The organism is Collinsella aerofaciens (genome assembly GCF_018785265.1).
In the GTDB taxonomy this organism is placed as follows: domain Bacteria; phylum Actinomycetota; class Coriobacteriia; order Coriobacteriales; family Coriobacteriaceae; genus Collinsella; species Collinsella aerofaciens_AI.
The window spans coordinates 1-114,705 of sequence record NZ_WQPK01000008.1; the positions used below are offsets into that span (position 1 = coordinate 1).

Below are 114,705 nucleotides of genomic sequence, written 5' to 3' on the forward strand. Positions count from 1 at the left end.
CAACCGTATTCCAGATTCTAGGACGCCGGGCCGACTCGCTTCGGATGGGGCTCTACACCAACTTTCTCGACACTACCCTCGTAGAGCTTGATGTCGTCGTTGCCGAGGTCCTGGAACGTCACGCGCAGGTCCTCCTTGAACGAGATCGGGTCGGGAAGGTGCCACCTGTAGAGGCCGTGCCTGGGCAGCGCGTCGTCGTTGGTCGCGAGCATCGGGTTCGGGTTCGACTTGCCCGCGCTGAAGCGGTCGCGCGTGGCGTCGCGCGTCGAGCGGTACGGGTAGCCGGCGAACAGCGTGTTGAAGCACTGCGCCTCGGGCAGCGCGTGGGGCGGCCTGTCGAGGAAGGCCCAGGCACCGCCGAAGTAGTCCTCGGCTCCCGTCGAGGTGACCGTGGGGAACTCCTCGTCGCCGTCGAGGAAGAACTTCATCTCGCCCTCGCCCCACCAATAGCGCTCCAGGGCGCACAGGGCCATGTAGGTGCCGACGTAGTAGCCCTTACCGCGCACGCCGTCGAGCACGGTGTAGTCGACGCCCCTGCGGGTGCTGCGCTCGCGGTTAAAACGGGCGTGGAAGTACATGGCGTCGTCCGGCACGTCGGTGAGCGCGTAGTTGAACGTGTAGAAGATGTACTTAATGAACCCGGGGTGCTCGCTCGTAAGCGTGACTTTGGCGTGCTTCCTGAAAGGCATCTCGAAGTAGCAGTTCATGCCGCCCGTCGGGTTCACGCAGATGGGCATCGAGTTGACGATGGCGCGCTCACCGAAGCCGTTGCAGAAGAAGTCGCCGACAGGGCACTCGACCGAGGGGGTCTCCTCGTCGTCCCAGTAGAAGCGCAGCACGAGGTCGCGCATGACGAAGCTGCCGGCGGCGGTCTTGTCGGGGACGGTCATCCAGATGTGGCGGATGATGCCGGGGCCCTCGATGTCCGCGAGCGTGATGGTCTCGCCGGACTCAAGGGGCACGCAGCACGAGCCCTTGCGGCCGACGCCGAGGTGGCTGGCCGACATGGCGGCGCGGCCCTTCTCGCCCGTGATGTTCTCGGGGGTGATGGCGCGGCTTTCCTCACCGCCGTGCATCCACACGTCTTTAAGGAACTCTCTCATCGTCGACCTCCTCTATTCGTCGTCTTCGCACTCGGCGGAACTGGCACCGTTCACGTAGACGATCTGCTGGCGCGCCTCGTCGACGAGGGCGTCGAAATCGAGTTTCTCGTCGGGGCGCGCGAGCGCGACCGTCATGGCGAGCGGGAGGTTGACACCCGCGATCACGTGGATCCGGTCGGAGGCGAAGCGGGAGAAGCGCTGGTTCACGCTGCCGCCGAGCGCGTCGGTAAGGACGACGACCTCGTCAGTGCCCGAAAGCGCCGCCTCGACCGCCGCGTCGAGCCCCTCGCCGTTGTCGTTCACGTAGGCGCACACGGCGTTGACGGCGTCGCTCTTACCCGTAAGGAACTCGAGGGTGTCCTTGAAGCCCTGGGCGAGAAGGGAATGGCTCGCCACAACTATCTTTCTCATTGATTCACCAATCTCTTGGGTCGAAGCTAGGCGAGGATGCCGGCGGCGGAGGCGACCATCGCGAGGACGATCACCACGAGGATGAGGGCCGTCATGCTCGCGTTCTTCTTGGTAAGAAGGTAATACGCGCTTCCCGTGATGGCGGCGGGGATCATGGCAGGCAGGATCTTGTCGAGCAGCGGCTGAATCTCCATCGAGACGTCGCCGAAGCTGAAGCTAATCGGGCAGGTGACGCCGATGACCGAGGCGATGAGGCAGCCGACCACGGTGAGGCCGAGCACGGAGGCGGCGGCAGTGAGGTTGGGAAGCTTCTCGCTGAAGTCGGTGACGAGCTTCACACCCTGCTTGTAGCCGAACTCGAGGGCGTGCATGCGGACCCAGAAGATGGCCAGGATGAGCGCGAACCAGATGCCGGCTCCCACGGGGTTGCCCTCGATGGCCATATAGGCGGCGATGGAGCCCATGATGGTCGGGATCATGGTCATGAGCAGGGAGTCGCCGACGCCGGCGAGCGGTCCCATGGTGCCGATCTTCAGGTCTTGGACGGCGTCCGCCGCCGCGAGGCCGTCACGCTCCTCCATGGCCACGCAGGCGCCGAGGATGATGGCGGCGAGCCAAGGCTGGGTGTTGTAGTAGCGGAAGTGGTTGTTGAGCGCTTGCTTATAGTCCTCGTCGTTCGTGTAGATCTTCCTCAGGATCGGCGAGAGGGCGTAGGCGACCGAGGCGCCCTGCTGGGTCTGGTAGTTGAAGGTGCACACGCTCATGAGCCAGCGCCAGTTCGCGTTGCGCAGGTCCTTCTTGGTGACCTTATAGCCGGAGGGCTTGCCCTCGACGGCGGTGATGTTCTCGTTTTCCATGGTTACTCATCCTCTCCGATGAAGGCGTCTGCGGAAGCGTGGGCGGCGAGCTCGGTGTCCCTCTCGGCACGCTGGTAGAACGCGATCGCGAGGGCAACGCCGACGATGGCGGCGCCGATGATGGGCACGTTCAGGAAGGCCGAGAGGAAGAAGCCGGCGAGCAGGTACTGGAAGTACTTGCCGGTGGGCATGTAGCGGAGCAGCATGGCGATACCGATGGCCGGGAGCATCTTGCCGGCGAGGGTGAGGCCGGAGAGGAACCACTGGGGCATAACCTCGAGGAGCCAGTTGACGGCGGGCTGGCCGAGGGTCACGGAGACAAAGACGGGCAGGGCGGCGCACAGGCCGAAGAGCGCGGGGCAGACCCACAGGATGGCGTTCATCTGATTGAACTTACCCTCGTTGCAGAACTTCTGGGACTTCTCGACGACGAAGCCGTTGAGGATCTTGACGATGACGTCGAGCTGGATGCCGAGCATGCCGACCGGCAGGCCGATGGCGAGGCCCGTGTCCGTGCCCAGGGTCACGCCGTAGGCTGTGGCGATGATGGCCATCGTGCCGTAGTCGGGAATCGACGAGCCGCCGAAGCCCGCGACGCCGAGCTGCATGAGCTGGATGGTGCCGCCGATGACGAGGCCGGTCTGCCAGTCGCCCATGACGACGCCGGTGATAAGGCCCCAGAAGACGGCATAGTTGACGAAGATCATCGGGATGCCGTAGTAGTCCACGTGCTTGATGAAGGCAAGCAGGGTCAAAAGGACGACCTGCAGAATAGTGAAGTTGACCATGATCCCTCCTTAGATGAGGTCGGCGACGGAGACGGGCTTGTCGGCGGGCACGAACTGTGCCGTCACCTTGACGCCGCGGGCGATGAGCGCCTTGTAGCTCTGGACGTTCTCGGCGGAGGCATAGGCGCGCTGGGTGAGCTGGACGCCGCCCTCCTTGACAAGAGAGCCGCCGACGATCAGCGACGGGAGCTCGATGCCCGACTCGACCAGGTGAAGGATCGTCTCGGGCTCCTTGGCGATGACAAAGACCTTCTCGCGGTTGTACTTGCCCGCCGCGAAGTTCTTGAGCGCGGTCTCCTCGGAGATGATCGAGACGGCCATGCCCGCGGGGCGCGCCATCCTCATGGTGGACTTCAGGACCTCGTCGCCGGCGACCTTGTCGTCGATGACCATGACTCGGGTCGCGCCCGACACCGGGGCCCACTGCGTCACGATGATGCCGTGAAGCAGGCGATTGTCGATTCGTGCCATAACAACACTCATGTTTGCTCCTATCAAATGAAGTTTTACGTTCGGTACTGCCTCGGCGCTATCCGGATTCGCGCCGGGCAAGGGGTTATCGGATTATTGAGGACGCGCGGTCAGCTTGCGGCGGCGCGGGGAAGGTCACTCGTCGAGCAGGAGGTCCGAGGAGCCGAGGCGCTCTTCTCGCGCCGGGGCGGCGCTCACGCTTATGTAGTCGAAGACATATGCGATCTCGCTTACGGGAACCTCTACGCGATAGCGCGTCGAGATGCTCGAGAAGCTCTGCCTGAAGGACTCGATGAAATCGGCGCGTTCCTCCTCGAAGCGGTCCTGGCCAACGTAGGTCTCAATGGGGTTTCTGGTAACAAGGCGCTCGACGAGACAGCAGAGGTGGACATAGAGCCCAATGATGGCGTTGCTGCCGATCTTCTCGCCTGTCCTGCGCTGAAGCTCGTGCACGGCGCTCTCGATCTCGTGGAATAGCCGCTCCGGGTCGAGGATGGTGATGGAGCGGATGACGTTCTGCAGCGTCATGTTCGAGAGCAGCTTCTCGTGGAAAGAAGAGAGCTCGGAAGCGTCAAGCCACCTGCCGAACACGGCATCAACCTTAGAGGCGGACGCCGTCGACATGATGTCCTCGAGGGCGACGAAGGGGACGGAGACGACCCCGGGGTCTCCCGTGCCGATGACGGCGCAGACGCGGTGCTCGGAAAAAACGGCGTCGTTCGACCCGTTCGCGACGAGCTGCTTGAAGGGCCTCGTGAGCAGGCGCGCGCCTATGGTGCGCGGGAGGCTCTGCGAGACGAGCTGGCGTATCCTCTCCGCGGCGTCGACCCCGGACTCGGAGCAGAAGACGATGGCGTCCTCACGGTTGACGCGCTCGATCACCTTGCAGTGCGTCACGCACGCGGCGGTCGCATCGCCAAGAACCTCGGCGATGGACTTGCCGCCGAGCAGCCCGACCCCGATCTCGAGCGCAAGACCGGTAGAGACGTTGTCCACCACGCCGATAGTGGAGTCGGTAACGTTCTCGAGGGCCTTATAGGCCTCCTCCAAGGAGCCCATGTCGACGAGGAACACGACCCCGGTGCAGTAGGAATGGCGGTCGACGAGGCGCTGGAGCGGACCGACGATGTCCTTCAGCTGCTGGTCGTAGGGCATGTCGACAGCCTCGTACACATGCATGCCGAGCATACGGTTCGCCGCGTCGGCGATGCTCGTCGCCGTTGAGTAGCCGTGGGACAAGATGACGCAGAGCGTCCGAAGGGCCTTCGCATCGCGAGACTCCGATGCGACGCACAGCGTCAGAAGCGTCTTCGTGAAGTGATCGAGCGAGATTCCCAGCGCCCCTTCCACGTCTGCGGCGACCTGATCGGAGACACTCGAGGCAAACGGCAATTCGGAGGTCACGGCACCGAGGAGATGGGAGATTTGCTCCGCACAGGCAGACTTTCGCTTAGCCAGGCCGATACCCGGCCACAACTGCAGGCAAATCTCCTGGGCCAGTAGAAAAGCAACCTTCCTCGAAAGCTCGATGCCATAAGAAGAGCCTGCGTCGGCAAGGACCGCGCCCACGACGCGCTCGAAGGCGCGCGACCTCGAGGAGGCGACGCCGTGGTCGAAGATCAAGTGATCCTCAACGCCGCGCACAGCGGAGACAGCTTGCGAGACAAGCTCGGAGACAGAGAGCTCCCCGGCGCAGAATCGCTCATCGAGAGAGCACAGGGCATCGAGCGCCTGCTCGACCGGCCCTGTGCTCTCGGCGGCATCCAGAGACGCGTCAATCAGAACGCCATCGTCGGGCTGTTGATCGATCTGCGCGGAGGAGAGGAGCCCGCTGGGAAGAAGATACGGGCGAACGACGACGTAGTCGCCCTCGCGATTGAGGAACGCTTTGGCGCAGCAGTTCGTCACGCAGGCGCGCAAGCCGGCGATGTTATCGGAAAAGTCCGCGTTCACGAGACAACGGTATGCGCCGCGGCTGATCTTCACATCAGAACCGATTCGGCACCCCTCGCTGCGCAGGAAGCTCAAGATGAGATCCTCGCGCTCCTCGGGGGTCCGCTCCTTGAGTGAGGGGACGCGGGCACAGATGGGCATTTTGCTGTAGGCCGAGGAAACCTTCAGATCATCGGCGGAAAGCGTCGTCGAAAGAACGAGGCGAGCGCGCGGCGCATCCTGGGAGGCATCGAGCCCGAGGGCCGTCGCAAGGCAGTGTTCCATCGCAGAGGGAGAAAGTGCCTCGATGCCGTTGACAAAGACCACGCCCCCGCGCGATTTCGCGATCGACTCGTCAAGAAGTCCATTGAACGAGGCGGCGTCCGGGACCCCGGTGCAGTCGATGCGCAAATAGGAGGAGTCGCGGGACAGCAAGCCCTAGTTCTTGCCGTACTCGTACACAAGACGAGAAAGGAAAGACTTGCCGACACCCACGCCGCCGCTCAAGAGGATGGGCAGGCCGAACGGAGGGTACTGAACCGCAGCCTTGCACTGCTCGACAACGGAGCTGAGGCTCAGGTCGAAGCCCACGGCACGCGCGAAGTCACGGTGATCGGCGATTCCCGTCGCCTGGATGAGGTCGGCGAGCGAGGCGTACTCGCTTGCAGAGAGCTTTACCTGAAAACGCTTCTGGAACGCGCGGCGATGAAAATAACGGACAGGCCTGCCCGCCACCTTAACCACAAGGCCGGCGCGAACAAGGTCGTTGAGGTACTGGCTCGCCAGGCTCCTGGAGATGATGAGCGTCTCGGCGATGTCGGAGGTGGACAGACGGGCAAGGTCGTCGAGCGAGACGGCAGAGGTGAGGGCCTCGAGATGCTCGAGAATCCTGTCCCTCATGTCGACGGGCTTCTTTGCCAAGCTGTCCTGTGCGGTCTTGTCCATGACTTCTTACCTCCTTGTACAAGGAGTATAAGGGGAACACAGAGAACGGAAGGGGGCGCGTGGGGGAATCAACAGCCCCGAGGAGAAGTTCACCACTTGAGGGGCAGAAAACAACGGCCATTGAACATTCAGGGCCGACGCTCAACACTTCGGCTCGACACTTCGCTTTGGAAAGGGCCCTGCGCGCCGGGGTCCCAACATAAAGAAGGGCCCCGGCGCGCAGGGCCTAAAGCTTAACCATGCGCGCGGCGAAGCGGGCGCAGTCGCAGGCGGCCTTCTTCTCGAAGGTGTTGTAGTCGACGACCTGGCCCTCGGCGCAGGGCTTGTCGCTGATGGCGCGCACGACGACGAGGGGCACGCCGTTGAGATAGGCGGCCTGCACGATGGTGCAGCCCTCCATCTCGCAGCACAGGTCGCCGAAGGTCGCGAGGATGCGCTCCTTCTGTTCCGCGGGCGAGACGACTCGGTGGGCAAGGTCCTCTCAAAAGGGGTCGTCCGACGCCGCAAGGCCTCGATGACCGACTACCGTCTCGAGCAAGTGGCGGATTACCTCTACACTATCGAACTTGCCTTGGTCAAGTACGAGGCCAAGGAGAACGGTGAGACGTACAACAAGTTCTTCGGAGGTATAGGCTCTTTCAAGAGGAGCTGGCTCAAGCAAGCCCGCAACAAGCGGATATAGCTGGTCTCGCGGTTTCGCAAGGAACGGTCAGTTCTCCTCTGGCGAGGAATCCCGGGCGACGTGCTTCGAGCAGCGGAAGCTGAAGCGCAAGCAGAAGCAGCGCGGGCATTGATCGGTGCCGACATGGGCCCAGACGTGAACAGTGCTACGTCCCCTGTTCACGGGGCGCGAAACCGCAAAGGTTGCACAGAGGTTGCAAAATAAGAAGCCCCCGACCTGTTTTCGCAGGTCAGAGGCTTGAAATCAACGAATATCGTTTACTCCCACTCGATGGTCGCGGGCGGCTTGGACGTGATGTCGTAGCAGACGCGGTTGGCACCGGGGACCTCGGCAACAATGCGGCCGGAAATGCGGGCCAGCACGTCGTAGGGCAGCTTGGCCCAGTCGGCGGTCATGGCATCGCTGGACTCGACGGCACGCAGGATGATCGGACGCTGGTAGGTGCGCTCGTCGCCCATAACGCCGACGGACTTAATGTCGGGCAGAACCGCGAAATACTGCCAGCAGCTGTGCTCGGAGTTGCGCTCGCCGGTCTGCTCAAACAGGCGCTGGTTGTAGGCATCCAGCTCCTCGCGCACGATAGCGTCGGCGTTCTTGAGGATCTCGAGTTTCTCCTTGTCGACCGCACCGATGGTGCGGATGGCAAGACCCGGGCCCGGGAAAGGCTGGCGGAACACGATGTGACCCGGCAGGCCCAGTGCCAGACCAAGCGCGCGGACCTCGTCCTTAAAGAAGTGGTCGAGCGGCTCGATGAGGTCGAAGTGCACGCCCTCGGGGAACGGGATCAGGTTGTGATGGCTCTTGATGGTGGCCGTCTTGCCGCCCGTCTTGCGAGCGCCGGACTCGATGATGTCGGGGTAGATGGTGCCCTGAGCCAGGTACTTGACCGGCTTGCCATCGGTCTCGAGCTGCTGCGCCACGGCGAAGAACTCTTTCCAAAACTGCGTACCGATGATGCGGCGCTTCTCCTCGGGCTCGGTCACACCGGCCAGAAGCTCGGCATAACGGTCCTCGGCGTGGACGTGGATAAAGTCGACGTCAAACTGCTTGGTGAAGACCTCCTCCACCTGCTCAGGCTCGCCCTTGCGCAGCAGGCCGTGGTTGATGAACACGCAGGTCATCTGCTTGCCCACGGCGCGAGCGCCCAGCGCAGCCACGACGGAGGAGTCGACGCCACCGGACAGGGCCAGAATCACGCGGTCGTCGCCGACCTTCTCGCGGAACTCGGCCGTCATGGTCTCGACCAGGTTGTCCATGCTCCAGTTGGGCTCCAGGCCGCAGATCTCAAACAGGAAGTTGCTCAGCAGCTGCTGACCATACTCGGAGTGCTTGACCTCGGGGTGGAACTGCGTGGTGAAAATCTTGCGCTCGACGCACTCCATGGCGGCAACCGGGCACACGTCAGTGCTGGCGGTAACGGTAAAGCCCTCGGGCACCTCGGAAACGGCGTCGCGGTGGCTCATCCACACGGTCTGCTCCATGGGCGTGGAGTTAAAGAGCTTGGCGCCGGCCGTGCGCGTGATGGTGGCGCGGCCGTACTCGCCCACCTCGGAGTGGCCGACCTTGCCGCCGAGCGTCACGGCCGTGATCTGATGGCCGTAGCAGAAGCCCAGGACGGGAAGGCCCAGGTCAAAGATGGCGGGATCTATAGACGGAGCGTCCTCGGCATACACGGAAGCCGGACCGCCGGAAAGGATGAGCGCAGAGGCGTTCATCTCGCGAATCTCGTCGGCCGAGATGTCGCAGGGGACAATCTCGGAATACACGTTGAGGTCGCGGACGCGACGGGCAATGAGCTGACCGTACTGCGCACCAAAGTCGAGTACGAGGACCTTTGCGGAAGCCTTTTGATCCATGGTTCCCCCTCTTGTTGGCGGGGAGCCGGTGCCCACCCGCGTGAATGAACGAAAATAGCCTTCATAGTGTACACGTTATATGGGGTTTCTCGCCCCTCGCAGCCATCAGCGCACGGCAAACGCACGACCTGGGCCCCTATTTGACGGCAATTGAAGTGTTTTCAAACGTTACAGATGATGTAATACGTTTGAACATTGGACGCCCTGTGCCACAATACTGCCGAACGACTCCGCCTCTGCGGCGGCAAATACGATAGGAATACCAGCATGAAGCGCATCCTTCTCATCGCCACGGGCGGCACCATCGCATCGACCGAGGACGGCAACGGCCTCTCCCCCGCCCTGACCGGTGAAGAGCTCGCCCAGAGCGTCCCCGAGATCTCGGGCCTCTGCGAGCTCGACGTCGTGCAGCCCATGAACATCGACAGCACCAACATGCGCCCCAGCGACTGGATGTGTATCCGCGACGTCATCGTCAAGGGCTATGCCGACCACGACGGATTCGTGATTCTACACGGCACCGACACCATGAGCTACACCGCGGCGGCGCTTTCCTATCTGATTCAGGACAGCCCTAAGCCTATCGTGCTCACCGGCTCGCAAAAGCCCATGGGCAATCCCTTTACCGACGCCAAGCTCAACCTGTACCAGAGCCTGCTCTATGCGCTCGACGAGCATTCGCACGACGTTTCGATCGTGTTTGGCGGCGTAGCCATTGCCGGCACGCGCGCCCGCAAGCAGCGCACCATGAGCTTTAACGCGTTCATTAGCGTCAACTATCCGCCCATTGCCTACATCCGCAACGACCGCATCGTGCGCAACGGGCTCCACGGCACGCATCAGGGCGAAAACCCGGTGCGTTTCTACGACAGCATCAACCCACGCGTGTTTGTCCTTAAGCTTACGCCCGGCGTGAACCCGGGCATCCTCGACGCCCTTGCCGACAGCTACGACGCCGTGATTCTGGAGACCTTTGGCATTGGCGGTATTCCCGAGTTTGGCGAGTCCGGCGAGTCGTTCCAAGAGGCAATTTTCCGCTGGGTCGATTCGGGTCGCACCGTCGTTATGACCACGCAGGTCCCCGAAGAGGGCCTCGATCTGGGCGTTTATGAGGTCGGCCGCGCTTACGCCGATCATCCGGGCATTCTGCGCGGCGATGATATGACCACCGAGACGCTCGTGGCCAAAACCATGTGGGCACTCGGCCAGTCACGTGATGCGGCCGAGATTCGGCGCCTGTTCTACAGCCAAGTCAACCACGACCGCATCCCGATGGCGTAATTCAGTTGTCGACGGGTATCCCCTATTCGATACCCTCGAGAAGCTCTGACACCGTCATGCCGAGTGCGGGCGCGATCTTAAATAGAACCTTGAGCGTGAAATTTGCCGTCCCATCTTCGATTCGGTCGAGGTAGGGTCGGCTGATTCCTGTCGCCACACAAAAATCAACCTTGGAGATACCAAGGTCCCTGCGTGTCTCTTCGACCCGCCTGCCAAGAATCTGTTTCGCACGTTCGTCCATGCAGCCGAGTTTGAAATGGAGCCGAACATAAACGTAAACTATAGTTTACGTTTTCCCGAATACACAGGAGTTTTCTATGTCGGGTTCTTCGGTCCGCATGTACCGAGCCACGCTTCGCACAAACAGCGCGCCGCCCAAGCTCGTCGTCGTTGAAGCTGAATGCCTTTCGCCCGATGAGCGCACAGCATTTGCATTGCTATCAAGTCGCGTCGCCGCCGTTCTGGTCCCTTGCCCGGCGCGAGGTGAACTTGCCATCCGATGCCAAACGCACGGCTGCTCGCTCAATCAGGCTGCCGTAATCGCAACCAGCCAACGCGGCCTGCCGCTCCTTTTAGAAGCCGGCATAGCACTCGCCCTTCGCGGCGCCGGATACGAAAACGAGGCCGCCGCCGATGCAGTCTTTCAACCACGATCGAGCGGCGGCCTCGCAGCAGCCATTGAATATGCGTGCAGGCTCGTTGCCTAAAGGCGCAAGCTAAAAGCCCAGGCCAAAGCCCATACCGGTAATCGCCGAATACATAAAGTAGACGTTGATCACGTTGAGGAACACACCCGTGATGCAACCGTTACGCAGGTAGCGCTCGCACACGATGCGCGCCATGGCGGCGGAGTCATCATTGTTCTTTGCCTGGCGTCCCGCCGTAAAGTACGTCGCCACGCTCAGCAGCAGATTGAGCACCGGCAACGCCAGCAGCTCGTAGCTCTTGCCCCAGCGCGTCGCCTCGCCGGCGGCATTAAACTTCGTTGCCACCTCGGGACCAATGTTGGGGATAACACACGCTGCGACCACCAGCGGAATCACCGCAAGTACGAGCAGCGCAATACCCATGTAGCCAGCTTTTTTGCCATATTTAAACATATGCGTCGTCCTTACACGTTAAAGCGGAAGTGCACGACGTCGCCATCGGCCATGACATAGTCCTTGCCCTCAATACGCAGCTTGCCGGCGGCCTTGGCGCCCTGCTCGCCGCCGAGCTCGATGTAGTCGTCGTAGCCAATGACCTCGGCCTTAATAAAGCCGCGCTCAAAATCGGTGTGGATGACGCCGGCGGCCTGCGGGGCGGTCGCGCCCTGACGAACCGTCCAGGCCTTGACCTCCATCTCGCCGGCCGTAAAGAACGACTGCAGACCGAGCAGCTTATAGGCCGCCTGCGCGAGCACGTCCAGACCGGGCTGCTCCAGGCCCAAGCTCTCCAGGTAGTCGGCGGCGTCCTCGGGATCGAGCTCGGAAAGCTCGGCCTCAATCTTGGCGCAGATGGGCAACGGCTTGACGCCATCGATGGGCGCCAGGTCCTCGTTGAGCATATCCTCGTCCACGTTGGCCACGTACAGAATGGGCTTCATAGTGAGCAGGAACAGGCCCTTAGCGGCGGCACGCTCCTCGTCGGTCATCTCCATGGATGCGGCGCGCTTGCCCTCGTTGAGCCAGGCAAGCAGGCGCTTGGCCACCTCGAACTTGGGCATGAGCTCCTTGTCGCGCTTGGCCTCCTTCTCGAGCTTGGGCAGCTGCTTCTCGAGCGTGCCCATGTCGGCCAGGATGAGCTCGGTCATGATGGTGTCGGCATCGCCGGCGGGATCGACGAACTCGCCCGTGCGGCCCACCTCACGCATGACGTTGGGGTCCTCAAAGTAGCGCACGACCTCGCAGATGGCGTCGGTCTCGCGAATGTTGGCCAGGAACTGGTTGCCCAGGCCCTCACCCTCGTTAGCGCCCTTCACCAGACCTGCGATGTCGACGAACTCGACCGTCGCCGGCACAATACGACCCGGGTTAACGATGTCGGCAAGCTTTTGCAAGCGGCTATCGGGCACGTCGACGATACCCACGTTGGGGTCGATCGTGGCAAACGGGTAGTTGGCGGCAAGGCCGGTCTTTTTGGTAAGCGCGGTGAACAGCGTCGACTTGCCCACGTTGGGCAGGCCCACGATACCGATGGAAAGGGACACGACAGCTCCTTTTGGTACAGGTACTTCAAACCGTATAAGTATAGCGCCGCCGCAGCATCCGGGCGAATCCGGACACCGCGGCGGCGCAAATGAAGCAGAGATAGAGCTCGCTGACTAGTCCGCGAGCTTCTCCACCTGATCGAGCATCTTGTCAAGCTTGGCCTTTGCCTCGGCCTTGGCCTTCTGGGCCTCTTCGTGGGCCTTGGCCTTCTGAGCGGCCTTTTCCTCGGCCTCGGGGTCGACAACGACCAGATTGGACGCATCGTGCTCGACCAGCTTGAGCGCATGCTCGGGGCACACCTTGACGCAGGCTCCGCAACCTAGGCAATACGTAGACTCCAGTGCAAAGCGACCGCTTCCCACCAAATCGCAGGCAAACGTGGGGCACACGTTGACGCACTCGCCGCACGACGTGCACTTGTCAAAATCGCATTCCGGCGTGCTCACCTGCATGTTCTGGGCTAGCTCGGGGTGGTTTTGCAACGTCGAGAGCACCAGCTGCCGCCCGTGCGTGAGCGAACGGCGACGCTTGGTCGTCGTGGTGCCGCACATGGTGTTGAGCGTGCGCTCCAGCTGGGTAATCTGATGGCGATGGGCTTTGAGCTTTTGCGTCACCGAGGCCAGTGCCGCCGTCGCCGGATTGAGCTTGGTCACCGTCAGGCCCGTGGTGCGGGCAATCTTTTCCATATACTCCTTGCGTTCGTACTCACGAAGCTTATGGCACTTGAGGCTCTTGGGGTCGACCTCCAAGCCCATACCCGTGCCGGACCACTCCTCGGCCTTCGCAATCGCCTCGCCCAGAATGTCCTCACCGCCGGTGTTGCGGCATTTATCGCACACGCCCAGCGGCAGGTACACACTCACGTTGGGATAGTCCGCCAGTACCGAGAACCAAGTCTCGGCCGTAATATCGCCCACGCAGGCAACGACGACCTCGTTTTCGCGCGGCATACGCTTGAGGGCGCGCGTGCAGGTGACGTAGGCGGTCTCGTGGCTCGTAGCGGCAGAGACGATATCGTCATACAGGTTTTTAGGCGCCAGGCGCGGCGAGATGATCGCCTCGGTCGGGCAGGCAGCGGCGCACAGACCGCACTTGCGGCAGGAGTCGAGGATCTCAATGGCGTCTTCCTCGACCTCGATAGCGTTGACCGGGCACACGTCCATGCACGCGGTGCAGCCGCTCTTTTCGTTTTTGCAGGTCAGGCACGGAATGGTATTGCCGCGCGGGCGCTCCTTGTAGTCGGCAGGATTCCACTGCGGCGCCGACGGATCGAGTGCATCGGTCACGCCGCCAAGCGGGTTTTTAAGAAAGTCGAAACCCTTGCTGATCTCGATAATGTCATCAAACAGATCGTGTTCCTGCGCCATGCGCGGCCCCTCCCTGAGCAGTGCAAACAAGCAAGAGATAATGATACGCTATCGGCCCACGCCTCGGGCAAATTACACGCGGCGCACCTTTGAGGCAAATAGTCTATAGCCTATCGCCGCCTCGATTGCACAAGATCGATCAAACGCCAAGCTATGCCTCGCACATGAGCTGCACGAGTTTTTGTTTGGTCACCTTGACCTGTTCGTTAGCCATATTGCGCTCGTTTCTAAAGACCGCATTTGCAACACTCTGCAGATCGGCATCGGAAATCGCACTGCACGGACCATCCATTGAGGCCGCCGTGGGGCATACGCACAACGGCAGCTCAGCATAAAACGCAACGGCCTTGGCGATATCGAGCATCTTGCCGCCGCCAATACCCACCACCATGTCGCAATACTCGGCCTGGGCTTCCTTAGCCATTTCGACAACGGCCTCTTCCGTACACGGACCGTCATAAATCTTAAAGAACGGCTCGCTTAGATCTTCGTCCAGAAATCCATCGACGATCTGCCTGCACAGCCGATCCTCGGTGCCCTGGTCAAACAAGACATAGGCAGCGCAGCCCAACCATGACAAATACCTGCCTTGACGCGACAGTTCGCCCGGCCCCTGAACATACCGGCCGGGACCGCCGTAAACCATAGGAAGCGCCATACGAGAATCCGACCTTCATCAAACAACGATTGGTGCAAAGTAACCTTGCCCCTTTGCACCATAGAAAAAAGGGGCAAAGCCATCTGTTGGCTTTGCCCCTTCCTTAGCTTGATTTACTCATCCATGAGATAGTAGTGGCCCAGTGCGTCTGCACCCAGAATGGCGTTTGCGACCATCTCGGGCGTCACCTCAAAGGGCATGTTGCACATGGTGTCCTCGGGCGCGCAGGCGGCCTCGGCAACAATCATGGCCTGCTCGCGCGTAAGCTCGGCAACGCCAAGTTCCTTCATCGTGACCGGCAGGCCCAGCTCAATGCAGAAGCCCAAGACTTCCTCGAGCTTCTCGGTCGGGGCATCCTCGAGCACCAGCTGGACGATGGTGCCGAAGGCGACCTTCTCGCCGTGATACATGCCGTGGCACTCGGGCAGCATCGTCAGGCCATTGTGGATGGCATGAGCAGCAGCAAGGCCCGAGCTCTCAAAGCCAATGCCCGAAAGCAGCGTATTGGCCTCGATGATATGCTCGACGGCAGGCGTGAGCGCACCCTTCTCCAGCGCGACCTTGGCCTTGACGCCATCGGCCATAAGCGTCTCGTAGCAGAGCTTGGCGAGCGCCAGGCCGGCCATGCCGCCCTTGCCGCCAGCGCAGGTGCCGCCGTCGGCATCGTGCGTCGCCTGGGCCTCGAAATAGGTTGCGAGCGCATCGCCCATACCGGAAACCGTCAGGCGCACCGGGCTCGCCGCGATAACCGTCGTATCCATAAGGACGATATTGGGGTTTGCCTTAAGGAAGAGATACTTGTCGAACTGGCCGTCATCGGTATAAAGCACCGAAAGCGCCGAGCACGGGGCATCGGTCGAAGCAATGGTGGGGCAAATGATGACCGGGGACTCCAGGTAGTAGGCGACGGCCTTCGCGGTGTCGAGGATCTTGCCGCCACCGACGCCGACGATGATGTCGCAACCGTTGTCGCGAGCGAGCGCAACCAGGCGATCGACCTCGCCCTTGGAGCACTCGCCGTTAAAGTCCTCAAACAGCAGCTCGGCCTTAGCCTCGGCAAAGCCGCCCTCGATCTTGGCACCGACGCGCTTCTTGCCCGAAGGCGTCACGATGACGAGGGCCTTAGCGCCGAGCGGCTCGACATAGGAGCCGAGCTTGGCGAGCTCGTCCGGACCCTGGATGTACTTGCTGGGGCTATTGAAAATTGCAGCCATAACTATCCCATTCTCTAAAAAAGAAAGGGGCTCCGTACAGATACGTGCGGAGCCCCTCGTTACGATAACAAGAGTCGATTAGAAATCGATATCGGTGTCGTAGTAGCAGGCCTTGAGGATCTTCTCGAAGTCGGCAGCCTTGGTCTCACGCGGGTTCTCGGGCGTGCAGGCGTCCTGCTCGGCGTTCGCGGCGATCTCGGGCAGCTTGGCGAGGAACTCCTCCTCGGAAACCATCTGCGGGTTCTCGGCGTCGACCTTCACGCCACCATTCGCGTAATCCTTGATGGACTGCGGAATGTTGAGCTGGTCGTTGAGGTCGCGAATCTTCTGGACGAGTGCAGCGATGAGCTCCTCGTTGGTCTCGCCGGGAAGGTGCAGGATCTCCTTGGCCACGTAAGCGTAACGCTCGGCAGCACGGGGATCCTTGGAGTTCCACTGGATGACCTTGCCCAGGTACATGGCGTTAGCGGCACCGTGGATGATGTGGCCGTTCTCGAAGGCAGCACCGGTCTTGTGAGCCATGGAGTGAACGATGCCGAGCAGGCCCGAGGAGAAGGCGATACCGGCGATGCACTGAGCCTCGTGCATGTGCTGACGGGCCTCATGGTCGCCAGCATAGGACTTGGGCAGCCACTCGACGATCTCGCGGATGCCGTGCAGAGCATTGGCGTCGGTGAACATAGAGGCGCAGGTGGAAACGTAGGCCTCCATGCAGTGGGTCAGAGCATCCATGCCGGTGTGAGCGCACAGCTTGGCGGGCATGGTGTAGGTGAGCTCGGGGTCGACGATGGCGACATCAGGGGTGATGTTGAAGTCGGCCAGCGGGTACTTGATGCCCTTTTCGTAATCCGTGATGACGGAGAATGCGGTGACCTCGGTAGCGGTACCGGAGGTAGAGGAGATGGCGCAGAAGTGAGCCTTCTGACGCAGCTCGGGGAAGCTGAACGGCTGGATAATGTTGTCGAAGGACTCCTCGGGATACTCGTAGAAGACCCACATGGCCTTAGCAGCATCGATGGGCGAACCGCCGCCGATAGCAACGATCCAGTCGGGCTCGAAGTCGCGCATAGCGGCTGCGCCCTTCATGACGGTCTCGATGGAGGGATCGGACTCGACGCCCTCGAACAGCTTGACCTCCATGCCGGCCTCTTTGAGGTCGGCCTCAACGTCCTGCAGGAACCCGCCGCGGCGCATAGAGCTGCCGCCAGAAACGATGATGGCCTTCTTACCCTTGAGGTTCTTTACCTCGTGGCGAGCGCCCTCACCAAAGTACAGATCGCGAGGATTGGTAAAACGTCCCATACTGTGCCTCCTAAACAAGCCCCTCTTAGACTTGCGTATATAACGGAGCACCCAATTGGCTCCGTTAGGACCGGTTTGCGCGTTGCCGGCGATGACAATGCGCGATGTCTAAACGTCTCAACGCTCAGACAAGCACTATTTTACCGTTCTGGTTGGTCAGTTATTCACCTAAAGCCAACAATGATGAAACGTTTTTTCTATCCCTGAAGACCCTTGTGCGGCATCCATACTCCCAAGCTGGGCAAACGTTTTATCAAGGTTGACCACATATCCCGGGCAGGACTGTGCCCCTCCAAAATGCGCCCCGTTCGCCGCCAAAAATCGACCGTTTGCGGCACCGTGATACCACTCAGTCGTCCAAGGTGCCGACATTTGTGCGACATCCGTCTTCGTGGTGCAAAGGTGCACGTCCAAGTGCGGCACCCCCGGTGTGCCACATGCGGGTAAACTAGAACCTTATATAGAGACATTTGAACCCTAACCGCAGCAAAGGAGGCCCCATGGCATTCGATCCCATTCAAGAGGATTGCCATCGCCTCGTTCTTGAGGCCTTGCGCCGCGACAATATCCCGCTCACCGACGCTGCCGCCGTAGAGCGTCTGATGGAACAATTCACCCGCAACCCCGCACCACTCATCGTGCACGACCGTGACCGCGCCGGGCACCTCATTGCCAAGGTGGTCGAAGCCGTCGACTACCGCATTCCCTTTATCCCTGACGATGCCCAGGCAGAGCAGGAAGAGGCAGCTGCCGAGAACATGCTCCGCGAGGCTGCCGCACTCGATCCGGCCAACTGGGATGCCCAGCGCATGCTGACGGCCCTCACCGCAGAATCCAACGAGGAATACGTACAGTACCTGGTGTCCAAGTGCGACGAGGTGGAGCACGATCTGGCGCTCAAGATCGCCTCGGCTCAGGACCCCTACGAGCGCGAGGCCGCAGGCGACCTTATGCGCCGCCCCTATCTGCGCTGGCTTGCCGCCTTGGCATCGCGCGCCCTCATTAGCGGCCGCTATCGCATGTCGCTCGAAGCCGCAAATCGCAGCTTCGACTTTGCGCCCAACGACCCCGCTGGTGTCCGCCACACCGCGATGCTCGCCATGGCAAAGCTCGAATACCCCGCCGAGGAGCTCAAGCGCTTTCGCTCCGCACACTCCGTGCCGTACCTCGCGAATACCCCGCTGCGCCGCCGTCCCAAGGATGCAGAGCGCGACTTGGACCCGTGGACGCTCATCGCACTGATGAGCGCAGCCTGGCGCGAGCTGGACTACGAGGGCGCCGAGCACTACCTGCGTATCCTTGCACGCTCGTGTCCGCACGCGGCCGAGGCGCTCTACTTCCAAACCGAGTTTCCCGATGGCGTCTATGCCCGCGTCAACGTAGGTGCGGGCTCCACCGACGAGCTTGTCCTTGCGCTATCCGAGGCGACGCCGGTACTGCAGGAGGGCCTGGGCGCCCCCGACAACGCCAGCTTTGCCGCCTGGGTCGCCACCAACGATATCGTGCGTTCCCAAATCGATGTGCGCATACTGCGGGCGGCCGAGCAGGGTTTGCCGTTTAAGGGAGGAGACCTCTAATGGATCCGAGCGTCTACATCCCCGCCTACCTGGAGCGCGCCTACGTTGCGTCGCACCCCGAGCTCACCGATGCAGCACGCGAGCTTGTCCATAACGACATTAGTGCGAATCCCCAAAAGTACGCGCAGTCCGAGCATGCCCAGGCGCTGCTGTCCTATGCCGGTGTTCATCGCCACCTGCTCGACGAGCTCCATCGCATCGAAGATATGGGCAGCGACGAGGAGTTTGAGCAGACGCGCAATCGCCTGTTCGACGACATGCGCGATGAGCTGCTCAAGATTGTCCGCGTCGACGCACTGACCGTCGACGCGCAGCTGCTCGCCATCATCCTGGCCGACACACCCGTTGACGCCTGCCTGGGCGACCTGATGAAGCTCGAGGCAACCACGGCCGATTACCTGCAGCAAAGCGTGCCCGGGTTCGATATGGAGGCCCCGCACTACTGGGCCAACAAAGTTTTGACGGACGGCGTGACGGCGGCAGAGCTCACCGTGAGCGAGCCGGCGCTTATCGGGTGGCTTCACACACTCGAGGCCATCTCGCAGCTGTGCATGGCGAGCGCCCGCTACCGTGCTGCCGTCAACTATTCTCGCCGTGTTCTTAAGGCGGAAGGCTATCCCACCCGAGCGGCAGGCACCGTGTTACTCGCCCTCGCTCGCTTGGAAGACGAGGACGGCTTTTTTGCCCTGGCCCACCAGCTCGAGGAGCAGATGGGGGCCGATGCCCTCGAGAACTCTCCTTGGTATCTGCTCGCCCGCACGATTCTGCTGTTCAAAACAAACAAGATGCGCCCGGCGACACGCGCGCTGCGTGAGTTCGCCAACCGCTGCGAGGGTGGCGCGTTCTTCTTACTGAACCCCATGTACCAGACACCGTACCTTCCCTGCCGGCCCGAGCCACACGATCCCTGGGATCTTTCGCACCAGGCCGTTTGGGAAGCGGACGGTATTATCTCGGACACTCCCGACTTTGCCCCCTGGGCCAACGCCTGCGAAGATGTATCGCAGCTTGCCCAGGAATTTGCGCGCCGCTACGGATTTTAGTGACGCACTCGACCCGACCATGTCGTTTACGTTAGGAACGGTTTCATGAACCTCCGCTCATCTCTTGCCTGCACCTCGAGCGATATCGCTCGCTGGGGGCTGCGCTCCGTCCTTAAGCGCCAGGGCGGCGTACTCCCCGGCCGCATCGCCATGAAGATCGACCCCGAGTTGCTGAGCGACCTCGCTGGCCTTGTCGACCGCAGCGTGGTGATTACGGGTACTAATGGCAAGACCACCACTTCCAACCTCATCGCCGACGCCGTTGCTGCCAGCGGTGCTGCCGTGGTGTGCAACCGTGCCGGCAACAATATGGAGCCTGGTGTGGTAGGTGCTCTGCTCGAGGCCCGCGGCGACCTTAAACACACCAGCAGCGGCAAGCGCGTGGGCGTTTTTGAGTGCGATGAGCTTTACACCGTACGCGTTCTGCCCAAGCTCAAGCCGACGTACTTTGTGCTGCTCAACCTGTTCCGCGACCAGCTAGATCGCTATGGCGAGATCGATCACACCCAGGAGGTCATCGCCCACGCGTTGGAGCGTTCGCCGGCAACGACGCTCATCTACAACGCCGACGACCCGCTGTGCGCCTCGATTGCCGCGCGCGTTCCCAATGCGAGTATTGCCTTTGGCATCGACGGCGCCACCAACACCGAGTCCGACCGTATTAGCGACTCGCGCTTTTGCTCACAGTGCAACGCGCCGCTGGAGTATGACTACGTGCAATACGGCCAGCTTGGCGCATACCATTGCCCCTCGTGCGGTTGGGCACGCCCCGCACTGGTCCGCCGTGTGACGGGCGTGAAGCTCGGCTGCGACGGCTACGGCTTCGACCTGGTCTTTGGATCTGCGCCCGACGCGGCTGCCGTACACATCGCCACACGCTACAACGGTCTGTACATGGTCTATAACGTTGCCGCCGCCTTCTTTGCCGCACGCGAGTTGGGCGTGGACACGGCGTTTCTACAGCCTACGCTCGATGCCTACGTCCCCGCCGGCGGACGTATGGGCCGCTGGGAGATCGCCGGCCGTACCGTCGAGGCAAACCTGGCCAAAAATCCCGTGGGCTTCGATCGCCAGATCCAGTCCATTAAAACGGCAGGCGGCAGGCTCTGCGCCTTCTTCCTGAACGACAACGACGCCGACGGCCACGATGTCTCGTGGATCTACGACGTCGACTTCGAGCGCATCGCCGACACACCGGGTCTTGTCGCCTTTGCCGGAGGCACGCGTGCGCACGACATGCAGGTACGCCTCAAGTACGCCGGCATCGATGCCGCGATTATCTCGGACGTCGCGCAGGCAATTGGCGCCGTGGCAGACGAGGCCGCCAATGACACCTTCTACGCCGTCGCCAACTACACGGCCTTCCCGCCGCTGGTCAAGGAGCTCGACGGGCTGAAAGGCGCCACCGCCGACGCTGTTGCCGGGCGCGCCGTAGCCCGTGCCGACGGCAGCGCTCTTCCTGTCAGCATCGCGCCAGTCGAGCTTTCGCGCCCGCTGCGCATCGTCTACCTGTATCCCGATGCCCTTAACCTCTACGGCGACGGCGGCAATGTTATCGCGCTCGAGCGCCGCTGCGTCTGGCGCGGCATTCCCGTGCGCGTGGACGAGGTCCGTATGGGCGAAACGCTTGATTTGACCGATGCCGATATCGTCATGATGGGTGGCGGCTCCGACCGCGACCAGCTAGCCGTGGCACACGAGCTGCTCGCCCAAAAAGACAAGGTCGCGGCCTATGTTGAGGATGGCGGCTCGCTGCTTGCCATCTGTGGCAGCTATCAGCTGCTCGGCCGTTCGTACTATATGGGTGAGGATCGCATCGAGGGCCTGGGCGTCATTGCCGCCGAAACCGTACGTGGCTCCGATCGCCTGATCGGCAACGTAGCCGTCAAAACCGATCTGGCACCTGAGCCCTTTGTGGGATTCGAGAACCATGGCGGCCGCACGCTTTTGGACGCCGATGCCACGCCGCTCGGAACGTCCGTCGTCACGGGCACCGGCAACAACGGCGACGATGGCTTTGAGGGTCTGATCTACAAGGGCGTCATCGGCACGTACCTGCACGGGCCGGCGCTGCCCAAAAACCCCGAACTCGCCGACTGGCTGATCGCCCATGCCCTCGAGCACCGTGGCGATGCACAGGCCGCCGCCCTGCTGCCGCTCAAGCCCCTCGACGACACCTACGAGCACGCCGCCCACGACGCCGCCATGAAGCTCCTCCCCTAGCACCTCACCACCACAAAGGGGACAGGCACCTTTGTGGTGGTTTTTCAGTTTGCCAACGATATGTGAACGGCTAAAAAAGTCTGCTATACTTTTTCCCGCTGTCCCCATCGTCTAGCGGCCAAGGACGCCACCCTTTCAAGGTGGATATCGCGGGTTCGAATCCCGCTGGGGGCACCAACCCGAAAATGTGCGAACCCGTGCGATGCTTAGTCGTGCGGGTTCGTTGCGTTCATCGTCGCAGTAGAGCGTGGCCACGCACTCCTCCGGCGTCACCATCACCTGATATACAAACGAATCGAGCACGGCCGCGTCGTCCATCCCGCCGCCGCACTGGAGGAAGTCCGCGAACTCCTCGGGGTCGATGCGGGCCTCGTCATAGGAGGCCAGATCGCGCTCGGCGCGGGCCTTCTGGGCCTGAAGCTGTGCTATGCGGTCGGTGAACTCCGGCATCACGATACCCTGTTCGATAGCGGCCATGATGTTCTGGAGGCCGTTCTCGGCCTTGCGCTTCGACGCCATGGCCCGCCTGCGCGCGTCGGCTATCTCCGGCTCCGGCTCGTCCCAGAGCATGTGGGATATGCGGAGGGCCGTCTCGCGGTCGCGCAGCATCCCCCTGATGGCCTCGGCCAGCTCGTGCTCGAGCCAGTCGCGCCGGACGGGCTTGGCCCCGCAGCGGCAGCCGTAATACTCGTACTTGACGTTCTTCTTGCCACGGCCCGACGTCCCGGCCATGTTGTGGCCGCACTCCGAGCAGATCGCCCTGCCGGACAGCGCGAACGTGCCCCAGTCCTCCGAGGCCCGGCGCTTCTTCGGCTTTACCTCCTGGGCCATCGCGAAGGTCGCCTTGTCGATAATCTGGGGCATGCCGCCCTCCACCTCTATGCCTCCCCACGAGTAGAAGCCCGTGTACTTCCTGTTGTGGAGCATCTGGTACACCATCGAGTAGCCGCACGGCCTGCCCGTCCTCGTGGTCACGCCGCGCCGCGCGAGGTCGCTGGCGATGGAGTCGACCGGCTCGTGGTCGCAGGAGCGCCGGAACGCCTCGCGCACTATCGCGGCCTCGTCCTCGTTCACCACGTACTCGTCGTCATCGTTGCGGCCGTAACCGTAGACGCGCACGCCGTTCGTCTTGCACTTGAGGGCGTTGCCCTCCATCCCGCGCCTCGTCCTCATGGAGGTCTTGACCGATTCCACGGCCGCGAGGCCCTCGTAAATCTTCTCGATCAGGATGCGCTCGGGGCCGTCCGGCATGGCCTCCATGGCCGACACGACCTCGACGCCCTTCTTGCGCAGCTCGTGCTTGTACGCGGGCGCGTCGTACTCGTCGCGCGAGAAGCGGTCCATCATGTACACGAGCACGATGTCCGACTCGCCCGCGTTGGCAATCATCTTCTGGAACTGGGGGCGGTCGTCGCTGCGGCCGCTCATGGCGTAGTCGGAGTACTCCCCTACAATGGCGTAGCCCTCGCGCGCGCACCAGTCGCGGCAGACGCGCAGCTGGTCGTCAATCGAGGCCTCGCGCTGCTTCGAGCACGAGAAGCGGGCGTATATGACGGCGGTCTTTATATCTTCTGGCATAATCTAGGATGCCCTCCAAACGGGCGGCTATCTGGTAAACCCCGCAGCAGCGTTGGCGCGCTTCGACCTGCGGGGTTTCACTTTGCCGCTACCAGACCTGGGCGTATACCTCGAACGAGGAGTGCTCGGGCATGTTGAAGCAGGAAATCTCGAACGGCTCGGACTCGCCCTTGGACGGGGTATCGACGAACGTCGTGTTTCCGTAGTTAATGGCCCCGGAGGCGTCGCGAGCAATCACGGAGACGGCGACCTGGCTGTACTGCTTCTTGTCCAGATCGTAGTTGGCGGTCAACTCGCCTGTGTACGAGACGCCGCCGTACGAGTCAGGTACCTCAGCCGTGTTCGATACGGTAAAGACGTCTTCGTCCAGCGTCTGGCTGTCTACCCAGCTCGGCTCATTCGCCTTAAACTCGACCGTTGCGGGGGCGGTGCCGTTTCCCGCCTGGAAACCGTAGTGTACGGTCTCACCGGGGAGGACGACGAACAGGGTCTGCTTGTCGGAGAAGACGATGGAGCCGTCCTCGGCCTTGCCCGTTATCGTCACCGTAGGCATCTGGGCCTCGACGTCCTTGTTGGGGTTCTTCAGCGCGAAGCCGTAGTAGACCCACCCGTCGCCGACCACCGACCAGCCGGACTCCGTTATCTCCAGCGGCTCGGGGCCGTTTTTCGCCTCGACCTCCTTCGCCTCTCCGGAGGACTGCTGCCCGGAACCGGGCTGCTGGCCGCTCGAGCACCCCGCCAACGGGATGAGCGAGGCCGTGGCCATGGCGGCCAGGAACGTCCTGCGTGTGATCATCTCTTACTCCTTCCCTTGTGCCGCCCGCAGTTCGTGGGCGGTTACCAATAGAACCTTCTTATAGGGCGCGGTTAGCCCTCGATATGTGTCAATGAGGTCACGCTCGTCATTGGAGATGAGCGCAAGGTCGGGACCGTCGTCATTCCGCCCGACCAGCTCGTCGAGCGTGATTCCATAGCGGTCAGCCAAAGCGCAGAGAACGTCCGAGTCAGGGTCGCGGACCTCGCGCTCGTAGTTCTGGTACGTCTTTTTCGGGATACCGAGGTAGTCGGCTACCTGCTCCTGGGTGAGGCCGTTCATGCGCCTGTATAGCTTGAGTTCCATGGACGCGTTCCTTTCTGCCTTAGCACGAAGATACCCAAAATGGGGACTTTTATCAATATATCTTCTTGCTACATCCCCATAATGGGGGTATAGTTCCCTCATGAGGTACCCAAAACGGGCACTTAATCAGAAAGGAGACAAGGATGAAGACAACATCGCATCGGAGCGAGTCCGCTTGGGCATGTCCCAGCAGGACCTTGCCGACGAGCTCGAGGTTTCCCGCGACTCGGTGAAGGACTGGGAGGCCGGTCGTACGCCCATCAAGAGCACGTTGCTCATCTCGATGGCCGACATCTTCGACTGCAGCCTCGACTACCTCATGGCTCGCTCGAACGAGCGCCTTATCAAGAAGGCGGTGGCGTAATGCCCCGCAACCAAAGGCTCGACATCATGCGCCGGAAGTTGCAGCGCCGCTTCAAGACTTGGAAGGGACGCCGGGCGTAATGACGTGGACGAGCAGCGAAGTCCGCTACCTCGAGGAGCACGCCGGGGACGGGGCCGTGGCCATAGCCGAGGCCCTCGGCAAATCGGTGACGGCCATTGAAGTGCAGGCGCACCGCTACGGACTCTCACTCCGCAAGCGCTGGCTCTGCCCCAAGTGCGGCAGGGAGACCTTCAAGCCGCTGTCGAACCGGACGGGTTGGTGCGTCTCCTGCACAAGGGAGCAGCGCGCCGCCGAGATCGCCGAGCAGGTGCGGGCGATGGAGGAGGAGGTGAGGAGGGAGGACAAGGCGAACAAGGAGCGCCAGCGGCTCTACAGCCGCAAATATCGCGCAAAAAAGCAAATCAACGAAAACTTTTTGAAAGTCGAGGACGAGGAAACGGAGGAAGAATGACCCCTCAAAACAGATACGCGGGCACCCCCAGCAACCACACCAAGAGCGCCCGCACGTCCAACAGGACTCCCCGCATCGTAGCACGCGAGGGCTACCGCCTGCCAGCGCAGGAGCGGGCAGACAGGCAGAGGGACGCCTTCAGGGCCGGGCTTCTGGTCGGCATCACCGTGACGGCGCTCGCCATGTGCGCGCTGCTGTGGCTCTGGATTATCCCGACCATGGACGGCGCGGTGCACAGCGCCCAAGCTGCCTATGAGGCGGTGGGCGTCCATGCGTAACGACGAGCGCTACAACCCCAAGCCCCAGAGCGGCCAGCTCGAGATATTCGGCCTCGGGGCCAAGGGCGAGGCGGACGCGGAGGACGCGCGCCGCTGGATTGACGAGAACCCCGGCGCATGGAACTACATGGTCGAGAACGCCGTGAGGCTTTCCAAAAAAGGCTACGTGAGCGCCAACTACCTCGTGAACATGGTCCGAAACGAGCTGCACGTGGGCGTGCGCAACGGCCTCGCGCCGTCCTTCGCCCGAATCATGGAGTCGCGCTACCCCAGCCTCAAGGACGCCTTCAACAAGCACCGCAGCCAGTCCGACGGGTTCACGGCATGAGCTGGGTCAGGCACAAGGAGCGCTCCATGACCTTCAAGCTCGAGCTGGAGAAGATCGCGGGCAAGCAGCGCCACAGGCTCGACCGCAGGCACGCCCGGATGTACACGCCAAACGAGACCATCCGCAACGAGGCCGCCATCCGCGACGCGGCGCTCGGGGCCATGCGGGGGGCGTACCCGGAGCTCAAGGGGCTGCTGTTCCCGTTCAGGGTGCCCGTCGCGGTGCGCATCGACGTGTACGAGCCGCTGCCCGTGTCGAGGCCGAAGCGCGTCACGTCGGAACCGAACACGTTCAAGCCGGACGCGGACAACATCGCCAAGCTCGTGATGGACGGGATGAACGGGGCGGTCTGGGGCGACGACAGCCAGGTGGCCGAGGTCCACGTGGTCAAGTGGCCCCGTCGGCGCGGCATCGAGCCGCACATGGACATACAGGTATATCGCGGCTGGACAGACCCAGCCGAAGAGAAAAAGTAGAAACGGAGAATGAAATGAAGCGAAAGGCATTCAAGAAGCTCATGGTGCAGGCCGTGGGCAACGTCCTCATCAACACGGAGCTCAACGCCGAGGCGCTCGAGGAGAAGGTCGACCCCGCGGTGCTTCGCGGCGTCGCCTACGGCATGGCGGTCGCGCCCGTACTGATGGACGAGGAGCCCATCGAGTTCGACCGCGACTTCCTTGCCGCCATCATCGCGTACGGCAAGAAGTGCGAGGACACCTACGCCGAGAGCGGCGCCGTCGCAACGATCTCCAAGCTCTACGGATGCGAGGTGAGCGTCGATGAGTAACGAGATTATCGAGTTCAAGGACGATGCGGGCATGCCCGTCAAGTTCACCTCGCAGGACATCCGCGAGCGCCTGTGCCCCAACGCGACCGACAGCGAGCTGGCGCTTTGCGTGGAGCTTTGCAACCGCCAGCACCTGAACCCGTTCACCAAGGAGGTGTACCTGGTCAAGTACGGCAGCGCGCCGGCGAGCATCATCACCGCCTACCAGGTGTTCAACCGCCGCGCCAACCGCCAGGAGAGCTACGGCGGCATCAAGAGCGGCGTCGTGGTGATGCGCGAGGGGCAGATCGTCAAGAAGCGCGGCAGCGCCGTCTACAAGCAGGTGGGCGAGCAGCTTCTCGGCGGCTGGGCCGAGGTCCAGTTCACCGACGGCAAGGAGCCGGCCTACGTGGAGCTGGCGCTCACCGACTACAACACGGGCAAGAGCAACTGGGCGAAGATGCCGGGCGTCATGATCGAGAAGTGCGCCAAGGCCGGCGCGTGGCGCCTTGCCTACCCCGACGAGTTCGGCGGGATGTACACGGGCGAGGAGATGGACCAGAAGGTCGAGCGCGACATGGGCGCCGGCGCCCGTACCGTCAAGGCCGAGAGCGTCGAGCCCGTGGCGGACCTGCAGCCCGTGCGCGACCTGTTCAAGCCGTTCATGGCGGCGACCGGGCTCGACAGCGCCGGGGCCATGGCGGCCATCTGCGCCGCCGTGGGCTGCACGTCGGGCTCCATGCACGACATGACGCTCATGCAGGCGCGCCGCGCGGCCTCGTGGATGGAGGAGGAGATCGCGGCACGCAAGGCGCAGCCCGAGCCCGCCGCACCCGAGCTGGAGCCCGCGTCCGCCTATGAGCCCGCGCCCGCCGAGTATGAGACCGACGACGACCTGCTGGGAGGCTTCTAATGGCAGACGAGGTTTTGGCAGTCGAGGCCGTGCCGCTCGAGGAGGACTTCGACACGCTGGTGGCGTCGCTCGCCATCGACGACACGCTCGAGGACAAGCTGGCGAAGCTCAAGAAGAACGTCGATGAGAAGCTGGCGGACTACGCGGACGTCAAGCGCATCGAGAAGGACGAGGACTTCAAGGCGGCGAAGAAGTACCGCGCGGCGGTCAACGACGTGAAGAAGCCTATCGAGGCGCAGCGCAAGGCCGCGAAGAAGAAGTACAGCGACCTGCTCAAGACGTTCGACAAGACCATCGGCGAGATCACGGCGCCCATCGACGCGCTCTCCGATGAGTACAAGGCCGAAATCGACCGCTACGACGGCGAGTGCAGGGCCCGCCGCCTCGCCGCGCTCAAGGGCCACTACTACGACCTCGCGGGCGAGATGGGGCCTTTGGTGCCCTACGAGCGCATCGCCGACGACAGGTGGCTCAACGCGAGCTTCGGCGAGGTCAAGGCCAAGAACATCATCGAGCGCCGGGTGGGCGAACTCCTGCACCAGTTCAAGTTCGTCAACGGGCTCGACTACGCCGACGAGGACGAGAAGGCGTGGGCCGTGGCGTGGTGGACGAGGACGCTGCCAATGGACTCGGGCGAGGTGGCGGCGGCTGTCGCTGCGCACCGCGAGGAGGTAGCAAAGGCCGCCGCGCTCGTGTCGACCTACGAGCAGGCGACGGCGCCCGCACCGGAGCCCGAGCCGGAGCCCGCGCCGCTGCCGCCCGAGCCCGAGCCGATGCCCGCCGATGAACCTGAGCCGCCCTTGGGCGTGCCGAGGTGTGTGCGGGTGGTTCCGTCGCGCCCCGAGCCGGATGTGGCCGAGGATGCAGCCCCAGCACCGCAGAGGGGCTACCGCGTGGTCATCGAGTGCGCCACGGCAGACGAGCTGCGTCGCGTGAGGGCCGTCATGGTCGACAACGACATTCACGGATACGTCGAGAGGATGTAGGACATGGAGGAGAAGAACCTACCGCCGCTCCGAACGCCGGAGCAGCGCAAGGAGGCGATGGCCAAGGCCATCCACACGCGCCGCGAGCGCGCCGCGTTCAAGGCCGCCTGCAAGGCGGGGAACATCCCGCCCGAGGTCGCCATCGAGGCACCCATCGCGGCAAAGCTCAAGGTCGAGGAGTTCGCCCGCTCGTTCCCGGGCATCGGCCCGGTCACGGCGCAGAAGATCGTCGAGGTGTGCCATATCCGCAACGGCCGCCGCGTGAGCGGCCTGGGCTACATGCAGGGGCCGCGCCTCGTCGATGCCATCAAGGGCTGCATGACCGCGAAGGAGGACGGGCAGTGAGCATCAACCGAGTGAACATCAGCGGCAACCTCACCCGCGACCCCGAGCTGCGCGCCACCGCCGGCGGGACGCAGGTCCTGTCCTTTGGCGTGGCGGTAAACGACCGCCGCCGCAACGCGCAGACCGGCGAGTGGGAGGACTACCCCAACTTCGTCGACTGCACCATGTTCGGCAACCGCGCCGAGGCCGTTGGCCGTTTCCTCGCCAAGGGGATGAAGGTCGCGATCGAGGGCAAGCTGCGCTACAGCTCTTGGGAGCGCGACGGCCAGAAGCGCAGCAAGCTCGAGGTTATCGTCGACGAGATCGAGGTCATGGTGCGCCGTGAGGGGCAGACGCAGGCCCAGCCGCAGCAGAGCCTCGCGGATACGGTGCCCATGCAGCCACAGGCGCAGGCCGCGCCGCAGTGGAGCGCCCAGCAGGCCTACGCCGCGGTCCCGCAGTCCGAGTTCTACGACGAGGACGTGCCGTTCTGATGAGGCACGTACCCGACATCATCCGCGACCACTGGGAGGCGGCCCTGTTCGCCGCCTCCTTCTCCGCGGGTTTCCTGTTCTTCTCTTCGCTTCTATGGGGGTGGTTCTGATGGCCTTTACCGTGTTCGACAGCTTCGCCGAGGTCTACGACGACTTCGACGCGAGCGACCCCGAGGACCTGCGCGACCGCGCGATGCTCGCCGACGCGATCATGATGTACGGGCTGCACGGCGTCGAGGCCGACCTTCCGAAGCACCTCCGCCGCGTTTTCAAGGCGATGAAGAACGCCATCGACAACTCCAAGGACGCGCGCGGCAGGGGCGGCAAGGGCGGCCGCCCGCGCAAGAAACCAGTTTCCGACAAACCCGAAACGCAGGTTTCGGAAAGTGAAAACCTAGGTTTTTCAAACGGGAAACCAGTTTCCGACAAACCCGAAACGCAGGTTTCGGAAAGTGAAAACCCTAACCTAACCTGTCCTGTCCTGTCCTGTCCTGAACTGGATTGTGCTGAGCTGTCCTGTGATGGGGGCGATGCCCCCGCCGCACCGTCCGAGTTCGAGCCGCCGACCCTCGATGAGGCCCGCGGTTACTTCGGCGCCAACTGCCTGAGCGGCGACCCGGACGCCTTCTGGGCCTACTTCGAGTCGCAGGGCTGGGTCAAGGGCAACGGCCAGCCGGTGAGCAACTGGGGCGCCCTCGCACTCGACTGGTCCAGGCGCCAGAAGCGCATCGACGCCGACGACCGAGCGAGGGGCAAGCCCACCGCCTCGGAGGTCGAGGCGGCCACGTTCAAGCCGACGAGGACGCCCGAGCAGACGAGGGCGGAGCTCGAGCGCAGGTGGCGCGAGGAACATCCGGGCATCGACCCGGCGAAGGTGAAGGCCCCGAGGGGGACGACCGCCGATCCGGTGGCGCTCAAGGCGTACCAGGACGCGCGGCGTCTGTTGGATGCGAGGGCCGCATGCGAGAGGAGGGCGTCATGAGCTTGGACGACGAGAGGAGCGAGAACATGGGCAGACCGAAGGGGTCCGCGAGCATCTACGACGACGGGCCGCGCAGTGCCCGCTGCGAGACGTGCGGGTTCTGCGCCGTGAGCGAGGCGGTCGTGACGGCGTCTGGCGAGGGCCGCAAACGGTACACGTGCATGCGCTGCCCCGACTTCGTGCACGCCACGCAGGGGCTCGCGAGGTGCAACTACTGGGAGGCGCGACATGAGGGCTGAGCCGCTGGACAGTCGCGGGGGCTACGTGCTCGTGTGCGGGCAGTGCGGCAGGCGGTTCCGCACGGCGTACAGGAACCAGAGGTACTGCTGCGGGTGGTGCGAGAACGTGGCGCGAAGGGACGCGAGCAAGCGGCCCGTGGACGTGTACCTCGGAACGAGGAGTGAGTCGGGCCGAGAGGTCAACGCCATGCGTGCGGCGCTGGCGGAAGGGAGGCGCATCTGATGCGCGACGGATACAGGTTCGAGTTCGGGGCGTTCGACAAGCCGGACGAACCCAAGGTGCAGGCGCTCAAGCCGCTCGAGGAGGCGGCCGAGGTGTTCGTCGCGTGGCAGGACTGCGACGACATGCGGTACAGCCCGATCATGACGGCGCGCAGGGTGTACCGCGAGAGCCTTATCGACGAGTGCATGGACGTGGTCCAGGCGGTCGTCAGCCTGCTCGACGCCGAGGGGTTCACGCAGGAGGACGTGGACGCGGCAATCGAGCGCTGCAACGAGAGGAACCGAGAGAGGGGACGTCTGTGATGGAGACTTTGGAGCAGATCAAGGCCGACGCGGTCGAGGTGTTCCATTTCGACCGCGAGTGCAGGCCGCAGGACAGGGCGCACGCCTACCTGGGGAAGTACCGCGTCAGGCGCGGCTACAACGACACGGCGATGCAGGTCGCGGTGACCGACATGATCGAGCGCGCCTACGAGGCGGGAAGGGCGGAGGTCGCCGGCGCGAACCTCGTGCAGAACCTGCGCCGCCAGCTGACGAGCATCGAGGCGACCGTCGGGGATGCCATCGACCTGCTCGACGAGAGCACTGGGGCGGTGGAGTGCGATGAGTGACTCGAGGGTCGGCGGCTACCCGATGGGGGTGACCGACGCCGCTATCGAGCGCAGCTTCGGTGGGGCCTGCGAGCCTCGGATGTGCGGGAACTGCAGGCATTTCTGCAGCAGCGACATCCACGTCGACTACGGCTACTGCCACCTCGGGTTCGAGCGCGCCTACGACGCGGAGGCGCCCGACCGCAAGGAGGGGCGCTGGCGCCTGGCGAAGTGGGCTGTGGCGTGGCTCATGGGGAACCTGCTGTACTGCGAGGACGAGTGCGGTGAGTGCTGCGACTACGAGGAGTTTGGGCTATGAATATCGACATCAAGACCGCCGACGGCGAGGAGATCGAGCTGGGCGGCGCGTATTACGACGAGAAGGGCACCCGTTATCGCGTGACCGGTATCAGGGTCCCCGACCATCAAGCTCTCGATAAATCGAGGCTCTACTGCATCAAGGAAGGAAGCGGCCCCGTATTGACGAATCCAGGCAGTCTCTATCTTGTCTCGCCTGACAGCCTAGAGAGGCTGAGAGACGATCTGGACAGGTTTGTCCGCAACCAAAATGGGACCGTCTGCTCGTATCTCAATCGAGAGAGAAGGGATTGCGATGGCTGTAAGTTCAAGGACCATTTCTACTGCGTCGACGCCTTGGTGCAAGACGTCACGGCACGCGTTCACTGTCTGTGCGGTGATGGCAAATGATTGAGCTGCCAAAAGACGCCGAGGGGCGAGACATTCCGCTAGATACGAAGGTGCTGTACGACTATGACGGCAGCAAGCAGAACGTTGAGGTCTTCATATTCTCTCGGAAAGATGCCGGGTGGTCTGTCGAAACCGACTTTGCAATTTACGACGCCGAGGAACTCTACCTCACCCCGCCTGACAGCTGGGAGAAGCTGCTCGAGGACTTGGGCGCGGCAGGTGACGCGCGGTATCAAGAGGCTTGCGCCTACTTCCACAGAGACAAGGACGAAGATGGCTGCACATCGTGCCCCGGTGGCGAGGACGGCTGCGGTCGAATTGCCATGCGCGACATCGCATCGCGCATCCGCAGGCTGCGGGGTGAGAACTGATGAACTTTTCCGATTATGCCGAATTGGAAAAACGCGCGGAGGCACACGGCCTAGGGGACGACCCGTCGCTGGCGCAGCTCCTGCACATTATCCAGTTCAAGCAGGCCGTTGTGAACGGACATAAAAGGACGATGCGCGAACTCGCCGTCTGGGAGAGGAACATCGCGGAGACAGTAGAGCAGCGCATAAAGGAAGCGGAGGGGTTGTAGATGATCACTGACGATGTGCGCCACGAGGTGGCGGCGAAGATGCTCGAGATATGCCGAGATAACCCGGACGTCTCGCTTCAGAGCATGGTCGCCTCGGCGATGAACGAGTGCCTGCCGGAGGGCATGGAGTACGGCCCGACGCTCGCCGAGCTGATCGACCGTCCGACATGCCGCAACGTCGCGGACCTCGAAAAGGAGTCCTTCAGGTGCTCCGAGTGCGGATGCCGCGTGTTGGTGCCCGGCGACAGGCCGGACGGTGTGCTCGTCGTGACATCCGAGTCATTGGACACGATGGAGGACATCCTCGCGGACTGCAACGAGGTGTTCCGCTACGACGAGACGAGGCCGCAGGACCGCGCCCACGCGTACCTCAAGGAGCACAGGGTCTGCCGGGGATACGACGACACGGCCATGGAGCGCGCCGCACAGGACATGATCGAGCGCGCATACGCGGTCGGGCGGATGGAGAGCAGCGAGGCGGTGGCGAGGGAGACCGCGCGCATCATCGCCGAGGGAATAGCGAAGGAGCTGGGCATGACGCCCGGAGAGGAGCAGACATGCGATTCGAGATAACCGAGGTCCACGTGGTGGACATCCCCGACAGCGAGGTCGAGGAGATGGACAACCCGCTGGAGGAGATCAAGGACGACGTGCACTGGTTCATCGAGACCTACGGGCGCGAGGCATGGTGCGAGGAGGTGACCCGCCTTGGCCGCCAGCTGTGACCCGGGCTACAACCTCCCGGACGGGTGCACCGACGCGGCCATCGACAGGCACTTCGGCGAGGGCAAGCCCACGTGCGCCGAGTGCAAGCGCATGGTCGAGTGCTGCTGCGACTACGGCATCTGCGAGGTCGAGTTCGACCGGGCGTACGCCGAGGAGTTCGGCACCGGCGACTCCGAGAACTCCAGCTTCGGGGCGATGTGGGCGCTCGAGTGGATACCGAACCACATGAGGGACATGCAGGAGGCGGCGTGCGAAACCTTCGAGAGCTACTAGCGCTGGCCCTTTTGGCGGCGGCCCTGCTGGCGGCATGGGCGTGGACGGTCCGCGCCCTCGCCGCAGGGCTCCTCCTGCTCGCATTCATGGCACTATAGGAGGGGACACATGATCGACTGGAAGAGGGCGGGCGGATGCCTGCTCATCATCGCGGCCTGCCTCGCCATAGACGCGGCGGCGGTGGCCGTGATGTTCAAGATGCTGCTGGCGCTGTCGGCGGCGATTGGAGTGGGATAGATGGACAACGGGAAGCAGTACGACCAGCACAAGGTGGAGCAGGGAATCACGGCGGCGCTGGAGGCGTTCAAGCTGCTGGGCCTCACGCCGCTGGAGATATTCCAGGCGGCCCGCAGCATCAGCCTGGGCGTGGCCGCCAAGGCCAAGGTAGAGAGCGGGAGGCGCGAGCTGTGAGCGTGTACTGCCCGCACTGCGGCCGCACGCACCCCGAGGGCCAGCGCTGCCCGTGCAGGCCGAGGCCCAAGCGCAGGCCGACGGAGGGCGACGCCACGAGGGCCGAGCGCGAGCCATGGCGCGCCGAGTACTCGTCGAGCGCGTACCGCAAGGCGAGGCAGAGGGCCATCGGCAGGCAGCTGGGCAGATGCGCCGACTGCGGCAGGGTGTGCGCGGAGTACCGCGACGGCCGCTGGTACACGGCGGGCATGGGCGGCGAGGTGGACCACGGCCGCGCGCTGTGCGAGGGCGGCGGCAGCGAGGTGGAGAACCTCACGCTGCGGTGCAAGAGCTGCCACAAGAAGCGCGATGATGCACGCAGGGCGGCGAACAGATAGATTTTATGCACAAGGGTGTGGCCTCGGACGGGGCTGCACCCCTTTTTTATGCACGACCCCCCTACCCCCTCGGAAAATCGGGTTTCTTTCCCCCTACCCCGCGCGCCCCTATCCCGCGCGTTTCGCTACGAAATTGGAAGTTGGGGGGGTCTGGCGAAGGGAGCCGCTAAAAACTCGGAAAATGAGCCGCTAAATCTCACGCGGCGTATACGGTTCCAGCCGTAACGACGAGAGGAGCGGCCATGAGACCCATGCCGGAACTGGAAGTGCGCGAGATGGCGGTCGCCGACCTCGTGCCCTATGCGAACAACGCTAAGAAGCATCCAAAGGAGCAGATTGACCAGATCGCCGAGAGCATCAGCGAGTTCGGCAACTGCGACCCCATCGCCGTCTGGCACAACGAGGACGGGGAAGCCGAAATCGTCGAGGGCCACGGCCGCGTGATGGCGCTGAAGCAGCTAGGAATCGACACGGCTCCGGTTATCTGCCTGGACCACCTGACGGACGAGCAGCGGCGCATCTACACCCACGTGCATAACCAGACGACCATCAACAGCGGGTTCGACGAGCAGGCCCTAATCGAGGACATGGACAACCTGAACGCAGACTGGGAGGCGCTGGGCTTCGAGGAGTACATGCCGGTGACCGACGAGGGCTTCGGGACCGAGTTCGAGCTGCCGGATGGGGATAAGCCGAACGTATCCCAGGCGACGTTCATCCTCGCCCCCGAGCAGCGCGACTTCATCATGGACGCGCTGAAGAACGCGACCTGCGATGAAGCCGATACCTTCGGGAACGTCAACCGAAACGGAAACGCCCTATATGCGGCCATCAAGGAGTGGGTATCGTATGCCGAGCGCTAAAGACATCGAGCTGCGCGTTATACCGTCGAGCATCGCAAACCCCTTCGTAAAGAAGCACCATTACTCGGGCAAGATCGTGCACAACTCCAGCCTTCACTTCGGTGCGTTCCTGAACGGCCGCCTGCACGGGGTCATGAGTTTCGGGCCGTCACTCGACAAACGGAAGATTCAGGGCCTCGTAAAGGGCACCCCGTGGAACGGCTTTATCGAGCTGAACCGCATGGCGTTTGACGACGTGCTGCCGAGAAACAGCGAGAGCAGGTGCATCTCCGTGGCCCTGCGGATGATTAAGAAGCAGGCCCCGCAGATTAAGTGGGTGATCAGCTTCGCCGACGGCTGTTCCTGCGGCGACGGTGCAATCTACCGCGCCTCGGGGTTCGTGCTGACCGGAATCAAGGAGAACGCAAATATCGCAGTCATGCCGGACGGCACGAAGCTGCACAAAATGACGCTCGAAAGTTCTCCACTAAGGCCCATCCGCGCGCTTGGCGGCAAAAGCTACTTCGATATTACGGGGGGGTCGCTCATGGCGAAAGTTCCTCGATGCGGTCGGCGGCCATATACAGCCCGGCTATCAGCTTCGGTACATCAGGTTTATCGACCCTGCATATGAGAAGCGCCTGACCGTCCCGATCATCCCCTTCAGCGCCATAGACGAGGTCGGTGCCGGGATGTACAAGGGCGAGCACGTCAGCATGGCCGAGAGGCATCTCGGCAAATAAAAAGGCCCCCGCGCATTGCAGGGGCCTAACAGCCATTGGAGCGGGGAGGTCGGAATCGCGCCGCCGCCTCGGTGCTGGAAACACCGCGCTCTCCTAGTGAGCTATCTCCGCGAACGAAATTATACACGAAAGGGGTGAGTCATGATCAAGAAGTGCGAGATATGCGGCCGTGAGTTTGCCGCGCAAAGGAGCACGGCCAAATACTGCTCCAACAGGTGCCGCCTCGCCGCGCAGCGCGGCTACGCCTACGCGGGAGAGCTTCAGGCACCGGCACCAAACGCCGCCATGAGCGACGACGAGGTGCTCGAGGTCATCCAGCGCGCGCACGTCGCCGCCTCGGATATGTCCCGCGCCTCCCTCATGACCGCAGCCCCGCTGTGCCTATCCCTGAAGAAGGCCGCGAAGAAGATGGAGGACGCGCTGCGGGGTGAGGGCCTGTGAAGGGTGCCAAGCCGAAGCACGACGCCATCCGGCGCGGGATAACCGACGCATACGGGCTCGCGGCGAAGACCGACGCCGCCGGAGTCCTCATGCCCGAGGACATCGCCCTCGACCCCGTCCAGAGCGAGATATGGGCATGGCTGTGCCCGCCGGTGAACAACTTCTCCGAGCAGGACATACCGACCCTGCGCCTCCTCACCTACTGGCACGCCGTGGCCGAGCAGGCGCAGCAGGCCATCCATAGCGAGGACGGCCGCATAAACATCTTCGACAAGATCGGCGTGAAGCCGTACAAGACACCGGATGGGAGGGAGGTCCCGCTCGTGCGCAAGAACCCGGCGCTGACAATCCTCAAGGAGGCATCGAGCGAGATTCGCGCCCTGTCCGACATGCTCGGCCTGTCGCCGCTCGCGCGCTCGCGTATCGGCCTCATGGACGCCACGACCGTCAAGACCGCAGCGGACACGGCGTCAATGTTCCGCTCAATCGACGCGGCCTACGAGCTGCCAGCGGAGGTAGTCGATGTATCGGACGCCGACTAGCTACTCGCGCGAGGGCCTCGTCATGGCGCGCGATTACGAGCGCTGCTTCACCTCGATGTGCCGACACGTCGCCAACGACTCCTACTACGCGCAGCCCTTCTATCTTGAGGAGTTCCAGCGCGAGAATATCTGGAAACCGCTCTTTGCCTCGGGCAAGATGACCGCCAGGGGCTTCAAGCGCAAGTACCGCCGCGCCATCATCGGCCTGCCCTCCGGCTACGGCAAGTCCGAGACGTGCGCCGGAATCCTCCTCACCGTGGCCACGATGGAGCCGGTCCACAACGGTCAGTACGGAATGGTGGCGTCGTCGAAGGACCAGATTCGCAACGTCTACGAGAAGATATGCACGATGATCAAGCTCAACCCGACGTGGCGCGAGCAGTGGGACATCGGGAAGAACATCATCACGCACAAGGAGACCAACGCGAAGATCATGATCCTGCCGAACACGGCGGACGCGCTGGAGTCGTGGCACTTCAACTTCCTGATATTCGACGAGCTTCACACCTACCCGGACTCGAAGGTCTGGGACGCCGGGGTCAAGGGCCAGAAGGTCCTGTGGAACCCGCTCACCGTGGGAATCACCACGGCCGGGGACAAGCGCGAGGGTTTCCTCTGGGAGATGTACAGCGACAAGGCGCGCCGAGACCCCGGCATGTACCTGTACTGGCTGGGTCTCGACGATGACGACGACATCGAGAAGCGCGCCGACTGGGAGAAGATCATGGTGGCCTCGTGGGTCACGTGGGAGAGCATCGAGGACCAGAGGGGCATGGCCGCATCCGCCCGCCAGTTCGAGCGCTACACGGCCAACCGATTCCCGAAGGACAACGACGCCTACTCGGTCTTCAAGGCCCCGCAGCTCGACCGCTGCGAGCGCGGCACCAACAGGTTCGACTTCACCAAGCCGTGGACGCTCGGAATCGACGGAGCCACGGCGGGCGACTCGTTCGCAATCGTCGCGTACCAGAAGCGCAAAACAAAGAGGGGGAAGACCGTCTGCCTCACCAAGGAGTGGGTGTTCGATACCCCCGACGAGGAGACGGGCCACTATGACTTCGAGCAGATAACCCAGCTCATCGCCGGGCTATGTTCGGAGCACTGGCCGCAGGTCGTGGGAATCGACCCAAACCGCCTGATCGTCATGAACTCGCGCCTGCGCGACGTGTACGGAATCGAGACGGTCTCGTTCCCGCAGAACAACGCCACGATGTGCCAGGCGACGTCAATCGTCGTGAACGAGGTCAAGGCCGGGGAGCTGCGCCTGCGCGGGTGCCCCAAGCTCCGCGCGCATCTGGCCAACACCGTCGAGATGGAGCGCGAGCCGTACGGCATGCGCTTCGGCAAGGACTCCAAGAAGTCCAAAATCGACGCAGCCATCGCGCTGGCCATCGCGGCCCTCGCATACGACAAGCTGGTGAGCGGCACGGAGTCCTACGTGCCCGTCAGCTAATCTCACGCGCCCCATACGATGCCCCCGACAGAAAGGGGACGTATGGGACGTTTCTACGACATGTTCTACAAGAGGGAGCCGGTGCAGGACGTCGTGCACGTCACGCTGCCGCCGGGCTTCGCCACGCCGCACGGATACGGCGCGCTCATGTCCATCGACTTCGCCGCCTGCGAGCAGACCAAGGCGCGCAGCATGGCCAGCCTGCCCTTCTCGGTGATGCAGGCCGGGCGCGACGGCCACAAGCGGCTCGACAACCACCCGCTGGCCAAGATTCTCAACGGCATGGCCAACGAGGAGATGACCGCCGCGAAGCTCATGGACTGGACCGTGCTGCGCCGCGACACCTTCGGCAACGCCTACTGGTACGTCGAGTGGTTCAAGGGGAAGCCGGTGGCGATCTGGCCCATCACGGCCAGCGTGATGCACGACTACGACAAGCACGCTCCCAGGGGCAGGCGCACGCGCTACTACGTCTCACCGGGTGACGACCACGTGCCCGCCGGGTGGTACTACCCAGACGAGGTCGTGAACATCTCCACGCACATGACCAAGGACGGCGTGAGGGGCATCTCCCTCGCGCGCCTCGCGGCCGAGGAGATCGGCCTGTCCATCGACCTCGAGCGCTTCTACCGCTCCATGCTACACAACGGAAACCACCAGCTCGGCCACGTCGAGGTGCCCGAGGGCCGCATGGACGAGAAGGACCTGAAGGCCCTCCGCGCCGCCGTGGACGCAAAGAGCGGCGTCGCGGAGGCGGGCCGCGCGCCCATCTTCGGCTACGGGGCCAAGTGGGTGACGGACCAGCAGACGATGAAGGACGCCTCCGTTATCGAGCAGCAGAAATGGGTGCTCCATCAGGTCTGCCGCGCCTGCAACGTGCCCCCGTGGAAGGTCTACGACAGCGAGGGGGCCACGTACAACGGCGGCCAGCAGATGCGAATCGACTACGTGACCGACACCATCACGCCGGACGTGCGCGACCTCGAGATGGCGCTGCAGCCGGTCCTCGACGCCTGCTACCAGCGCAACACCAAGGCCAAGTTCAAGCTGAACGGCCTGATGCGAGGGGACGACGCGGCCCGCACGCAGTACTACCGCGAACTCGGCTACTTCGGCGCGATCACCCGCGCGGACGTGCGCGACCTCGAGGACATGGAACCCGTCGAGGGCATCGACCAGCCGCTGTTCCCGCTCAACTACGGCACCGTCAACCAAGACGGCACCGTGAACGTATTCAACGCAGACAGGCCGGTCGGCACCGCCGACGGCACACAGGAAGGGGCAACGAATGTTCCGAATCAAGAATGAGGCCGAGAAGGCCACCGTGTACCTCTACGGCACCATCGGCAGCGACTTCTGGTCCTCCGAGGAGTCCAACACGGCCAAGAACTTCGCCAAGGAGCTTGACGGCCTGAAGGGCAAGCCCGTCGACATCCGCATCGACTCCCTTGGCGGCGACGTCTACGAGGGCTTCGCCATCGCCTCGGCAATCCAGCGCTACAAGGGCGAGACCACGGCGCACATCGACGGCATCGCCGCATCGGCGGCCTCCTATATCGCGATGATGGCCGACAAGGTCGTCATGAGCAGCTTCGCCCAGCTGATGATCCACGACGCATGGACCTACGCGCAGGGCAACGCGCAGGAGCTTGCCGACGTCGTCGCGCAGCTCGCCGCGCTCGACTCCACCATCGCCGGAATCATCTCCTCGCGCTCCGGCATGGAGCTGGCCGACGTCAAGAAGGCCATGGACGAGGAGACGTGGTACACGGCCGACGAGGCGCTCGAACTCGGCCTCGTCGACGAGAAGGTGGCCACCGAGAAGCGCGTGGCCGACGCGCTCGACCGCACGCTCATGGGCCGCTTCAAGCACGCGCCCGCCGACGCAATCGAAAAATCTCACGCCGTGGATACAGTCGCCCGGAGCGAGGAGGGCTTCGTCCTCCTCGGCAATCACGTCTACCGTAAGGAGTAAGCATGCCGCTCAATTCCAAGCAGCTCTGGCAGGAGCGCAGCCGCCTCGCCGAGGAGCAGCACAAGGCCGCCGATTCCGGCGACCAGAACAAGGCCCTCATCATCGAGGGCCAGATTCAGCAGCTCGACCTGACCCTCGAGCACGTCATCGAGGAGGAGGACGCCGCCCGCAACGCGCCCGCCCCCAAGGTCCCCACGCCCAAGGCGTCCTTCGCCGAGCGCATCCTCGGCCCGCGCGACGAGTTCCATGGCCTCTACCGTGGCTTCAAGAACGAGGCCACCGTCGTCACCGTCGGCGCGCCCACCGAGATCGAGCTGACCCTCGACCCGAAGCCCGACAGCCTGTTCGGCAGCTTCGCCGACACGCTGCGCGAGACCCCCGCCACCGGCTCCGTCACCTATAAGCAGCGCTCCACGCAGACGGGCATGCCCGCCACCTGGGGCGGCGTGACCGACGGCACCTCCGCAGCCAAGGCCAAGGTCCTGTACTCCTACAAGGACGCCGTGGCCAACAAGGAGACCCTCGCCGGATACGTCCCCGTCTCGGAGGACACGCTCAAGGACTACGACGAGCTCTTGAGCATCATCCAGCACGACCTCCTGCTCGACCTGAACAGCGTCACCGACGACCACATGTTCAGCGGCAACAACTCCACGGGCATCGTCGGCATCAAGAACACCACCGGCATCCTCGAGTTCGAGGAGCACGTCGGCGGCCTGTACTACGAGGCCATCCGCAAGATGCGCACCAAGGTCATGCTGACCGCCAAGCGCGTCCCGACCCACGTGCTCGTCTCCCCGATCATCAAGCAGGAGATCGACCTGTACAAGACCGAGACCGGCCTGTACCAGTCCATCACCGGCGACGTGCTCTGGGGCATGAAGGTCGTGGAAGACCCGAACTGCGACGGCCTGCTCGTGTACGACTCCTACGCAGCCGAGCGCCGCTCCATCCACGGCACCACGGTCGACGTCGACCGCATCAACGACCAGTTCATCCACAACGAGCTGTGCATCCGTGCCGAGCACACCAAGGCGCTGCAGGTCCGTTACCCCGACGCCTTCTGCTACGCCTCCAAGACGAACCTCGACACCGCCGCAGCGTAAGGGGGAGCCATGGAGACCTACACCTCACCCAAGCGCGTCGTGCGCGACGGCCACCTGGTCGCCTTCGAGGGCGAAGTCATGTCCACCGACGAGGCCGTGCGACGCGGCCTCGCCATCGAGGCCGTGAAGGCCCCCGAGCCGCAGGCCGAGGACCTCACCGTCAAGGAGATCAAGGCCAAGCTCGACGCCGAGGGCATCGAGTACCCCAAGGCGGCCAAGAAGGAAGAGCTTCTGGCGCTCCTCGAGGCCGACCTCTACGACGACGAGGAGGAGTAGCGGTGCTCGTCCAGCCCTACAGCACGCTGCGCGTCGCCTACACGGACGAGCTGACACTTGAGACGGAGGCCGCGCCCGACCGCGCGGCCCTCCTTTTGGGCAGCGGAACGTCCCTCGAGTACAGGCTCGAGGACGGAAAGCTGAAGCTCCCGCGCATCGCGGCCCCCGATTCCGTGCGAATCAACTGGTATCGCGGTGACGACCTGCTGTTCACCACGTTCCTCGCGGTGGTCACGCGCCACTACTTCAGGCTCGAGCAGCTAAAGGGCATGGACGATACCGACGACTTCTCCGACGTGACCGAGGAGGAGTTCTGGGCCGCGCGGCAGGCGGCCACCGAGACGTTCGAGTGCAACGCGAGGCGCAGCTTCGTGCAGCAGATGGGCGTCACGGAGACCTTCGGCGGCGGCTTCGTCTGGCTCGACCACAACGACGTGGCCGAGGTCCTCACCCCCGGCTGGTCGCTCGTGAGCGACTGCCAGGCGGTCGGCCCCGAGGGGCGCGCGACCATCCGCTACCGCTACGGCCTCACCGAGGTGCCGGAGCGCGTGAGCGAGGCCGTCCTGCGGCTCGCGGCCTACTACCTGCGGCCGTCCGCCACGCCCGAGAGGGCCACGGGCGAGGCCACCGACGCGGGCTTCATCCGCTACACGCTCGCCGGGCGCGACGGCGCGACGGGCCTGCCCGAGGTCGACGCCGCCATCGAGCAGTTCGGGCGTTGCAGGGCGGTGGTCATGTGATCGCCATGCCCTACGCCGAGGCCGCCACGGCCCTGTTCGAGCGCGCGTCGCTCGTGCTGTCCGAGAGCGCGCTGGCCATGTACGGCGACGGAGGCAAGGTGCCCGAGGTCCACGACCACATCCCGTCGAAGCGCCCGCCGTTCCTCGCGTGGTGCGACCCGCTGGCCGACATGGACAGCACGACGGGCGGGGCCACGAGCGCCGAGTACGCCAAGCAGTTCACGCTGCACGTCTACCTGTTCGCCACGCACGCCAAGTTCGACGTGGCGCGCGAGAGCGTGCAGCGCTGGGTCAACTCGCTTTGCTACGGCATCGCCGCCGACGCGACTCTCGGCGGCGCGGTCGACTGCGCGATTCCGCGCATGAGCGACGCGGGCTACGACTCGACCCCCGACAAGAAGTACGTGGTGGCGGCGCAGGTCGATGTGACCTGCAAGGTCTTCTCGGCCTGCCCCAGAGAGTTCAAGGAGCTGGTGCGCAATGCTTCGCGCGGCTAAGGGTTTCGAGGCCACCTACAACGGCCTCACGTATCGAGCGAAGAAGGGCGAGCAGGTCGAGGGCCTGCCCACGTCCCTCCTGACCATCCTGAAGCGGGACGGAATCGTGAAGGAGTCCCGCACGTCCAAGAAGGAGACGGCAGATGATTAACACATCCATCGGCCTCCTCGGCGTCGCCCGCCAGGAGTCCAAAACCAAGGCCGCGCCGACGCCGACGTTCCGACACGGCCTCACCGGCGGCGGCCTCATCAAGCCCGAGCGCACCGTCGAGCAGAAGAACGTGGCGTGCGGCCTGCGAGCCAACACCACCAACGGGGCCTACGTCTCCGAGGTCAACATGGCCGTCGACTTCGAGACGCTGGCCTACGCCGACTCGCTTGTGCTCTACATCCTCGCCGCCATGGGCAACATCGTCACCACCTCGGCCGAGAAGCCCGGCTACTACAAGCACGTGATCACCCTCGGTTCCGAGATTCCATTCCTGACCTTCTGGGGCCAGGTGGGCAACACGTCGGCCGCCACGGTGCACAAGGCCACGGGCTGCAAGATCGACACGCTGTTGCTGTCCTTCGAGGGCAACGCGCCGCTCGACATCGGTATCACGGCCGCAGGCATCGACGCCGCCCTGTTCGGCGGCTGGTCCGGCGAGACGGAGCCCTCGTGCTTCGACGGCTACTTCATCCCGACCAACGGCGTGTTCAAGTTCTCCCCCAACGACCAGACCCCCATCGAGGTGCTGGTGACCAAGGGCGAGTTCGAGCTGTCCAACAGCCTCACCTCCTACCGAGGCGCGGGCCGCGTCATCGCATCCGAGGTCGCCGAGTCCAAGCTCAAGACCACGGTTAAGCAGACCATCATCCCCGAGGACTACACCGAGATTCGCAAGGTCCTCACGGGCAGCGAGAACGGCACGACCGTCACCAACAAGGTCGTCTACGGCTCCGCAGCGTGGGAGTTCACCCACTCGCAAGACCCCAACTGCACCATGAGCGTCGTATTCTCCAACGTCCCGTGGAACTGCGAGACGCCGGAAATCGACCCCGAGGGCAGCGCCGCCGAGGTCGAGTTCAGCGCCGACGACATCGGCGTGGCGGCCAAGGACGGCTCCCCCGTGACCATCACCATCGTCAACAAGGTTCAGACCTACGCAGCAGCCTAGGAGGCACTAAATGCTCAAGTTCCACTTCACCCTCACCGACGGCGACAACGACCCCATCGAGTTCGATGCGGGCCGCACCTCCAACTGGAAGTCCATCGACGCCATGGCATCCATCCCCGACTCCCCGCATAAGGCCGCATACAACGACTTCGTGTGGTGCGTGATCGCCGCCGAGCAGGCGGGCAAGGCCAAGGAGGTCGGCATCGAGGGCATGGAGCTGGCCGAGGCCGCCGAGTACATCGCCGACAAATACGACGACGTCGTAATCGACGACAACACCAAGCTCCTCGCCAAGGAGAAGGACGCCCCTTTAGCATCTGCGCCCGCCAAGTAGCAAGCGCCGCGCGAATCACCGGGGCCTCCCCATACGACATGGCGCGCCTCCTGGACGAGTACCCGTTCGTCTTCGAGGAGTGGCTGGCCCTGTTCGACCGACGCGGCGAGGGCTTCGCGGCCAAGCGCGAGAGGACGAGGGGCGAGCGCGTGCAGCGCCTGTTCGACCGCATGGGGAGGAAGAAATGAGCAGCCTGAGCATCAGGGTCGAGGGCCTCGCGGAGGCGCTGAAGGGCCTCCGCGAAATCGACCGCGAGCTGCCGAAGGAAGTAAAGAGGGGACTGCGCGAGGACGTGCGGCCCCTTTTTGCAGCCTATCAATCCTACGCGCGCGGCCTCGGCGGCTCCGGGCAGTACGCAGCAAACGCCTCGATGCGGACCATATCGGCGGGCGTGAAGATCGCCAACAGCGACCCCGGCGCAGGCCCCATCGAGTTCGCCAACCACGGCGCGCTCTACCAGAGCGGCCCCAGGGCGGGCAGGCGCATGGGCGTGCCCCATGCCGGGAAACCGCGCGCGCTCATGCGCGCCGTCGACGAATACGAGGACGAGGTGCGCGACCGCGTGGAGTCGCGCATCGAGAAAGTAATCCAGAGGTACCTAAATGGGTAAGGCATCAATCTCCATCGCCGTCACAGGCTCCTATAACGGCTCCGCGCTGGAGAAGGCCGAGCGCCGCCTAGAGACTATGGCGAAGAAGGCCGTCGTTGCCGAGAGCAACGTCGACGGCGCTGGCAGGAGCCTCGTAGAATCAGGCTCCCGTCTGGCCAAGGCGGGCGGCGCGATATACAACACCGGGGCCAGAATCGAGGCCGCCGGGCAGAAGCTGGTCCCCGTGACCGCAGCCATCGCGGGCGTGGCCGTGGCCACGGGCGCTGCGGCCGTCAAGATCGACACGTCCCTCACGGGCGTGCGCAAGACCGTGGACGGCACCGAGGAGCAGTACCGCCAGCTCAAGGAATCGGCCATCGAGTTCTCCAAGACCAACGCGGTGAGCGCCGACCAGATTCTCGACATCCAGGCGCTTGGCGCGCAGCTCGGCTTCTCCATCGACGAGCTTGACGAGTTCTCGCGCGTGGTATCCGGTCTGGACATCGCCACCGATATGAACGCCGAGCAGGCGGCCACCGAGCTGGCGCAGTTCGCCAACATCGTGAAGATGTCCCACAGCGACGTGAGCCGCTACGGCTCGGCCATCGTCAACCTCGGCAACAACCTCGCCACAACCGAATCAAGCGTCTCGTCCATGGGGCAGCGCATCGCGGCCGCATCCAACCAAGTCGGCATGAGCACGCCGGACATCCTCGGATGGTCCGGTGCCATGTCCTCCCTCGGCATCGAGGCCGAGGCCGGTGGCACGGCGTTCTCCAACACCGTCGCATCCATCGACAAGGCCGTGGCCACGGGCGGCGACGCGCTCGACTCGTTCGCGTCCATCGCGGGAATGAGCGCCGACCAGTTCGCCCAGAGCTGGAGGACGAGCGCCACCGACACCATGCTGGCCCTCCTCAAGGGCACCAACAGCGCCGAGAACATGACCGTGGCGCTGGAGTCCATGGGCGTGACCGGAATCAGGCAGACCGACGTGCTCAAGCGCCTCGCTGGCAACACGGACCTCGTGAGCCAGGCGCTTCATGTATCCAACGACGGCTGGCGCGAGAACACCGCGCTGCAGGACGAGGTCAACAACCGAAACGACTCCATGGCCGCCAAGCTGGAGATCCTGCAGAACAAGGTCACAGCGGTGGCCGAGGACATCGGCACGCCGCTGGTGAACGCAGCCACCGACGCCGTCGACGCGGCCGAGCCGCTGTTCGAGGCCGTCGAGAACGTGACGCAGGGCTTCGCCGACATGGACGAGGGCGCGCAGCGCAATATCATCACGCTCGCCGCCGTGGCCGCAGCCGCCTCGCCATTCCTCACCACCACGGGCCGAATCGTCAAGACCGTGGGCAACGCCGTCACGGCCGTGGGCAAGGCCAAGCAGGAGTGGGGCGTCTACGCCGACGCGCTGACCACCACGAATGCAGCCGCACTGAAGGCGTACAGCGAGAACGAAAAGCTAAACAAGGCCCTCGAGAAGAACCCGGCGGCCAAGGCGGCTGGCGGCGTGGACAAGTACGTCGAGGCCGTGCAGAACGCCAGCAAAAACACATCCAAGTACGACTCGGCCGTCAGCAAGCTATCGAACGAGCAGAAGAAGGGCAGCAAGGCCAACGCCGAACTCGTCGAGAGCCTCAAGAAGGAAGTCGACGAGAAGCGCAACGCCATGAACCGCTCTAAAGAGCTGGTGAACGGATACAAGCAGGAGGCAGCAGCGGCAAAGACGACCGAGGCTGCCACCAAGGCGCAAGCCGCAGGCCTCATGACGCTATCGAAGGCGGCAGACGTTGCCAAGCTGGCCTTCGCCGCCGTCGGACCGGCGCTCGTTATCGCTGGCATCACTGCCTTCGTCCAGAGCATGGAGGACGCCAAGAAGCACGCCGACAACCTGAAGGCATCGACCACCGAGCTGGAGGCCGCCGCCGCTGGGGCCAAGAACGAGGTCAAGGAGGAGGCTGGGGCCTTCGACGTCCTCACGGGCTCCACGGGCAGCGCCAAGGCCGACGTCGACAAGATGCTCGAGAGCCAGGCGCAGCTCGCCAGCACGCTCAAGGAGACCAACACATCGGCCGCCGCGCAATCCGCACAGCTCACGGCCGCATACGACACCATCAGGGAGTACGCGAACAAGAGCGACCTGAGCACCGAGGCGCAGGGCCGCCTGCGCGCTGCGGTCGATACGGTCAACTCGATGTGCGGCACGCAGATAAGCGTCGTCGACCAGGCGAACGGCAAGCTCGCCGACGAGCACGGCGCAATCAGCGACGTCACCGGGGCGCTCGGCGAGTACGTCGAGAAGAAACTCGAGCAGATCAGGATAGACGCGCAGCAGTCGAACCTGACGGCCCTCTACGAGCAGCAGGCGCAGGACATCCAGACGCTCGCCGTGGCCCAGAAGGACTACAACGACGAAGTCAACCGCTGCATGAAAAACAACCCGCAGATGACGCGCGAGCAGGCCGAACTGACCATGAGCTACTCGAAACAGGGCAAGGCGCTCGACGAGGCCAAAGCCGCGCTCGGCGCGGTGAACAACTCCATCGACACCGTCACGGAGAGCCTCGGCGCATCCGTGGCCGTGGCAGACGGGGCCACCGCGAGCGTGAAGGACCTCGCTGCGGCGTCCCCGGCCGTCTCCTCCGCGTTCCTCGGCCTCGACAAGGACCTCGGCCAGTTCTGCGACGACCTCCAAAATGCCGGAATCAGCGTCGAGGACTTCCAGAGCCTGAACGACGAGCAGCTGATCAAGCTATCCGCCTCGTGGGACGGCACCACCGGGAGCATCATCAAGGCCCTCGGCGACATGGGCATCAAGTGCAAGACGCAGGGGCAGGCGGCGGCCGACAACTGGGCCAGCGGCCTAAGCGCGGGCGCGCAGAGCGCTATCGGCGCGGCCCAGCAGGTCACCGGTTCCACGCTCGAGGAGTTCAAGCGCAACTGCGACGACTACGGCATCGCCGGAGACGCCGCCGTGACGGCCTTCGCCAACGCGCTCGCCCAGGGCGACACCTACGACGTGGCGGCGGCAAAGGCCAGGGAGGCCGTTGGCGGCCTCGACGAGGCCAAGCAGGGCGGCTCCGACGCGGGAACCCTCGCCGGAGCGCTGTTCGCCGAGGGCATCACCACCGGAGGCGCACCGACCGAGGGCAACGCGGCCGCGCTGGCCGCAGCGCTGGCGGGCGGCATCTCCACCGCCCCCGGTGACGCATCCGCGACGGGCAACTCCGCAGGAGCGGGCTTCGCGCAGGGCATCGCCGACAACACGCCGCAGACATCCAGCAACGCCGCAGGGCTGCGCGCGGCCCTGTCCGGCGGCATCGCCCCCGCGCCCGGCGACGCATCCAGCACGGGCAAGTCGGCGGGCGCGCTGTTCGCCAGCGGAATCGGCTCCGCGTCCGGCAGCACCAGCGCCAACGCGCGCTCGCTGGCCAGCAACGCCAAGTCGGGCGTCTCCTCCTCCCCCGGTGCCCTCGGCGGCACCGGTAGCTCGGCCGGTTCGAGCTACGCACAGGGCGTCGGCGCGGCCGCAGGCGCATCGAGGGCGAGCGGCTCGTCGCTCGCCAGCAGCGCCTCCTCCGGCGCGAGCGGGTGGAGCGCGTACACGAGCGGCTCGCACCTCGGCCAGCAGTTCGCCAGCGGCATCGGCTCGGCGTGGAACTCCGTCCGCAGCTTCGCCACGTCGCTAGTCAATGCGGCCAAGAGCGTCATGGGCTTCTCCGTTCCAGAGGACGGTCCATGGTCCGGTGCCGAGAAGGGCGGCGAGACCTCTGGACGCCACCTCGGCGAGAACTTCGCCCACGGCATGCTCGAGGCCCGCGCGGACGTGAGGGACAGCGCCAAGCGCCTCATGGCCACGGCGCAGCTCGACGGGAACGTGGCCTACACGGGCAACGGCGGCACCAAGACCACCGTGGTCAACAACTACTACTCGCTGGGCGACGTCAAGATCGACGCCTCCTCGATAAGCGAGTTCATGACACTCAACGACTTCTTCCAGACCGTCCGCAAGGCGAAGGCAGGGATGTAAATGGCATGGGGCAACGAGGTCTGGCCTACGGGCCAGACCGCCTGGAACACATATATCGAGTGGAAGATAAAGGAGTACGGCGAGAACTCCTGCTACGTGCAGGTCAAGTACAGCTCCTACGTCAAGTGCGGCGACATGCAGGGCACTATCCTCAACCGCTCGTGGGGCGGCCAGTACCGCATGTACGGCCCCGGCTGGTACGGCGATTCCGGCTGGCTCGACGTCGGCTGGGTCAACTACGGAGACCACGTCACGCGCGAGTGCTCGGCGTGGTACACGAGCTACTCCGGCACCTTCCGCAAGTCGACGTGCAGGGACACCTTCAGTCCCTCGGCCCCGGTCTGGACTCCCCAGACGCCGAGCAACGCCAAGGCCGTGCGCAAGTCCCAGACCCTGAACGTGATCACGTGGACGCGCAACACCACAGCGGCCCGACCGTACGACGGCATCTACGTCGACCGCCAGACCGACGGCGGCGAGTGGGAGAACATCGCCAAGCCGGGCGGCGACAAGACGGAGTACAGCGACGACACGGTGCGCCCAAACCACACGTACCGCTACCGAATCGGCGCATACAACACGGCCGGAAACGCCGGTGGCCACTCCTACACCGAGACGCTGCGCAACCCGCCGGAGAAGCCCGCAGCGCCGAGCGGTGCCAAGGTCGAGCGACTGAACGACGAGAAGAACCTCGTCACGTGGGCCAACCACGCCACGGACGAGGCCCCCTACTCCGAGGTGCGCATCGAGCGCAGCACGGACGGGGGCGGCTCCGTCCAGATCGCCCACGTGAGCGGCTCGGCATCCTCCTACACAGACCCGACGTGCTCGGCCGACCACTACTACCGCTATCTGGTACGCGCGTACAACGAGAGCGGCTACTCCGAGCGCGTCATGACCGACCGCACGTTCAACACGCCGTCCGCTCCGCTCAAGCCGAGCGGCCAGCGCACGGGAGACACCTCCGTCGAGCTGACCATCCCGAACCTGTCGCGCACCGCGAGCGCCACCGAGATTCAGCGCTCGCGCGACCGCAAGAGCTGGTCCACCATCGCCACGGTGACCGGCAAGGCGCTGTCGTTCGGTGACAACCCCGGAGGCGGCACGTTCTACTACCGCGCGCGCAACCTGCGAGGCGGCCTCGTCTCCGCGTGGTCCGAGCCGTCCGAGGCCGTCGTCACAATCTGCGCCCCGGCGGCACCGACGCTCCTCACGCCGACGAGCGGCGAGGTGCTGCTCGTCTCGCAGGGCAGGGTCACGTTCACGTGGCACCACAACCCCATCGACGGCTCGGCGCAGAGCGCGGCCGAGGTCCAGTACTCCACGGACGGCACCGCATGGAAGACGGTGACGGCCGCGACCGCCCAGAGCGCGAGCGTGCCGAACTTCCCCCTCAACTCCACCGTCTACTGGCGCGTGCGCACCAAGGGCGTGCACGCGGACTTCGGCCCCTGGTCCGGCAACAGCTCGTTCTACGTCCGGCAGCCCCCGCAGCTCGCCTTCGACGCGCCCGGCCAGACCGTGCGCAACGTGCCGGTCGGCGTGAGCGTGCAGTACGTCGACGCATCCGGCGCGCTCGCGGCCATGGCCGTGGCCATTACCGATATGGGCGGCAACGTGCTCTACGAGGAGGCGCTCGGGACCTCCACGGCCACGAGCGTCACCAAGGACGAGTGGATGCCGGAGGACGGTGGCGAGTACCGAATCGTGGCCACGGCGCGAAGCACGAGCGGCCTGCAGTCGACGGCCTCCATGCCATTCCGCGTGGAGTTCGAGCTGCCGCGCCGCGCCTCCCTCCGCATCGAGGCCGACATCGAGCGCGGATACGCCGAGCTGCAGTGCATCGTCGACAACAACGACGAGGGGCAGGACGTCGAGAGCCTTAGCATCTGGCGCGTCACGCGCGACGGCGAGAGGCTGATCGCCTCCGACCTGTCCGACGGCTCGTCGGTGGTCGACCGCTACGCGCCGCTGAACACGGAGTACAGCTACCGCGTGGCGGCATATGCGGCCTCCGGTGCATCGAGGGCGACCGAGCACCCCGGCAGCATCAAGACGCCCTACTGCTTCGTCTACTACGGCGACGGCCTCATGGCCCGAGCGCAGTTCGACCCTACCGAGCAGCGCAACCTCGAGCGCGCCAACCGCACGCTCGTGCGCTACGCGGGCAGGTCCCATCCCGTCCTATACGACGCGGGCGGCATCAGCGACACCCGTCCGCTGACCGCGCACGTCATAGGCGAGGAGGAGGTTCGCGCCTTCGAGGACCTCATCCTCTACCCGCGCGCCATCTTCAAGAGCGTGGCCGGTGACGTGTTCCACGTCGCCGCCGACGTGAGCGTGAACCGCGACCTGTGCATGCCGACGACGCACGCCGACATCAGCCTCTCGCTGACGAGGGTGGACGGTGAGGCCCTGTGATCTGGACAGGTTTTAGGCAGGAGTCGTACATCTACCGCCGGGTCACGTGGCCCGGCCTCGTCGAGGCCGAGGACTACGGCATGTTCACCGGCGGGCGGCTCACGCACTCCGCGCTATCGCAGCTCCGCTCCCAGGGCACGCTCGACTTCTCCGGCAGCGCCATACCCGACGAGCACGACCTAGTGCGCGTGTACTACCAGATGGAGGACGAGCGCGGCGAGGCGGGGACATTCGCCCTCGGGACGTACTTCTGCAGCATCGGCACGCCTAAATACAACGGGCCGCTGGTATCCGGCAGCGTCGACCTCGAATCGACGCTGCGCCTCGCGGTGAAGGGCAAGTACGGCCGCTACTACACGGTGAAGGCGGGGACCAACGCGGTCGCGCACGCCGACGGCATCTTCAAGCGCCTCGGCCTCCGCACGAACGAGCCGCGCTGCGACTACGTCCTGCCGAGGGACGTGGTGTACGGGCCGGACGACAGCTGGCTGACCATAGCCAACGACCTCCTCGCCATGGCCGGGTTCGCATCGGCCTACCCCGACGCATACGGCGTTATCCAGATGGTCCCGTACGTCGAGCCGCAGGCGCGCAAGCCGGTGCGCACGTTCAACGACGGCGAAGACTCCATCATGCTCCCCGAGGTATCCAGATCGGACAACGCGGACGACATCCCCAACGCCGTGTACCTGACCTACGAGACGGAGGAGGAGAGCCTCTGGGCCGTGTGCCGGAACACCGACCCAAACTCCCGCGCGTCCATCCCGTACAGGGGCTACGAGGTCCCGCTCGTCGACCAGGTGACGGAGCTCACGGGCGCAACCAAGGACGAGCGCCTCAAGGCCCTCAAGGCCAAGGCCAAGACGAAGCTCGTGGACAACTCATCGTCCATCGAGTACGTCGAGTGGGGCCACCCGTGGGTGCCCCTGCTGCCCAACGACGCGGTCGGCATCGACTATCTCACCGCCGGGCTAAATTGGCGCGGTGCGATAACGGAGCAGGAGATAGAGGTCGGAGGCCACTGCGCGGTGACGGGCAAGGCCCGCCGCTTCATCCGCTCCGGCTTCGTCACCGAGACGGAGGGAGGGTCATGGTAAGCGGCCACGAGCTGTACGAGCTGCTGTTCGGCGGGACGGGCGCAAAGGAGTCCCATACGTGGGGCACCGTCGCCGCAGTCAACCAAGACGGGACCGCCGACGTGCGGCTCAACCCATCCATATCGACCACCTGCACGTGCCTGGCCGAGGTGAAGGCCGGGGACCGCGTGCTGGTGCTCGTGTTCAAGCAAGGAGCAGTAGTGCTCGGGAAGGCGGTCTAGATGCTCATAGACCTCACGCTCGACATCGAGAAGGGCACCAACCGCTTCTCGACGCTCGACAACCCCATCACGCTTCGGCAGCAGGACGCCGAGGCGTACGTGTTCAACGTCAACCTGCGGCAGGGAGGCGCGGTGCTCGACCTAACCGGCATGACCGTGCGCTTCTACGCGCTGCGGCCGGACGGCGGGAAGGTCATCGACGGCGAGAACGTCGCGGTGCTCTCCGCGCCAGACGGAATCGTGCAGTACACCGTCCCCGCCAAGCTCACGCAGGCGGCCGGTGACATCCCGACCTCGTACATCCGCATCAGCTCGGGCGACTGGTCGGCATCCACGGGCAACATCGCCATCAGGGTCGTGCCCTCGGTGGCCATCGAGGCCACGGGCGGCGACTACATCCCCGAGATCGACCACCTCATCAACGCGCTCGAGGCGCAGCGCGTCACCTACGGCAACGCCGAGGATGTGCGCGCGTCCGAGTGGCAGGCAATCATGGACGAAGTCATTAACGCGCGCGGACGGGCTGACAGCGCGGCAGACCGCTGCGAGGCCGCGCTCGCGTCGCTCAAGGTCGACTACGACGACCTGACGGACGACGCGAAGGAGAAGATCGCCGCCATGGCGAGCGCCGGAGTGGTCTTCGCCACGCACGCGGAAATCGACGAGGCGTTCGAGTCCATCATCGCCCCGGCAATCGGCACCGACACGGTCCTCGAAGGCCTCACCCAGGAGGACTACGACTACGCCTTCGGTAAGGTATTCGGCCAGTAAAGGAGAAAGAATGGCAGTACAGGTAAACAAGGTCATGACGTTCGGCGACACCGTCGACCTCATCACCAAGGTGCACAAGGCCTCGGCGAACCCCGTGGCCGTCGCGCCCCATTACGACGGCACCAAGGGCGAGTACGACAACCTCGGCGAGTGGTTCAGCCTGCGCCGTGACGGCAAGGTGTACGGCGTCGACATCCCCGAGTACACCTACTCGAACGACCCCAAGGGCATCAAGACGCGCGACAACGTCGGCCTCGTGTGCCAGCCCGCCACCAACACCACGGCGGGCCGCGACGACTACTCCAAGCTCAACGCCTTCGAGTACTTCACCGTCAACGGCACGGTCGACGACAACGGCAAGTTCCACTGCACGGCGATGAAGGGCGACGGCCGCTTCAGGGCCGACGGCTCCAACGGCGACGTCTGGGTCATGGTCTGCCCCGGCTACTACAGCATCACGCGCAGCAACGGGTACAAGCGCCTGCTCTACTCCGACACCAAGTACGAGGGCATGAGGCCGCTGCCCGGCCAGAAGTACGCCGACGGCACCGAGCGCCCGCTCCTCGTGTTCTCGCCCTACCTCGCGTGGTGCGATTCCAACAACGTGCCCCACAGCTACTCCGGCAAGGTCCACACGTTCCAGTTCGGCTCGCACGACACCGGAATCAGCTACAGCAAGAAGAAGGGCGCGGGCTACACGGGCCGCACCGTAGCGGACAACTTCTACCTCCAGCTCATGCTCATGCTCAAGTACGCCACGCAGGACCTCCAGAGCCTCGGCGGCTGCACCGACTACGCGAACCAGTACAAGGTCCTCGAGGCCGAGACGGGCGTGAACCGCGTGCTCCTGCCGAAGGCGGCAGCCGACTACTTCCTCGTCGGCTCCACGCTGGTCTGCGGACCGAACAGCGACCGAGGCGCGACCGCAGGCCAGTCAACGTTCGCCTACCGCACCGTCACCAAGATCGAGGCGATGAGCGACCGATGCGCGGTCTACGTTGACGGCGCACCGTTCACCACGGCCGTCGACGACTACGTGAGCGCCATGCCGTGGAAGACAGGCACGTGCGACAACCTGCTCGGCACGGACGGCTATCCCATCGCTGGCAAGCCCAAGCAGCGCCAGCCGTACCGCATCCAGGGCATCGAGGTGCTCTGCGGAGCGTACGAGCCGCTGTGCGACGTGATCGTGAATCAGGTCAAGACGTCGGCCGACGAGGGCCACTGCGAGCTGTACAAGTGCTTCGATTCGCGCAAGTACTCCTCGTCCCTCGACGCCAACCACGTCAAGCTCGACCTCGAGCTGCCCGTGCGCGACAGCAAGACCAACGGCCAGTGGATGTACAACGAGGACTGGCAGGAGTCCGCGAAGTGCCCCGGCCTCCTCGTGCCGACAGGTTCCAAGGGAACATCGACGACGGGCACCTGCGACGCGATATATTCCGACCCGATCTCATCCCCCGGCCTGCGAGAGCTGCTGTGCTTCGGCGGTCTCTGGGGTGGGTCTATGTTCGGTGCCTTCTGCGGCTATTCGAGCTACGGGCTCGGCTACTACGGGTGGAGCTTTGGCGGTCGGCTATCTGGCCTGGGGGTCACCATGGCCTAGCCATGGTGCGGGGGTGAAGCGCAAGCGAGGGGGCAGCGCCCCCTCATCACCCCTCCCAGGCCCCTTGGGGGTTCTCGGCGGTAGCCGCTTGGTTCTCGGCCTTCTGCAGTGCTTCGGCAATCTCAGGAATGGGTCTATGTACGGTGCCTTCTACGGCAATTCGAACAACAGGCTCGGCAACTACAGGTGGAACTATGGCGGTCGGAAATCTGGTCAAACGCGGAACACGCTCGTCGAGTCCACCCGCTTCGAGCGGGCTTGCCCCGTCAACCGACGAAAATATCAACCCCACGGCGTTTGGTAGCCAGGCGGCGAAGAACGCCAAAACCAGATAGGAAACAATGAGGCGTTACTGCAAGCGCGTGGACATCGAGGACGAGGGTTTCTGCCTCGTCGCGGTCCGCGACTTCCTGCGAGGCAAGAGCGGGCGCAGGGAGGTGCAGGCGCTTCTGGACGAATACGGAGGCGAGGAGGAGCTGGCGCGCTCCCTCGCCGCCGAGATACGCGAGCGGCGCGTCACAGTCGCCCCCATCCAGTACTTCAACAGAATCGAGCCGATCAACGGCAAGCACCGCATCATCGGGCGCGAGACGCCGAAGCACCAGTGCTTCGACTACATCGCGGTAAACGGTCTGGCCGAGATGCTCATGGCCAAGATAGGCGACTACCAGACGGCCTCCATACCGGGGCGCGGGCAGATATTCGCCAAGCACGCCATCGAGAAGTGGATACGCGAGCCGGGGGCCAGGTACTTCATAAAGCTGGACATCCGCAAGTTCTACCCGAGCATCGACCAAGACGTGCTCCGCGCCATGCTCGCGCGCGACGTGAAGAACGAGGCCCTGCTCTACCTCGTCGGCGTCCTCCTCGACCAGTTCCCGCACGGCCTGAATATCGGCTCTTTCTTAAGCCAATATCTGGCCAACTACTACGCCTCGCGCGCGTACCACTACGCGCAGGAGCGCCTGCGCAAGACGCGCGTGAACAGGCGCACGGGCGTGGTGACGGACAAGCGCCTCGTGGACCACGTGCTGTTCTACATGGACGACATCCTTCTCATGGGCCACGACAAGCGCGACCTCAAGATGGCCGCGCGCCGCCTGTCCAAGTTCGTGAGCGACGAGCTGCACGTCGAGCTAAAGCCGTGGAAGGTGTGCGCCGTGGATAAGGAGCCGCTGGATATGGTCGGCTTCGTCTTCTACACCTACAAGACAACCATCCGGCCGGGCATCTTCCTGCGCGCCAGACGGGCCTTCATGCTCGCCGGGCGGTCGGAGGTCATACCGCTGCCGCTGGCCCGGCGCTGCATCAGCTACTACGGATACCTGAAACACAGCTGCAGCAAGGGAGTTATCGAGAAATATCACGCCGAGGATACATTCGCACGGTGCAAGGACGTCGTGAGCCTTGCCGAGACCGAGAGGAGACTCGATGAGAGTTTATTCGACGGCGGAGCTTCAGGCCGTGGACTACCACGAGCGCCCGGACGGCTTCGCGGACATCAGGCTGCGCCGCAACATCCAGAAGGTGACGCGCGAGCAGATCGACCCTGCCGGAGAAGCCACCGTGGAGTGGCAGGCTGACGAGCAGTACGTCCTCGCCGCCATCTCGAAGGACGAGGCCACCGAGGCGTTCGACCAGCTCTGGGAGCAGGCCGTGCGCGACGGCATGACCCTCGACGAGCGAGTCGACGAGACCGAGCAGAGCGCCAGCGACAGCGGCGACGCCATCGCGGAGCTCGGCGACATGGTCGCGGAGCAGCAGTCGGCAATCGAGGACCAGGAGGCCGCCCTGGCCGAACTCGGAGACCTCGTGGCGACCATCAAGGGAGGTGAGTAGCAATGGCGAAGATCTACTACCGCCAAGTCAAGGCCGGAAAGCGCACCATCGACGAGGTGCCCGAGCTTTGGCGCGAGAAGGTGCAGAAGATGTTGGACGAGGAGGCCTGATGCTCTCCACCGTTATCAGCGGACTGACGCTCGCGGTGGTGACGGGCCTCGCCGGGTATCTCGGCAGGCAGCTGCATGACATCCGCAAGGAGTACTCGGCCGTCATATCCGCGCAGCGCTCGCAACTAAAGGCCTCCATCGTGCGCAGCTACGAGGAGGCGGTGGCCCGGGGCTACATCACGGCCATGGAGCTGGACACGCTCAACAAGCGCGCCGACAACTACGCGCTCCTCCACGGGGACACGTACATCGAGACGATCAGGGCGCACGCCAACACCTTGGACATACACGGCAGCATCCCCGAGTACACGCACCCAGAGAACCACAATGGTTAGGAGCAACTATGAACAAGGACGCACTCAAGCGCTGGCTCATCGCCGCAGGAGTCCGCGCCGTGAAGACGGCCGCCCAGACGGCGGTGACGCTCATCGGCTCGACCGCCGTGGCCATCACGTCGCTCGACTGGGGCCAGATCGCGGCCGTGGCCGCGTGCACCGCAGTGGTATCGGTACTCACCTCAATCGCCGGAGTCCCGGAGGTCGAGGAGGGTACCTCGCCGTTTGCGATGCGGCACTAGCGCTACTCGCGGCATCCGTGCTCGTCTTCCTCTCTCTCGAGCTAGGGATGCCGCAGGTGCGGACGGCCGGAAAGGCGATACCGACCGTCTACGACAGGAGCGCCCCCGCGCAGGTCCCGACCTACCTCCAGACGGACGGGCGCTGGGGCGCTCTCCCCTATGCCGGGGACGACATCGCCACGAGCGGCTGCGGCCTCACCAGCGCGGCCATGGCGTACACCAGCCTCACCGGCGAGGAGTGGACGCCGCTGCGGCTCGCGCTGACCGTCGGCGACACGTGCACCACGGACGGCCTGAACGACATGCAGAAGTTCTGCGCGTGGATGCGCGCGAACGACGGGAGCCTGTCGAGCACGGGCCTGCTCTACGACCAGCAGGAGGCGCTCGGGTATGCCGGGCGCGGCTGGATGGTGTTCGGCTCCATGACCGGCCAGCTCCATGAGGGCGGGAGGGCCTACGGAGGCCACATCGTGCTCATATGCGGGTGGGACGGCGGCACGGCCGACATCCGCGACCCAGACGAGGGACAAGTGAATCTGAACACAGACGAGTTCGCCAGCGTATCGTGGGCGTACTTCATCGCTATAGGGAGTGATTGACGGTGCAGGGCATCGACATCAGCAACTACCAGAGGGGTATCGACCTCGACAAGGTCCCGTTCGACTTCATGATCTGCAAGGCGACCGAGGGCACCGGAATCGTCCACGACACCTGCGACGGCTTCGTCCAGAAGGCCAAGGCGCTCGGGAAGAAGTGGGGCTTCTACCACTTCCTGAACGGCGAAGACCCGGTGAAGCAGGCCGAGTTCTTCGTATCGCAGACCAAGAACTACTTCGGCAACGGCGTGCCCGCGCTCGATTACGAGATGTACGGCATGGTCCACGGGGCCGCAGGTGCCAAGAAGTTCCTCGACCGCGTCCATGAGCTGACTGGCATCCGCTGCGCGGTCTACATGAGCCGCAGCGTATGCACCGAGGACGACTGGAGCGCCGTGGCCAAGGACCACCCGCTGTGGGTCGCCCAATATGCCAACACGGAGCGCACGGCATACCAGGCGACCCCGTGGCTGCCCTCCGGCGGCTTCGGCGCGTGGAACGAGTGCGCGCTCCACCAGTACAGCTCCAACGGCCGCCTCGACGGATACGCCGGGCCGCTCGACCTCGACATCGCGCACCTCGATGCGGACGGCTGGGACAGGGTGGCGAACCCCAAGGGCCTGCCAGTTCCAGATGCCAAGCCGAGCGGGACGGTCCCGCAGCCGCAGGAGACGGCGCTCGAGCTGGCCGCCCGCGTCATGGACGGCACCTACGGCAACGGCGACGCGCGCGAGAAGGCGCTCGGCGACCGCTACGACGAGGTACAGGAGCTGGTGAACTACGTCCTGAAGACCAGCGCCACGGAGCTGGCCGACGCCGTGATCCGTGGGCAGCTCGGCAGCGGCGAGCTTCGCAAGCGCGTGCTCGGCGGGCGCTATGCGGAGGTGCAGGGCGTGGTCAACGACCGCCTCGGCGCGTCGTCCAAGAAGACCTACACGGTCAAGAGCGGCGACACGCTCTCGGGAATCGCCGCCGAGTACGGCACGGACTACCAGACGCTGGCCAAGGCGAACGGGCTGGCGAACCCGAACGTGATCTACCCCGGCCAAGTGCTGGTGGTGGGATAGCCAAAAGTAAAGGGGAGGCTCCTCGCGGGACCTCCCCTTTTTCAGTAGTTGCTATTTTAGGCGGCACGGGAAAACCTGATGAACACGGAGCGCCCGAGCGCCAGTACCTGGGTTCGACTATCTTTGCAAATGGGGCACCATTTAAATTAAGAAGCCCGTTACCCCCGCGGTGACGGGCTTTTTGCTACCGATATGCCGGGATTCGAACCCGACAGGGTGCGGAGCTGAGGAAACGCGCAAGCGTTTTCCAGCGCAGCACGCAAGGAGCGAAGCGACGAAGCGGAAGCGGGCGGCGCCAGCCGCACGCGGATATCCCGCTGGGGGCACCATTTAAACTGAGAAGCCCGTTGCTCTCGCGGTGGCGGGCTTTTTGCTATCCATGTGCCGGGATTCGAACCCGACAGGGTGCGGATCCCGGCATCATCGCAAGGCCTGTGGTCAAAAAATGGCAAATATGAGTACTGTTACCATTTTAGTTACAGCGATTTCATGCCTTCAGAAGGCGATTTAGCCGTCAGGCGTCCTACGGCGGAAAAATTGCAGACGTTTATCGGCTAAGTACTTGGACATATGTTGCGTAACACTACATATTTTGCAAATAAATAATGTTACAGGACTTGTGACAGTACTCATATTTGACGTTTTTTGCCCATAGCCCTTTATACCTAGGCACATCGGCGGCAAAACGGGCTTCAAAGCGTCCTTCGCAAACAAAAAGCCGGGGCCCGCGCGATGCGGACCCCGGCTCAATACCGTGACGATATGTCAGTTACGTTCTACACATAGAACAGAATGTCGTCGTAGGTCGGAACCGGCCAGTAGTCGGCGGCCACGATCTCCTCCATGGCATCCACGGCGGCGCGCAGCGTATCCATAGCGGGAACGACCTCGTGTGCATACACATTGGCCTGCTCCTGGCCATCGAGGGCCTCGGCCTTCTGATGCACGGCGTCGAGCGCCTTAATGGAGTCGTTGATGGCAGTGATACCGTTGCAGAGCTTGTTGAGCGTATTCTGCTCGCACTGCATGGCGGCCTCGGCGCCGGCGGCGCGAATAGTCTCAAGGCCCTTAGCGACCTTGGTGGCATAGGCGGTAATGACCGGGCGATAGGTACGACGCGCCTCGCGAACCATCGTGGTAGCCTCGATGTTCATGAGCTTGTTGTACTTCTCGAGCTTGCAGTCGTAGCGGCACTGAGCCTCGGCCTTGGTCAGGACACCCGTCTCCTCGAAGAGCGCGATAGCCTTATCGGAAACAAAGGCGGGCAGGGCATCGGCCGTGGTCTTGTTGTTGGCAAGGCCGCGCTTCTCGGCCTCAATGGGCCACTCGTCGGAGTAACCGTCGCCGGAGAACAGGATGCGCTGGTGATCGGTCAACACCTTCTTGCAGTACTCGAGCGCGGCATCCTGGAACTCATCCTCGGGCGTACCCTCAAGCGCGTCGGCGAAGGACTTGAGCGACTTGGCCACGGCGGCATCGAGCACCAGGTTGGAGTCGGAGACGTTCTGTTCGGAGCCGCAGGCACGGAACTCGAACTTGTTGCCGGTGAAGGCAAACGGGGAGGTGCGGTTGCGGTCGGTGTTGTCCTGCATCAGCTTGGGCAGAGTATCGGCGCCCAGGTCGAGCACGCCGCGCGTGGCATGGACGGAAGCCTTGCCATCGATGATCTTCTCGACGACCTCGGTAAGCTGGTCGCCCAGGAAGATGGACATAATCGCCGGAGGAGCCTCGTTGGCGCCCAGACGATGGTCGTTGCCGGCCGAGGCAACGGAGGCACGCAGGAGCTCCTGATAGTTATCGACGGCCTCGATCACCGCGGTGAGGAAGACGATGAACTGCAGGTTGTCGAGCGGGGTGTCGCCCGGATCGAGCAGATTCTCGGACTCGGTGCCAAGCGACCAGTTGTTGTGCTTGCCCGAACCGTTGATGCCCTCGAAGGGTTTCTCGTGCAGCAGGCAAACCAAGTCGTGGCGGGAGGCGATGAGCTTCATTTTCTCCATCATGACCAGGTTCTGGTCGATGGCCTCGTTGACTTCGCCATAGACGGGGGCGAGCTCATGCTGGCAGGGAGCAACCTCGTTGTGCTTGGTCTTGGCGGGAATGCCGAGCGCCCACAGCTCATCGTCCAAGTCCTTCATGTAGGCCGAGACGGTGGGGCGGATAGCGCCAAAGTAGTGCTCCTCGAGCTCCTGGCCCTTGCAGGGAGCGGCGCCAAAGAGGGTGCGGCCGGTAATGACCAGGTCCTTGCGCTTGCGGTAAGCGTCCTTCTTGATCAGGAAGTACTCCTGCTCGTCACCCACGGAAGGAACGACCTTCTTGGGGGTCTTACCGAACAGCGCCAAAACGCGCTTAGACTCACGCGAGAGCGCGGTCATGGAACGCAGCAGCGGGGTCTTCTTGTCCAGGGCCTCGCCCGTGTAGGAGCAGAAAGCCGTGGGGATGCACAGGACATCGTCCTTGATAAAGGCGGGGCTAGTGGGGTCCCAAGCGGTGTAGCCACGGGCCTCGAAGGTAGCACGCAGGCCGCCGTTGGGGAAGCTCGAGGCATCGGGCTCGCCCTGGATAAGGTTCTTGCCCGTAAACTTGGTAATGGCGGTGCCGTCGTGGTTGGGCTCCAGGAAGCTGTCGTGCTTCTCGGAAGTAATGCCCGAAAGCGGCTGGAACCAGTGCGCATAGTGCGTCGCACCCTTGGAGATGGCCCAGACCTTCATGGCATGGGCAACGGCGTTGGCCACATCCAGGTCGAGCGGCTCACCGCCCTCGAGGGTTGCAGCAAGGCGCTTCCAAATGTCCTTGGGGAGGTAGTCCTTCATGACTTCCTCAGAGAACACCATGGTCCCGAAGCGGTCAGTAAGTTCGGCCATACGGAACTCCCTTCGTATCGGCACCGCGTGAGAAGCGGTGTTGATTACTAACGAACGAGCCATAGCTTAGACTCGCCGTGTTTCCGCGACATTACCGTTATGTTGCTGTCGCGAAACCAATCAATGAGGTTACCCTATCGAGGCGGCGTTGCCACCCTCAACAGCCAATCAACTGCATAAATTGCAGACCTCTCCCCATGGTTTAAGGGTAGACAATTTGGGATGGAGCTCTATTAACTGGTATTTTGCATCAGATACCAGTCTTTATAGTCCGTGCCTAGATTAGCCGCTCTGTTATAGAGAAAGCCGATAGCAAGGCATCTTTGATTGGTATCCCCGAATAACGAGTGAAACTCCACCGTGACACAGTGGTGCTGTAGAATCCTTACAGCACATCACACTATTACGTATCTAGAGGAGCACGATATGCGCGTCGACGAGGTTTTTAAGCAGGCAGCATCCCAGGGCACCGCGCCCGTTTCGTTTGAGATGTTCCCGCCCAAGGGCGAGCTCACCCTCGACACGGCTCGCGAAGTGGCAGGCAATCTGTGCAAGCTTTCGCCGAGCTTTGTCTCGGTCACCTGCTCGGCCGGCGGCTCGGGCAACGGCGCCACCACCGCCCCCATCGCGCATATGATTTCGAGCGAATTCGACACGCCCTCTGTGGCACACCTCACCTGCGTGGGCCGCACCCACGCCGACATCGCCGCCAAGATCGACGAGTATCGCACCGCCGGCGTTGAAAACATTCTGGCGCTGCGTGGCGATCTCCCTGCCGGCGCGACCGAGGACGACAAGCCCGCCTCCGACTACGCCTACGCCCGTGACCTCATCCCCGAGCTCGTCGACGCCGGCTTTTGCGTGGGCGCCGCAGCCTACCCCGAGGGCCACATTGCCTGTGAGGATCTCAACCTCTCGGTCGAACACCTCAAGCAAAAGCAGGACGCCGGCGCGAGCTTCTTTGTGACGCAGCTCTTCTTTGATAACGAGTGCTTCTACCGTTTTCGCGAGCTTGCCGACAAGGCCGGCATCACCGTGCCCATTACCGCGGGCATCATGCCGTTTATGGGCAAGTCGCAGATCAGCCGCATGGTCTTTATGTGCGGCGCGTCGCTGCCCTCCCCCGTCATCAAGATTCTCGCCAAGTACGAGAATGACCCCGAGAGCCTGCAGGCAGCCGGTGTAGATTATGCCGCCCGCCAGCTTTGCGACCTCAAGGAGCACGGCGCCGACGGCCTGCACCTGTACACTATGAACCGTCCTGCGATCGCCGCGACCATTATGGAGCGCCTGGGGTAATGGAAAAACCGCACATCGATACAACCGCTGTCGAAGTGCCGGCCGACCTTGCGTCGCCGGCGCTTTACCGTGTCGATGCTGCGCACCATCCCCGTGTCGACCGTGCCGAGATGCTGCGGTATCTGGGTTACGGCGGCCAGCAGATTGAGCCCGAGCTGTCGCAGCGTATTGAGCTTGTGGTCGAGCGTCTGGAATTGGACATTGAGCCCCGTGGCGTGCGCCGCGTATTTGCCATCGATGCCACGGGCGTGGACGAGCAGGGCAAGCCTTGCATCCGTCTGGTCGGCACCAACGTTGAGCTGCGCGGTCGTGATATCTATCGACATCTCAAAGACGCCCGCTTTGCCGCGCTCATGGCATGCACCCTCGGCATGGACGCCGAGCGTCGCCTGCGCACCACGGGAGCCCAACATCCCCTGGAGGGCGCCGTGCTCGACGCCGCGTGCTCCGCTTACGTGGAAGCCGCCGTTGAGCAAATGGACCAGCAGGTCAAGACGGACGCCGCCGTTCATGGGCTCGCCGGCAACTGGCGCTTTAGCCCCGGCTACGGCGACTGCCCGCTCTCGGCCCAGCGCTCGATCGTCAATGCGCTCAACGCCACGCGGCTTATCGGCCTGACCGTCACGCCCACCAGCCTGCTCATGCCCACCAAAAGCGTGACCGCGGTGATCGGCCTGTTCGATGGCGAGGTCCACGACGCCCAAAGCCGCCCCACCTGCAATATCTGCCGCATGCGCGAGAACTGCCGCTTCCGTGCCGCCCACACCACCTGCTATTCGCATTCTGAATAAAATGTCAATTGATGGCACGGTATCGAGGGAATCTCATCCGTATGTAAGCGGATGTCCTCACAAACAAGTACCATTAGATGCCAAATAACAACTATCTGAAAGCCAGTACATGCACAACATTCTGCAGTTCTCGCCACAACTAACCGCGCTTGAGTTTTTTTCAGGCATTGGCTTGGCTCGTGCCGGCATGGCAAAAGCCGGAATCAAAACAATCTGGGCAAATGACATAGACCATACTAAATGCGCCATGTACAGCCAGTGTTGGGGCGATGAACATCTAGTCGAGCAGGATGTTCACACACTCGACCCCGACCTAATACCCCAAGCCGACATCGCATGGGCGTCAAGCCCTTGCACAAACTTATCTCTCGCGGGAAACAGGGAGGGACTTATCTCTGGCAAAGAGTCCAGTGCGTTCTTTGGCTTTATTAAGGCCATCGAAGGAATGAGCGATCGTGCCCCGCGGGCACTTGTTCTCGAAAATGTCATCGGCCTTGCCACGTCTAATAACAGTGATGACTTTAGACTCGTTTGCCAGGAATTTAATCGTTTAGGCTATTCATGCGACGCCTATTTTATCGATGCACGGCACTGGCTTCCCCAGTCACGCCCCCGCATGTTTGTCGTCGGATTAAAAAACCCTCTTCCCAACAGCCGACTCGATTCCTCGCTTCGACCTGAAAAGGTCTCCTGGATTCACTCCGACCCTTCACTCATTACGCACGTCTCTCACCTAAACGAACCGAGCCCACTTCGCATGAGGGGCCTTGCAACGGTTGTTGAAAATATTCCCGAGGACGACAAGCGTTGGTGGAACAAAAACCAAGTGCAAGCATTTATCGACTCACTTGCACCGCATCAAGCAGAGCGCCTTCAGCGCTTCTTAAATGCCAAAGAAAAAATTGTTCGCACTGCTTACCGTCGCACGCGATCGGGCGTTGTGCGCTGGGAAATCCGTGAAGAAGAAATTGCCGGATGTCTAAGAACGGCTCGCGGCGGCTCATCAAGACAGGCAGTCGTTATATGCGAAAACGGAAAAATAGAAGTTCGCTGGATGACTGGAACTGAATATGCCCGTCTCCAAGGTGCTGACTCATGTCAGTTTAGCGGCTTCTCGGATGCTCAGATTCGCTACGCATTCGGCGATGCAGTTGCCGTGCCAGTTGTCACTTGGCTTATAAAAAATGCAGTCAAACCCGCGCTTATGTCTTCAAGGAACGGAGTGAACAATAATGGAAATGACCAATTGCTCCTTGAGCGAGCCCGATAAAGGTATCTTGGATGCCATTGAACTCTGGTACGAATCCAAGCGCAACAAGCGAGGCAATGTCAACCGTAACGTTATGGCGGTTGGCATAGGCATAAGCGAGCTGCTGCAAAACCGTTTTCCGCTCACCGACGATTATGTGCAATCGGACAAGGGGAGCCAAGTACGAGGCCTAAGTGGAGCATGCATCAAAACAGTTTTAGCCAGACATGGGGAAACGCGTGCCTTCGCGTCAGAGGGCGGCAGAACCTCACGCGGCACACTCCCGATGGCGCTTGAGCTTGCCACAATTATCAACTCTGCCCTACCCAGTGACATTTGCGAAGACACTCGTCTTGAAGCTGCGAATGCAATCGCCAATTTCTTCGTCGAGCGAATCCAGGTCGATTTCTTTAACCGGCAGAGAATCAAAGTCGAAATCGATCTTCAAAAACCAATTTCTGTCATTGTCGATGATATCCTAGCCGAAGCAAGCCTACGGTCCGATAAGCCAACGGGTACCGTCGCACAGCACCTGGTAGGTGCAAAACTTGAGATGTTATTTCCAACCATAGAAATCGGAAAGGACAACTCAAACGCCGCCGACCAGCAGACAGACCGTTCTGGCGATTTCCAAATCAATGATGCTGCATTTCATGTGACTGTATCGCCAATGGCCAAATTGACCGATCGATGCCGAGATAACATTCGAAATGGCATTCGGCCCATCGTCGTTGTCCCCCACGATAAAGTTTCCTTCGCTTACGGACTGTTCGAAAGTGAGGGACTCGGCAATCGCGTACAGGTTATCGCGCTCGAATCGTTTATCGGCATCAATATTGAAGAGTTATCGTTCTACAAGCGAGGCCTAATTCGATTAAATGTCGCACGGCTTCTTGCCCACTACAACAAGCGAATCGAAGATATCGAGCCCGACAAATCTCTTCAAATAGAAATTCCTCAGTGGGCTCTAGACGAAATGGATGCACATGGCGAATAGCTCAAACATACTTATCACTCATGATTCTGACGGCACTGCATTGGCGGCACCCGTTGATGCCGCACGTCGCAACGGTGCCACGTACAAGACGCGCACGATCGACGATCTGCGCATTAAGGACGATCGCCTGCGCGCCGCCATCGAGGGCACGGGGCACCTGCTGTTCGACGGCGGCATGGGCACCATGTTGCAGGCCGCTGGCATGAAGGCGGGCGCCCTGCCCGAGCTGCTCAACTTTGAGGAACCCCAGGTTATCACCGATATCCAACGTCAATATGTCGAGGCCGGCTGCGACGTGATTACCGCCAACACCTTTGGCGCCAACGCCCACAAGCTCGACGGTGCCGCCACCGTGGCAGACGTCTTTGCCGCGGCCGTCGCCTGTGCCCGCGAGGCCGGCGCCCGCTACGTCGCCGGTGACATCGGCCCCATCGGCGCGCTGCTTCGCCCCCTGGGCACCCTCAGCTTCGACGAGGCCTATGACCTCTTTACCGAGGAAGTGCGCGCAGGCGTCGCCGCGGGTGTGGACCTCTTTATTATCGAGACTATGACCGACCTGGCCGAGATCAAGGCGGCCGTCCTCGCCTGCCGCGAGAACTCCGACCTGCCCGTCTTTGCCACCATGACCTTCGAGGAAGACGGTCGCACATTCCTGGGTACGAGTCCCGAGGTTGCCGCCATCACGCTCGACGCCATCGGCGCCGACGTTTTGGGCATCAACTGCAGCCAAGGACCGGCCGAGCTCCGAGGACTCGCCGCGCGTATGCTCACCGTTACCGACAAGCCTGTTATGGTGCAGGCCAACGCAGGACTGCCCCACGTGGACGACGACGGCAATACCGTCTTTGATATCCAGGCCCCCGAATACGCCGAAGCCGTCGCCGGCATGATCGCCGACGGCGTGAGCGTCGTGGGCGGTTGCTGCGGCACCACGCCGGCGCACATGGCGGCCTTGCGCACGCTTATCGACAACCACACGCCCAGCCCGCGCCGCCGCAAGCCCAGCATGTCGGTCACGAGCGCCCAAACGGTCGTGGACCTTCCCTGCGACGGCCACAAGATCGCCGTCATCGGCGAGCGCATCAACCCCACCGGCAAAAAGCGCCTGCAGCAGGCCCTGCGCGACGGCGACCTGGACTACGTCGTGAGCCAGGGCATCAGCCAGCAGGAACAGGGCGCCGATATCCTGGACGTCAACGTCGGCCTGCCCGAGATCGACGAGGTCAAGATCATCCAACAGGCGACCGAACAGCTCCAGGGCTCCACGCTGCTGCCGCTGCAGATCGACTCCACCGACCCCGCAGCCGTCGAGGCCGCCGTGCGCCGCTACGCCGGCAAGCCCATCATCAACTCGGTCAATGGCAAGCAGCAGATCATGGATGAGATCTTTCCGCTGGTCGCCCACTACGGCACCAACGTTGTCGGCCTTACGCTCGACGAAGGCGGCATCCCCGATACCGCCGAGGCTCGCTTCACCATCGCCGAGCACATCGTGGCCGAGGCTGCCCGTTACGGCATCGGACCGGACCGCATCCTCATCGACTGCCTGGTCATGACCGCCTCGACCAACCAGCGCCAGGCCGAGCAGATCCTGCGCGCCATGTCCCTGTGCAAGGAGCGCCTGGGCGTCAAATGTGCGCTCGGCGTGTCGAACATCAGCTTTGGCCTGCCTGCCCGCCCGCTGCTGGGTTCGGTCTTTTTGGCCGCCGCCTTTGGCGCGGGCCTGGACGCCCCCATCATGAACCCGGGCTCCAAGCGCTTTATGGATACCGTCTACAGCTATCGCGTCCTGAGCGTTGAGGACGAGGGCTCGACCGGATACATCGAGCGCTATGCCGGCTGGACCGATCCGTACAAGATCGCCGCCAACCCGGCAGCTGCTCAGGCAGTATCGACCGACGCTGTGCCCGCTGCTGGCACCGCCGGCACCGACGGCAACGACGACCCGATTCGTCGCATGGTCGTCTCGGGTCGCAAAGGCGAGATCGCTGCCGAGACCGAGCGCCTGCTGGCCGACCACGACGCCATGGACCTCATCAACAATCACTTTATCCCCGCCCTCGACGAAGTTGGCGTCCTCTTTGACCGGGGCAAGTTCTTCTTGCCGCAGCTCATGGCCTCGGCCGAGGCGGCACGCGTGGGCTTCGACACCATCAAGCGCCTGATGCCCGCCGGCGAGATTGCCGACAAGGGCAAGATCTGCGTGGCCACCGTCAAGGGCGACATCCACGATATTGGCAAGAACATCGTCAAAATGTTGCTCGATAACTACGGCTACACCGTCTTTGACCTGGGCCGCGACGTCGATCCGCAGGAGGTACTCAAGACCGTCAAGGAGCGCGATATCAAACTCGTCGGCCTCTCGGCGCTTATGACTACCACGGTCGTCGCCATGGAGGAGACCATCAAGCTGCTCCATGCCGAGGTGCCGGGCGTCAAGATCATCGTAGGCGGCGCCGTACTCACCCCCGAATACGCCAAGCAGATCGGCGCGGACTACTACGCCAAGGACGCCGCCGAAAGCGCTCGTATCGCCGAAGAGGTCTTTGGGCAGTAACACAACGGAAACAACCGAGCACCAAAACGTGCCGCATGCGCCACTTGGCACGTGCGGCACGTTAAAATAGATAAGACTATGCTCGTTTTGGCAGATAGGAGCGCAAGGATGGCGATCACGCCCGCAGAAATCGCGGAAACCCGCGGCATGGTTGAGGAGCAGAACCTCGACATCAGGACCATCACCATGGGTGTTTCGCTCATGGGTTGCGGCGACGAGAACCTCGACCGCATGTGCACGAAGATCTACGACCACGTGACGCACACGGCTGAGCATCTGGTCGAGACCGCCGAGAACCTCGAGCGCGAGTACGGTATCCCCATCGTCAACAAGCGCGTTTCCGTCACCCCGGTGGCGCAGATTGCCGCGTGCTGCAAGGATGAGGACCTCACCCCCATCGCGCATGCCCTCGACCGCGCGGCCGAGACGCTCGGCATCGACTACCTGGGCGGCTTCTCCGCGCTCGTCCAGAAGGGCATCGGCGACGCCGACCGTCGCGTCATCCAGTCCATCCCCCAGGCGCTCGCCACCACGAGCCGCGTCTGCTCCAGCGTCAACGTCGCCAGCCTGCGCGCCGGTATCAACATGGACGCCGTGCTTATGGCCGCCCAGACCATCATCGATGCCGCTAAACTCACGGCCGACCAGGACTCCGTCGGCGCTTCCAAATTTGTCTGCTTTGCCAATATGGTCGAGGACTCCCCGTTTATGGCGGGCGCCGTCCACGGCGGTGGCGAGGCCGACGCCGTCATCAACGTAGGCGTCTCGGGCCCCGGCGTTATGGCCGCAGCCCTGGAGACGCTGCCCGATTCCGCATCGATGATGGAAGTCGCCGAAAAGATCAAGCAGACCGCCTTTAAGATCACCCGTGCCGGCGAGCTCATGAGCCGCGAGGCCGCCCATCGTCTGGGTGTCGAGAAGGGCATTGTCGACCTGTCGCTGGCTCCCACGCCTGCCATCGGCGACTCCGTCGCGCGCATCCTCGAGATCATCGGCGTGGGCACCTGCGGTGGCCCCGGCACGACCTGCGCGCTCGCCATGCTCAACGATGCCGTCAAGAAGGGCGGCGTCATGGCCAGTTCCAGCGTGGGCGGTCTCTCCGGCGCCTTTATCCCCGTGTCCGAGGACGCCGGCATGATCGCCGCCGTCGAAGCCGGCGCGCTTTCCCTCGAGAAGCTCGAGGCCATGACCTGCGTGTGCTCCGTCGGCCTGGACATGATCGCCATCCCCGGTGACACCCCGGTCGAGACCATCGCCGGCATCATCGCCGACGAGATGGCCATCGGCGTCATCAACAACAAGACCACGGCCGTGCGCGTGATCCCTGCCATCGGCAAGGGCGTGGGCGACTGCGTCGAGTATGGCGGCCTGTTTGGCCGTGCGCCCATCATGCCGGTGAACCCCAACGCCGGCACCGTGCTTGCCCACCGTGGCGGACGCTTCCCGGCGCCGCTGAACTCGCTCAAGAACTAGCTGAGGGGTTCGGGCGAGGAGTCCCGAGGAGGGCAAATATATAAGGTCGCCTGCTCGGACAGTCCTGACTCGCACGGAGAGCACATTAAGTGCTCTCCGGCTCGTGCGGAACTCGCGATCGACCTTATACATTTGCCCTCCCCGGGACTCCTCGCACAACGGGACCTCAGTTGGGTTCTATCCCGTATGGCAGTCGCTTCGCTCCTGCCCGCCTTGGTTGTGAGGGCGGTTTGGCGTTGGAACGGTTCTTTCTGATATATGCTGGTTGCGGCTCTTCTTTTGGGAGGAGTCGCTTTTTTGTTGCTAGGAGGTTGGCCCGTGGCTGATGATTTGATTCGTTCTGAGCTGCTTGCTGCGGATTGGAATGGCGAATGGATGCGCCTGCAAGCTGCTCGGCGACGGGCTGATGATTCTTTTGAGTGGGATAAAAGGGCTCGGCATTTTCGGCCGCTTGAGACTGCTCCGTATGCCCGAGACTTTATGAAGCTGTTGGCGTTAAAGCCTGGTGAATCGGTGCTTGATATGGGGTGTGGGGCTGGGTCGATTGCTATTCCGCTTGCGCAAGACGGACATCCCGTGATTGCCGCTGATTTTTCCCCTGCCATGTTGGGCACGCTTGATGCCGGCATTGAGTACTACGGGCTCGAGGGGCGTATAACGCCGCTTGAGCTTGCTTGGGATGATGATTGGGATTTGGTTGGACCGGTCGCGAAAGCGGTGGATGTTGCCTTTGCCAGTCGCTCTGTCACCACGACCAACCTAAAAGGCGCGCTTGCCAAGCTCGACCGCACGGCTCGCCGGCGTTGTGCTGTCACGATGGTCGCCAACTCCAGCCCGCGCTACGACCTGCACGTGATGAACGCCATCGGCGCCTCGGTTACCTGCAGTAATGGCTTTGTGTACGCCTTCAACATCCTCATTCAGATGGGTGCGTTGCCGCTGGTTACATACTTTGAATCGCCTCGTCGCGATACCTTTAATAGCCTCGAGGCAGGCGTGGCGGACTTTTCCCGCATGCTTGAGCATGGCAACGAGGATAAGGTCGACCGTCTGCGCGACTACATCGCCCAGCACATGATCGAGAATCCCCATGCCGGTGAGCCGGGCTCCAAGGGCGTGCCGCAGGGGCGCTATATGCTCGATCATGTCCGCAAGGTTCGTTGGGCGTTTATTGCATGGGAGCCGGTCTCTGCGCCCAGCTCATAGCCTGTTCGCAGCCCGCACCGCCCACTCACTCGGCATCCGCATTCTTTGCGAACTGGGCAAACGCGCTCCACACCGCGCCGTTCCTGCGCTATCGTGGGACAGTTCACGTAGATTAAGGCCCCGTCGCGGGGCGCCCCATACATAGAAAGCGAGAACCCATGGCACTGACAGGAGCCCAGGTCAAGCAGCTTCGCAGCATGGCCCATCACCTCAACCCCGCCATCATCATCGGCAAGTCCGATATCAACGAGGGCACCGTCGAGCAGACGGTCGCCTACCTGGAGAAGCACGAGCTCGTTAAGTGCTCCGTGCTCGATGGCTCCAGCCTTTCCGCCCGCGAGGCCGCCGAGGAGCTCGCCGAGCGTTGCCACGCCGAGGTCGTCCAGGTCATCGGCCGCAAGTTCTCACTATATCGCGAGTCCTCGCGCAAGGACATCGAGAAGATCAAGCTCGTCTAAGAGCCAATGATCCGGCGATCCAACACATAGCAAGCTTACGGGTGCCCAAGTACTTCGGGCGCCCGTTTTTTATCGCTCGACCAGCACGCGATTGAGCCGCCCCTCCACCAAGCGCTCGTATAGACGCCGCGTCTCGGGCTCGGGCACGCCATTGACCTGCTCCCTCAGGTGGTGCATATGCCCGCTGTACAGCTCGACGATATCGCGCCGCCGCCCCGCCGCACTGTAGACGCGCATGGCGCAGCGCACCATATCCTCACGCGCCGTTTCCTGTCGAAGCCCCGACTCCGCCAGCCAAATCGCCGACTGCAGATCGTTTTCTTCTAGAGCGGCATTTGCTCCCTTAATCATGCAATCGATGTACTTTGACTGCATAATGCGCCGCATGCGCAAAAAGTAGGTGGGATTACAGCCATTGGGAACATACAGCGGTCCGGCATAAAGCTGCTCAATCTTAAGGCACAGCTCAACTAAATGGGGCCCGCTCGCACCCGTGCGATTTCCCAAAACCTCGCGGCTTATCTGGTCAAACAGCCGCACATCGGTCTTAACGTAGTCGCCATTGAGTCCGATGCATTCATTTTGGATGAGCACACATGACTTGCCATCCGGCGTCGGCCCCAAAGCCGACCGCAAGCGCGATATCGTCGAGTACAGGTTGTTGCGGGCGCTATTAAACTCGGCATGGGGCCACAGCTCCATGGCCAGCGTCTCACGATCGACGAGCGCATCCATGCCCAGCGCAAGCCGCTCGGCAAGTGTCGCCGCCTTCTTGCGGCGCCACATTTTGTCCGTGATGGGAAACCCGTCGCGCTCGGCGCGAAACGCACCAAACATGCGAATCTCGATATGGTCGATGGTATCAACGGCTTCAACCTCGCCGGCCTGGAATAGGCGCTCGCCCTCCCCTTCCAAATCGTCGCGCAGCGAGTACCGCGACAGCTCGCGCACGGGAAGCTTCTTGCGTATCCTGGCCGCCGGCTCGCCCAGACAATGCATGGCAAGGCGCGCAAAGAGCCGATACGATGGCTCTAGAATCCCCGCACGATTCATGGACATCCAGGCCGCAAGATCGCTGTCTCGGCCCGCACAGGCCAAATGCAGCGCCACCATCCAGGCCTCCGCTCCACCAACCTGCGTCTGGCTTATATCGAGCAACTCCGCTTCCTCGCGCACCGAAACCATCGAGGTGTTACGCAGATATGCCGCGCGTTCCAGCAGCAATGCGTTATCGCGCATGTACGCAATCGACTCCTCGGCAAGTTTGAGCACTTGGACCGCACGGAACTTTGCATTAACCGGCCGTCCCTCTGCCAGCGACTGCCAGCCTTCTAGCAACAGGCCAAACAGCTGAATCTGGTTGTCGCGCATGCGCACAGCAAAACGATCGAGCTCGTTGAACGCCGCGTCGTCGGTTACCGGCAAGCCGGAAAGGAGCCGCCGTGCCGCCAACACCATGCGCACCCAGATAGCCATCGCCTTAAGCCCGCGTACGTCGAGCGCCTCCCGCACCACCGTCATCTCGTCGTCGCGCTCGTCGGTTCCCGCAAACGACCCGTCAAAGAGCTCCACCAGCATACTATCGGCCCGTATAACAATCCCCGCGATGTCGAGCTCGCAGTCGTAGGCCTTGCTCGTTTTGAGCTGTTGTAGAACGCCGCCGTCATCTCCCCGTTCGGTCAGGCATCGCTTGACCTCGATATGCGCGGACAACATATCGAGTGCGGTATGGGATGTCTCGATTTCTGGCACGGCCAGGTTCGTAGGAAGCCCAAGCCCGTTGTCCCCATAGCAAACAGCCGTCAGCGTCTGGGCCACCCTCCATGAAACGGGGTCTATTTCGCAGGCCGCCCGTTCGCCCCCGCGCTCGATGACCGATGCCATATAGCGAGCGAGCTTTGTATTGGACACGCTGACCGCTGCCAGATATACGCCAAGCGCTTCGGCAGGCGTTGGCTCTGGAGCCGGATCGTCGGCATCGATCGTGCTCAGCGCCGCTCGGCAGATATCGGCCCCGTGCCCCGTCAGAGCCAGATCGACCCCATACTGCCCAGCAAGTTCAAGGACCGCTTCACGGTCCAGAAAGGCGTCCGCCAGGCCCATCGCCGCATCGCATCGGCCCGCCTTAAGTAAAATCCGGGCCGCCCTCGGAACAAGTTCGGGGCGAACCTCGGCCACCAACTTACGCAAGCGCAAGCGTCCGTTATCCTCCGTGCCCAGACACGTAAAACTCCGCTCGGCGGGATCCAAGCCAAAGATCGGGTAGTCGCGTACAAAGTAGGACTGGTCGACCATCGACAGCCTCACCCTACAGGCCTCGAGTTCTGCGATATTGCCCTCGCCCATCAAAACCATGAGACATGCCACGCAAAACAGCGCATTATTGTCGAGTGAAGCCAGATCGGCAAGTGCCGCGCCATACACGTTGACAATCTCGTTTTCGAGCAGGCCGGCTACGTCGCCTTGGCCATACAGACCTGTCTGCAATGCCGAAACGAGCTCGGGCACGCCCTGCGTGAGCTGATAAAAGTCGAGCGATGTGCTGATCGAAAACGCCGATGCCCACGCCGAATACTCATAGGCATGCACCTTGAGCATCTGCGCATTGATCTTAACCGAATCGCCCAGCCCATGAATCAGCTGACGATTTGAAGGACGGCAGGAGATAAAGACCCCTACCCCCATAGCGCGCAGGCCGCGAATCCTGTCGATGAGGTCTTCGGTATCGTGCTGATCGAGGTTTGGCACATTATCAATCGCGATAAGGGAGTGCGGTTTGTCTTTGAGTTCTTCGGTAACCACCTCGAGCTGCATAAACACCTCGCGCCCAATAGCGCGATCGGCCTCGATAATCCGCACGGGGCCTCGCGTCGGGTCGCATTTAACCTCATGGGTGTACTGCAGCAGCACCGAGGTCTTCCCAAACCCGTCGGGCGCATAAAGCACCACGATGCCGGCCTTTCGGCCCTTGGTGATAAGCTCATTCATCAAGCGTTCGCGTCGCACCATATAGCCTCCACCCAGCGGCATCAGCTCGAGGTCGTCTATACCGCTCAAATCGTTTACCATGCCCGCTCCTCAACTCGACCGTATGGACACTGTAGCCGCAAGACCATACAAGCCGCGCTATGAATAGAGCGACCTTGTGTTTTAGGTTGTCTTTTGGTACGCAAGCGGCAAGTTTTTGTACAGCGAGGGCCGATTGTTATTAATCCCCCGACTAATCGGTCTTTAAGCAGGTAAATGAGCTTGTCAGCTTGTCCCATCTAAGCGGCAGTGTAACGCAGATGAACAAGGTTCAGCCATGTCATTCAACTCGCCTAGCACCCGCTACCGTCTACGACCTTCTAGTGGCATTTTTGCATAGAATCTGGTATAGAATGAATCAATCTGTTGGACATCCGGCATTCGTCAAGCTTGCGGCAAGTTTTTGGTCAAATGGGCGGAAAGGGATAGCAAAAAGGCCCCCGCAAAGCGGAGGCCTTAGGCAAGGCTATGTCGAGCTGCAGGATTCGCGTTACTCGCAGAGCGAAAGGGCGGCCTCGTCGGCAACGACAACGCAGTTGGTGTGCAGCTGCAGGATCGAAGCCGGGCACTCGGGCGTAACCGGACCATAGCACATGTCATGCACAGCCTGAGCCTTGGCCTCGCCGTTGGCGACGACCAGGATCATGCGGGCATACATGATGGTCTGGGTACCCATGGTGTAGGCCTGACGGGGAACATCGTCGATGCTGTCGAACAGGCGGCTGTTGGCCTGAATGGTGCTCTCGGTGAGGTCGACGCAGTGCGTGCCCTTGGAGAAGTGGTCATCGGGCTCGTTGAAGCCGATGTGGCCGTTGTTGCCAATGCCGAGCAGCTGCAGATCCGGGTAACCGGCGGCGGCGACAATCTTGTCGTACTCAGAGCAGGCAGCGGCGGCGTCGGGGTTGGAGCCATCGGGCACATGCGTGTTGTTCAGGTCGATGTTGATGTGATCGAAGAAGTTCTCGCGCATGAAGTAGTGATAGCTCTGGGGATCGTTGTGCGAAAGGCCGCGATACTCGTCCAGGTTGTAGGTGCTGACCTCGGCAAAGTCGACGTCGCCCTTCTCGTACCAAGCAGCGAGCTGCTTGTAGGCACCGATCGGGGTGGAGCCGGTGGCAAGACCCAGCACACAGTCGGGCTTGAGGATAACCTGGGCCGAGATGATATTAGCGGCCTTGCGGCTCATATCCTCGTAGTCTTTAGCTTTAATGATCTTCATTACGCGTCCTTTCTCGTACAAGAGAGGCAAGGCTCCCTTACAAGCACTTGCCCGCGGCCCGCGTCGGCCGCAACCAACGTGTGCGGCCACCAGGGCGAGGTCGCGTAATGTATGTGTCTCGTGTCTAGCCGCGTCGAGGCCCCTGCCCGTCCACGGTGACCCGAAGCTGTTTAGCCTCGGACGTTTCCCATCTTGCCACGGAGGGCGTCCTCTTTCAAGGGCGCCCTCCGTAAACGTGTTTGAATTGTAGGCTAATGGCCACGTGCACTTGCTAGCGCTCGCGAGCAACGATGAGCTGGTCCATCTCTGCGACATGCACACCAACGGAGCCCTTGATACTCGAGAACTCAACGGAGTTGCATACCAAGATGGGAACCGTCACATCGTAGCCCTCGGCAGCAATTGCCTCGCGATCGAACTCAATGAGTACATCGCCCTTATGGACGATGTCACCCACTTGCGCATGTACGGTAAAGTGCTTGCCCTCGAGCTGAACAGTGTCCAAACCAACGTGGATGAGCACGTCCAAGCCATCGACCGTGTTAAGCGCAACAGCGTGTCCCGTGGGAAAAATGGCCTCGACCTTGGCATCAGCCGGTGCAATCACACGCGTTCCGGTGGGCCGAATCGCCACACCCTGGCCCAAAAGGCCGGTGGCAAACGTCTGGTCGTTTACCTCGGAAAGCGGAATGACGTCGCCCGAGATGGGAGCATCCAGCGTAAGGACTCGACCACGCATACCAAAAGACCTTAGGACTTTAGTGAACATGCTCCCCCTCGGACATACCGATCAATCAAAATAACCTTAACAGTTTACCACTTGGCAACGGTTTTTGACCATTAGGGAAGTTCGCGCTTGACAACCTCGACGATGTCGTCGACAACGCGCTGGGTCAACTCATGCGTCTCGGCCTCGGCCATCACGCGGACCAGCGGCTCGGTACCGCTCGGGCGCACCAGAATGCGGCCACGGCCGTCAAGCTCCTTCTCGGCAGCAGCGACAGCATCCCAGATGGGCTGGCAATCGTCCAGACCAGCCTTGTTGTCGGAATGCACGTTGACGAGTACCTGCGGGTACTTCTTCATGATACCGGCAAGATCGGTGAGGGTGCGACCGGTGCGCTTGAGCACGGCCAGCAGCTGCAGAGCCGTCACCAGGCCGTCACCGGTGGTGTTGTGCTCCAGGAAGATGATGTGGCCGGACTGTTCGCCGCCGATGACGGCGCCGTCCGCGAGCATGCGCTCCAGAACGTAGCGGTCGCCCACGGCGGTCTGGACCATCTCGAAGCCCTGCTCCTTCATAGCGATGGAGAAGCCCAGGTTGCACATGACGGTCGAAACGATCTCGGAGTTGGCGAGCTTGCCGCGAGCGGCGAGGTCAGAACCGCAGATAGCCAGGATGTAGTCACCGTCGATCTCATTGCCCTCGCTGTCCACGAACAGTACGCGGTCGGCGTCGCCGTCGTGGGCCAGGCCGATGTCGGCATGGGTGCGCAGCACGAGCTCGCGCAGGGGCTCAAGATGGGTGGAGCCGCACTCAACGTTGATGTCGGTGCCGCAGTAATCGGTGTTGATGGCATGGACCGTGGCACCCAGGCGCTGCAGCGCGGCGGGCGTAGTCTGGCAGGAAGCACCGTGACCGCAGTCGACGGCAACGACCAGGCCGTCGAGCCTCAGGCCATCAAGCGTATCGATGGCGTGGTCGACGTATGCCTTGCGAGCGTCCTTCATCTTGATAATGTGGCCCACGCCGGCACCGGTCGGCAGCGTGTCGGCAGCCATGGCTTCCTCGGACATGACCCAGGCGCTGATCTCTTCCTCGACAGCATCGGGAAGCTTCATGCCCTTGCGGCTAAAGAACTTGATGCCGTTGAACTCCGGCGGATTATGCGAAGCGGAGATGACGATGCCGCCATCGAGCTCGTTTTGAACAGTGAGCAGCGCCACAGCAGGCGTGGGGATGACGCCACAGCAATGCGGACGGCCGCCCTCGGCCATGATGCCGGCGGTCAGAGCGCTCTCGAGCATGGTGCCCGAAAGGCGCGTGTCACGGCCGATGCAGATATCCGGACCAAGAAACTTGGTCGCCGCGCGACCCAGGCGAAACGCGAGGTCGCACGAGAGGTCGGCGTTGGCGACGCCACGGACGCCGTCGGTACCGAAGATGTTCTGGGGCATAGGATCGCTCCTTCCCAAGTGGGCAAAACGCAGTCGCCCACCCTAGTCGAAAAAGAAAAGCGGGACCCGCCGAGCAATCGGCAGGCCCCGCTTGTACATTGTATCTCGTAAGGAGATAAAACCTTAGCGCTTGGAGAACTGGGGAGCGCGGCGGGCCTTCTTGAGGCCGTACTTCTTGCGCTCGACCACGCGAGCATCGCGCGTAAGGAAACCGGCCTTCTTGAGGTCAGCACGGTAATCGCCAGCGTTCAGAAGAGCACGAGCGATGCCCAGGCGCAGAGCGCCGGACTGACCGGAGATGCCGCCGCCATCGCACAAAGCGATAACGTCGAACTGACCGGCGGTGTCGGTCACCTTGAAGGGAGCAAGGGCGTTCTCAACGAGCTGATGACGGCCGAAATACTGCTCGGCATCACGCTTGTTGATGGTCACCTTGCCGGTGCCGGGGACGAGACGGACGCGGGCGACGGCGTTCTTACGACGGCCGGTACCCTGGTAGACAACGGTGTTCTCAGCCATCTTTAAGCCTCCAGCTCAATCTTCGTGGGGTTCTGGGCAGCGTGCGGATGCTCGGCACCAGCGTAGACCTTAAGCTTGGTCATCTGGGCACGGCCGAGGGTGGTCTTGGGCAGCATGCCGCGAACGGCGCGCTCGATGACCTTCTCCGGGTGCTTCTCCATAGCCTGGCGGAAGCTCTCAGCCTTGAGGCCGCCGTTGTAGCCGCTGTGGCGATAATAGGTCTTCGTGTCGGCCTTGTTACCGGTAAGCTGGACCTTATCGGCGTTGATGACGACAACGAAGTCGCCGCAGTCGCTGTTGGGCGTGAACTGGGGCTTGTTCTTACCGCGCAGGATCATTGCGATCTGGGTGGCAAGACGGCCCAGGACAGCACCATCGGCGTCGACGAGAACCCAGTTGCGCTGGACCTCGCCCTGCTTGGCGTAGTGAGTCGATTTCGAAATCACTTAGACTCCTCCATGTACAGTACGTGTTGTTACAGAGATTCACGGGGCTCTGCAAGTAACCCGTCCATATTACCCCGCTCGCCGTACGAGTCAACAGGTATTTTGGCTCCGACCAGAGTTTCTGCACATGTCATCCACGAGCCGTGATTTTCCAGCTCTTTAGCTGTTGTCATTTTTTGAGGGTTCGCCGTCGCTAGCGCTCAACGAACTCTTGGATTTCCGCGAGCAGGCGCTTTGCCTCCTGGCGGCCCTGGATATACAGGTCCAGAAGCTTTGCCGGATCGTGCTCAACATGGCCGACCTCGACCGGCTTTTGCGGAGCGACGACCAACGCACGGCCCTCGCGCTCATACTTCCACAGGTGCATGCGCTGGATGTTGTAACGGTCGTGGCGCGTCTCGATAGCCTCGAGCAGATAGGGGTAGTCGGCATAGCGGGCGCGCGCGGCCGGCAAAAACTCGTAGGGCTTTTTCTCGTACGAGCGGTCCTGCGTGACGATGACGACCGCACGGTCGAAGCCCGCCTCCTCCAGCACATGCTCGATAGGAACCGAATCGGCCACGCCGCCGTCGACGTATTTGTGCCCGTCTATCTCGACCGGCGGTGTCACCAGCGGCAACGAGGTCGATGCGCGCACAGCGTCGAGGTCGAGCACGGCGCTTTTGACCGGGAGGTACGTGGCGGTTCCAAAGAGCATGTCCGTCGCGACGGCGTACATCTCGATGGGGCTCGCATCGAACGTCTCGTTGTCAAAGGGGTCCAGGCGGTCCTGGACATCGTTGAAGATAAAATCGTAGCCGACGATAGAGCCCGTGGCCGCAAACGACGCGGCGCCCATGAAGCGGTTGTCGTTACAGAAAGCCAGGTTGATGCGGTTGGCACGGCCGATCTGGTGCGATTTGTAGTTCACGCCGTTGAGGGCGCCGGCCGATACACCGTAGACAGCCGGAATCTCGACGCCAGCCTCCATGAGAACGTCGAGCACGCCTGCGGTAAATTGCCCGCGAAAGCTACCGCCCTCCAGGACGAGCGCGACCTTGCCGGCGTTCTTTGCCTTATCTTCTGCAGTCATGTTGACCTCCTGCGATTGCGTTTTGGCTTTCTTCTACCCAGTTTTGGGATGGCGAGAGCGCAGGTTTTTTGAGGCGGCAAGTGAAGCGGAAAGTGTGTCCCAGTTTGAGGCGAGATTCCGGGATGCGCTTTCCGCTTGGACCGCCGCTGGGAAAGCGCGTCCCGTTCTGAGCGCGGATTCCGGGATGAACTTTCCGCTAGCCATTCATTTGGAAACTGCATCCCATTCCGAACGAGGATTCCGGGATGTACTTTCCGCTTGAGCTGCCATTGGGAAAGCATATCCCACTCTACGGCTCGATTCCGGGTCGCAGTTTCCGCTTGAGGCATCATCCGGAAACTACATCCCGGTCTGAGCGCGGATTCCGGGATGGACTTTCCGCCTGGGCCGCCATTGGGAAAGCGTGTCCCGGTCTGCGTTGCCAAGGCGTTTTCTTTACGGCCGCGCCCTGCATAGAGTTCGATTCTCCGCGGTTTGGGGAATCCGTTGATGGGTTGAGGCCGGGGCAAGACGCCCGATCGGCATCGCATCTATATCTAGCTGGGGCATTGCGCGGAGAATCCGCGTATTTGCTTCGCAAATCCGCACCGGCTTCGGCCGCCTGCCGGCGTCCTCACCCGCGGGCTAAAAACGCTCACGCCCTGCACAGAGTTCGATTCTCCGCGGTGCGGACTAGAAATAAAAAGGCAGGTAGATACGAATATCTACCTGCCTGTTACTTCTGGTGGAGGCGCGGAGAATCGAACTCCGGTCCGCGAAAGCCCCCTGATTGGCATCTCCAAGCTCAGTCGCTGGTTTAGTCTCGGACGCTTTGCGCGCAGCGACACGCTCGCGGCGTCCTAACCGGTTCGGTCTTAGCCTGCGCCATACCGATTACGTGCGCAGGAGCATTCCCCTAAAATGACGTCGCACCGGTGGCGGGGAAATCACCGGGTTGACGCGCCGCTATAAATTAAGCAGCGAGAGCCATAGGCTCAAAAGAAGAGTTGTTGTCAATTCAATTTGACGGTACCCCTGTTTAACGAGGCGAGGAGACCTCGGCTTGCTTCCTCTCTCAGAGCTATCGTGTCGAAACCAGTCGCCCCCGAATGTCGGGAAAGTCTGGATGGCATTGGGCACGAGCACCCAACACCCGTCGACTTTTCAAGGAACATGCGGGGCGAGCCCCGCTTGTGGAGTGTTATCTTACCACGTTCTGAAAGCGGACAGCTGTTCTATGCACGAGCTGTGAAGACCCCAATGTGCGCCGCACTTCGCACTTTTGCTACCGATCGCGTCACGTATATTTTCGCCAAGCAAAATTGACCCGTCGAAAGGACCGCCATGGATACCAAGCAGCAACTCGTCAATGCCCTCGCAGGCCTGGGCTCAACCATTACCGAAGCTATGGATGTCATCGAAGGCTTTGTCCCCTGCGGACATCCCGCCCTCACGGTATCGAACGCACTCGTCGCGCTGGACGCCGACGATGATGCAGCTCTCGCCCAGCAGCTTGAGACCGTCGAGGGCTTTATCGACCACGTGAGTGAGAACCGCGGCGTGGCCGCCTACCACGGCATCGAGGTAGAGCTCGCAGGTCCCAAGGCCGATCTGCTCGCAGCAATCCGCGAGGTAGGTACCCTTATGCAGACCGCAGGCGTCAAGAACACCCAGGTCAACGAGTGGGTCTACCGTAGTCTGGCAGCAGTCGACAGCTCCGATGAAAAGGCAGCCGAGCAGCTCGCAGAAAGTCCCACCATCAAGGCCGAGCTTTTGTAAATAGCAGGCGCGGGCCCCTTGGCGCATCGTCGTCCAAGAGGCCCGCAAACAGTTCGCGTCAACCGATAGCCGCGCCGCCGCGTTCGGCCAAAGTCAGAATCGGCATCATTTGGCGCGGGGTCTTTGCTGCAAGATCGGCATGTTCGAGCAGTTTGCGATCGCTAGTCACCAAGTAATCGACCTGCGCGCGCTTGCATGCGGCAAGCACCAAGTTGTCCTCGTAATCGCGATGGAGCGCTAAGTATTTGTCGGCCAGCCAAAGGTCCGACGCATCTGCACCCACGGCCGTGGCGTTTTCGGTCATGTTCCGAACAAACGCCAACGCCGCATCGCCAATTGCGCGGGCAGATGCCTCGTCGAGCGCTCCCCCGCTGGCAAGAACGCTACGCTTCAGCTCGTGTTGGACAACGTACAGCACGTCCTTAGCGATATGCACCGGGAAGAACAGCAACGCCCCCGCCTCCGTCGCCTGCCCAATAAACGCACGCGCGGCAAGCGACTCGGCATGGTCGACGCAAAACGAATCGACCCATACGTTGGCGTCTACCATTATTTTGAGGGGAGCCCCACTCACTGGATCATCCCCTTTTGGCGATAGCGCTCGTCCATGGCTTCGGAATAGATTGTGTCCCAACCGCGATCGTCGGATACGGGCGACGCAGCGATGCCCAAGTCTGCATAGAGCCGGTCTGCCGCTGCCCACGACGCGGCGAACGGAGTATCGGGCGCGACGGTCTGCTGCCGGTCGTCGACGGCCGCAAGCACTTCCTCGCACTGCCCGCCACCCTGCGCGACCTTGGCCACCACCTTTTTGATGAGCTCGGACAGCGACCCGCCCGAAAGCCGCAGCGCCTCCTCGGCACGGTTCTTGACCTGGCGATCCACGCGAACGTTCACCTGCGCCATGCCGCTAACAGCACCCACGTCGATCTCGCTCCCTTCAATTGCTAGCCCTGCTAGCAACACTATATAGAGAAGCTAGCACATGGTCAAATGCAAAAGGCCTGCGCCCGGACGACACCGATGCCGTCTGGGCGCAGGCCAGATAACGTGCGCGAACACGTCTGCTAGCGCAGGTAAGCCTTTGCGTTGCCCAGGCTGTAGGCGATCGTCGAGCCGTTATGCAGCAGTGACGACGTCTGCGGAGTAATCATGCCGGTAATACCCAATGCCAACAGCGCCGAGTTGGTGAGCATCACCTTGGAATATGAACTCGTCAGACGGTCGATAAGCCCCTGACTCATACGGCGCAGACGCACGATTGCGGCCAGATCCGTATCGGTCAGGATGATATCGGCGACCTCCTTGGCGATGTCGCTTCCGCCGCCCATTGCCAGCCCCACGTCGGCCAAACCGAGCGCCGGCGAATCGTTGACGCCGTCGCCCACCATGGCAACGTGGCGCCCCTCGCCCTTAATGCGCTCAACATACGCGTACTTGTCCTCGGGCAGCAGCTCGGCCTTAAACTCGTCGACACCTGCCTCGCGAGCAATGCGCTCGGCCGTGCGCTCGGAGTCGCCCGTAAGCATGACCACGTGCTTAACGCCCAACGCGTGCAAGTCGGCGATGGCCTCACGGACCCCGGCCTTGAGCGGATCCTCGATACCGAGCACGCCGACGACCTTGCCATCGACCGCCAGGTACAGCGGCGACAGGCCCTGCATCTGGGACTCAATGCGTTCCTTGATGTCGGAATCGAGCTGCGCGCCCTCGTCCTCAAATACAAAGTGCGCGGAACCGATGATAGCGCGACGCCCTTCGATGGACGAGGCAATGCCGTGCGCCACGATGTACTCGACGGCGGCGTGGCGCTCGCGATGCTCGAGCCCGCGCTCACGTGCCGCATTGACCACGGCGCGCGCCACCGGATGCGGAAAATGCTCCTCCAGGCAAGCGGAAAGGCGCAGGACCTCGTCCTCGCTCCAGCCATCGGTGGTGAGTACGCAGGCAAGACGCGGCTGCGCCTCGGTGAGCGTACCGGTCTTATCAAACACAATGGTGTCGGCCTTGGCAAACGACTCAAAGTACTTCGCGCCCTTGACCATTACGCCCATCTTGGCGGCGTCGCTCATGGCAGTCATGACGGCGACGGAACCCGTGAGCTTGAGTGCGCACGAGTAGTCGACCATCAGCGCCGCCGAGGTCTTGATGAGGCTGCGGGTGGTAAGCGCAACCAGGCCCGCGAGCAGGAAGTTCCACGGGACGATCTTGTTGGCAAGGTCCTCCATATGCGACTGGCCCTCGGACTTGAGCGAGTCGGCCGTCTGCACGAGCGAGACGATTGAGCGCAGCTTGGTCTGTGCCGTGTTGGCGCGCACGCGCACCAAGATGCTGCCGTCTTCCACGACGGTGCCGGCGAATACGTCGTCGCCTGCGCTGCGCTCGACGGCCAGCGGCTCGCCGGTCAGGGTCGCCTGGTTGACCATGGCGCTCCCCTGCTCAACCACGCCGTCGATGCAGATGGACATGCCAGTGCGCACAGCGACCAGATCGCCGGGCTCGAGCTCGGTCGCGGCAACACCCACTTCGGTGTCGCCGACAACCTTTTGCGCCTTGTCGGGCACATCGAGCAGCGAGTTGATGAGCTCGTTTTCGCTCATGGCGCGGGTGTAGTCCTCGAGCAGCTCGCCCACGTTGAGCAGGAACATCGTCTGGCCCGCGGTGTCGACATCACGCTTGACGAACGAAATGCCGATGGCCGAAGCGTCGAGCACGGGAACGGTCAGGCGCGGCTGCGCCAGCTCATGAAGGGCAGCGCGCAAAAATGCCATGTAACCGGCCACGACAAACACCGCGCGCAGAGGCGTCGGCAAGAACCAACGACGTGCGTAATGGGCACCGACGAGTGTCGCCAGGTCCATAACGAGTTTATGCTTGCGCGGCTCGAGTTGCATCACGTAGCCCGACTTGGCATCGGCGATAGCTTGAGCATCGAGTGCGCCCAGGGCGTCGAGCACGCTCGCACGACATCGCTCGTCATATTCGAGCGCCATCTGGCCAATACGGCCGTAGACGCGCACCTTGTGCACGCCGTCGATATCGCCGCTGAGCTTAAGAAGTGCATCGAGATCGCTCTCTGGCACAGGACCCGCCAATTGAAGACGGGTCCTGCCGGGGATCTCGCTAATAATCGAGAATCTCATAGTTTGTGCCTGGGAGCGCTACTCGGCTGCCTCGTCAGCAGCGGCCTCGCTCTGGGTGATGTAGGCAGCCTCGGCAACCATGTCATCGACATTGGCCTTGGCCTGCTCGACCATGTCCTGGTAGCAGTTCTTGACGCGCATACCGCACGCGATGCCCTGCACGCAGGCGTTCTTTACCGGAGCGCTGGTGAGCAGCTTGATGCCGGCCGTACCAAGCAGAAAACCGCCACCGACAAGCAGGGTGTTAAACGTCGACTTCTTCATGTTGCTTCTCCCTTTTGCCGCACAAGCGCGGCATGGTGCCTTAGCACCCGAGTTCATTAGTTTGCTCGAGCACGCTTTTGAAAATAGTTTAGTATAACTATTTGGTCAACAATGGCTAACTTTTTGGAAACTATGGGGATGAACTCAATGTGACAAAGGGATTGTCCCTTTGTCACATTCCTATAGCCGCCAGGCAGCCGCTTCCTTTTGCAGCGCAACCATGCGGGCGAATTCTCCACCTGCCGCCTTGAGCTGTGCCGGAGTGCCCTGCTCGGCAACCACACCATCCTTGAGCACAACGATTTTGTCGGCATTTTCCACCGTACGCATACGGTGGGCAATAACGATAACCGTCTTACCTGCAAGCAGACGGGAGAGCGCCTGCTGCACCACGGTCTCGTTCTCCACATCCAAGCTTGCCGTCGCCTCGTCCAACAGCACGATGGGCGCGTCCTTAAGCAGCGCACGGGCGATGGAGATGCGCTGGCGCTCGCCGCCGGAGAGCTTGGAGCCGTTCTCGCCGATCATGGTGTCGTAGCCCTGCGGCATACGACTCACGAACTCATCGCAGTTGGCGGCATGTGCGGCAGCCAAGACTTCCTCATCGGTGGCGTCACGACGCCCGAGGCGGATGTTTCCCATCACTGTGTCGTCAAAGAGCAGTACGTCTTGGAACACAATGGCGTAGTCGCGCAGGAGTACCTCGGGATCGACGCTCGCAACATCCACGCCACCCACGGTAACCTTGCCCGCGGTGGCATCCCAAAAGCGTGCGGCCAGGCGGCTCACCGTAGACTTACCGGAACCCGAAGGACCGACCAGCGCCGTAACTTCGCCTTCCTTGGCGGTAAAGCTCACATCGGTAAGAACTTTCTCGCCGGCGCGCCCGTCCTCGCCCGCACCATAGCCAAATGCCACGTGATCGAACACCACATCGTGGCCCGCGGGCTCAAATTTCTCGCTGCCCCGCGCCACAGGCTCTTCCATGATGGAACGCATGCGCTTGGCAGACGACTCGGCGACAAACAGCTCGGACATTAACATTAACGCCTGGTCAAACGGCGCATAGATACGGCTCACCATAAGCAGGAAGGCAAACATCACCAAAAAGTCGACCTGCCCGGAGGCGACCATCGCAGCACCCGTGACCAGCGTAGTGGCAATGCCCAGACGCAGGATGGCAAAGGCGGAGTTGACCAAAAGCCCGTTAGCGAGCTCGCCCTTGGTGGTCTCGCGCTCCTCGGCATCGATCACAACGTTGAGTCCCTCAAGATAATGGGCCTCTTGGTTGGTGGCGCGGATCTCGCGAACGCAGTCGAGCGTCTCTTGAATCGCCTCGGTAACCTTGACCTTCTCGGCGCGCACGCGATCGAACACCGGAGTCATGGGGCCGCGTGTTAGATACAGCACGGCAAAGGCCACGGGAACGCTCCAAAACGCCGCGATCGCCAGCTGCCAGCAAAAGAACAGCGACGCCACGAACACAATGGCGCTTGCGATGATGGCACCCCAAAGCTCTCCCAGCACGTGGCTGTAGGCGTGCTCCATGGCCTGGACGTCACCCATGATGGTCTCGGTTAAATCGGCCAGATCACGACGACCAAAAAACGACAGCGGCAGTTTGCGCAAGCGCTCGGCAATCTCCATACGCTGCTTGCCGCACTCCTCGTAAAAGATGCAGTAGGTGTAGTAATACTGCTGCCAGTTAGAAGCGAAGAGCAACACAAAAAAGACCAGGAGGCCGCCCACGATCGGCAGGGCATCCGGCAGGTCAGCCCCGCTGGCGAGGTGTTCGACAAAACCGGCCATAACCAGGAATAAAAAGCCCATGCCGGCCATGGTAATAAGATTGGTGAGCGTGGTCCAGAAAATGCCGCGTTTTACGCCGGCGACGCCTTTATCGGATAGGAAATACTTCTTTTGGAATGAGGCGAACATTTAGGCCTCGCCTCCCTTCGTGACGGCGGCATCCGCGGTCGCTGCAGTGATTTTCCAGCTCGCGGCCTGTTCGTATTCGGCCCACATCTTGGCATACAGGCCATTTTGGGACAGCAACTCGGCATGGGTACCCGACTCCTGCACGCTGCCCTGGTTGAGCACCACGATTTGGTCTGCGCCCACCACGGTCGAAAGCCGGTGCGCAATCATAATGACCGTGCGACCCGCCGCCAGCTTGCTAAAGGCGCGCTGAATGAGCGCCTCGTTCTCGGGATCGGCAAACGCCGTGGCCTCATCGAGCACCACGATAGGCGCGTCTTTAAGGATCGCGCGGGCGAGGGCCACGCGCTGGACCTCGCCGCCCGAAAGATATGCTCCGCCGGCACCGAGCATGGTATTGATGCCCTGCGGGAGCTTGGCCACAATGTCGTCGCACTGAGCTGCGGAGAGGGCCGCACGCACTTCGTCGTCAGTGGCCGTAGGCTTGGAGGCGCGCACGTTATCGGCAAGTGTTTGCCGGAACAGCTGGTTGGTCTGGAACACGAAGGCGACCTGGTCCATAAGCTCGTGCGGATCCATATCGCGAACGTCCACACCGCCTACGAGCACTCGACCCGAGGAAACATCCCAAAAACGCGGGATCAGGCTTGCGCAGGTTGACTTACCGCCACCCGAGGGACCCACCAGGGCGAGGGTGCTACCAGCGGAAACGCTAAAACTCACATGGCTGACAGCAGGTGCTTCGGCACCCTCGTACGTAAAGCTCACGTCCTCAAATCGCACGTCGCCGCCGGCAGGGTGCTTGGGTTGGGCGGGCACGGAGAGCTGCTTGGAATCCATGACGCTTCGAATGCGAGCCAGCGAATCAGCACTCATCTGAGAGGCCTCGCCCACAAACATGAGCTTGGTCATGGCCGTCGGCACCACGGCCGAAAATATCGCGTAAAACGTGAAGTTGACCATAAAATGCGCGAAGTCCGTCTCACCCGGTGCCAACAGCAACGCCACGGGCAACAGGAATGCCACAAGACCATTGAGCGCGGTAAGGTTGAGTACCTGCGGACCTCGGCAGAACGTGCCCGAATAGTTTTGTGCCATGTCGGCGTATTCGGCGATCGCATCGTGGAAGGCCTTAAAGGAGTAGACCGTCTGCTGAAACACCTTGACCACGGGGATGCCGCGTACGTATTCGGTGCCGGTCTTGTTCATCTTGACCAGCGCTCCCATGTAGGCCTTCATAAACTCGCCGCCCTTGCCGCCCATCATGGTGGCCATGGCGCCAAACGAAACGACGACCGAGATAAGGCATGCCGCCCCCAAGCGCCAATCGAGGGCGAAAAGCAGCACGAGCAAGCCTGCGACCATGGCAGTGGCGCCGGCGATATCGGGCAGCATGTGCGCGAGCAGGGTCTCGGTGGAGGCGGCGCATCCGTCTACAATACGGCGCAGCTCACCGGTGGCGTGCGTGTCAAAGTAGCCAAGCGGCAGCTTAAGCAGGTGCTCGCTCGTAGTCTTGCGGATATTGGACGCGCAGCGAAACGCAGACAGGTGCGTACACATGAGCCCCACGAAATAAGCTACGATGCTTGCCAGCGCAAACCCCACAGCCCACCAGCCATACGTCGCGATGTTGCAGGCTTCGCTCCAGTTAGGTGCCACGGCGATCAGATCGCGCGCGACAAGCCAAATGCACACGTACGGGCCAAAGCTCAGCAGCTGCGAGAGCGCCGAGAGCGCCATGCCCAAATACGTTAGGAATTTGCGGTCACCGGCATACGCGAGCAACTCGCCGATACCGCCGCCTTCCCTTTTTGATCCCTTTGCCATGAGATTCCTTTCTAACGGCTTGAGAGTTAACCGTACTCAACTTATCATTGATATGTTAGCCAGGGCACACAATCGAGCCAGGCGTGGACGTTTCTGCAAAGGAAGGGGACGCTTTTGAAAATGCATCGGGCCGCGACCGACATAACCGAGCTCTATGCACCGCAGTTTGAGCAGTTTGGCCTGGAGCTTTCCGGCAAGGGCGCCGTCTTTACCGGCGAGGTGGCAAACGACCGGGCGCACGGCCGCGCATGGATCATGCCTCTCTCCCCTGCCTGCATCGTCATGGAGCATTTCATCACCCCGACGCACGATATGTACCTGGCCGAATACACACCCGAGCCATACGCCTGCGTGAGCGAGGTCAGCGCGCCCACACTTACATGCATGCCCGAGGCTGGCATAACGCCCGCGAACCTTAAACCATTGCATGGACCGTGGCCAAACAATGCCGTTTGCAGCTTTATCCAAGATAGCTGTGGCGAGGAATTAAGCCCATTGTTTGCAGGGCAACTCTACCACTCACGCTCGGTGCTCTTTTTGCCTGGATATTTTGACGAACTGGAGCACCGCTATCCCACCGAGTTCGCGGGGATCTTTGAGGCGTTTGCCGAGCCATGGCACGAGGAGGCGACGTCTGCCATCTGCCACACGCTGCGCCGGATTAACGAGGACCGCGCCCGCACCGTAGGCGGACACGTCTATATGCAGGGCATCGTGGAGACCATGGTCGCGGAGCTCGCCTGTTCGCGCGCGGCCCACAAGCAGGCTCGGCAGGCGGCAGACACACGCGTTAGCATAACCATTGCCGAAGAAGCAACGGCAATGATTGAGCGCGCGCTCGACAAAGGCAAACGTGTGGGTATCAACGAGGTGGCCGAGAGGCTCTACACAAGCCGCTCCAAACTATGCGCCACTTTTAAGGCCCAAACCGGCGAGTCCCTGGGCGCCTACATACGAAGGCGTCGCATGGAGCGGGCGCAGGACCTTTTGGCAGATAGCTCGCTTACGATAGCGCAAGTGGCAGAGCGTCTAGGCTACCCTCAGCAAGCCGCCTTCGCCCAAGCCTTCAAACAATACACCGGCACCACCCCCACCACCTGGCGCTCCCAACATATATAAAGAATGAGGGCGCCATCGGCGCCCTCATTCACTCTATTCCATTCAGCCCTACCTGACCCGAACGGCCGAGTCGTTGCAGAATCCGGGAGCCCCGGCAGGGCGGGTGCTTGCTCAAAATGAGTTCCGCACGCAAAGAAGGCCACTTAATGTGGCCTTCGTCTTGCGCAGGACTGTTCGAAATTTTGAGGAAGCACCCGCCCTGCCGGGGCTCCCGGGTTCCCGTTTACGAGAGCGACGTTCTCAGCAACTCGTTGAAGAGCTTCGGGTTGCCCTTGCCGCGGCTCGCCTTCATGCACTGGCCCACCAAAAAGCCGATGACCTTCTGGTTGCCGTCGCGGTACTGCTGCGCCTGCTCGGCACAGTTCGCCAGCACCTCGTCCACGATCGGCTGCAGCGCGCCGGCATCGCTCACCTGACGCATGCCGCGCTCGTCGACGATCTTGTTGGGATCGTCGCCAGTCTGGGCCATGGCCTCAAAGACCTCGTGCGCTTGGTTGGAGCTGATGGCATCGGTCGCGAGCAACTTGGCAAGCGCCGCCACCTGAGCCGGCGCGATGCCGGACTCGGCGAGCGACACGCCTGCGCCCTTAAGGTAGGCGATCATCTCGTTCACCAGCAGGTTTGCGACCGTCTGGGCCTCTTTGCCAGCCATACCGGCAGCGGCAGCCTCAAAGAACTCGGCAAACTCCGGGTCGCCGGCGATTTGCTCGGCATCGGCCGCCTTAATGCCAAAGTCGGTCTCAAAACGGGCACGCTTGGCATCGGGCAGCTCGGGGATCTCGCCACGGCAGCGGTCGATGAACTCATCGTCCAGATCGAACGGCGCCAGATCGGGATCGGGGAACAGGCGATAGTCGTCGGCCGTCTCCTTCACACGCATGACCACGGTGCGCTTGCGGGTGGGCTCCCAGTGGCGGGTCTCCTGATAGATGATGCCGCCCTCCTCGAGCACCTCGGCCTGACGGCAAATCTCGTAGGCTAGACCGTCGTGCAGGCTCTTAAACGAGTTGAGGTTCTTGAGCTCGGTCTTGGTGCCCAGCTTGGTCTCGCCGCGGCGGCGCAGCGACACGTTGCCGTCGCAGCGCATGGAGCCCTTCTCCATGGAGCAGTCCGAAATGCCCAGCGTCACAAAGATGCGACGGAGCTTCTCCATAAACAGGCGAGCCTCCTCGGGCGTACGCAAGTCGGGCTCAGTCACGAGCTCAATCAAAGGCGTGCCGCAGCGGTTGTAGTCGACGAGCGACTCGGCCGCGGCGGTAATGCGGCCCTCGGCACCGCCCACGTGCACCATCTTGGCAGCGTCCTCCTCCATGTGGATGCGCAGGATGCGGATGGGCACCGTGTAGGAACCGTCCTCGCGACGCTCGGGCATCTGCAGGCTGGACGCGTCGTAGCTGGCCAGGTGGCCGGCACGCTGGTTGCCCTCGCGCATGGTCGACGTCATGGACGTAGACAGGCCCTCGGCGTTGGCCGAAGCGCTCGCCAGACTCTGGGCCTCGGCCTCGCCAAACGCGCAGTCGGGGCGCTCGGCGGCACCGCGACCGGTCACATCCAGATCCAGGTGACCGTACATGGCAAAGGCGACCGGACCCTGCGTGGTCTGGAAGTTCTTGGCCATATCGGGATAGAAGTAGTGCTTGCGGTAGAACATCGAGTGGCGCTGAATCTCGCAATTGGTGGCGAGACCTGCCTTGACGATGCTCTCGATGGCGCGCTTGTTGGGCACCGGCAGGGCGCCGGGCAGGCCCAGGCACACCGGGCACACGTTGGCGTTGGGCTCGTCATCGTGGCTGAGCTTGCAGTTGCAGAACATCTTGGTATCGAGTGCGGTGAGCTCGGTGTGGATCTCCAGGCCGATCACGGCCTCCCAATCCTGCAGGACCTCGGAAAGCTCCTTCATTACAGCTCGCCTCCCTTCCCGGCAAAATCGGGCGCGACGGAAAGTGCGGGCGCACCCGTGGCGGCATCGGCAAAGCCGCGCTCCAGGGCGCGGGCAAACGTGAGCAGTTGACGGTCCTTAAACGCCGGACCCACCAGCTGGGCAGAAACGGGCAGCTGAGTATCCTCGCCCAGGCCCAGCGGCACCGAGATACCGCCGTTGCCGCAAATGTTGAGCGAAATGGTGTACAGGTCGGAGAGGTACATCTGCGTGGGGTCGCTGATCTCGCCAAACTTAAAGGCCGTGCGCGGCGAGGCGGGCATGAGGATGGTGTCCACCTTGGCATACGCGGCGTCGTAGTCCTGCGTGATGAGCGTGCGGGCCTTTTGCGCAGCGTAGTAGTACTTGTCGTACACGCCCGAGCTCAGCAGGTAGGCGCCGAGCATCTGACGGCGCTTGGCCTCGGCGCCAAAGCCGTGGGCGCGCGAAAGCGAGCTCTGGTCGGACAGGTTGACGCAGCCCTCCTCCTGGTAGCCGTAGCGAATGCCGTCGAAACGAGCCAGGTTGGAGAACGCCTCGGCCGGGCCGATGACGTAGTAGGCGGCGATAGCGGCGTCCAGGTGCGGCAGGTCGACCTCGACCAGCTCGGCGCCCTGGTTCTGCAACTCCTGGGCGGCGCGCTGAACAGCGGCCTTGACCTCGGGCGTCAGGCCCTCGGCCTCCATAAACGCGGGGATGATGCCCACGCGCTTGCCCTCGATGCTGTCGTTGAGATGCTCGGTAAAGTCGACGGCGCAATCCTGGCTGGTGCAGTCGTACGGATCGTGGCCCGCGCCAGTAAGCGCGTTCATGGCCAGCGCGACATCCTCGACCGTGCGGCCAAAGGGCCCCACCTGGTCGAGCGACGAGCCAAAGGCGACCACGCCGTAACGGCTCACGGCGCCATACGTGGGCTTAAAGCCCACCACGCCGCACAGCGACGCCGGCTGGCGAATGGAGCCGCCGGTGTCCGAGCCCAGCGAGAGCGCGACCTCGCCCGCGGCGACGGCGGCAGCGGAGCCGCCCGAGGAGCCGCCGGGCACGCGCTCGGTATCCCAAGGGTTGTTGGTGCGGTGGAAGGCCGAGCTCTCGGTGGAGCTGCCAAAGGCAAACTCGTCCATGTTGGCCTTGCCCATGGGCAGGCAGCCGGCATCGAGCATGCGTTGGACGCAGGTGGCGGTGTAGACGCTCTGGTAGTCCCCGAGCATGCGGGAAGCGCAGGTGGTGCGCGTGCCCACGAGGTTCATGTTGTCCTTAATGGCCAGCGGCACGCCCGCGAGCGGGGGCAGCGGCTTGCCTGCGGCACGGTCGGCATCCACGCGCGCAGCGGCCTCGAGCGCAAGCTCGGGCGACACCTGCAGGAATGCCTGAACCCCGCCCTCGCGTGCCTCGATGGCGGCAAGGGAGGCCTGGGCCACCTCGGTAGCGGTAAAGTCGCCGGCGGCAACGCCTGCGGCAATCTGGGCGGCGGTAAGGGAATCGAAGCTTAGCGCCATTACTCGCTCTCCCCCTCTCCCAAAATGGACGGCACGCGGAAGTAGCGGTCGCGCGCGCTGCCGGCGTTTTCGAGCGCGACGTCGAGCGGCAGGTCGCGCTCGGGCTCGCGCAGGTCATCGCCCATCACGTTGGACAGGCTTCCGATAGGATGGAACGTGGGCTCCACGTCGGGCAAGTCATATTGCAAGACGGGCTCGAGCATCCGGACGGCGTCGTTCAGGTAGGACGTCATCTGGGTGAGCTCGTCATCGGTCAGTGCGATCTTTGCGTACTCGGCGATGCCGCGCACGTCTTTCTCGCTGAGTGCCATAGGCGCTCCCTTCCGCATAACAGATAAACCGCTCTAGTATACAAGGCAACGCCGCTTGGAGCAGGTGCTTTACCCAAATGCAGCGAAAACGTAACGAGAGCGGCGGGCTGGCAGGCGGCGGGCTGGCGGTTCTGCAGCGAAACCGCACCGTCCATAACGAAAACTGTCCCGCCCGCAACGAAAACCGTGCCGCCCACAACGAAAACCATCACAACATTCGACACTTTTCGCCAAAATCGAATTTTATATCGAATGTTGTGATGGTTTGGAAGCTCCCGACCACCACAAAGGTGCCTGTCCCCTTTGTGGTTGTTCTGAACGATGTCTTATGCCGAGGCCTTGACCTTGCGGCGCTTGCGGACCGCGTGGATCACGATGTCCAGCAGCAACAGCACAATGGCCACGACCACAATGAGCACGGCAAACTCGCGCTTGCCCCAGTGGCGGCCGGCCAGCGACTTTTGCTTGTCGACGTCCTTTTTGTTGTACTTGGTGCGCACGCAATGCACCAGCAGGCGATGGTCGTTTACGCCGTAGGGCGTGCAGGTGACGAGCGTCACCTTGTCGGCGCCGGGCTCGATGGTCAGCGACTCCATCTCCTCGGGCAGCACCACCTCGGAGTCCACCATCTTGTAGGCGAGCGTCTTGTTCATGGTGTGTAGCAGCACCAGGTCGCCGGGCTTCAGCGAGTGGATGTCGTCGAACATGCTCAGGTTGCGCATGCCCGAGTGCGCGGTGAGCACGCAATGCGTCGAGGTACCGCCCACCGGTAGGCTCGTGCCCTCCAGGTGGCCGACGCCCGCCATGAGGACTTCCTCGCTCGTGCCGTGGTAGATGGGCATGCTCACGTCGATGGAGGGGATCTCGACCCAGCTCATCATGGGGTCGCGGTCGAAGATGAGCTGCTGGGCGTAGGGCTCGATCTGGTCGGCGGGAAGCTCGGTGGCCTCGCCGGCAAGTTGCTCGTTATAGGAGCGCGCCTGAAGCAGAATGCGCTCGCGTTCCTCTTCGGAGAGCGCGTCCACGGTGCTAGACACGGTGCTGATCTGGTTGAACACGCCCGAGGCCTCGAGCCGGTCCAAGATCCAAGGCCAGGTCATAAGGCCCACGCCAATAAGGATGATGACGATGGTGATGAGCCGGTCGGCCCAGCGCGGCAGTCGCTTGCGGCGGCGCCTGGGCTTGGGCTTGGGCTGAGGGCTTGAGCCGCCGTTGTCCGCGGCGTTATTGCTCTTCATATGTTTGGCGCCCTGCACCATCGCCGGTCACTCCTCTACAACTCAAGTTGTCTAAACAAATAATACCCGATTAGCGAGCTCATGCGCCGGACAACGCAACTAGACTGCACCGTCCGGGCCACGTAACCCCACTCAACCAATCAAGCCATATGTTGCTTTCATCGTCTCGAGCAACTGCGCCATCGTTACGCCCGCAACCCCAATCTGTTTCAGATTGACGTCGCCCACCTCGCAATCTTTAACAAACGCAAGCATATCGTCCTTCAGTTCTCCGCCCAGGTCGACACCTTCCGACTCGCCAAGCAGCTGAACAAGCCTCAGCGCATCGCGTTTATGCTTTTTTACCTTCTTCGAATCAACGTTCTCCCCCGCTTCCCTTCTAGCTTTTAGGTCGAGATACGCCTTCGCTTTGAACGGGACAATGTATTCCGTACCCAGGACCGAAACGCCGTCTACGGTCCGGATTCCCTGAAGGAACAAGCTGTAGTAAGCATCTTCCAACAAAATTGCCGAAAGACTGCTTATGTTTTCATCAACGTGAATTGGTGCCACATCAATCCCCTCACGACCCTTTAGAAAGTCGGGGCACTTCGCGAAGAGCTCGATCATATGGGGGTAACCCGTCCTCTTAGGCTCTGTAAACCGATAAAAACATGAGCCTTTGCCTTCGCCCCAGCCGCAGCGGTAACCGCCATCACGCACCAAAGTCCATATAGCTTCTGCCGTCTGAGGCAACCGGTCATCGGCGACAATTACAACATCAAAATCGTGAGTCGCCCTAAACGGAAGTCCCGCCTCCGCGAGCAAAATGTCGCATGCCGTGCCGCCGATAAGAGCATACGATCCTGCAGCTTCTTGCATATGCTGCTGAAATTCTTGGAGGCCTTCTACAGCGCTTCTTGCCATGGATATTCCTTTCCAAACATGCGATCGACTTCGAGCTGAATTCGCTCATCGTCGATTGCCGCCAAAGATAGCGCAAGCGAAATGTTGTCGACACGGGAGGAGCCGGCAAACACGGGTGCATAGCGCCACACTTGGATCATCGCCGTCTCGTTATCCGGCAACTCCCCGTCTGCGACTTCGAGGTCGCTCAGTTGACGCCATGCACTTCTTAAGACGGCCTTTTGTTCCATGCCCGGCGTAGCGAGCATCGAACGCGCAGCGAGCGCCGTCTCCCCGGCGTCAACAAGATAGTCGATCTGCGGCGCCTTCTTTGCAAAAAAGACCTTCGAGACAGGCGAGGAGAGCTCTGCCATGTGTTCGCTGAGCAGAAGATCAACGGCAACAGGGAACACGACGACACGTCGCTCGCGACGCTCGCGCCTCGCGAGCCCCCTGTCAACAAGCTCGGTTATGGCCTCACTCGCACGGCTTGCCGAAATCCCAAGCGCACGACAAAGGTCATAGGGACGATATGGCTCCTGGGCTGCTCCCCAGATTGCGGCAGCCTGCGCGTTGGGTGACATCTTGGTCGCGTGATTGCGAAACCGGGCACCGCCCCTCTCCGTGCAAGCTGTGCCCATAAATGGAAGAAAAGCCTGTCTACCGGGACAGACAAAGGGAATCCCTTGTGCGACCAATGCTTTGCGCTGACGTGCGTCGGCATCAGGAAACGAAACGACAACAGGAGTCTCCGCACGCAAGGCTAGCTGACTATAGACCCTCTTAGCCTCGGGAAGCCCGACGCCAGTAGGCAAACTTGCAAGCAAAAACGAAAAACCGTTTGCGTCAACAGCGCGGACCTCAATCGCTCGCAGATGCAGCGGCAAGCGTGCGGATCCAGGCCAAGTTTTGGTCTTGGCGGAGAGGCCTAGTGCTTCTTGTAAGTAGATTAGCGCTTCGTTCATTTCCATTGTTTTCGTTTGATTCCAGTTTATATTGTAATTATACATTATTTTCGGAATTAAAGAGATTCCGTTCGTGCCTAAGCCCATATTTGAGTTTTCAAAATATCCCGGATCGGCTGGGCGATTCGGGATACAATATCAATAGAAAACGACGCATCCCGCGTAAGTGTACGAGAGCGCGGGCGGCCTAGTTTTCAGCTTTAGTTAAATGCCCGGGCTCCGAACCCCGGGCATTCTTATTTGCGCTTGTTGCGGCGCAAATGCCTTCTACCGTCCGCACTGCGCGTGCGCCTACGGACCTTAAACCGAACTTCATACGAGTCAAGAAACGCGATGACGGATGAGTCCGCATCGGACGGTGGAGGCTGGCTGCGTTGTCCAAAAAAACGGGGCAGACTCCAGTGCGGAGTCTGCCCCGAAAAGAAAATGGCAAAGCAAGAACGTGGATGGACGAGAAAAGTGTCCGCAAGTCTCATGGCCATCGCATCCCACCTGCCAAAGGGATGGATGAGTGAGCGTTACTCCTGCTCGGACTCCTCAGCCTGCTTACGGCTGCGGATGAGGTGCGCCACGCCGATGCACAGCACCGCGCCACCAGCGATCCAGGTGAAGGTCACGCCGTTGAGACCGGTGAGCGGGAGGTTGGAGCCCTTCTTGTTCTTGACGGTAAGGGTGACGGTGCCGCCGTCGACTGACGGGGTAACCATGGTAGCGGAGTCAGGTTTCTGCACAGTAACCTTCAGCGTATTTACAGCTGTTTTTTCGTCGAGCGCCACACCCTCGTCTTTATTAAGCCCCTCAGGCTTGATAGTGAAGGTAAAGTCGTCCAGCGTATTGTAGCCAGGGTTGCTGCCCTCGACCTCGTGCACCGTGTAGGTACCAGCATCGAGACCCTTGACATTAATCTTGCCGCCATTCGCCGTTTTGAACTTATAGGCCTCATTGACAAGAGTGCCTTCGCTGCCGACATACATATCCTTGGAGCCAACATCGTCAGGATCGGTTGCTTGGATGGTGAACTCTACATTGTCAATCTTAGTAGTATCAGAATCAGCATCCTGCTTGATAAGCTTAAGCGCGTAGGTGTAGTCGCGGACGGTATCGGGCACAGACTCACCCGTTCCTTCGCCCATGGGATTGTTGGAATAAATGAGTTTTACGGCGTTGTCGTTACCTGTGCCGCCGACAGTAACGTTCGTAGCCTTCGTGGGATCAAGCATAGCGGTGTAAGTGACAACGACATTGGAGCTACCGTCGAGCGCCGCGTTAGCCTGTTCCGCAGCGGTCTTGAGGTCGGCAAACTTTACAGTCAACGTGTTAGTTGCATCAATCGAAACATCGTAACCGGTCTTGGCGCCAGGAGTCGTGTTGGGTGAAAGGATCGTATCACCGATTTTAACGATGACGCTGCTAGCATCTGCCGTCAGACCGTCAGAAAGCTTATCGCTGAACTCATAATGGTAAGTATCGAACGTTGCGATATTGCTGGCAACGGTGCCAGTCAGCTTATATTCAACTTTCTGGCCCATCTGCGAGTCGGCCTTGTCGGCCCAATTGCTGCCGTCGTCGTTTTTGACTTTCTTCACAACTGTGGGAATGCTGGTCTTCTCGGTAACGGTCACGAGAGCGTCGCCGACAACAGCGAAGATCGGCGAAGTACCAGTATTCTTCTTCACTTCCTGATCGGTGCTCAAGGTGCTCTCGTCAGTCACAAAGAGATAATAGCCTTGCAGGGCATTTCCGTTCCCGTCCTGGGGCTTAAAGACATCGTCGGTGGTAAAGGAAGAACCCGTCTGGCCTACGCTCTTCACGACCTCCTTTGCCAACCCGTTGAACAGATTGTCGTTTTCAATGGGGGTCGTCTCGCCGGTGCCATCTGCATGATCGGTCAGATACTTAGCAGCAGCTTGTGCTGAGGAGCTAAGGGTGATACCAGAGTTGGGTACCTTTGAAAGATAGTTCAGAACCGCATCCTTCGCCTTAGGGCTCGCCCAATCGATGTTCGAAACGACCTTGCTCGACCCGTCGGTTCCATCCACAACATCGGCCTTGAAAATCTGGTAGGCCTTGTACGTCACATCGCCATTCTCATTGTTCTTGTTGATCTTGATGCTATTGGTCGTAGTAGCCACATCATCAGCAAACGCCATCGTGACCGGGGCCATGACGCCGCCGAAGCTCAGCGCTGCTGTGAGGCCGGCGGTTACTGCCAGGCGTGCGATGTTCTTGCTCATGCTCATCTTCTTTTCCTCTGCTTTCTGCTCGAATTCCATTTGATCTAAATCTGTCTGTCTGTGTCTTAGCATCTACTTCGCTACGTCTCGCCCCGCTCTCTGTGGGGCTGCCAGCTACTCTTTATGGCTGCCACCTCCCCGCTTGACCAGGAGCGCGACCACGATGAGCGCGGCTCCGGCGACCGCTGCGGCGGCCGCGGCGTACATTGCCATATCGCCAGTCGAGGGCATAAAGCCTCCGGTGGTAATGCTAGGGGGTGTGCCGGTGGGCGTGTTGATGAGCGACGCCTCCAGGCTGCCCGTCGACCCGTCCGCGCTGTCGGCGCGTAGGGGCGACTCGGCCGTGATGGTGAGCTTGGGCTTGGCGGCGGCCACCTGGTCGACGTCCAGGCCCTCGGCCTTGACCGTCACGGAGCGCGTGCCCTCAAAGGCGGTGTAGCCCTTGGGCGCCTTGAGCTCGCGGACCTCCAGCTTGCCCGAGTCCACGCCCGAGACGGTCACACGGCCGTCCTCGCCCGTGGTGACGGTGGCCTTGCCCTCCGCACCCCACGTGCCGTCGGCCGCCAGTGTGCGACCGCGGTCGTCGGCGATGCTCAGGACCGCCCCAGCAAGCGGCTTGTCGCCGTCGCTGCCGCGCTTGGTGAGCGCGAGATCCCAGGTGTAGACGCACGCATCGTCGCTCGGCGTGCGGGTGAAGCCGGCGTCGCCGGACTGGTCGGCAAAGGGAGAGCGCGGGTAGCGCAGGTAGACCTCGTTGGGGTTGCCCTTCGCGATGCCGTGGTTGCACGCGCTGTTGAGCGGCGCATTGTACACGACGACCACGCGGGTGCCCGCGGTAAAGGCGTCGGCCCCGCCGAGCGCGGCGATCAGGTCACCGGTGCGCACGGTGAAGGTCTTGCCGTCGACCGAGACCCTGCACTGGGCCGTGATGTCGGTCCAGCCCTTCGCGGGCTCGGTGCCGGCGCGCCCGTCCTTGCCGGCCGAGACGGCGCCGAAGCCGCCGTCCGCGCCCGCCGCCACGTACACGCGCATGCTCGCGACGACCTTGGAGGGATCGAGCCCCGCGCTCATGGTGTCGACGAACTGTACCGCATAGGTGTCGTATGCCGTGAGCCCCGCCGGGACCGTGGCAGAGAGGCGCCAGTACAGGTCGTCGGCGACCGTGGCGTCGGCGGCCTTCTGCCAGGCGGCGGTGCTGTCCTCCAGCACGTGCTTGGACACCTTGGGCGTCGCGGCCTTGGGCTTGACGGTGACGGCACTGCCGCCCACCAGGGCCATAATCGGCGCGGTGCCGGCCTCGTTCTGGGCGATGGCGTCGTCGTCGGCGACGATGAGCCAGTAGCCACAGGGTAGCTCGGCCGCCCTGCCCGCGTTAAGGGCCACGGACACGGCACCAGAGCTCTGGAGGGAACGAGCGAGCCGTGCGCTCAGCGCGCTCGTAAGGTGGGAATCGGCGTTGAGCCACTCGGCAGCTTCCTGCGCAGTGGTCTGGGATTTGGGCATGCCGGCGCTGTGCAACACAGGCAGCGCGGCGTCGCGGGCGGCGTCGCTTGCCCAAACGAGGTCGGTGGCGATCTTGGCGTCGTTGTCGCCGTCGACGACGTTGGCGCTAAAGATCTGGTGGGCGTCGTAGCTGCTCGCCACGGTGCCGCTCACCGTGATGGAACCGGTCGAGGTCGGCGCGGCCTGCGCGGATGCGGGGAACACAACCGCGCAGGTGCCGATCAGGAGGGCAAGCAGCGCAAACAAGATCGGGAAGGAGCAAACTTTCTTATTCACGGCGCTCACCTCCCTTCGCATTCGCCTTGCGACGAATGTGCATCCAGGCTGCAGCAGCGCAAAGCACCGCCGCGCCGGCAAGGTATGTCGGAGTGACGCCCGACATACCGGAAAGAGGCAGAGTGGTGGAGTAGGTGTTGGTGAAGGTGGAGGCGGGGATGGCGTTCGCGGGCGCGTCGACATCGCCGATGACCTTACCCGGATCAATCGCGTTGCCCATGTCGTCCTTCACCTGGGTGACCGTGGTGGAGGTGGTGAGACCGGTGTACTTGCCAGCGTCGTTCAGATCAGCCTTCACCGTGACGGCCACCTGGTACTCGGCCTTGGAGTAGCGGAGCTTGTCGATGGCATCGGCGTCGGGCGCGACCTCCTTCACCGTGTAGGTGTAAGTCTTGGCGCCCTTCGGGTTCGAAGCGTCGTTCGTGGCGAGGTACTCTTTGGAGAACGAGATTTCGCCAAAAGATGCCTCGATGTCGTTGACCTTGGTGGAGTCTGCGGGAGCGACGGAAATAGTCTTCTTGTCAGGCATAGGAGCGCTATCCCTATTTGGCCCCGTAGCCTCGATGCTGAAATCGAACGCAACGTAGTTACCGTTGGAATCCTTCGGCCAGTCCGTATTACGGACGGACTTAATCACCGGGATTTTCACGGACGTAACGGAGCGTGAGTCGGAAATGTAGACGTTGCTCCCGTCAATCGTCGGCTTCTTGCCCTCGGTCCACATAATGGAGCCGTCTGTGCTGAACACATTGAACTCGTAAACCGTCGAGTTCTTCTCGTAGCCAAACGGCGCCTGGGTCTCCGTGAGCGTGTACATGCCCGGCAGCAGACCGGCCAATGTGAACTTGCCATCCTTGGCGTCGGTATCGGCCCAAGTGGTTTCGCTCGAAGCCGACTGATCGCTCACGGTCCAGGACTTCTCCTCAGTCAAGCCATCGGCACCCAGTTTCGCAAGCTTCCACTCGGAACCAGCCAAAGGAGTGTGTTCTGCATCGTCCTTCTCCACCTTGGCCCAAGACACCGTACCGGTGATCTTGGTGTTGGCGATGGCACCCGTGGTGTTAGAAGGTGTGAACGGAACCTCGTTCCCGTTCTCATCCACGTAGCCCTGGACATAGTTCACCGACTCACCAGCATTGTTCATGGTTGCGTAGTAGATCTTGTCCGAAACCTGGTAACCAGCCGGAGCAGTCACCTCTTTGATGTAATAGGTGAATGCCGGATTAGAATCCGAGATATCCTTACTCGGATCGGCCTTCTGGTTCAGATAGTTGAACTGAAGCTCGCCATCACCCGAAGCGTAATCGTTGGCACCGCCATCCGTTACCGTAACGATGGGATGCGTCTCTTTCTTGGCATCATCGACAGTGCCGTATATCGTCCACGAGGAACCAGAAAGCGGCGTCATGCCGTCCGCAGCGTCGACCTTGCTCCACGCAATGGCAGAGCCGTCCGGTGTATACGACCCGGACCACGGGAAATTGTGACGCTCCTGGTCCATGTCGATAACGGAGGCTGTATTTCCCTCACCAAATGTTGCGGCAATCTTCGGGCTGTTCATTGAGAAATCGACGCCCACATAAACGCGGCCGTTGGTGGTCACATGGTCATCGAAGCTGCCATCGGGTACAAGGATGCTGCCGATCATAGCCGCCGCAGGATCGTCGTCAGTCCACTTGGCACCAGTGATTGCGCCACCGTATCCCCAGTCCGCGCGGTCCTCTCCCGCGATGCCGCCCCGAATGGTAAGGCTTTGCGTATCGACAAAGTTCCACATGACGGATTGAGAAGCCGTCGCGTATGCCTCGCCCAGCGGTGTGCCGGAATATCGAGTTTCGTAACCACGCGAAATCTCGGTACCGTTCCACCAAAAGCGCCAGCCATTGTGGAACTCAATATTCGAAAATCCAGTAACGTTCACAACAACCGAGGCGCCCTTGGGAATGCCCTCGAATGCGAAATCAACGCCACGATAATACTCGTTGTTGTATGTATTGCTCAGCTGATAAGCATCGATGGTGAACACCTGCTGCATAGAGGTGTTGTCACCCTTAAACTTGATAAGACGCTCGCTATTCTTGAATTGCCTACCATTGAGCGACGTATCGGCGCAGTCCGTATTGATGGTCTTATACGACTCATCAAACACCAGGCCATAGCTACAATCCGTCTTGTCGTACTTGTTGATGATATAGCGGTTGTCCTGATGGCACGCCGGAGCAACGCTGCAGCTCACTTCGCCCGTCTTCGCGAACGAATTCAGCTGGTTAGAGAGCGTGGTGAGATAGCCTGTCTCTCCGCTGTAATTCGAATAGTCCTTGCCATTAATGTTGTTGAGGAAGTCGACTTGTTTGAACAGCGAACTTTCGTCCGCATTTTCCCCTTCATAGTAGTTGCCCTGCTTCTTCACCACAGACTGGCGCTTGTTGTCAGCATTCCAATTGTTGCCAGGATTCCAATAGGTAATGGGACCGGCGATCTGCGCGGTGTAGTCATAGCCGGTATTCTCTTTCGACTTGCCGACCCAGGCACCCCTGGTCCAAGCACCAACCGTCGCAGTATCTGAGGTCGTTCCCAGACCGGTGTTCATGTTCTGAATCGAGCTGTTTATACCGGCGACCGCAAGCACTGTACTACGGTCGACAGGACGAAACTGAGAACCAAAACCAACGGTGCCGAAACGGAAGCCATCGCCGCTCCAACTCGCCTTGATAGGATTCATGGCAAGCTTGCCACGGACCACGGTAAGGCCCTCCGCCTCAGCGGCATATGAACCGGTGGGAGCGTTACCCGCATCAAGAGTTCTAGTGTCGCTCGGCTTACCACCGATATACATGTCGCGGCCGACGTAGGTGGCCACGCCGGGATCGGGGGTGGAGACATCGATATTCGTACCGATACCGATAGACGTGGGCTTGTAGATGCCCTTGTTCACAGTGGTAGCCGCGCTCGCAGAGGTGGCGGCGCTATTCTGGTTTTCGTCATCCTCGCTGGTGTTGCCTACAGCAGCGAAGTCACTTGAGGAACCCCCCCCCCATTACAGTTTCCTCGGTAGAAACTGTCTGGGCGTCGCTGGCGATGGCCTGCGAGATCGGGGGCATAACGAGCGACAGCACCAGGCTCAACACGGAAGCTCCGCACAAAACACCTGCCAGTACACGGCGCGTCGCTTTTTTACTCTGCTTAGTTTTTTCTGAATTCGCTTTCATCGATGTCTCCTCCCCAAGAGACCGCGATCTTGCTCTTTCACTATCAAACGTATCTGCGCAACCTGAAATTGCGCACGCTTAGTAATGAATATTGTAACGATTGTTTGAACATCTGGGCAAAAAAACCGATAGTTTTGTAGCGAATTGTCAATTCTCTTGACATTTGCTCAGATTTACCTTCGTTTATTCGCTATTTATTTTTTGTTTCTACTGGTAATTTGGTTGCCATCATTTTTTTAATGGCATTAGATTTGTTTGCACAACATTTTGCTCAAGAGCAAACATCCTGTGAACGGTCGGAAATCGACCGTGAGCGGTAGGTCATTAACCGGGATGAATATCCTACCAAATTGATGAGAATATCTTAAACCCATCGGTGGTTAGAAGCATGATGTTCAGACAACAATATTTGAATTTTCCCACAGATTTTAGGCATCAATTCGCCTAAATCGCCTGAGGCCACCACAAAGGTGCCTGCCCCCTTTGTGGTGGTCCCCCCCTGCACTACAGCAGATGCTCCTCGATAAAGAACGCGATGCCGTCTTTGTCGTTGCTCGCGGTTACAAAATCGGCGGCGGCGCGGGTGGCATCGCTACCATTTGCCATGGCCACACCCACGCCGGCGTCGGCCACCATGCAGGTGTCGTTATCGGCATCGCCAAACACGCAAATGTTCTGGAGCTCCATGTCGTTGAGCTCCGCCACGCGCACAAGGCCGCGCGTCTTGGACACTCGCGGATCCATGAATTCGTAGAGTCGCTGCGTGGTCTGAAGAGCCGCCGCCTTAACGGTGTCGTCGGCAAGCGACGACGCCCGCTCGATGACCCGCGGCATCACCTCGGGCACCATAGTAAACATCACCTTGGTCTGCGGCTCGCGCAAAAACTCGGCAAAGTCGACCACCTTGTAGGGCACGCCGTCGACACGCGACAAGTGCTCGACGCACGCATCGCTCTCGGGCACATAGAGCACGCCGTCCCGAGGGCAAACGGGCGTTGCCGGCAGGTCTGCCATGTGCTCGCAAATGCGCGCGATGGTCTCGCCCGGCAGCGGATAGCTCAGCTCGTTGATGTCGTGCGCGCGGTCGATGACCTCGGCGCCACCGCAGCCCACGAGCACGTCCACCAGGCCTTCGATACCCCAGAGCTCGTACATGGCCTCGGTCGCGTGGGCGTCGCGCCCGGTGCACAGGCCAAAGAGCACGCCACGCTCGCGCAAGGCGCGGATCGCCGCCACGGTGCGCGGGGACACCGTGTGCCGGCTCGTGAGCAGCGTGCCGTCGATATCGCAGAGTACGGCTTTAATGTGGCTGAAGGTGGCGTCCATGGGGGCCTTTCTGGGTTGTGCGGCGGTGCTGAATGTGGTCGGAAATGGTGTACATGGTATACCAAGGCGCAGGCGCGGCCCGTCAAAGCAAAAGCCACCACAAAGGAGCCTTGCCCCTTTTGTGGTGGCCGAACCCGAAGGGTGGCCTGGCCCGGGGCGCAAACCATCACAACATTCGACGTTTTTCGGCAAAATCGCGATTTTCATCGAATGTTGTGATGGTTTTTACTGCCTTGCGGCACGATCAAAATGTCGGCGTCCAAACAGCAGCAACGCCGCGGGAACCGCCGTCACGACCATACCCGCACCAACGAGCGTCTGCTGCACGCCAAACGTCGCCGCCAGCCAGGGGGCAATCGCCAGCGGGGCCACGCCGGCGAACATGTTGCCAAAACCCATGACCGAGTTCACGCGACCGAGCTGCTCGAGCGGGGCCGTCGTTTGCACGATGGTGTTGTGGAGCGGGTTGACGACGCCCCAGGCCACGCCGAGGGCAATCTGGCCAATGAGCGCCACGCCCACATACGTTGTTCCCACGTAGAGCAGGCTTCCCAGGCCCACGGACATAAGCGCCGCGAGCAGCGTTTTAAGGTTGATCAGATGCGGCGGCAAACGGAGCGCAATAACGGCGCCCAGCACCGCGCCCACACCGCTGGCCGACGAGAGCCAGCCCATCCACTCAACACCGACGTGCAGGACATCGCGGTAGAAGAACGACTCCAGCGGGTCGAAAGCTCCATAGCCAAAGTTCGAAAGGAAGATAATGCAAAACAGCAGGGCGAGGACGCTGTTGGTAAAGACCGTCTTGATGCTGGTCGCGAAGGTGGCGCGGGTGGACGCGCTGGGGTCGGGGCTTTGGCTGGCGGTACTTGCCGTTGCGCTGCTGTCCGCGGGACTGCTTTCGCGCGTGGCGACGTGACCTGCTTGCGGCCTAAAGCCCCAACCGGCGACGAGCGCCAGCATGGTAAAGAGCATCATGAGCACGAACACCGTGCGCGACGACGCAGCCGCCGCGACAAAGCCGCCCAGTGTGGGGCCGACGATAATGCTCACGTTGGAGAACATGGTTATGGCGGAGTTGATGTCTTTGAGCTCGACAGGATCGTCGGTAAGGTAGGCCGGACAGGATGTGGCGATGGGCTGGGCGAACCCCATCACAAAGCCCAGGAGCACCGCGGCGAGCAGGACGATGCCGGTCGCGCTACCAAAAACGAGGATTGCCGCGCCGGTTGCCAACGTGCCGAAGATACTCGCCCGGAAATGCCGGCACGGACCCCAAGCGTCAAGCGCCGCTCCACCCGCAAAGGATCCCAGGATCACGAAGACGTTCATAAACAGGACGGCCAGCGATGTCGCAACGACCGAGGCATCGTCCGCATAGGTGAGTGTTCCGATAACACCGATAAAGTAGCTGGTCTGGAAACTGGTGTAGATGAGAAAGCGCATCGCCACCAGGCGCTTGGCCTGCACGGAAAGCGATGATTGAGGCTTTGAGAAAAGAGGGGCGAGCATGGAGACTCCTTGTTTCATACGAATGCGGACGGCGGGCATTCGGCACCGTCTGTCAAATCAATCTATCCGCATGAAACATTAAGGACGCATCAAGCCCCTTCTCTCCGTTTTTCGCCCGTCATGAACTACTTGGTAGATTGTAAGGCATGTCACAAAAATCTACCAAAGCAATAACCACCACAAAGGTGCCTGGACCCTCTGTGGTGGAAATGACGTTTGCCCAAATAAAACCTGCCAAAATGAACCTGTCCCTTTTTGGCAGGTTTTAGGCCAGATGGTCTTGGATAAGGTCGCAGATGGCGCGGGCGTCGTTGATGTTGATGGCTCGGGTCGCAAAGCCTGCGTCGAAGGCCTGGCGTGCCAGGGCTTCGTTGCAGGCAAGGGCCAGCGTGCGGCCGTCGACCAGGTCGAGCGAGCTCTTGCCGCGCAGACGGTCGACACCGGAGCGCGCGACCACGATGTTGTCGAAACCCTCGGTCTTGTAGCCCTCGATAATCACCACGTCGACATCGTTGTAGCGCGACAGCAGCTCGCGCGCGGGCATCTCGTCCCCCTCGCGCGTGTCGGCGTACTCCGCCCAGCGCGTGGCGCAGATGAGGCCCACGTGCTTGGATCCGGCTTGGTGATGGCGCCAGGTGTCCTTAGCGGGCACGTCGATATCAAAGCCGTGGTGTCCGTGATGCTTGAGCGATCCCACGCGCAGGCCGCGGCGGGTGAGCTCGGCAATGACCTTCTCGACGAGCGTGGTCTTTCCCGAATTCTGGTAGCCGATAAACGCGATCGCGGGGACGGCCGGTGTCGGAGCTGCGGGCGCGACGGCGACGGGTGCGCTCGCGGGTGCGGCACCGTCAGTGGCCACGGCCTCAACAGCAGCGGCCTGACGCTCTGCGCGGTCCCACACGCCCGAGCGGCCGCCCTCCTTGTGCAGCAGGCGCACGTCGACGATCTCCATACCGCGATCAACCGCCTTGCACATGTCATAGATCGTTAGGCACGCGGCACTCGCGCCGGTCAGGGCCTCCATCTCGATACCCGTCTTGCCCGTCACGCCGGCCGTAACCAGTACGTGAAAGCCAACTTGCCCGTCCGCGCGCGCCGGTGCCCAGCCCTCGGGCACGTCCTCGGCCGGCGTCCCCGCCGGAGCGATGGGCGCAATGTCGCACTTGCTCTTGGTAATGAGCAACGGATGGCACATGGGAATGATGTCGCTCGTGCGTTTGATGGCCATGATGCCCGCCACGCGCGCGCAGGCAAGCACGTCGCCCTTTTTGGCGCGGTCCTGCAGCACCATGGCCTGTGTCTCGGGATGCATGAGGATGGTGCCCTCGGCGATGGCGATGCGATGAGTCTCGGCCTTGTCGGACACATCGACCATGCGCACCTCGCCCTTGGCATCCACGTGCGTCAGCTCGTTGCGACGTGCGTCACGGGCGGGTTCGGTGGCCGCGCTGGAAGTCGGCTGCGCGGACGCGTCGGCGTTGCCAGCATTCGCCGCGGCCGTGACTTTGTGGGCAGACATCGCGGCCCTGCGAGCGGCCTTGGTGGCGTCGGCGTACCTGCTCTTGGCCATATGATCATCCTCCGATTTGGGACATAAATCGTTGCGTGCCCTCAATTATCGCGTGTTCCTGCGGTTTGTGGGCCACGGCATCGCGCCAAATCGAAAGTACCTGTATATCATCACCACGGCGCAGGGCGTCGCGCACCGAATACTCAGCATCGCTAAACAGGCACGGACGCACGTTGCCATCGGCCGTCAGGCGCAGACGGTTGCAATTCGCACAAAAATGGTTGGACATGGCGCTAATAAAGCCAACCGTTCCCGCCGCGCCCGGAAAGCGCCAATAGCGCGCAGGGCCCGCGCCGGCAGGAGCGTCGTTGATGTCGAGCGGCTCGAGCTCGCCCAGTCCCGTCGCGGTGGCCCCGGCATTGATGCGCGCCCGCAGCTCGTCACTCGGCACGGTATCGCTCGCGTCCCACAGCTCGGGATTGAGCGCGGGCGCATGCGGGTCCACAGCGCAATGCGAGCTCGTGCGCTCGTCGCCGATGGGCATATATTCGATAAAGCGCAGGTGGATGGGACGGTCGAGCGTGAGCCGCGCGAGGGCCGCCACATCCTGGTTGAACCGGCGCACCACAACGCAGTTGACCTTAACGGGCTCAAAGCCCCAAGCCAGCGCCGCGTCGATGCCGGCCATGGTCTGCTCGAGCCGACCCAGGCGCGTGATCTTTCCAAAGAGCGTAGGGTCGAGCGTGTCGAGCGAGATGTTGACGCGGTTAAGCCCGGCATCTTTGAGCTGCGGCGCCAGCTTGGGCAGCAGGGCGCCGTTGGTGGTGAGCGAGATGTCCTCGATCTGAGGGATCGCGCGGATGTCGCGAATAAGCGGAATAATACGGCGGCTGACCAGCGGCTCGCCGCCCGTCAGGCGCACGCGGCGAATGCCCTCCCCCGCCATCAAGCGCACAAAGCGGGCGATTTCCTCGGCGCTGAGTAACTCGTCGTGTGCACGGGGCGCCACGCCATCGGCCGGCATGCAGTAAATGCAGCGGAAATTGCACTTGTCGGTAACGGCAATGCGCAGGTAGTTGATATCGCGGCCAAAACCGTCATGCTGCACGTGCCCGTCCACGCTGCCCTCCCCTCACGCGGCGTTTTATTCTTCGAAAAACATAATACCCCACGAGAGAATCATGCCGACACCCGTACGACAGGACAGGTCGCTTCGAACAAGACCGGCTTTCCAAGCCCATCCTCAACACACAAACCTTGACTCTACAATCGTTGTAGGGTTTTCACTACACTGGTACGGAAACAGACCCAGCCAGAAAGCCCCACCTATGGAACACGACCTCACACGCGGCAATGTCCTTAAGACCATCGCGGTCTTTGCCCTGCCCTATATGCTCTCGTACTTTTTGCAGATGCTCTACGGCATGGCCGACCTGTACATGATGGGGCAGTTTAGCGGTGCCGCCGGCATCACCGCCGTGGGCAATGGCGCGCAGACGCTCTATATCATTACCGTGACGCTCGTGGGTCTGGCCATGGGAACGACGGTTATCGTCGGCCACGCCGTGGGCTCGCGCCGCTTCGATCGCGCCGAGACCGTCATCGGCAACACTATCACGCTGTTTATGGGTGTCTCGGTAGTGCTGGCAGCCATCCTGCTCGCACTGTGCCCACAGATCGTGGCACTTATTGGGACGCCAGCCGAGGCAGTCGAAGGAACCGCCGCCTACCTGCGCATCTGCTTTGTCGGCATTCCGTTTATCGCCGCATACAACATCCTCTCGGCCATCTTTCGCGGGCTGGGCGATTCGCGCTCGCCCATGTACGTGATCGGCGTGGCGTGCATCATCAACATCGCGCTCGATTTTCTGTTTATCGGCCACATGGGGCTCGGCCCCGTGGGTGCGGCACTCGGCACGGTAACCGCCCAGACGGCAAGCGTTGCCCTCGCGCTCGTGTGGCTTAAGAGCCGCCGTACGAACATCCACGTTAAGCGTAGCGACCTGCGTCCCCAGCCCGAGGTGCTCGGCGGCATCCTTAAGATCGGCGTGCCCGTGGCCGTGCAGGACGGCTGCATCCAGGTGGCGTTTATGTTTATCACCGTCATCGCCAACCACCGAGGGCTCGTCGACGCCGCCGCCGTGGGCCTGGTCGAAAAGATGATCAGCTTTTTGTTCATTGTTCCGAGCTCCATGGGTGCCACCGTCAGTGCACTCACGGCGCAAAACGCCGGCGCGGGCAAGGGCGACCGCGCGCGTCAGGTGCTCGAAGACGCCATGACCATCTCGGTGGTGTACGGCTGCCTGATCACGGTGCTGATGTGGCTGGTGGCACCGGCGTTTATTGGCTTTTTTGCCAAGGACGCTGCAGTAGTCGCTGCCGGCACCGGCTATATGCGCAGCTATATTTTCGACGCGATTTTTGCCGGCATCCACATTTGCTTTAGCGGCTTTTTCGCTGCATACGGCAAGAGCTACATCGGCTTTGCGCACAACGTGCTGGCCGTGGCACTCATTCGCGTGCCGGGCGCGTGGCTGCTGTCGAACGCCTATTCCGACACGCTGTTTCCCATGGGCATCGCCTCGCCGTGCGGGTCGATTTTGTCGGCAGTCATCTGTGTTGTCGCGTTTACCGTGCTCAACCGGCGCGGGGCTTTTGACAAGTTAGCAGCGTAGCGGGGCAACGCGAGCCTGGCGCCCTCCCCGACCCTATTGAAAGGAGCTGTCCTGTGACCGACTCGCCAACTGAACATACCGAGGGCCTGCTCCGAATTGGCGAGGTGGCGCGTCTGTTTAACCTGAGTGTGGGCACGCTGCGCCATTACGAGCAGATGGGCTTGCTGGACCCGGCGCACATCGATCCGACGAGTGGGTACCGCTACTACGGATCGCGGCAGCTCTCCACCCTCAACACCATCAGCCACCTGCGTGTTCTCGACTTGCCGTTGGCGCAAATCCGCGAGTTTGTGACCACGCGCGATGTGGACCTCATGCAGCGGCAGCTAGCTCAGCAGCAGGAGCTCATCGAGCGCAAGCGCCGTGAACTTGAACGCGTGTCGCGCAAGATCGATAACCGGCTTGCGCTGCTGCATGATGCCCTGAACACCGAGCTCGATACCATCTGCACAATCGATGCGCCCGAGCTCCGCTGCGCTGTGCTGCGTGAACGCGTCAACCCTACCGACGCCTATGCGCTGGAGTGGCAGATTCGTCAGCTGCAGAAGGGCCAGCACGAGACCTTTGTTTTTCTGGGCAACTTAGGCGTCGGGATTAGCGCCGAGCGCCTGGCCGGCGGCGACTTTGACGGCTACGACGAAGTCTTTCTGCTGCTGGATGACACGGACGATTACCTACCTGGGCGATGTCGAAGTACGTCCCGCCGCGCGGTGTCTGACGGTCAGCTTCCGCGGCACGCACGGTCAGGCGGCCCCGCGCTATGAGCGCTTACTCGATTACATGCACGAGCGCGACCTGTCCCCCGCCGGTCCCCCGCGCGAAATCGCCCTCATCGACGACATCATCAGCGACGACCCGGGAGCGTATGTGACGAGGATCGCGATACCGGTCCGCTAATCACTACCATTTATCGAGCAATTCCATCCATTTACCTTAATCCGAATTAGATTGTATTTTGTAGCAAATAAAATGACAGCATATTGCCCCCCCATAGGCAGGAGACATTATGCCCAGAGTTCAATCACGTCGCTCGTTTCTTCTCGGCCTAGCCTCGATCATCGGCTTATCCGCGTCACGCCCAACAAGAGTATTCGCTGCCGACTCAAACTCATCCGTCGCTTTTACATCAGACCTAGCACAAGACTACGCGCTTTCCCTGTTGCCCATCGTCGACGGATCCGCGAACTTAGAGATCGAGCAAATCGTTCCCGTATGCCAACAAATCGGCCTTATCTGTGGCTATGAAATCAGTGTCACAAGGGAAGGAAGCCCTTACGGTTATTTAATACTTGACGCATCATATCCTGGGCTTCTGAAGGAGATAACCCTCGGCGATACCATTCTTCCGATTTCAGCTTCTCTATCAAACGCCATTTCAACTTATTCCGGCCAACAGGCCACAAACCCAACCGTACTAATTTCGTACAACGATATTGAATATGGAACTTTGGTGCCAGGAACTAGAGACCGTGTAACCAACTATAACAATATACGGTCTGTCCCGATTGTCACCGAAAAGGGTATAGCACCTCAAAGCAATAACCCAACTTCATGGGATGCTGTCATTATCAATGAAGATGACTTGATGTTGCATTTCCAAATAGACGATTTAAACGGAATACCGTTCCGAGGAGTCTCGGAATCATTAGTTGAAGCCCGCACTAATAAGTATGCATGCGTCGTTTCTGCCTTGTACGCTGTATCAATGCATTACGGTCTCACCAGTTCAAACGCTAATCAATTTAATCCCGATTATTATAAAGAAATATGGAACGTCACTGGCACAACAACGTATAAGACCAATGATCAGGGCGTCGAGTACGGAAGCACGATCATCCCAGATGGAATTGTTCCGTTTAAAAGTCTTGCCGCTCAAAAGGGTAGAGCACTTAATACTCAATTTTTCGGTTATCAGCCTCAATTCGCTCAGTACAGAGCAACTATCGATCAAGGGAATATCGGCTTGTATCATATGTGGATCAACAGCCGAAACAGTGAAGGATCCGTCGAGCTATCAGGTCATACGGTCACGGTAACTGGCTATTTTACTGGGCATAATGGAAGCTCTGGCATCGAACTGCAGTGGCTCGAAGTATTCGACGGATGGAACACTTATCCCCGAGCGATTAACTATGCAACGCCCAATATGGTCAAATTGAACGGAACAGTCTTTTGGTAGACCGGATGGCACCATCAAAATGCTATGGCACCACGGCCTTTGCCCTGGTTACGATATTGGTGATTTTCGCTATGTTTGCATCCGTTTCTTCATGCACAGATAGAGCCCGCTATAGCGGAGGAGATGATTACCTTGTCTTTGGAGCCGGCAGCGTTCATTCTATTGAGGGAACGGAACTCGTAATCCAAACAGACAACAGTCCCCGCTACACCGACGCTGGAAAGCAAACCCGGATTACATTCCCCTCATCTGGCCGAATCAAAGACAAGCTTTCCCAAATCAAAGTTGGGACAAGAGTTTCCTACTCACGCTTTGAGTCGGTAGACGCATCTGGATCATACGAGGGAAACGATATCGAAATTGAACAGGCAAACACTATAAGGAGATGTTGA

At 61.8% G+C, this 114,705-nt stretch carries 117 protein-coding genes, 1 tRNA gene, 1 other RNA gene and 1 pseudogene; 72 read left to right on the top strand and 48 right to left on the bottom strand.

Going from position 1 to position 114,705, the window contains the following annotated elements; all coding sequences use genetic code 11:
• Positions 1-17: 17 nt before the first annotated feature.
• The 8 genes and pseudogenes from GPK42_RS01190 to GPK42_RS01225 all read right to left on the bottom strand — a co-directional run.
• Positions 18-1,103 (bottom strand): glycoside hydrolase family 172 protein, encoded by a 1,086-nt coding sequence (locus GPK42_RS01190; protein ID WP_215692928.1) that lies wholly within the window; start codon positions 1,101-1,103, stop codon positions 18-20.
• A 12-nt stretch (positions 1,104-1,115) separates the two neighbouring features.
• On the bottom strand, positions 1,116-1,514 hold the full coding sequence (locus GPK42_RS01195) for a PTS sugar transporter subunit IIA (protein ID WP_055287011.1): 399 nt from the start codon (positions 1,512-1,514) through the stop codon (positions 1,116-1,118).
• 26 nt (positions 1,515-1,540) lie between these two features.
• Complete coding sequence (locus tag GPK42_RS01200) at positions 1,541-2,371, bottom strand: PTS system mannose/fructose/sorbose family transporter subunit IID (RefSeq protein WP_117843678.1); 831 nt, start codon at positions 2,369-2,371, stop codon at positions 1,541-1,543.
• Between the two features lie 2 nt (positions 2,372-2,373).
• Positions 2,374-3,159 carry a PTS mannose/fructose/sorbose/N-acetylgalactosamine transporter subunit IIC gene (locus GPK42_RS01205; protein WP_215692930.1) on the bottom strand — a complete coding sequence of 262 codons (786 nt, stop codon included), beginning with the start codon at positions 3,157-3,159 and terminating at the stop codon, positions 2,374-2,376.
• A gap of 9 nt (positions 3,160-3,168) precedes the next feature.
• Positions 3,169-3,642: a PTS sugar transporter subunit IIB gene (locus tag GPK42_RS01210; protein ID WP_215692932.1), complete on the bottom strand. Its 474-nt coding sequence runs from the start codon at positions 3,640-3,642 to the stop codon at positions 3,169-3,171.
• Between the two features lie 123 nt (positions 3,643-3,765).
• A complete protein-coding gene (locus GPK42_RS01215) occupies positions 3,766-5,997 on the bottom strand; it encodes a PTS sugar transporter subunit IIA domain-containing protein (protein WP_215692934.1) in 2,232 nt (743 codons plus the stop codon).
• 3 nt (positions 5,998-6,000) lie between these two features.
• Complete coding sequence (locus tag GPK42_RS01220) at positions 6,001-6,507, bottom strand: ArsR family transcriptional regulator (RefSeq protein ID WP_215692936.1); 507 nt, start codon at positions 6,505-6,507, stop codon at positions 6,001-6,003.
• Between the two features lie 226 nt (positions 6,508-6,733).
• Positions 6,734-6,955 (bottom strand): annotated as a pseudogene (locus tag GPK42_RS01225) (phosphorylase family protein); the annotation flags it as partial.
• Positions 6,956-6,973: 18 nt separating this feature from the next.
• Between GPK42_RS01225 and GPK42_RS01230 the strand changes: the two are divergent.
• Positions 6,974-7,189 (top strand): cyclin family protein, encoded by a 216-nt coding sequence (locus GPK42_RS01230; RefSeq protein WP_215692938.1) that lies wholly within the window; start codon positions 6,974-6,976, stop codon positions 7,187-7,189.
• 257 nt (positions 7,190-7,446) lie between these two features.
• Here GPK42_RS01230 and guaA read toward each other — a convergent pair whose 3' ends face one another.
• Positions 7,447-9,045, bottom strand: coding sequence for a glutamine-hydrolyzing GMP synthase (gene guaA, locus GPK42_RS01235; protein ID WP_195361401.1), 1,599 nt, complete (start codon positions 9,043-9,045; stop codon positions 7,447-7,449).
• Between the two features lie 267 nt (positions 9,046-9,312).
• On the opposite strand from guaA, the gene GPK42_RS01240 reads away from it, so the two are divergent.
• The gene (locus tag GPK42_RS01240) at positions 9,313-10,326 is read left to right on the top strand and encodes an asparaginase (RefSeq protein ID WP_195361400.1); all 1,014 of its coding nucleotides are present in this window, start codon (positions 9,313-9,315) and stop codon (positions 10,324-10,326) included.
• A 22-nt stretch (positions 10,327-10,348) separates the two neighbouring features.
• Here the strand turns inward: GPK42_RS01240 and GPK42_RS01245 are convergent, their stop codons facing one another.
• Positions 10,349-10,567, bottom strand: coding sequence for a helix-turn-helix domain-containing protein (locus GPK42_RS01245; RefSeq protein WP_035136926.1), 219 nt, complete (start codon positions 10,565-10,567; stop codon positions 10,349-10,351).
• 76 nt (positions 10,568-10,643) lie between these two features.
• Here GPK42_RS01245 and GPK42_RS01250 point away from each other — a divergent pair, with 76 nt between their 5' ends.
• Positions 10,644-11,033 (top strand): hypothetical protein, encoded by a 390-nt coding sequence (locus GPK42_RS01250; RefSeq protein ID WP_195240289.1) that lies wholly within the window; start codon positions 10,644-10,646, stop codon positions 11,031-11,033.
• A gap of 9 nt (positions 11,034-11,042) precedes the next feature.
• Here GPK42_RS01250 and GPK42_RS01255 read toward each other — a convergent pair whose 3' ends face one another.
• The 6 genes from GPK42_RS01255 to GPK42_RS01280 all read right to left on the bottom strand — a co-directional run bounded on the left by GPK42_RS01255 (position 11,043) and on the right by GPK42_RS01280 (position 17,056).
• A complete protein-coding gene (locus tag GPK42_RS01255) occupies positions 11,043-11,426 on the bottom strand; it encodes a DUF1648 domain-containing protein (RefSeq protein WP_117765273.1) in 384 nt (127 codons plus the stop codon).
• 11 nt (positions 11,427-11,437) lie between these two features.
• Complete coding sequence (gene ychF, locus GPK42_RS01260) at positions 11,438-12,514, bottom strand: redox-regulated ATPase YchF (protein WP_215692946.1); 1,077 nt, start codon at positions 12,512-12,514, stop codon at positions 11,438-11,440.
• Positions 12,515-12,628: 114 nt separating this feature from the next.
• The gene (locus GPK42_RS01265) at positions 12,629-13,882 is read right to left on the bottom strand and encodes a 4Fe-4S binding protein (RefSeq protein ID WP_215692948.1); all 1,254 of its coding nucleotides are present in this window, start codon (positions 13,880-13,882) and stop codon (positions 12,629-12,631) included.
• 151 nt (positions 13,883-14,033) lie between these two features.
• The gene (locus GPK42_RS01270; protein ID WP_215692950.1) at positions 14,034-14,540 is read right to left on the bottom strand and encodes an iron-containing alcohol dehydrogenase; all 507 of its coding nucleotides are present in this window, start codon (positions 14,538-14,540) and stop codon (positions 14,034-14,036) included.
• Positions 14,541-14,653: 113 nt separating this feature from the next.
• Positions 14,654-15,754 carry a glycerol dehydrogenase gene (locus tag GPK42_RS01275; protein WP_035136918.1) on the bottom strand — a complete coding sequence of 367 codons (1,101 nt, stop codon included), beginning with the start codon at positions 15,752-15,754 and terminating at the stop codon, positions 14,654-14,656.
• A 78-nt stretch (positions 15,755-15,832) separates the two neighbouring features.
• On the bottom strand, positions 15,833-17,056 hold the full coding sequence (locus tag GPK42_RS01280; RefSeq protein ID WP_022093871.1) for an iron-containing alcohol dehydrogenase: 1,224 nt from the start codon (positions 17,054-17,056) through the stop codon (positions 15,833-15,835).
• Positions 17,057-17,556: 500 nt separating this feature from the next.
• Between GPK42_RS01280 and GPK42_RS01285 the strand changes: the two genes are divergently transcribed.
• The 4 genes from GPK42_RS01285 to GPK42_RS01305 all read left to right on the top strand — a co-directional run bounded on the left by GPK42_RS01285 (position 17,557) and on the right by GPK42_RS01305 (position 22,076).
• Positions 17,557-18,633 (top strand): hypothetical protein, encoded by a 1,077-nt coding sequence (locus tag GPK42_RS01285; RefSeq protein WP_215692952.1) that lies wholly within the window; start codon positions 17,557-17,559, stop codon positions 18,631-18,633.
• Positions 18,633-19,676: a hypothetical protein gene (locus GPK42_RS01290; protein ID WP_215692954.1), complete on the top strand. Its 1,044-nt coding sequence runs from the start codon at positions 18,633-18,635 to the stop codon at positions 19,674-19,676. Before GPK42_RS01285 ends, GPK42_RS01290 begins: the two co-directional genes overlap by 1 nt.
• 45 nt (positions 19,677-19,721) lie before the next feature.
• On the top strand, positions 19,722-21,899 hold the full coding sequence (locus tag GPK42_RS09975; protein WP_252200015.1) for a MurT ligase domain-containing protein: 2,178 nt from the start codon (positions 19,722-19,724) through the stop codon (positions 21,897-21,899).
• Between the two features lie 100 nt (positions 21,900-21,999).
• Positions 22,000-22,076: transfer RNA gene (locus GPK42_RS01305), tRNA-Glu, on the top strand.
• Here the strand turns inward: GPK42_RS01305 and GPK42_RS10185 are convergent.
• The 3 genes from GPK42_RS10185 to GPK42_RS01320 form a co-directional block, all read right to left on the bottom strand.
• Positions 22,035-23,477, bottom strand: coding sequence for a recombinase family protein (locus GPK42_RS10185; protein WP_423064370.1), 1,443 nt, complete (start codon positions 23,475-23,477; stop codon positions 22,035-22,037). The genes GPK42_RS01305 and GPK42_RS10185 overlap by 42 nt on opposite strands.
• 88 nt (positions 23,478-23,565) lie before the next feature.
• Positions 23,566-24,273, bottom strand: coding sequence for a hypothetical protein (locus tag GPK42_RS01315; RefSeq protein ID WP_215692956.1), 708 nt, complete (start codon positions 24,271-24,273; stop codon positions 23,566-23,568).
• A gap of 3 nt (positions 24,274-24,276) precedes the next feature.
• Positions 24,277-24,597: a helix-turn-helix domain-containing protein gene (locus GPK42_RS01320; RefSeq protein ID WP_215692958.1), complete on the bottom strand. Its 321-nt coding sequence runs from the start codon at positions 24,595-24,597 to the stop codon at positions 24,277-24,279.
• A gap of 100 nt (positions 24,598-24,697) precedes the next feature.
• Between GPK42_RS01320 and GPK42_RS01325 the strand changes: the two genes are divergently transcribed.
• The 52 genes from GPK42_RS01325 (at position 24,698) to GPK42_RS01570 (ending at position 59,672) form a co-directional block, all read left to right on the top strand.
• A complete protein-coding gene (locus GPK42_RS01325; RefSeq protein ID WP_275950417.1) occupies positions 24,698-24,961 on the top strand; it encodes a helix-turn-helix domain-containing protein in 264 nt (87 codons plus the stop codon).
• 79 nt (positions 24,962-25,040) lie between these two features.
• Positions 25,041-25,433 (top strand): hypothetical protein, encoded by a 393-nt coding sequence (locus GPK42_RS01330; protein ID WP_215692962.1) that lies wholly within the window; start codon positions 25,041-25,043, stop codon positions 25,431-25,433.
• Positions 25,430-25,711, top strand: a complete 282-nt coding sequence (locus GPK42_RS01335) for a hypothetical protein (RefSeq protein WP_215692964.1) — start codon at positions 25,430-25,432, stop codon at positions 25,709-25,711. The genes GPK42_RS01330 and GPK42_RS01335 overlap by 4 nt, the downstream gene beginning before the upstream one ends.
• Entirely contained in the window at positions 25,704-26,039 is a 336-nt protein-coding gene (locus tag GPK42_RS01340) for a hypothetical protein (protein ID WP_215692966.1), read from the top strand. The genes GPK42_RS01335 and GPK42_RS01340 overlap by 8 nt, the downstream gene beginning before the upstream one ends.
• A gap of 26 nt (positions 26,040-26,065) precedes the next feature.
• A complete protein-coding gene (locus GPK42_RS01345; protein ID WP_215692968.1) occupies positions 26,066-26,515 on the top strand; it encodes a RusA family crossover junction endodeoxyribonuclease in 450 nt (149 codons plus the stop codon).
• A 14-nt stretch (positions 26,516-26,529) separates the two neighbouring features.
• A complete protein-coding gene (locus GPK42_RS01350) occupies positions 26,530-26,826 on the top strand; it encodes a hypothetical protein (protein ID WP_215692970.1) in 297 nt (98 codons plus the stop codon).
• A complete protein-coding gene (gene bet, locus GPK42_RS01355; protein ID WP_215692972.1) occupies positions 26,819-27,718 on the top strand; it encodes a phage recombination protein Bet in 900 nt (299 codons plus the stop codon). The genes GPK42_RS01350 and bet overlap by 8 nt, the downstream gene beginning before the upstream one ends.
• Positions 27,718-28,704, top strand: coding sequence for a DUF1351 domain-containing protein (locus GPK42_RS01360; RefSeq protein WP_215692974.1), 987 nt, complete (start codon positions 27,718-27,720; stop codon positions 28,702-28,704). The genes bet and GPK42_RS01360 overlap by 1 nt, the downstream gene beginning before the upstream one ends.
• A gap of 3 nt (positions 28,705-28,707) precedes the next feature.
• Complete coding sequence (mihF, locus tag GPK42_RS01365) at positions 28,708-29,049, top strand: integration host factor, actinobacterial type (protein WP_215692977.1); 342 nt, start codon at positions 28,708-28,710, stop codon at positions 29,047-29,049.
• Positions 29,046-29,522, top strand: a complete 477-nt coding sequence (locus tag GPK42_RS01370) for a single-stranded DNA-binding protein (RefSeq protein ID WP_215692979.1) — start codon at positions 29,046-29,048, stop codon at positions 29,520-29,522. Before mihF ends, GPK42_RS01370 begins: the two co-directional genes overlap by 4 nt.
• Positions 29,523-29,631: 109 nt before the next feature.
• Positions 29,632-30,504: a hypothetical protein gene (locus GPK42_RS01375; protein ID WP_215692981.1), complete on the top strand. Its 873-nt coding sequence runs from the start codon at positions 29,632-29,634 to the stop codon at positions 30,502-30,504.
• A 26-nt stretch (positions 30,505-30,530) separates the two neighbouring features.
• Positions 30,531-30,743: a hypothetical protein gene (locus GPK42_RS01380; RefSeq protein ID WP_215692983.1), complete on the top strand. Its 213-nt coding sequence runs from the start codon at positions 30,531-30,533 to the stop codon at positions 30,741-30,743.
• Positions 30,744-30,965: 222 nt separating this feature from the next.
• A complete protein-coding gene (locus tag GPK42_RS01385) occupies positions 30,966-31,268 on the top strand; it encodes a hypothetical protein (RefSeq protein ID WP_215692985.1) in 303 nt (100 codons plus the stop codon).
• 8 nt (positions 31,269-31,276) lie between these two features.
• Entirely contained in the window at positions 31,277-31,576 is a 300-nt protein-coding gene (locus GPK42_RS01390; protein ID WP_215692987.1) for a hypothetical protein, read from the top strand.
• Positions 31,569-31,874, top strand: coding sequence for a hypothetical protein (locus GPK42_RS01395; RefSeq protein ID WP_215692989.1), 306 nt, complete (start codon positions 31,569-31,571; stop codon positions 31,872-31,874). The genes GPK42_RS01390 and GPK42_RS01395 overlap by 8 nt, the downstream gene beginning before the upstream one ends.
• Positions 31,871-32,263, top strand: a complete 393-nt coding sequence (locus GPK42_RS01400; protein ID WP_215692991.1) for a hypothetical protein — start codon at positions 31,871-31,873, stop codon at positions 32,261-32,263. The genes GPK42_RS01395 and GPK42_RS01400 overlap by 4 nt, the downstream gene beginning before the upstream one ends.
• The gene (locus GPK42_RS01405; RefSeq protein WP_215692993.1) at positions 32,260-32,634 is read left to right on the top strand and encodes a hypothetical protein; all 375 of its coding nucleotides are present in this window, start codon (positions 32,260-32,262) and stop codon (positions 32,632-32,634) included. The genes GPK42_RS01400 and GPK42_RS01405 overlap by 4 nt, the downstream gene beginning before the upstream one ends.
• Complete coding sequence (locus GPK42_RS01410; protein ID WP_215692995.1) at positions 32,634-32,843, top strand: hypothetical protein; 210 nt, start codon at positions 32,634-32,636, stop codon at positions 32,841-32,843. The genes GPK42_RS01405 and GPK42_RS01410 overlap by 1 nt, the downstream gene beginning before the upstream one ends.
• Positions 32,844-33,416, top strand: coding sequence for a hypothetical protein (locus tag GPK42_RS01415; RefSeq protein ID WP_215692997.1), 573 nt, complete (start codon positions 32,844-32,846; stop codon positions 33,414-33,416).
• Entirely contained in the window at positions 33,401-33,568 is a 168-nt protein-coding gene (locus tag GPK42_RS01420; protein ID WP_215692999.1) for a hypothetical protein, read from the top strand. Before GPK42_RS01415 ends, GPK42_RS01420 begins: the two co-directional genes overlap by 16 nt.
• Positions 33,552-33,842: a hypothetical protein gene (locus GPK42_RS01425; protein WP_215693002.1), complete on the top strand. Its 291-nt coding sequence runs from the start codon at positions 33,552-33,554 to the stop codon at positions 33,840-33,842. The genes GPK42_RS01420 and GPK42_RS01425 overlap by 17 nt, the downstream gene beginning before the upstream one ends.
• Before the next feature lie 108 nt (positions 33,843-33,950).
• Positions 33,951-34,079, top strand: coding sequence for a hypothetical protein (locus GPK42_RS10105; RefSeq protein WP_255415080.1), 129 nt, complete (start codon positions 33,951-33,953; stop codon positions 34,077-34,079).
• Positions 34,080-34,253 carry a hypothetical protein gene (locus GPK42_RS01430; RefSeq protein WP_215693004.1) on the top strand — a complete coding sequence of 58 codons (174 nt, stop codon included), beginning with the start codon at positions 34,080-34,082 and terminating at the stop codon, positions 34,251-34,253. It begins immediately after the preceding gene.
• A gap of 2 nt (positions 34,254-34,255) precedes the next feature.
• Positions 34,256-34,630 carry an HNH endonuclease gene (locus tag GPK42_RS10190; RefSeq protein WP_227790056.1) on the top strand — a complete coding sequence of 125 codons (375 nt, stop codon included), beginning with the start codon at positions 34,256-34,258 and terminating at the stop codon, positions 34,628-34,630.
• Between the two features lie 242 nt (positions 34,631-34,872).
• A complete protein-coding gene (locus GPK42_RS01440; RefSeq protein ID WP_215693007.1) occupies positions 34,873-35,493 on the top strand; it encodes a ParB/Srx family N-terminal domain-containing protein in 621 nt (206 codons plus the stop codon).
• Complete coding sequence (locus tag GPK42_RS01445; protein ID WP_215693009.1) at positions 35,480-36,106, top strand: Mom family adenine methylcarbamoylation protein; 627 nt, start codon at positions 35,480-35,482, stop codon at positions 36,104-36,106. The genes GPK42_RS01440 and GPK42_RS01445 overlap by 14 nt, the downstream gene beginning before the upstream one ends.
• Before the next feature lie 250 nt (positions 36,107-36,356).
• The gene (locus GPK42_RS01450; RefSeq protein WP_215693011.1) at positions 36,357-36,656 is read left to right on the top strand and encodes a DUF2256 domain-containing protein; all 300 of its coding nucleotides are present in this window, start codon (positions 36,357-36,359) and stop codon (positions 36,654-36,656) included.
• Complete coding sequence (locus GPK42_RS01455; protein WP_215693013.1) at positions 36,653-37,198, top strand: P27 family phage terminase small subunit; 546 nt, start codon at positions 36,653-36,655, stop codon at positions 37,196-37,198. The genes GPK42_RS01450 and GPK42_RS01455 overlap by 4 nt, the downstream gene beginning before the upstream one ends.
• Positions 37,179-38,651, top strand: a complete 1,473-nt coding sequence (locus tag GPK42_RS01460) for a terminase large subunit domain-containing protein (RefSeq protein WP_215693015.1) — start codon at positions 37,179-37,181, stop codon at positions 38,649-38,651. The genes GPK42_RS01455 and GPK42_RS01460 overlap by 20 nt, the downstream gene beginning before the upstream one ends.
• A gap of 42 nt (positions 38,652-38,693) precedes the next feature.
• Positions 38,694-39,959, top strand: a complete 1,266-nt coding sequence (locus GPK42_RS01465) for a phage portal protein (RefSeq protein ID WP_215693017.1) — start codon at positions 38,694-38,696, stop codon at positions 39,957-39,959.
• Positions 39,940-40,626: a head maturation protease, ClpP-related gene (locus tag GPK42_RS01470; RefSeq protein WP_215693018.1), complete on the top strand. Its 687-nt coding sequence runs from the start codon at positions 39,940-39,942 to the stop codon at positions 40,624-40,626. The genes GPK42_RS01465 and GPK42_RS01470 overlap by 20 nt, the downstream gene beginning before the upstream one ends.
• 2 nt (positions 40,627-40,628) lie before the next feature.
• Entirely contained in the window at positions 40,629-41,732 is a 1,104-nt protein-coding gene (locus GPK42_RS01475) for a phage major capsid family protein (RefSeq protein WP_215693020.1), read from the top strand.
• A 9-nt stretch (positions 41,733-41,741) separates the two neighbouring features.
• Positions 41,742-42,008 carry a HeH/LEM domain-containing protein gene (locus GPK42_RS01480; protein WP_215693022.1) on the top strand — a complete coding sequence of 89 codons (267 nt, stop codon included), beginning with the start codon at positions 41,742-41,744 and terminating at the stop codon, positions 42,006-42,008.
• Between the two features lie 2 nt (positions 42,009-42,010).
• Positions 42,011-42,748, top strand: coding sequence for a hypothetical protein (locus GPK42_RS01485; RefSeq protein WP_215693024.1), 738 nt, complete (start codon positions 42,011-42,013; stop codon positions 42,746-42,748).
• A complete protein-coding gene (locus GPK42_RS01490; RefSeq protein WP_215693026.1) occupies positions 42,745-43,245 on the top strand; it encodes a hypothetical protein in 501 nt (166 codons plus the stop codon). The genes GPK42_RS01485 and GPK42_RS01490 overlap by 4 nt, the downstream gene beginning before the upstream one ends.
• Positions 43,229-43,396, top strand: coding sequence for a hypothetical protein (locus tag GPK42_RS01495; RefSeq protein ID WP_158566592.1), 168 nt, complete (start codon positions 43,229-43,231; stop codon positions 43,394-43,396). Before GPK42_RS01490 ends, GPK42_RS01495 begins: the two co-directional genes overlap by 17 nt.
• The gene (locus GPK42_RS01500) at positions 43,389-44,405 is read left to right on the top strand and encodes a hypothetical protein (protein ID WP_215693028.1); all 1,017 of its coding nucleotides are present in this window, start codon (positions 43,389-43,391) and stop codon (positions 44,403-44,405) included. The genes GPK42_RS01495 and GPK42_RS01500 overlap by 8 nt, the downstream gene beginning before the upstream one ends.
• A 10-nt stretch (positions 44,406-44,415) precedes the next feature.
• Positions 44,416-44,739, top strand: a complete 324-nt coding sequence (locus tag GPK42_RS01505; RefSeq protein ID WP_215693030.1) for a hypothetical protein — start codon at positions 44,416-44,418, stop codon at positions 44,737-44,739.
• A gap of 38 nt (positions 44,740-44,777) precedes the next feature.
• Positions 44,778-44,927, top strand: coding sequence for a hypothetical protein (locus GPK42_RS01510; RefSeq protein WP_215693032.1), 150 nt, complete (start codon positions 44,778-44,780; stop codon positions 44,925-44,927).
• Positions 44,924-45,349: a hypothetical protein gene (locus tag GPK42_RS01515; protein WP_215693034.1), complete on the top strand. Its 426-nt coding sequence runs from the start codon at positions 44,924-44,926 to the stop codon at positions 45,347-45,349. Before GPK42_RS01510 ends, GPK42_RS01515 begins: the two co-directional genes overlap by 4 nt.
• A complete protein-coding gene (locus GPK42_RS01520; RefSeq protein ID WP_215693036.1) occupies positions 45,342-49,367 on the top strand; it encodes a phage tail tape measure protein in 4,026 nt (1,341 codons plus the stop codon). The genes GPK42_RS01515 and GPK42_RS01520 overlap by 8 nt, the downstream gene beginning before the upstream one ends.
• Complete coding sequence (locus GPK42_RS01525) at positions 49,368-51,788, top strand: fibronectin type III domain-containing protein (RefSeq protein WP_215693038.1); 2,421 nt, start codon at positions 49,368-49,370, stop codon at positions 51,786-51,788.
• Complete coding sequence (locus tag GPK42_RS01530; protein WP_215693040.1) at positions 51,785-52,885, top strand: hypothetical protein; 1,101 nt, start codon at positions 51,785-51,787, stop codon at positions 52,883-52,885. The genes GPK42_RS01525 and GPK42_RS01530 overlap by 4 nt, the downstream gene beginning before the upstream one ends.
• On the top strand, positions 52,879-53,106 hold the full coding sequence (locus tag GPK42_RS01535; RefSeq protein ID WP_117800493.1) for a hypothetical protein: 228 nt from the start codon (positions 52,879-52,881) through the stop codon (positions 53,104-53,106). The genes GPK42_RS01530 and GPK42_RS01535 overlap by 7 nt, the downstream gene beginning before the upstream one ends.
• A complete protein-coding gene (locus tag GPK42_RS01540) occupies positions 53,107-53,877 on the top strand; it encodes a BppU family phage baseplate upper protein (RefSeq protein ID WP_215693042.1) in 771 nt (256 codons plus the stop codon). It abuts the gene before it with no gap.
• Positions 53,878-53,887: 10 nt separating this feature from the next.
• Positions 53,888-55,483, top strand: a complete 1,596-nt coding sequence (locus GPK42_RS01545) for a hypothetical protein (RefSeq protein WP_215693044.1) — start codon at positions 53,888-53,890, stop codon at positions 55,481-55,483.
• 362 nt (positions 55,484-55,845) lie between these two features.
• Positions 55,846-57,066 (top strand): RNA-directed DNA polymerase, encoded by a 1,221-nt coding sequence (locus tag GPK42_RS09980; RefSeq protein WP_215693046.1) that lies wholly within the window; start codon positions 55,846-55,848, stop codon positions 57,064-57,066.
• Between the two features lie 258 nt (positions 57,067-57,324).
• Positions 57,325-57,432: a CD1375 family protein gene (locus tag GPK42_RS09990; protein WP_252200017.1), complete on the top strand. Its 108-nt coding sequence runs from the start codon at positions 57,325-57,327 to the stop codon at positions 57,430-57,432.
• On the top strand, positions 57,432-57,767 hold the full coding sequence (locus GPK42_RS01555) for a hypothetical protein (protein WP_117800488.1): 336 nt from the start codon (positions 57,432-57,434) through the stop codon (positions 57,765-57,767). The genes GPK42_RS09990 and GPK42_RS01555 overlap by 1 nt, the downstream gene beginning before the upstream one ends.
• A gap of 8 nt (positions 57,768-57,775) precedes the next feature.
• Positions 57,776-58,009 carry a holin gene (locus tag GPK42_RS01560; RefSeq protein WP_117800487.1) on the top strand — a complete coding sequence of 78 codons (234 nt, stop codon included), beginning with the start codon at positions 57,776-57,778 and terminating at the stop codon, positions 58,007-58,009.
• Positions 58,010-58,026: 17 nt separating this feature from the next.
• Positions 58,027-58,608, top strand: a complete 582-nt coding sequence (locus GPK42_RS01565) for a C39 family peptidase (protein ID WP_215693048.1) — start codon at positions 58,027-58,029, stop codon at positions 58,606-58,608.
• A gap of 2 nt (positions 58,609-58,610) precedes the next feature.
• Positions 58,611-59,672: a GH25 family lysozyme gene (locus tag GPK42_RS01570; protein WP_215693050.1), complete on the top strand. Its 1,062-nt coding sequence runs from the start codon at positions 58,611-58,613 to the stop codon at positions 59,670-59,672.
• 776 nt (positions 59,673-60,448) lie between these two features.
• Here the strand turns inward: GPK42_RS01570 and GPK42_RS01575 are convergent.
• A complete protein-coding gene (locus GPK42_RS01575) occupies positions 60,449-62,536 on the bottom strand; it encodes a glutamine synthetase III family protein (RefSeq protein WP_117745715.1) in 2,088 nt (695 codons plus the stop codon).
• Positions 62,537-62,962: 426 nt separating this feature from the next.
• Here GPK42_RS01575 and GPK42_RS01580 point away from each other — a divergent pair, with 426 nt between their 5' ends.
• The 8 genes from GPK42_RS01580 (at position 62,963) to GPK42_RS01615 (ending at position 72,566) form a co-directional block, all read left to right on the top strand.
• Positions 62,963-63,835, top strand: coding sequence for a methylenetetrahydrofolate reductase (locus GPK42_RS01580; RefSeq protein WP_118080934.1), 873 nt, complete (start codon positions 62,963-62,965; stop codon positions 63,833-63,835).
• Positions 63,835-64,626 carry a hypothetical protein gene (locus tag GPK42_RS01585; protein WP_195361389.1) on the top strand — a complete coding sequence of 264 codons (792 nt, stop codon included), beginning with the start codon at positions 63,835-63,837 and terminating at the stop codon, positions 64,624-64,626. Before GPK42_RS01580 ends, GPK42_RS01585 begins: the two co-directional genes overlap by 1 nt.
• Positions 64,627-64,735: 109 nt before the next feature.
• The gene (locus GPK42_RS01590; protein ID WP_195361388.1) at positions 64,736-65,896 is read left to right on the top strand and encodes a DNA cytosine methyltransferase; all 1,161 of its coding nucleotides are present in this window, start codon (positions 64,736-64,738) and stop codon (positions 65,894-65,896) included.
• Positions 65,859-66,872, top strand: coding sequence for a DUF4928 family protein (locus GPK42_RS01595; protein WP_195361387.1), 1,014 nt, complete (start codon positions 65,859-65,861; stop codon positions 66,870-66,872). Before GPK42_RS01590 ends, GPK42_RS01595 begins: the two co-directional genes overlap by 38 nt.
• Positions 66,862-69,429 (top strand): homocysteine S-methyltransferase family protein, encoded by a 2,568-nt coding sequence (locus GPK42_RS01600; protein WP_252200018.1) that lies wholly within the window; start codon positions 66,862-66,864, stop codon positions 69,427-69,429. The genes GPK42_RS01595 and GPK42_RS01600 overlap by 11 nt, the downstream gene beginning before the upstream one ends.
• A gap of 108 nt (positions 69,430-69,537) precedes the next feature.
• Positions 69,538-70,902 carry a PFL family protein gene (locus tag GPK42_RS01605; RefSeq protein WP_035136908.1) on the top strand — a complete coding sequence of 455 codons (1,365 nt, stop codon included), beginning with the start codon at positions 69,538-69,540 and terminating at the stop codon, positions 70,900-70,902.
• 522 nt (positions 70,903-71,424) lie between these two features.
• Positions 71,425-72,108, top strand: a complete 684-nt coding sequence (locus GPK42_RS01610) for a hypothetical protein (RefSeq protein WP_215693171.1) — start codon at positions 71,425-71,427, stop codon at positions 72,106-72,108.
• Between the two features lie 158 nt (positions 72,109-72,266).
• Positions 72,267-72,566: a YhbY family RNA-binding protein gene (locus tag GPK42_RS01615; protein ID WP_035136905.1), complete on the top strand. Its 300-nt coding sequence runs from the start codon at positions 72,267-72,269 to the stop codon at positions 72,564-72,566.
• A 69-nt stretch (positions 72,567-72,635) separates the two neighbouring features.
• Here the strand turns inward: GPK42_RS01615 and GPK42_RS01620 are convergent, their stop codons facing one another.
• The 8 genes from GPK42_RS01620 to ssrA form a co-directional block, all read right to left on the bottom strand.
• Entirely contained in the window at positions 72,636-75,635 is a 3,000-nt protein-coding gene (locus tag GPK42_RS01620; protein ID WP_215693051.1) for an AfsR/SARP family transcriptional regulator, read from the bottom strand.
• Between the two features lie 448 nt (positions 75,636-76,083).
• Positions 76,084-76,812 carry a glucosamine-6-phosphate deaminase gene (nagB, locus tag GPK42_RS01625; RefSeq protein ID WP_215693059.1) on the bottom strand — a complete coding sequence of 243 codons (729 nt, stop codon included), beginning with the start codon at positions 76,810-76,812 and terminating at the stop codon, positions 76,084-76,086.
• 271 nt (positions 76,813-77,083) lie between these two features.
• Positions 77,084-77,551, bottom strand: a complete 468-nt coding sequence (locus GPK42_RS01630; RefSeq protein WP_338404308.1) for a PTS sugar transporter subunit IIA — start codon at positions 77,549-77,551, stop codon at positions 77,084-77,086.
• A gap of 101 nt (positions 77,552-77,652) precedes the next feature.
• Positions 77,653-78,990, bottom strand: coding sequence for a phosphoglucosamine mutase (glmM, locus tag GPK42_RS01635; protein WP_006234694.1), 1,338 nt, complete (start codon positions 78,988-78,990; stop codon positions 77,653-77,655).
• Between the two features lie 123 nt (positions 78,991-79,113).
• A complete protein-coding gene (gene rpsI, locus GPK42_RS01640) occupies positions 79,114-79,509 on the bottom strand; it encodes a 30S ribosomal protein S9 (protein ID WP_022094634.1) in 396 nt (131 codons plus the stop codon).
• Between the two features lie 2 nt (positions 79,510-79,511).
• A complete protein-coding gene (rplM, locus tag GPK42_RS01645) occupies positions 79,512-79,955 on the bottom strand; it encodes a 50S ribosomal protein L13 (RefSeq protein ID WP_022094635.1) in 444 nt (147 codons plus the stop codon).
• Between the two features lie 193 nt (positions 79,956-80,148).
• Entirely contained in the window at positions 80,149-81,027 is an 879-nt protein-coding gene (locus GPK42_RS01650; RefSeq protein WP_215693063.1) for a patatin-like phospholipase family protein, read from the bottom strand.
• Between the two features lie 722 nt (positions 81,028-81,749).
• Positions 81,750-82,113: a transfer-messenger RNA gene (gene ssrA / locus GPK42_RS01655) on the bottom strand.
• 237 nt (positions 82,114-82,350) lie between these two features.
• Between ssrA and GPK42_RS01660 the strand changes: the two genes are divergently transcribed.
• Positions 82,351-82,785: a hypothetical protein gene (locus tag GPK42_RS01660; protein WP_215693065.1), complete on the top strand. Its 435-nt coding sequence runs from the start codon at positions 82,351-82,353 to the stop codon at positions 82,783-82,785.
• A gap of 58 nt (positions 82,786-82,843) precedes the next feature.
• On the opposite strand, the gene GPK42_RS01665 is transcribed toward GPK42_RS01660, so the two are convergent.
• The 6 genes from GPK42_RS01665 to GPK42_RS01690 all read right to left on the bottom strand — a co-directional run bounded on the left by GPK42_RS01665 (position 82,844) and on the right by GPK42_RS01690 (position 89,957).
• Positions 82,844-83,359 carry a type II toxin-antitoxin system VapC family toxin gene (locus GPK42_RS01665; protein WP_215693067.1) on the bottom strand — a complete coding sequence of 172 codons (516 nt, stop codon included), beginning with the start codon at positions 83,357-83,359 and terminating at the stop codon, positions 82,844-82,846.
• Positions 83,356-83,709, bottom strand: coding sequence for a hypothetical protein (locus GPK42_RS01670; RefSeq protein ID WP_215693069.1), 354 nt, complete (start codon positions 83,707-83,709; stop codon positions 83,356-83,358). Before GPK42_RS01670 ends, GPK42_RS01665 begins: the two co-directional genes overlap by 4 nt.
• A 143-nt stretch (positions 83,710-83,852) precedes the next feature.
• A complete protein-coding gene (locus tag GPK42_RS01675; protein WP_338404309.1) occupies positions 83,853-85,868 on the bottom strand; it encodes a heavy metal translocating P-type ATPase in 2,016 nt (671 codons plus the stop codon).
• Positions 85,869-85,946: 78 nt separating this feature from the next.
• Entirely contained in the window at positions 85,947-86,192 is a 246-nt protein-coding gene (locus GPK42_RS01680; protein ID WP_022094642.1) for a DUF6110 family protein, read from the bottom strand.
• A gap of 180 nt (positions 86,193-86,372) precedes the next feature.
• Positions 86,373-88,130: an ABC transporter ATP-binding protein gene (locus GPK42_RS01685; RefSeq protein WP_215693073.1), complete on the bottom strand. Its 1,758-nt coding sequence runs from the start codon at positions 88,128-88,130 to the stop codon at positions 86,373-86,375.
• Complete coding sequence (locus GPK42_RS01690) at positions 88,131-89,957, bottom strand: ABC transporter ATP-binding protein (protein ID WP_215693075.1); 1,827 nt, start codon at positions 89,955-89,957, stop codon at positions 88,131-88,133.
• A 120-nt stretch (positions 89,958-90,077) separates the two neighbouring features.
• On the opposite strand from GPK42_RS01690, the gene GPK42_RS01695 reads away from it, so the two are divergent.
• A complete protein-coding gene (locus GPK42_RS01695; protein ID WP_252200027.1) occupies positions 90,078-91,076 on the top strand; it encodes a helix-turn-helix transcriptional regulator in 999 nt (332 codons plus the stop codon).
• Between the two features lie 223 nt (positions 91,077-91,299).
• On the opposite strand, the gene gatB is transcribed toward GPK42_RS01695, so the two are convergent.
• From gatB to moaA, 14 genes are all read right to left on the bottom strand, one after another.
• Positions 91,300-92,976 (bottom strand): Asp-tRNA(Asn)/Glu-tRNA(Gln) amidotransferase subunit GatB, encoded by a 1,677-nt coding sequence (gene gatB / locus GPK42_RS01700; RefSeq protein ID WP_215693079.1) that lies wholly within the window; start codon positions 92,974-92,976, stop codon positions 91,300-91,302.
• Positions 92,976-94,490 (bottom strand): Asp-tRNA(Asn)/Glu-tRNA(Gln) amidotransferase subunit GatA, encoded by a 1,515-nt coding sequence (gene gatA / locus GPK42_RS01705; RefSeq protein ID WP_215693081.1) that lies wholly within the window; start codon positions 94,488-94,490, stop codon positions 92,976-92,978. Before gatA ends, gatB begins: the two co-directional genes overlap by 1 nt.
• Positions 94,490-94,801 (bottom strand): Asp-tRNA(Asn)/Glu-tRNA(Gln) amidotransferase subunit GatC, encoded by a 312-nt coding sequence (gene gatC / locus GPK42_RS01710; RefSeq protein WP_215693083.1) that lies wholly within the window; start codon positions 94,799-94,801, stop codon positions 94,490-94,492. The genes gatA and gatC overlap by 1 nt, the downstream gene beginning before the upstream one ends.
• Positions 94,802-95,127: 326 nt before the next feature.
• Positions 95,128-96,039, bottom strand: a complete 912-nt coding sequence (locus GPK42_RS01715) for a class C sortase (RefSeq protein WP_215693085.1) — start codon at positions 96,037-96,039, stop codon at positions 95,128-95,130.
• A gap of 132 nt (positions 96,040-96,171) precedes the next feature.
• Entirely contained in the window at positions 96,172-96,945 is a 774-nt protein-coding gene (locus tag GPK42_RS01720; RefSeq protein WP_215693087.1) for a hypothetical protein, read from the bottom strand.
• Positions 96,927-97,895 (bottom strand): MarR family transcriptional regulator, encoded by a 969-nt coding sequence (locus tag GPK42_RS01725; RefSeq protein WP_215693089.1) that lies wholly within the window; start codon positions 97,893-97,895, stop codon positions 96,927-96,929. Before GPK42_RS01725 ends, GPK42_RS01720 begins: the two co-directional genes overlap by 19 nt.
• Positions 97,896-98,407: 512 nt before the next feature.
• Positions 98,408-100,123 (bottom strand): isopeptide-forming domain-containing fimbrial protein, encoded by a 1,716-nt coding sequence (locus GPK42_RS01730; RefSeq protein ID WP_215693091.1) that lies wholly within the window; start codon positions 100,121-100,123, stop codon positions 98,408-98,410.
• A 114-nt stretch (positions 100,124-100,237) separates the two neighbouring features.
• The gene (locus GPK42_RS01735; protein WP_215693093.1) at positions 100,238-101,902 is read right to left on the bottom strand and encodes an isopeptide-forming domain-containing fimbrial protein; all 1,665 of its coding nucleotides are present in this window, start codon (positions 101,900-101,902) and stop codon (positions 100,238-100,240) included.
• Entirely contained in the window at positions 101,895-104,837 is a 2,943-nt protein-coding gene (locus GPK42_RS01740; RefSeq protein WP_215693095.1) for a SpaA isopeptide-forming pilin-related protein, read from the bottom strand. Before GPK42_RS01740 ends, GPK42_RS01735 begins: the two co-directional genes overlap by 8 nt.
• Before the next feature lie 79 nt (positions 104,838-104,916).
• Entirely contained in the window at positions 104,917-105,111 is a 195-nt protein-coding gene (locus GPK42_RS01745) for a hypothetical protein (RefSeq protein WP_215693097.1), read from the bottom strand.
• A 504-nt stretch (positions 105,112-105,615) separates the two neighbouring features.
• Positions 105,616-106,437 carry an HAD family hydrolase gene (locus GPK42_RS01750; RefSeq protein WP_215693099.1) on the bottom strand — a complete coding sequence of 274 codons (822 nt, stop codon included), beginning with the start codon at positions 106,435-106,437 and terminating at the stop codon, positions 105,616-105,618.
• Positions 106,438-106,662: 225 nt separating this feature from the next.
• Entirely contained in the window at positions 106,663-107,949 is a 1,287-nt protein-coding gene (locus GPK42_RS01755) for an MFS transporter (RefSeq protein ID WP_215693101.1), read from the bottom strand.
• A gap of 265 nt (positions 107,950-108,214) precedes the next feature.
• Positions 108,215-109,519, bottom strand: coding sequence for a molybdopterin-guanine dinucleotide biosynthesis protein B (gene mobB / locus GPK42_RS10195; protein WP_154518584.1), 1,305 nt, complete (start codon positions 109,517-109,519; stop codon positions 108,215-108,217).
• 4 nt (positions 109,520-109,523) lie between these two features.
• The gene (moaA, locus tag GPK42_RS01765; RefSeq protein ID WP_338404310.1) at positions 109,524-110,579 is read right to left on the bottom strand and encodes a GTP 3',8-cyclase MoaA; all 1,056 of its coding nucleotides are present in this window, start codon (positions 110,577-110,579) and stop codon (positions 109,524-109,526) included.
• A gap of 208 nt (positions 110,580-110,787) precedes the next feature.
• On the opposite strand from moaA, the gene GPK42_RS01770 reads away from it, so the two are divergent.
• From GPK42_RS01770 to GPK42_RS01780, 3 genes are all read left to right on the top strand, one after another.
• Positions 110,788-112,134, top strand: coding sequence for an MATE family efflux transporter (locus tag GPK42_RS01770; protein WP_215693103.1), 1,347 nt, complete (start codon positions 110,788-110,790; stop codon positions 112,132-112,134).
• Positions 112,135-112,187: 53 nt separating this feature from the next.
• Positions 112,188-112,898: a MerR family transcriptional regulator gene (locus tag GPK42_RS01775; protein ID WP_215693105.1), complete on the top strand. Its 711-nt coding sequence runs from the start codon at positions 112,188-112,190 to the stop codon at positions 112,896-112,898.
• A gap of 242 nt (positions 112,899-113,140) precedes the next feature.
• Positions 113,141-114,313 (top strand): hypothetical protein, encoded by a 1,173-nt coding sequence (locus GPK42_RS01780; RefSeq protein WP_215693107.1) that lies wholly within the window; start codon positions 113,141-113,143, stop codon positions 114,311-114,313.
• Positions 114,314-114,705 lie beyond the last annotated feature (392 nt).

Coding starts and splice junctions, on each gene's coding strand:
- GPK42_RS01560 (WP_117800487.1), top strand. CDS start 57,776: ATGAACAAGGACGCACTCAAGCGCTGGCTCATCGCCGCAGGAGTCCGC.
- GPK42_RS01440 (WP_215693007.1), top strand. CDS start 34,873: ATGAGACCCATGCCGGAACTGGAAGTGCGCGAGATGGCGGTCGCCGAC.
- nagB (WP_215693059.1), bottom strand. CDS start 76,812: ATGAAGATCATTAAAGCTAAAGACTACGAGGATATGAGCCGCAAGGCC.
- GPK42_RS01340 (WP_215692966.1), top strand. CDS start 25,704: ATGCGTAACGACGAGCGCTACAACCCCAAGCCCCAGAGCGGCCAGCTC.
- GPK42_RS01285 (WP_215692952.1), top strand. CDS start 17,557: ATGGCATTCGATCCCATTCAAGAGGATTGCCATCGCCTCGTTCTTGAG.
- GPK42_RS01770 (WP_215693103.1), top strand. CDS start 110,788: ATGGAACACGACCTCACACGCGGCAATGTCCTTAAGACCATCGCGGTC.
- GPK42_RS01460 (WP_215693015.1), top strand. CDS start 37,179: ATGTATCGGACGCCGACTAGCTACTCGCGCGAGGGCCTCGTCATGGCG.
- GPK42_RS01250 (WP_195240289.1), top strand. CDS start 10,644: ATGTCGGGTTCTTCGGTCCGCATGTACCGAGCCACGCTTCGCACAAAC.
- rpsI (WP_022094634.1), bottom strand. CDS start 79,509: ATGGCTGAGAACACCGTTGTCTACCAGGGTACCGGCCGTCGTAAGAAC.
- GPK42_RS01690 (WP_215693075.1), bottom strand. CDS start 89,957: ATGGCAAAGGGATCAAAAAGGGAAGGCGGCGGTATCGGCGAGTTGCTC.
- GPK42_RS01615 (WP_035136905.1), top strand. CDS start 72,267: ATGGCACTGACAGGAGCCCAGGTCAAGCAGCTTCGCAGCATGGCCCAT.
- GPK42_RS01750 (WP_215693099.1), bottom strand. CDS start 106,437: ATGGACGCCACCTTCAGCCACATTAAAGCCGTACTCTGCGATATCGAC.
- GPK42_RS01495 (WP_158566592.1), top strand. CDS start 43,229: ATGCTTCGCGCGGCTAAGGGTTTCGAGGCCACCTACAACGGCCTCACG.
- GPK42_RS01475 (WP_215693020.1), top strand. CDS start 40,629: ATGCCGCTCAATTCCAAGCAGCTCTGGCAGGAGCGCAGCCGCCTCGCC.
- GPK42_RS01420 (WP_215692999.1), top strand. CDS start 33,401: ATGCGATTCGAGATAACCGAGGTCCACGTGGTGGACATCCCCGACAGC.
- GPK42_RS01195 (WP_055287011.1), bottom strand. CDS start 1,514: ATGAGAAAGATAGTTGTGGCGAGCCATTCCCTTCTCGCCCAGGGCTTC.
- GPK42_RS01360 (WP_215692974.1), top strand. CDS start 27,718: ATGGCAGACGAGGTTTTGGCAGTCGAGGCCGTGCCGCTCGAGGAGGAC.
- GPK42_RS01540 (WP_215693042.1), top strand. CDS start 53,107: ATGCTCATAGACCTCACGCTCGACATCGAGAAGGGCACCAACCGCTTC.
- GPK42_RS01660 (WP_215693065.1), top strand. CDS start 82,351: ATGGATACCAAGCAGCAACTCGTCAATGCCCTCGCAGGCCTGGGCTCA.
- GPK42_RS01325 (WP_275950417.1), top strand. CDS start 24,698: ATGAGGTACCCAAAACGGGCACTTAATCAGAAAGGAGACAAGGATGAA.
- GPK42_RS01410 (WP_215692995.1), top strand. CDS start 32,634: ATGAACTTTTCCGATTATGCCGAATTGGAAAAACGCGCGGAGGCACAC.
- GPK42_RS01200 (WP_117843678.1), bottom strand. CDS start 2,371: ATGGAAAACGAGAACATCACCGCCGTCGAGGGCAAGCCCTCCGGCTAT.
- gatB (WP_215693079.1), bottom strand. CDS start 92,976: ATGAAGGAGCTTTCCGAGGTCCTGCAGGATTGGGAGGCCGTGATCGGC.
- GPK42_RS01450 (WP_215693011.1), top strand. CDS start 36,357: ATGATCAAGAAGTGCGAGATATGCGGCCGTGAGTTTGCCGCGCAAAGG.
- GPK42_RS01240 (WP_195361400.1), top strand. CDS start 9,313: ATGAAGCGCATCCTTCTCATCGCCACGGGCGGCACCATCGCATCGACC.
- GPK42_RS01525 (WP_215693038.1), top strand. CDS start 49,368: ATGGCATGGGGCAACGAGGTCTGGCCTACGGGCCAGACCGCCTGGAAC.
- GPK42_RS01445 (WP_215693009.1), top strand. CDS start 35,480: ATGCCGAGCGCTAAAGACATCGAGCTGCGCGTTATACCGTCGAGCATC.
- GPK42_RS01510 (WP_215693032.1), top strand. CDS start 44,778: ATGGCGCGCCTCCTGGACGAGTACCCGTTCGTCTTCGAGGAGTGGCTG.
- GPK42_RS01205 (WP_215692930.1), bottom strand. CDS start 3,159: ATGGTCAACTTCACTATTCTGCAGGTCGTCCTTTTGACCCTGCTTGCC.
- GPK42_RS01345 (WP_215692968.1), top strand. CDS start 26,066: ATGACCTTCAAGCTCGAGCTGGAGAAGATCGCGGGCAAGCAGCGCCAC.
- GPK42_RS01210 (WP_215692932.1), bottom strand. CDS start 3,642: ATGAGTGTTGTTATGGCACGAATCGACAATCGCCTGCTTCACGGCATC.
- GPK42_RS01720 (WP_215693087.1), bottom strand. CDS start 96,945: ATGGCAAGAAGCGCTGTAGAAGGCCTCCAAGAATTTCAGCAGCATATG.
- GPK42_RS09975 (WP_252200015.1), top strand. CDS start 19,722: ATGAACCTCCGCTCATCTCTTGCCTGCACCTCGAGCGATATCGCTCGC.
- GPK42_RS01590 (WP_195361388.1), top strand. CDS start 64,736: ATGCACAACATTCTGCAGTTCTCGCCACAACTAACCGCGCTTGAGTTT.
- gatA (WP_215693081.1), bottom strand. CDS start 94,490: ATGGCGCTAAGCTTCGATTCCCTTACCGCCGCCCAGATTGCCGCAGGC.
- GPK42_RS01585 (WP_195361389.1), top strand. CDS start 63,835: ATGGAAAAACCGCACATCGATACAACCGCTGTCGAAGTGCCGGCCGAC.
- GPK42_RS01755 (WP_215693101.1), bottom strand. CDS start 107,949: ATGCTCGCCCCTCTTTTCTCAAAGCCTCAATCATCGCTTTCCGTGCAG.
- GPK42_RS01610 (WP_215693171.1), top strand. CDS start 71,425: ATGGGGTGTGGGGCTGGGTCGATTGCTATTCCGCTTGCGCAAGACGGA.
- GPK42_RS01695 (WP_252200027.1), top strand. CDS start 90,078: ATGCATCGGGCCGCGACCGACATAACCGAGCTCTATGCACCGCAGTTT.
- GPK42_RS01385 (WP_215692985.1), top strand. CDS start 30,966: ATGCGCGACGGATACAGGTTCGAGTTCGGGGCGTTCGACAAGCCGGAC.
- GPK42_RS01335 (WP_215692964.1), top strand. CDS start 25,430: ATGACCCCTCAAAACAGATACGCGGGCACCCCCAGCAACCACACCAAG.
- GPK42_RS01580 (WP_118080934.1), top strand. CDS start 62,963: ATGCGCGTCGACGAGGTTTTTAAGCAGGCAGCATCCCAGGGCACCGCG.
- GPK42_RS01480 (WP_215693022.1), top strand. CDS start 41,742: ATGGAGACCTACACCTCACCCAAGCGCGTCGTGCGCGACGGCCACCTG.
- GPK42_RS01715 (WP_215693085.1), bottom strand. CDS start 96,039: ATGAAGAGCAATAACGCCGCGGACAACGGCGGCTCAAGCCCTCAGCCC.
- GPK42_RS01190 (WP_215692928.1), bottom strand. CDS start 1,103: ATGAGAGAGTTCCTTAAAGACGTGTGGATGCACGGCGGTGAGGAAAGC.
- GPK42_RS01465 (WP_215693017.1), top strand. CDS start 38,694: ATGGGACGTTTCTACGACATGTTCTACAAGAGGGAGCCGGTGCAGGAC.
- GPK42_RS01350 (WP_215692970.1), top strand. CDS start 26,530: ATGAAGCGAAAGGCATTCAAGAAGCTCATGGTGCAGGCCGTGGGCAAC.
- GPK42_RS01405 (WP_215692993.1), top strand. CDS start 32,260: ATGATTGAGCTGCCAAAAGACGCCGAGGGGCGAGACATTCCGCTAGAT.
- bet (WP_215692972.1), top strand. CDS start 26,819: ATGAGTAACGAGATTATCGAGTTCAAGGACGATGCGGGCATGCCCGTC.
- GPK42_RS01430 (WP_215693004.1), top strand. CDS start 34,080: ATGGACAACGGGAAGCAGTACGACCAGCACAAGGTGGAGCAGGGAATC.
- GPK42_RS01605 (WP_035136908.1), top strand. CDS start 69,538: ATGGCGATCACGCCCGCAGAAATCGCGGAAACCCGCGGCATGGTTGAG.
- GPK42_RS01330 (WP_215692962.1), top strand. CDS start 25,041: ATGACGTGGACGAGCAGCGAAGTCCGCTACCTCGAGGAGCACGCCGGG.
- GPK42_RS01400 (WP_215692991.1), top strand. CDS start 31,871: ATGAATATCGACATCAAGACCGCCGACGGCGAGGAGATCGAGCTGGGC.
- GPK42_RS01520 (WP_215693036.1), top strand. CDS start 45,342: ATGGGTAAGGCATCAATCTCCATCGCCGTCACAGGCTCCTATAACGGC.
- GPK42_RS01375 (WP_215692981.1), top strand. CDS start 29,632: ATGGCCTTTACCGTGTTCGACAGCTTCGCCGAGGTCTACGACGACTTC.
- GPK42_RS01470 (WP_215693018.1), top strand. CDS start 39,940: ATGTTCCGAATCAAGAATGAGGCCGAGAAGGCCACCGTGTACCTCTAC.
- GPK42_RS01555 (WP_117800488.1), top strand. CDS start 57,432: ATGCTCTCCACCGTTATCAGCGGACTGACGCTCGCGGTGGTGACGGGC.
- GPK42_RS01270 (WP_215692950.1), bottom strand. CDS start 14,540: ATGGCGCTTCCTATGGTTTACGGCGGTCCCGGCCGGTATGTTCAGGGG.
- GPK42_RS01265 (WP_215692948.1), bottom strand. CDS start 13,882: ATGGCGCAGGAACACGATCTGTTTGATGACATTATCGAGATCAGCAAG.
- GPK42_RS01630 (WP_338404308.1), bottom strand. CDS start 77,551: ATGCGTGGTCGAGTCCTTACGCTGGATGCTCCCATCTCGGGCGACGTC.
- GPK42_RS01620 (WP_215693051.1), bottom strand. CDS start 75,635: ATGGTAAACGATTTGAGCGGTATAGACGACCTCGAGCTGATGCCGCTG.
- GPK42_RS01545 (WP_215693044.1), top strand. CDS start 53,888: ATGGCAGTACAGGTAAACAAGGTCATGACGTTCGGCGACACCGTCGAC.
- GPK42_RS01255 (WP_117765273.1), bottom strand. CDS start 11,426: ATGTTTAAATATGGCAAAAAAGCTGGCTACATGGGTATTGCGCTGCTC.
- GPK42_RS01780 (WP_215693107.1), top strand. CDS start 113,141: ATGCCCAGAGTTCAATCACGTCGCTCGTTTCTTCTCGGCCTAGCCTCG.
- GPK42_RS01575 (WP_117745715.1), bottom strand. CDS start 62,536: ATGGCCGAACTTACTGACCGCTTCGGGACCATGGTGTTCTCTGAGGAA.
- glmM (WP_006234694.1), bottom strand. CDS start 78,990: ATGCCCCAGAACATCTTCGGTACCGACGGCGTCCGTGGCGTCGCCAAC.
- GPK42_RS01505 (WP_215693030.1), top strand. CDS start 44,416: ATGCTCAAGTTCCACTTCACCCTCACCGACGGCGACAACGACCCCATC.
- GPK42_RS01685 (WP_215693073.1), bottom strand. CDS start 88,130: ATGTTCGCCTCATTCCAAAAGAAGTATTTCCTATCCGATAAAGGCGTC.
- GPK42_RS01730 (WP_215693091.1), bottom strand. CDS start 100,123: ATGAGCAAGAACATCGCACGCCTGGCAGTAACCGCCGGCCTCACAGCA.
- GPK42_RS10185 (WP_423064370.1), bottom strand. CDS start 23,477: ATGCCAGAAGATATAAAGACCGCCGTCATATACGCCCGCTTCTCGTGC.
- GPK42_RS01395 (WP_215692989.1), top strand. CDS start 31,569: ATGAGTGACTCGAGGGTCGGCGGCTACCCGATGGGGGTGACCGACGCC.
- mihF (WP_215692977.1), top strand. CDS start 28,708: ATGGAGGAGAAGAACCTACCGCCGCTCCGAACGCCGGAGCAGCGCAAG.
- GPK42_RS01380 (WP_215692983.1), top strand. CDS start 30,531: ATGGGCAGACCGAAGGGGTCCGCGAGCATCTACGACGACGGGCCGCGC.
- GPK42_RS01515 (WP_215693034.1), top strand. CDS start 44,924: ATGAGCAGCCTGAGCATCAGGGTCGAGGGCCTCGCGGAGGCGCTGAAG.
- GPK42_RS01290 (WP_215692954.1), top strand. CDS start 18,633: ATGGATCCGAGCGTCTACATCCCCGCCTACCTGGAGCGCGCCTACGTT.
- guaA (WP_195361401.1), bottom strand. CDS start 9,045: ATGGATCAAAAGGCTTCCGCAAAGGTCCTCGTACTCGACTTTGGTGCG.
- GPK42_RS01220 (WP_215692936.1), bottom strand. CDS start 6,507: ATGGACAAGACCGCACAGGACAGCTTGGCAAAGAAGCCCGTCGACATG.
- GPK42_RS01415 (WP_215692997.1), top strand. CDS start 32,844: ATGATCACTGACGATGTGCGCCACGAGGTGGCGGCGAAGATGCTCGAG.
- mobB (WP_154518584.1), bottom strand. CDS start 109,519: ATGGCCAAGAGCAGGTACGCCGACGCCACCAAGGCCGCTCGCAGGGCC.
- GPK42_RS10105 (WP_255415080.1), top strand. CDS start 33,951: ATGATCGACTGGAAGAGGGCGGGCGGATGCCTGCTCATCATCGCGGCC.
- GPK42_RS01600 (WP_252200018.1), top strand. CDS start 66,862: ATGGCGAATAGCTCAAACATACTTATCACTCATGATTCTGACGGCACT.
- GPK42_RS01245 (WP_035136926.1), bottom strand. CDS start 10,567: ATGGACGAACGTGCGAAACAGATTCTTGGCAGGCGGGTCGAAGAGACA.
- GPK42_RS01595 (WP_195361387.1), top strand. CDS start 65,859: ATGGAAATGACCAATTGCTCCTTGAGCGAGCCCGATAAAGGTATCTTG.
- GPK42_RS01745 (WP_215693097.1), bottom strand. CDS start 105,111: ATGAAAGCGAATTCAGAAAAAACTAAGCAGAGTAAAAAAGCGACGCGC.
- GPK42_RS01535 (WP_117800493.1), top strand. CDS start 52,879: ATGGTAAGCGGCCACGAGCTGTACGAGCTGCTGTTCGGCGGGACGGGC.
- gatC (WP_215693083.1), bottom strand. CDS start 94,801: ATGGCACTCAGCGAGAAAGACGTGCGCGGCATCGCCGAGTACGCAAAG.
- GPK42_RS01280 (WP_022093871.1), bottom strand. CDS start 17,056: ATGGGACGTTTTACCAATCCTCGCGATCTGTACTTTGGTGAGGGCGCT.
- GPK42_RS01650 (WP_215693063.1), bottom strand. CDS start 81,027: ATGACTGCAGAAGATAAGGCAAAGAACGCCGGCAAGGTCGCGCTCGTC.
- GPK42_RS01315 (WP_215692956.1), bottom strand. CDS start 24,273: ATGATCACACGCAGGACGTTCCTGGCCGCCATGGCCACGGCCTCGCTC.
- GPK42_RS01275 (WP_035136918.1), bottom strand. CDS start 15,754: ATGGCTGCAATTTTCAATAGCCCCAGCAAGTACATCCAGGGTCCGGAC.
- GPK42_RS01725 (WP_215693089.1), bottom strand. CDS start 97,895: ATGGAAATGAACGAAGCGCTAATCTACTTACAAGAAGCACTAGGCCTC.
- GPK42_RS01320 (WP_215692958.1), bottom strand. CDS start 24,597: ATGGAACTCAAGCTATACAGGCGCATGAACGGCCTCACCCAGGAGCAG.
- GPK42_RS01680 (WP_022094642.1), bottom strand. CDS start 86,192: ATGAAGAAGTCGACGTTTAACACCCTGCTTGTCGGTGGCGGTTTTCTG.
- GPK42_RS09990 (WP_252200017.1), top strand. CDS start 57,325: ATGGCGAAGATCTACTACCGCCAAGTCAAGGCCGGAAAGCGCACCATC.
- GPK42_RS01500 (WP_215693028.1), top strand. CDS start 43,389: ATGATTAACACATCCATCGGCCTCCTCGGCGTCGCCCGCCAGGAGTCC.